Below are 115343 nucleotides of genomic sequence, written 5' to 3' on the forward strand. Positions count from 1 at the left end.
AATCCAAAGGGATTGACCTATAAAACGGGATAAGCCCGACACAAAAAGCCCAAACCTATTTCAAGGTTTGGGCTTTTTTTTACCTAAAATATAAGCTGGCGAAAGCGGTTTACGTTGATTTTTTAGTGTATAGATTGTCTTTTAAGGTTAAAAAGAATGGCGTTATTTTTTTGTTGAAAGGTGTGATGTATGATGTATGATGTATTTAGCCTCTGTGCAGGGGGTTAAAAATGTGTCCTACATATAAAAACAACGATAGGAATACGGTTATGAAAAAATTGTTTCAGAGTTCGACAATTCTAATGGCTGCGGCATGTGCTTTGGCTCCAGCGGCGGCTTATGCAGCGGAGAACCCTATTCGAGGTAATATCCGTGTGGTTATTGGCTCGACATCGACGGGGGGTGATACTTATCAGGTGTCATCGATTATTGCCGAAGCCTTAGCCAAAAAAATCGATACCAACATTAAAGTGGATGCGGTCGGTTTTTCAGCGGGTTATCAAGCGCTTGGACGAGTGCCAAGTGGTAATACCTTGATGATTTTTCATGACCAAGCTTACCTTGGTTATTTATATGGGCAAAAAGGTTATGAAGATCCTTTCAAAAAGTGGAATATTGGGCCGTCTTTTGCCATCAACCCAGGTAATGGCTACCTAGTTTCAAAAGAATCGCCTTACAAAAACATGGATGAAATTCTTAATGCCGCTGGCAATGGCAAAACCGTGCGAGTGGCGATTCAGCCAGGTGGTGTGTCTGAGATCGGTTATACGGCGATGAAAAACGCGGTGCGTTTAGCGTATCCAGGTCAAGAAGACAACTTGGTCGCCCTTAATACTGGCTCTCAATCTGATAAAAACCAAGCTTTGTTCGATGGTTTAGCCGATGTGATTAACGGTAGTGTACAAGCGAACGAACAATACACACGTTTACCCGCTGACGATCAAAAAGCCATGGATTTTGTATGGTTAACGGCAAAAGCGTCTACTATTGGCCAAGCAAATCCTAAAGGTATGGGTGAAACCTCACGTGATCAGTTGATGCAATATGCGTCTGGTCTTGGGGTGAATATTCCGATGGATGCCGACAGTGACTTTACCTTCGATAAAGAGTTTTACTTTTTATACAACAAGCGTATGTCGCCTGAAGTTGTTAAATTCTTAGACAACGCATTGGCAGAAGTGTTTGCCGATGGTGAAGTACAAGAAACCCTCAAAAGATCGTTTTTCATTCCAAACTTCCGCAAGTCTGCCGAAGCGCAACAGCACTTTCAAGCGAAGAGTGACAGCTACGCGAAGATTATCAATAGCTTGCAAAAGTAGTCTTCTTAGGTTTGCGTCGTAGGTATTTACTGCCTACGACGCTATGGTATCTCGCTTGTGAGGGTTAATATGTTTGACTGGTTTATATCGTTGAATTCGGTGTCGATCGATTTTGATCTGTCTCACCAATTCTTTCCTCGTATCATTATTACGCTGCTGGTGGTGTTGGGTGGCGTTATTGTCCTAGCTAATTTTCGCTCTGTTATGCAAGCGATTCGTTCTGGGCGCTATCAGTTTTTTGTTCGCAATGCGGATTTCTTTCGCTTGCTAGTGACGCTGGTGCTGATTCCTGCTTATTTCTGGTCGATGGATGCGATAGGCGGTGTATTGCCAAATATGGGCTTGGGCTTTTTGTTGGCATCGATTCCGTTTGTGTTTCTCATGTCGATACTTTATTGCCATGAAAGGACACGTCGTAACGTGACTATCATTGTGATCAATGCTGTGGTTGCGCCTACTTTTGTATGGGGCGTACTTTATCATCTTTTTCTTGTCTCGATGCCCTAGCTATCAGGAGTAAATGTTATGGAGTTTTTAGAATTACTCTCACCGGCCTTTTTCTTGTTAGCCGCCGCTGGGGCGATTATTGGTATTATTTTTGGTGCTATCCCAGGTATGACAGCAACCATGGCTGTCGCGGTGTGTTTACCGCTGACTTATACGCTGGGCTTGCAAGAAGGCTTGGCTTTGTTGTTGGGTTTGTATGTTGGCGGTATTTCTGGTGGCTTGGTGCCCGCAATATTGCTGAATATTCCTGGAACGCCTTCTTCTATCACCACTACCTTTGATGGTTACCCCATGGCGCAGCGTGGGGAGGCTGAGCGCGCCTTAAAAATTTGTATCGTCGCGTCTTTGGTTGGCGGTATTTTTAGTGCCTTGGTGTTGTTTTTCTTTGCGCCTGTGTTGGCGGATTTTGCCATTAAGTTTTCCTATGTTGAAAAATTCTTAATGATTTTCTTTGCTTTGACGGTCATTGCTTCTTTGTCGAAGAATATTGTCATGGGGGTGTTTAGCGGTTTATTAGGGGTTTTACTCAGTTTAATTGGCACTTACGATGTCTCCGACGGCGGTAATGGCGAATATCGATTGATGCTGCCTTTTATGGAGCCTTATCTCGCGTTTGGTTTTTCCTTGTTGCCGGTACTGATCGGTTTGTTTGGAATATCGACCATCATCGAAGAGGCAGAAAAGGGCGCAAAAGAATCGTCTCATGAAGACAAAGTCAATTTGTCAAAAGGTAAGCCATTTCGCGTTACTGTTTTCAAAGGCCAAATTGGCAATCTATTACGTTCCTCATCGATTGGTACTTTTATTGGGATGTTGCCGGGGATCGGTGGTAGTGCTGCGTCGATTTTGGCGTATACCCAGCAAAAAAACCTCTCAAAACAACCGCAAAAAATGGGTACAGGCGAACCGGAAGGTGTGATAGCGTCCGAGTCTGCCAATAATGGTTTGACGGGTGGCGCGCTGATTCCATTGTTGTCATTGGGAATTCCTGGAGACAGCACCACGGCAGTATTGATTGGCGCTTTTACCTTGCAAGGTTTGCAAGTCGGGCCCTTGTTTATCGGTGAAAATATCGATACATGGTACTCCATGATAACGGCGTTGATGTTCGCCAATATTGTGATGTTTGTAGTGATGTTCTACGCCATTCGGTACATCGCCAGAGTCGTGTTGATCCCTAAATTTATCCTTTATCCCATCATCGTAATGATGTGTACCGTGGGTGCGTACGCTATTAACTACGGCATTATGTTCGATGTATGGACTTTGTTTATTTTTGGTGTCGCGGGCTGGATTTTTACAAAAATTGGCATTGAGGTCGCGCCTTTAGTGATTGGTTTTATTTTGGGCGGCAGTGCAGAAGTCTACTTTGTGAAGAGCTTAGAGTCTTACGGCGAGTATTCTGTACTGTTTACCAAGAGCCCGATTGCCATGGTCCTTTGGGGATTGATCGTCTTGTCTATTGTGGTGTCCTTCATGATACACAAGAAAAGTAAGCAACATTCGGAGTCTGCAGAATGAGTTCATCGTATGTGTTAATCAAAATTCATGATAACGACAACGTCGCTATTATTTTGAATCAAGGTGGTGCGCCAGCGGGTGCCGAGCTGGATAACGGTCTGGTGTTAAACGAGGCGGTGCCGCAAGGTCATAAGGTGTCTTTGCAGCCGATAAAAGCAGGCGAAAAGATCATTCGTTATAACGAAGTGATTGGTTATGCGAATAAAGATCTTGAGGCTGGTTGTTGGGTGTCGGAGCAGGTGGTGCGTATGCCGACGCCGCCGAATCTTGATGAGCTGCCATTGGCGACCCGTGAGAAACCTAAATTTGAGCCATTAGAAGGGTATAGCTTTGACGGTTATAAAAATGCCGATGGCTCGGCGGGCACGAAAAACCTTTTGGGAATCAGTACCAGTGTGCAGTGTGTCGCGGGTGTTACCGATTATGTAGTTAAGCTGATCAAGCAAACCTTGTTGCCCAAATACCCGAATGTTGATGGCGTGGTGGCGCTCAATCATTCTTATGGGTGCGGTGTGGCGATTAATGCGCCGGGTGCGATTGTGCCGATTCGGACGCTACAGAACATGGCAAAGAACCCCAATTTTGGTGGCGAAATCATGGTGATCGGCTTGGGTTGTGAAAAATTACAGCCCCATCGTTTATTGGAGATTGATGATTCGCAAGCGGTCAATATTCTGCCTAATTCTGCGGCGGCGAAACGACTTGAAGACAGCGTGGTGAGTTTACAAGACGAATCTCATCACGGCTTTCAAGATATGGTCGATCACATTATGGACATGGCCGAAGATCACCTTAAGCGCCTTAATGTGCGCCGTCGTGAGCCTTGCCCGATTTCAGAGCTGGTTGTCGGTATGCAGTGTGGTGGCAGTGATGCTTTCTCTGGTATTACCGCGAATCCCGCGGTGGGTTATGCCTCGGATTTAATCGTGCGGGCGGGTGGTTCGGTGATGTTTTCAGAAGTCACTGAAGTGCGCGACGCCATTCATTTATTAACTCCCCGCGCGGAAACCGTCGAAGTAGGCAAGGCCTTGCTGCGTGAAATGCAGTGGTACGACGATTACCTGAACCAAGGTCAGGCTGATCGCAGCGCGAACACTACGCCGGGTAATAAAAAAGGCGGTTTGAATAACATTGTAGAGAAGTCATTGGGGTCGATTACGAAGTCCGGTAACAGCCCAATTGTTGATGTATTAAGCCCGGGGGAACGTATTCGTAAGCGTGGTTTGAATTTCGCTGCGACGCCAGCCAGCGACTTTATTTGCGGTACTTTGCAGTTTGCTTCTGGGATGAATGTGCAAGTGTTTACCACAGGTCGAGGCACGCCTTATGGCCTAGAAGTCGCGCCGGTGATTAAAGTGTCGACCAACAGTTCATTAGGCAATCGTTGGCATGACTTGATCGACATGGATGCTGGGCGCATGGCAACCAAGGAAATCACTTTAGAAGAAGCGGGTTGGGAATTGTTTCAGCTTATTTTGGATGTGGCCAGTGGTCGCAAGCAAGTGGCGGCTGATCGTCTTGGCTTGCACAATGATCTTGTGTTGTTTAATCCAGCGCCTGTGACCTGAGTCGAGAAGAGGATAAGAGTGAAATTTGACTTGTAATTAGTATGTTTAGTTGTATGATGTATTACAAATAGAGTGAATAATCTTCCACTAGGGGAAGGTGTTGTTAATATAATAAAAGAGGAAAAAAACATGGCTTTTTCGGTTGAGCAAATGAGATCGGCGTTGAGTGACGGACTCTTGTCCTTTCCTATTACAGATTTTGATGCGAATGGTAAATTTAATGCTGAAACCTTCCGCCAGCGCATAGAGTCTTTTATTGAGCACGGTGTATCGGCTATTTTTGTTGCCGGTGGCACGGGGGAGTTTTTCTCTCTCGACGAAGACGATTATCGTCAAATTGTTGAATTATCTGTTGCTACCGTCAAAGGCCGCGTGCCAGTTATTGCCTCGGCGGGTCGCAGTGTGTCTGACGCGAAGACATTTGTCGCGATCGCCGATGCCGCGGGCTGTGATGGTATTTTATTGATGCCGCCTTTCCTGACCGAATGCCCAGAAGACGGCATTGTGGAATACGCGAGCCAAATCATGGCATCAAGCAAAACACAGTTTATTTATTACAACCGTGGTAACGGTGTTTTGACCGCAGAAAGCGTGAAAGCCTTGGCAGCGGCCAACCCCAATATGGTCGCATTGAAAGACGGCGTAGGCGATATTGCCGCGCTGAACGATACGGTTAAAACCGTTGGTGACCGTTTGGTGTACATTGGTGGTGTGCCAACCGCAGAAATTTTTGCTGAAGCCTATTTGTCGATTGGTGTGAATACCTATTCTTCCGCTGTGTTTAACTTTATGCCGGAGATGGCGAATAAGTTTTACAAAGCCTTACGCGAAGGTGATAAGGCGGTTGTTACCGCGATTATTAAAGATTTCTTTATCCCGTTTTGCCGTTTGCGTGATCGCAAAAAAGGGTACGCGGTGAGCCTTATTAAAGCCGGTGCTGCGTTGATGGGTCACAGTGCGGGTAATGTTCGCGCGCCACTTACTATGCCCACCGCGGGCGAAGTGGCGGAATTAGAAGCGATCATTAAGAAAAACGCATAACTTTTTAACGTATAGCTCCTTAGGGAAGGTCAGGCCGGATGGTCTGATTTTTCCATTTTTTAACAAGGCAGAGACTCGCATTATGTTCACAACGATAAAAAAGATGCAGGTTATTCCTGTTGCTGGTCATGACAGTTTTTTATTAAACCTCAGTGGCGGACATGCGCCGTGGTTTATTCGTACTGTGGTGGTGCTAGAAGATAGCGATGGCAATATCGGCTTAGGTGAAGTGCCAGCGACAGATAAAATCATTTCCACACTCGAAGAGTGCCGTGCTCTGGTAGAAGGCAAAAACGTCGGAAAATGGAAAAGCATTATCAGTGAGGTTCGTCATGCTACGGCGGGTAAATCGGACGATGTACGCGGTAATCAAACGTTTGATCTAAGAACCGCGGTGCATGTTATTACGGCGATTGAGTCGGCTTTGTTAGACTTAGCGGGTCAAAATATGGGCTTGCCTGTGGCCGATTTATTAGGTCAATACGGTAAGCAACGCGACGACGTTGAAGTGCTCGGTTACTTATTCTTCCTTGGTGATCGCAGCAAAACCAATTTACCTTACCCAGCTTATGATAATCCTGTGGATGAATGGGATCGTGTGCGCGGATTAGAAGCGGTAACACCGGAATCCATTGTTACCTTAGCGAAAGCGGCCTATGAGCGTTATGGTTTTAAAGATTTCAAATTAAAAGGCGGCGTGTTGGATGGCCATCAAGAGGCCGAATGCATTGCGGCCTTGTATGAGGCTTTCCCAGATGCGCGTTTAACGCTGGATCCGAATGGCGCTTGGACGCTTGATCAAGCGGTTGAATACCTCACACCAGTGAAACACATGTTGAGCTACGCAGAAGACCCTTGTGGGCAAGAAGGCGCTTGGTCGGGTCGTGAAACCATGTCCGAATTCAAACGTCGAACGGGTCTAAAAACCGCGACCAACATGATAGCAACCGATTGGAAACAACTGAAAAACGCTGTACGTCTTGATGCGGTGGATATTCCGCTAGCGGATTGCCATTTTTGGACCATGCAAGGCGCGGTGGCGGTTGGCGAGCTGTGCAACGAGTGGGGCATGACATGGGGCTCTCACAGTAACAATCATTTCGATATTTCCTTGGCGATGATGACGCACGTTGCGGCCGCTTGCCCTGGAGAAGTCACGGCGATTGATACCCATTGGATTTGGCAAGATGGACAACGCATCACCAAAGCGCCATTGGAAATTCGTGGCGGCAAAATTACGGTGCCAACGACGCCGGGCTTAGGCATTGAATTGGATCGCGAAAAACTCATGCAAGCGCATGCGCTTTATAAAACGTTAACTCTCGGTCAGCGTGACGACAGCTTGGCGATGCAGTTCCTTATTCCCGGTTGGACCTTTGATGCAAAGAAACCAGCGCTTGTTAGATAGATAGCACTGGGGTAATGTTCAGGGTTTTAGAATAGACGGCGTATATTAGATATGGATGGGGGAAAAACAGTGGCAAAATCACTACAAATAGAGCGAGTTGGCAAAGGCGATAGTTTGGCCAGCAATGTGGCAAAACAGCTTGAAAAGCAAATTTCGGCTGGTCACATTGCTGTGGGTGACAAGTTGCCCACAGAAAACGCCTTATGTGATCTATTTGGGGTGAGCCGTACTGTTATCCGAGAGGCCATTATGCAGCTCAAATCGCTGGGCTTGGTCGAAACAAAGCGCGGCGTGGGCACCAGTGTTATTCGAGCTCAATCGAGTGAAACGCTGTTTGCTTATCAGATTGACCCCACCGCGATTACCGATATTCTACATATTCTAGAAATGCGTTTGAGTGTGGAAACAACCGCTTGTGAGTTAGCCGCTGTGCGTCGCTCAGAAGAGGATGTGGTCCTACTTGAGAAGCATTTTAACGAGTTTGACGAGGCACTGAGCCGTGGCGAGCTGGCGCGAAAAGAAGACTACGCTTTTCACTTGGCCATTTGTACGGCGACTCGTAACCCTTTCCTTAAACAGTTCTATGAGCAGTTTAATAAAAACGTTATCCCCAGAGCAAAATTAATCAATACCAACTTGAAACAAGTTGCAACCGATGAGTATTTGCGTCGCATTCGATCAGAGCATCTTGCCATACTTAATTGTATTAAAAACCAAGATGCAGAAGGCGCAAAGCAGGCCATGCACAACCATTTGTATCGCGCCTATCATCTGTACGAACGCTACCAAAGTGATAACAAGTTTGACCTAGAGTAATTCTCTAGGCTGGGTGTTGCTCACTGCGGTTTTATTACAAAAAATTGGGGACAAACATGAATACGAACGAGCTTTTGAAAGGCACTTTATTAGTGGCTGGACAAGACATTCTTGGCACGCAACAGGCCATTCACGCCATCAACCCTGCTACCAATGAAACGCTTGCGCCAGCGTATCTTGGTGGCACAAAAGCGAACGTTGAACAGGCGGCGGGTGCGGCGTGGCAGGCATTTGATCAATATCGAGCGCTTAGTGTTGAACAGCGTGCTGCTTTTCTTGAATGCATCGCCGATGAAATTTTAGCCTTGGGCGACGCGCTGGTTGAACGTGCGGTGCTAGAAAGTGGCTTGCCAAAAGCACGTATCGAAGGTGAGCGTGGTCGTACCATGGGACAGCTTAAGTTGTTTGCTAATGTGGTGCGTTTAGGCAAAGCCACCGACGCTCGTATTGATCCTGCTATGCCAGATCGTGCGCCTTTACCTCGTGCTGATTTGCGTTTCCAAAAGATTCCATTGGGCCCAGTGGCGGTGTTTGGTGCGAGTAACTTCCCATTGGCTTTCTCCGTGGCGGGTGGCGATACGGCGTCGGCTTTGGCGGCGGGTTGCCCTGTTATTGTAAAAGCACATTCTGCTCATCCAGGAACCTCTGAATTGGTTGGTCGCGCTATTACGGCGGCGGTTAAAAAATGCGGCCTTCCTGCTGGCGTTTTTTCTTTGCTTTATGGTTCTGGTCGTGAAATCGGCAGCGCGCTTGTTGCGCATCCTGCTATTAAGGCGGTTGGTTTTACCGGTTCTCGCAGTGGTGGTATGGCGTTAATGTCTATCGCCGCGAATCGTCCTGAACCGATTCCGGTTTACGCGGAAATGAGCAGCATTAACCCTGTGTTTGTGATGCCAGAAAAACTGCAGGTCGATGCACAAGCGGTGGCAAAAGGCTTTGTTGGCTCGCTCACCATGGGCGCTGGGCAATTTTGCACTAGCCCAGGTTTGGTGGTGCTGTTAAAAGGTGACGCGGCTGAGACTTTCAAGGCGACGGTGACTAGCGAAGTCCAAGCTTTGGGTACGCAAACCATGTTGACGCCGGGTATTTACCAGGCTTACTGCGATGGCGTGGCGAAATTGAATGGTAATTCTGCTGCGGTTTTGTTGGCGAAAGGTCAGCAAAGCGACCAACCAAACCAGTGTTGCCCACATGTTTTTGCGACCAGCGCCAAGACTTTCTTGGCGGATGCATCGATGGAAGACGAAGTGTTTGGCTCCACTTCTCTGTTGATCGAATGCGATACATTGGACGAATACAAAGCGGTGGCTGAGCACTTAGAAGGTCAATTGACTGCAACGGTTCAGATGTTAGAGGCAGATGTGGAAGCGGTTCGTGGCCTGTTGCCAACATTAGAGCGTAAAGTCGGTCGAATCTTGTGTAATGGTTATCCAACTGGGGTGGAAGTCTGTTATTCCATGGTGCATGGTGGGCCTTTCCCTGCTACATCGGACAGCCGTTCAACGTCTGTCGGTAGCGCGGCGATAGAGCGCTTCTTGCGTCCAGTGTGTTATCAGGATTTCCCTAGTGCATTGATTCCAGCGGCTATTCAAGATAAAAATCCCTTGAATATTCCTCAATTAGTTGATGGTAAATTGGTATAGACTAGCGCTGCAATTTTTTTACGACTTGTAAACAGAGCACTCTATTAGCCAAGTTGGCTTTTAGGGTGTTTTTTTTAGGGGATTTTTAGGGAGTTCACTCTATTGGATACGCAAAGTGTGATTTTGGATGTGGCAGCACCGGTTTTATTAATGATTGCGATGGGGGCTTTGCTGCGACGAGTTCAACTAATCAATGACGGTTTTATTCTCGTCAGCTCGCGTTTTGTCTTTATGGTTTCTATGCCCGCGTTGTTTTTTTTCGGGATGTTGGAAAACGATCTTAGCGGTTTGATCAGTGTTAATTTGGCGGTGTATTTTATTGCCGCTATTGTGCTGACGTTTTTGCTTGCTTGGTGGTTGGCAGTGCGTTTGAATTTGCCTGAGTCGCAACGTGGTGTCTTTGTTCAGGTCGCATTCAGGGGTAATTGCGGTATTTTTAGTGTGGCCTTGGTGGTGAACATGTTTGGCAAAGAGGGCGTCGCGATTGGCGGTGTTATGTCTGGGTTGAGCGTTTTCTTATTTAATGTGTTGGCAGAAGTGATTTTGACCCGTTATAGCCATGGTAAGCTGCAACTGGTTTCTGTGTTAAAGAGTTTATTGAAAAACCCGTTAATACTCGGTATTGTTTTGGGCGTTTTGGGGCACGCTGTTGGGTTGACGTTGCCCATTTTTGTGATGAAAACGGGGGCCTTGATTGGCGGTTTGTCTTTGCCTTTGGCGTTGATTTGTATTGGCGGGGCGCTAGCGACCAGTGGTTTTTCGTTGCCTAAACATTTTTCTATGGCGCTTGTCTGTAAAGTGGCGCTAAGCCCGATTTTATTTACGGCGCTGGGTTATGTTTTGGGATTCAGTCAGAAAGAGTTGTTGTTTTTGTTTCTATTCTTAGCCGCACCGACGGCGGCCTCGGCTTATGTCACCGCGGTGGCGAAAGGCGATGATGGTCGTTCGACGGCAAATTCCATTGCGATTACCACCTTATTTTCTTCGGTGATTATTGTGGTGGGTATTCCTATTATTATTGCCTTTACGGGCTGACATTGAGCCTTGATTGAGCGTTTAAAAAAGCCGCCGTTGCTGTCAACGACGGCTTTTTTGTATAGCTTCTTTCAGAGGTGCGAGACTAAATCAGAGGTGCGAGACTAAATCAGAAGTGCGAGACTAGATTACTCCTAGCTCAACCAGCCGTTCGTGTAGGTAGCTTTTCGCTGTGTGGCGTTCGGACAATATGACCTCGGGCTTGGGGTGAAGGAATAGCGGCAAAGAAATGCGTGCTTTGGTTTTGTCGGCGCCTTCTGGGTTGATGACTCGGTGTGACGTGGAGGGAAAGTAGCCGCCAGAGGCTTCTTGTAACATGTCGCCAATATTGACGATGAGCGTGCCAAAGTCACAAGGTACGTCCATCCAGGTGCCATCTTTGGCTTTTACTTGCAAGCCGGGTTCGTTAGCAGAGGGCAGAATGGTCAATAGATTGATGTCTTCGTGCGCGCCTGCTCGAATGGCGCCAAGTTCTTCATCGCCTTTTAAGGGTGGATAATGCAACACCCTCAGCAAGGTTTGATCGCTGCCATCGACCATACTAGAAAGCGCTTGCGAATAATGTTTTGCGACGTCCGCTGGTGAGTGGCTTTCGACCCATGTGAGCAGTTCAGACGCGAGTTGGTTGGCCTGCGTATAGTATTGTTCTAGCAAGGCTTTTTTGTCTTGCGGGCATTGTCCCCAAGGGTAGTAATGGAAGTATTCTTTGATGTCTTTTTTGGTATGGCCTTTTGCTGTCTCAGACACATCAGGCGGAAAGAAACCATCTTGTGTGCCCTTGTTGTAGCGGTAATCGTATTTTGAGTCACTGTTAAAAAAGGTTTGCCATTCTTGGTAGATGGCGCTGACCAATTGTTTTTTTATTGGGTGATTTTTAAGCACGCCAAAACCGGTTTCACGTAGGGATTTGACAAAGTCTTGTTGGGCCGTAGGGCTAGTGTAATCAATGGCTTGTAGTTGCATGGTGGTTTCCTGTGGCCAACTTATGTTGGCTGTCTCGTCTCAAGGTACGGCACGTCAGTACGGTATTTTAGTGCACTATTTCAGTACTGAAGAGCGTTTCGTTTAATCACTGTGAGCAGGGTTTAAAAATAGCGCTATATGGCTGTTTTTAAAAGGTGATATGAGAGCGTGCTAAGAAGACCAGCCACTGTGAAAAAAGTAACGTAAATCAACGGTTTCGGCTTGGTAATGTTGCCACCAGTGGGTCATATTCATCATACCTAGGCCGCCAACGGTCTTGGCGTTGGCCAATGCAGTGGTGAGCATGTATGAAGAACGTATGGGCATGTTATTTGGCTCAAGAGTGGAATGAGGATAAGTTTACTGCTTGAAATCGGTGTTTTGAAGGAGTTTCGTAATAAATTTGTGCCTTAGGGGGTGGGTTAATTCTCTGCTTGCTCTATACTGCAGGAGTCGGTTATGTTTTTTTACCGTCTTCTCTTGCTCTTCTATACCGTCTACCTTGCCTTTTTTGGCGTGTTATCTTTTTAGATCTAAGTACTTCTTAAGTTCAAATAATCAACGCGATTCTTGCGTTGTCATCAATTAAAGAGGGCTCATGACTATGAATGCATATTTCGATTCGTTTAAAAATCACTTTTTAATTTCTATGCCACATCTAGACGACCCACATTTTGAACACACGGTTATTTATCTTTGCGAACACACGAAAGCGGGCGCCATGGGGATTATTATCAATCGTCCCTCAAATGTTGATTTTACGGAATTAGCGAATCATCTTGGTATGCCTATTTGCAGCCCACCATTAGCTGCTGAACCTATTTATACTGGTGGGCCGGTGGAAGCCGAGCGAGGCTTTATTTTGCATACGACGGATAAGTCTTGGGATCGAACCCTGCATGTTACCGATGAGGTCTCTTTATCGGCGTCATTAGAGGCGTTAGAAGACATCGCTCAAGGTAACGGTCCAAATGCCTTTCGTATTACCTTGGGGTGTGCTGGCTGGGATGCGGGACAGCTTGAAACTGAAATTGCGAACAATGATTGGCTGGTATGTGAGGCGGATTTAGACGTATTATTTCACACGCCAAGTGATATGCAATTTACCGCCGCAACGCGTGTGCTGGGAATTGATATGACAAGACTTTCACCGGATATAGGACATGGTTAATGACGGTAATATCGTCTTTGAATAATAACGTAGAGCCCAATACTGCTTGTTCAGTATTGGGCTTTGATTTTGGCACCACGCGTATTGGCGTGGCGATTGGCCAAAGTATAACGGGGACGGCACAGCCATTGGCGCCGATTAAGGCAAAAGACGGCGTTCCTAATTGGGATGAGATTACCCGTCTGGTCGACGAGTGGCAGCCCGATGCGTTTGTTGTTGGCTTGCCATTGGATATGGACGGCCTAGAAAATGAGATGTGTCAACGCGCACGTAAGTTTGCCAAACGACTGCATGGACGCTTTAACCTGCCTTACCATATGATGGACGAACGTTTGTCTTCTTATGAAGCCAAAGGACAAGTTATTGCGCGTGGCGGCAATCGTAACTTTAAAGAAAATTCGGTAGACGGTTTGGCGGCACAGATGATCCTAGAAACCTGGTTCGCAGACTCTCCTTGATGTTTGTCAGTCTTGATGTTTGTCAGTCCTTGATGCTTGTCAGTGACGTGCGAACTAAGCGAACAACGGTCTTTAATACATTCAAGAACAAGGTATAAGAAATAATGAAGCTAGATTTAGAAGGGCCGCTGGCGTCAATGAAAGAACAGCTGTCGGCGTATTGCGAAAAGAAAAACATCGAAGACGCTATTGTTGTCGGCATTCACACGGGTGGTGTGTGGGTCGCTGAACAGTTGATGTCTGTGGTGCCGACAAATGAAGCATTGGCCACGCTCGACATTACGTTTTATCGTGATGATTTTACGATGGCGGGGTTAAATCCTAAGGTAAATCAAACGTCTTTGCCGGCGATCGAAGATCGGCATGTTATTTTAGTGGACGATGTTTTGATGTCGGGACGTACGATTCGTGCGGCAATGAATGAAATCTTTGATTTTGGTCGACCGGCGAGTATCACCTTGGCGATTCTGTACGATCTTGGGCAACATGAGCTGCCTATTGCGGCCGATATTGTGGGTCAGCGTTTGACCCTTAATCCTGATCAAAGGGTTAAGTTAGTGGGGCCGGATCCCTTGAGTGTGTCGATAATGGATACTCATTAATATGCATAACAATGCTTTATTTTTTGTTAAACACGTACGACAATTACGGTATGGATAACATGAATAATGCAACCGTTAAGATAATGATATTTCGTCAAAAAACGTTGGCGAAATGGCGGTTTAATATCGTTAGTGCCCGGTTGCCGTTTTCAGCGCCGGGCATTTTCTTATCTAGACGTCCTATTAAGTAAGAGAAAGACGATACCGTCTTTGCAGTTTGAGGAAAGCAAACCATGATGCGATCCGAACCTCGGGCATTACAGTTAAATGAACACGGGCAGCTTAAGCATTTTCTAACGCTGGATGGCTTGGATAAAACCCTTTTGACCGAGATACTTGATCGGGCAGAATCGTTTTTATCTATGGGGGAGCAGTCGGTCAAAAAAGTGCCTCTGCTTCGCGGAAAAACCGTGGTGAACTTGTTTTTTGAAAACTCCACCCGAACCCGCACTACCTTTGAATTAGCCGCAAAGCGTTTGTCGGCGGATGTGATTAACCTCAACATTGAAACCTCTGCGACGTCCAAAGGCGAATCGTTACTGGACACCTTACAAAATCTCGAAGCGATGCAAAGCGATATGTTTATTGTGCGCCATTCAGATAGTGGTGCTGCGCACTTTATTGCGGAGCATTGCACACCGAATGTGGCGATTATTAATGCGGGGGATGGTCGACACGCTCATCCAACGCAGGCGATGTTAGATATGCTGACCATTCGTCGCCATAAAGGCGGCTTTGAAGGGTTAAAAGTCGCCATTGTCGGGGATATTATGCATTCTCGTGTTGCACGCTCTCAATTGCAGGCGTTGACGACATTGGGGGTGAGTGAGGTGCGTTTGGTCGGGCCAAAAACCCTTGTGCCGAGCTTTTTTGCTGAAATGGGCGCGACGATTTGCCATGATCTTGAAGCGGGTCTAAAAGACGTTGATGTGATTGTCATGCTGCGTCTTCAAAAAGAGCGCATGAAAGGCGCGTTGTTGCCCAGTGAAAGTGAATTTTATCGCTTATATGGGTTAACGGAAGACACTCTGGCGTGGGCCAAGCCTGATGCGATTGTGATGCACCCAGGGCCAATTAATCGTGGTGTGGAGATCTCTTCTGAAGTGGCGGATGGAAAGCACTCGGTGATTTTGAATCAGGTGACGAACGGCATTGCTATCCGTATGGCGGTGATGTCTATGGCAATGAGTGGGCAGTTACAGTGCGATGAGTCACCAATGGCAGGGGAAGATAAATAGTATGAAATTACGTATTCAAAATGGTCGTTTGATTGACCCTAGCCAAGACCTAGACGCTATCGTAGAGCTGTTTATTGATAATCAAAAGATCGTTGCAATTGGCGATGCGCCTGACGGTTTCGATGACGCTGAGGTGGTAGACGCCTCAGGCCAGTGGGTTTTACCTGGCTTGGTCGATTTGGCGGTGGCGTTACGTGAACCTGGCTTGACACAAAAAGGCAACATTGCGACAGAAGGTCGTGCTGCCGTATCGGGTGGGGTAACAACTTTGGTTTGCCCTCCTAATACTCGACCGATTGTTGATACGCCAGCGGTTGCGGCCTTGATTCAAGATAAGGCGGATGAAGCGGGTATGGCAAACGTGTTTCCTCTTGGCGCCTTAACGCAAGGTCTCGAAGGGACGCAACTGAGTAATATGGTGGCGTTAACCGACGCGGGTTGTATTGCGGTATCGAATCACCGTTCCCCTATGGCGAGCACAAAGGTGTTATCAAGGGCACTTGAATACGCCGCCACTCACGATTTATTGGTGGTATTTCACCCTGATGAGCCGAGCCTTTCCGAAGGTGGCTGTGCTCATGAAGGCTTGATGTCGACCATGCATGGCTTGGCGGGTATTCCTGAAGAAGCCGAAACCATCGCCTTAATGCGCGATTTATTATTGGTCGAAAAAACCGGTGTCCGCGCCCATTTCGCCCGTCTTTCTTGTGCGAAATCGGTTGAAATGATTGCCGATGCGAAAGCATCTGGCTTGGATATCACGGCCGATGTTGCGGTGCATAATTTGCTATTAAACGACCAAGTATTGGATCGTTTCGATGGCCACTATCATGTTTTGCCGCCTTTGCGTGGCGATGAAGATCGACTGACGCTGATTGAAGGCATCAAAGCGGGCGTTATTACTGCGATTTGTTCGGATCATCAGCCTCACGAAAAAATGGCTAAAATTGCGCCATTTGCCGCGACTGAGCCCGGTATGGCAAACGTCGAAATATTATTGCCATTGGCCATGCTGTTGATGGATGAGGGCGATTTAGACATTTCGACCGTATTGACTTGTTTAACCTCTGGACCCGCGGCGTGTTTTGGTTTGGAAGCGGGGTCGTTATCGGTTGGCAGTTTTGCTGATTTTATTTTGTTTGATAGCACGGCTCGCTGGACATGGTCATATGAAAGCCGTAAGACCAAAGGTCATAACTCGCCTTATTTTGATGAGGAGTTTGTTGGTCGTGTGATGGCAACGTATATTTCGGGCCAACGTGTTTATCAGGTTGTTTGAGTAAATTGGTCAGATAAATCAAGCTTTTCGCTTGCTTGGTCTGACTATTACTTTACTTTTAATGTTTGGCCGTTAATCTGGTTCGACGACAAATTATTATGGCTTTAATGTTTTATGTCTATCGACTCTGCTGATGTTTTGCTTAGGGAGCAGCAGGTTTTACGATCTCGTGTGGTGAGTCTTGAGAAAGAACGCGATTTTATAAAAAACCTGTACAGTGACCTGCCTTCAATGCTCCAAGTGATGTCAAAAGGTGCGCCTTTGAGCACTTTGTTGAGTCGCTTTAAAAATAAAATGCAGACACAACTGCCTCATTCATATTGTCTTTTTATTGTTGGCGATAAGCACTGCCTGCAGTGGCGCTTGCAGTACACGGATTCTATTAATGAAAGCTTGTTGGGGGCGAACGGTAAGCTGGTGGCGGTTCCTCACGCTTTAATTACCTTTGCCGCCAGCCCTTCTAGTCCTAAACGCCATGATATTAATATACAACATGCCTCTAGCTGGTCTTTATGGTCGTCGTTTTTTGACCTTCACCAGTTCACTGATGCCTCTATGGTGAGTGTGTCTGACGGTCAGGACTCTATTTACCTGATGCTGGTGTTACAGAAAAAAAATACCGTGCTTGAAGGGGATTTGATGGCGCTGGCGTTGGATAGCTATGCGGCGTGGCTAAAGGCGGCGTTTGAGCGGGAAAAAGCGGATTTTTTATTGCTTGAAGACAGCCATCGAGACCCGATTACGGGGTTATTAAGACGTTATAGCTTTGACAACAGCTTTGGTATTGTATTGAAAGATTCCCGTCGTCATTTTCAACGTGCGGCGTTGTTTTCTTTGCGTTTGCTGTCGACAGCCAAGGTCTGTAATACGGAGTTAAAAGTATTGGCGGATGTGGTGCGTGATACCGTTCGGGAAAACGATCTGATTGCTCACTACAATGATAGAGAGTTGGTCATGGGGATTCGCATTCAGCATTTAGAGGACGCTGACATTGTGGCTGAAAAGCTGTTAAAAACGCTTCACTCTGAGCAGTTTTCGGACAATACGCTTATCCGTGCTGGACTCTCAATTGGCATTTCTTTTTATCCCGAACATTCGACATTAGACTCGCTCTATCAAGCGGCGCTTTTTGCCGCAGAAACATTGAAGAATCGCCCTGGATATCGAATAGAGTTTCATGGTGAATGTTATCAATCCAGTGCGAATTTATACTCTTTATAAGCGTCTTTCTGCTGTCTAAAATAATGTTATGATGGGGCTTGGTAGGCTTCACCTTTGCTTTCATTTTCAATTTCCGGTGCTTTCAATTAAGGCTCTGGTTCTACTTGAAGCAGGGTATTATCCGATGAAATTAGGAGCGTCACGAGAGTCATGTCAGCAGATATTACGCAAGACGAAAGCGTCGACATTAAGGCCAATTTGGCACAAGTATCACGGCAAATAGCGTCTCTTATTCAACAGCACCAGCGTGTAACAGACAGTGTTCGCTTGCTGGCGGTGAGCAAAACAAAACCGCTTGCGGCCTTAGAAGCGGCTTATCATGCAGGCCAAAGAGCCTTTGGCGAGAATTATGTCCAAGAAGCGGTGGATAAATGCCAAGCGTTAGCGCATTTATCTGGCATTGAGTGGCATTTTATCGGCCCCATTCAGTCTAATAAATCCCGCCTTATCGCCGAAACCATGCATTGGGTGCATTCTGTTGATCGTGAAAAAATCGCCTTGCGTCTTAATGATCAGCGTCCAGTTGGGCTGCCGCCTCTTAATGTGTGTATTCAGGTCAATATCAGCGGGGAAGAAAGTAAGTCTGGTGTGGCCTTGTCACAATTGGATGCCATGGTTACTTTCATCGCGCGATTGCCGAATTTACGCCTGAGAGGCTTGATGGCAATACCTGCCCCTCAAGCTAATCACATGGCGCAATGCGCGGTTTATGCGCCATTACAGCAAGCTTTTATTGAATTATCGAAATCTGACAGCATGATAGATACCTTATCGATCGGCATGTCTGGGGATTTATCGGCCGCCATCCAATCTGGTAGCACTATGGTGCGTGTTGGGACGGCTATTTTTGGCGAACGGGATTATTCGGCTAAGGCGTGATGACCATGACTTAGCGTTTGATTGTTTGAATGTTTGAATTAGCGGATGGGCATATTAGTCTGCTGATAAAATAGAATAGTAGGGTATAAAATGACACCAAGTATTGCCTTTATTGGCGTAGGAAATATGGCAAGAGCCATTTTTAGTGGCTTGCTAGCCAGTGGTTACCCAGCAGAAAAAATCATTGGCACATCAAGAACGCCAGAGAAGCGTGATTATTATCATGATCACTATGGCATTGCCATGCTGGCTGAAAATGAATTGGCAGTGAGCCAAGCGGATGTGGTGGTGTTATGTGTTAAGCCTGCTCAAATGCAGTCCGTTGTTGAAGATTTTGCGGCTCAGGTGCGAGAGGATCAGTTGTTTATTTCCGTGGCGGCCGGTATTGAACTGGAGGCGTTGTCTCGCTGGTTAAACACCGACGTGGCGGTGGTGCGCAGTATGCCAAATACACCGTCGCAGTTGGGAGCCGGGATGACGGGGCTGATTGCCAATCACCACACCAGCGCAGAGCAAAAAAGCTGGGTGAGTGAGCTTTTTTCGAGCATAGGTCATTCTGTTTGGGTGGAAGAAGAGGAGCATATGCACACGGTGACCAGTTTATCGGGCAGCGCGCCAGCGTATTTTTTCCGCTTCCTTGAAGCCATGGTCAAGAGTGCAGCCGCACAAGGTTTGGATGAAAAAACAAGTCGTGAATTGGCCAGTTATGCCATGCTCGGTGCGGCGCGAATGGTCATAGAGTTAGACGAACCGATAGCGCAATTGCGTAAAAATATTACTTCCCCTAAGGGAACAACTGAGCAAGCTTTGTTGTCATTTGAAGCGTCAGATATCGATACCATTGTGGCTGATGCTATGACGGCCTGTTCGAATCGCTCTAAAGAAATGGCAAATGACTTTTCTGTTCAGAAAAACAAATAAGGGATATTTCGTATGAATTCAAGTCCATTGATTATGTTAGTAAAGGTGTTATGTAACCTTTACTTGTTCGTCGTATTGCTGCGTTTGGTGCTACAGCTTACACGAGCCGATTTTTATAACCCGGTTAGTCAGGGGATTGTAAAAGCCACTAGCCCATTTGTGTTGCCGTTGCGTAAAATTATACCGTCGATTGGCCGATTAGACACCGCCACGCTGGTGTTGGCGTTTGTTGTGCAGTTACTCACGGTGTTCTTGGTGGTGTTTTTACAGAATGCGGCCATGCCGCCAGTGGGGTATGCCATTTATACCGTCGCTGGGACGTTATACCATTTGTTGGATTTGTATTTTTGGGCGATGCTGATTTCGGTTATTTTAAGCTGGGTGGCTCCAGGGGCTAGCCATCCTGGTGCGTTGTTAGTCGGGCAAATTACGGCGCCTTTATATCGTCTTTGTCAGCGTTTTATTCCGCCTTTGGGTGGCTTGGATTTATCGCCTATTTTTATTTTTCTGGCGATTTCTTTTTTAAAGCAAGTATTAGCGCCTTATAGTATTTAAGGCTTTTCTGCTGTTTCGATTTGATTATAAAAATGCTGGCTGCAGTCAGTGAATTGAGAATAGGGGCGTATTCCTATATGATGCGACCCCTAACAGGAACGATAGCAGATAGTAAGATGTCAGCTGCCCCAGCTCCTTCTCCCTTATTTAATTTTTTGGATGAAAGCTATGAGTACGATTGCGGTTTATCCGGGGACATTTGACCCTATTACAAACGGCCATACGGATTTGGTTGAACGCGCAGCAAAACTATTTCCTCAAGTGGTTGTGGCGGTGGCGGCAAGCCCTAAAAAACGTCCAGCGCTTTCCCATGAACTGCGTATTTCTTTGGCGAAGAAGGTATTGGCTCACCTGCCGAATGTCTCTGTGGTCGGTTTTGATAACCTACTCACGGAGTTTACCCGTTCGGTGAATGGTCAGGTGGTGATTCGTGGCTTGCGTGCTGTGTCTGACTTTGAGTATGAGTTTCAATTAGCCAATATGAATCGTGCCATTGCGCCGGATGTCGAAAGCATTTTTCTGACGCCTTCTGAAAAACATTCCTATATTTCGTCGACCTTGGTTCGTGAAATAGCATCATTAAACGGTGATTTTGGTCAGTTTGTTAATCCAGAAGTGAAGCGTGTGCTACAAGAACATTATCAAACCATTTAATCCTGATGATTTAATGGTTGTTGTTTCAATGCGGCGATGAATATAGAGCCGTTTTAGGAGAAAAGAGAATGTCTCTTATCATTACTGATGAATGCATTAACTGTGATGTGTGTGAGCCTGAGTGCCCCAATGAGGCGATTTCACAAGGGGAAGAGATTTATGTGATTGACCCGTCTAAATGCACGGAATGTGTCGGTCATTTTGATGATCCTCAATGCCAGCAGGTGTGTCCTGTTGACTGCATTCCGCTAGACCCCAATCATAAAGAAACAGAAGAGCAGTTAATGGAAAAATACTTAACGCTGACAGGCCAACTTTAACCTATAGGTTGCACGACCATCGACACAAATAGTTTTATCTTCTTAGCCGGAATCTTGTTATTGGTGAGTATTCTGGCCAGTTCTTTTACCGTTCGTGTCGGCTTACCTTTATTACTTGTTTTTCTCGGAATGGGAATGCTCGCAGGTGAAGAAGGTATCGGCCGATTGGACTTTGACAATCCAAGTCTCGCCTTTTTTGTGGGTAACCTTGCCCTCGCTGTCATTCTTCTCGATGGCGGTATGCAAACCAAAACCAGCACCTTCCGTGTGGCACTATGGCCCTCTTTATCGCTCGCGACATTAGGCGTGGTCTTTACCACGGCAGCGGTGGGCGTGTTTGCGGCTTGGCTGCTCGATGTAAAATTGATTTATGGTTTATTGCTAGGGGCCACGGTCGGGTCGACAGACGCGGCGGCGGTGTTTAGTTTATTGCGTAACAGTGGCGTTAAGCTAAATGAGCGAGTGGGCGGCACACTGGAAATAGAATCTGGTGCCAACGATCCCATGGCGATTTTGCTGGTGGTGATGCTAACGGGGTTGCTGCAAAGTTCAGATCATTTGAGTGTGTGGGCTTTTTTAGGGCAAATGATTCAACAATTCGCCGTAGGTGGGGCGCTGGGTCTGATTGGCGGCAAGCTACTATTAACGGTGTTGCGCCGCGTGCCTTTGATTGAAGGCTTGTACGCGCTGCTCATTATTTCCTTTGGTTTGGCTGTGTTTTCTGGTGCTAACATGATCGGTGGCAGCGGTTTTCTTGCGGTTTATTTAGTGGGCTTAACCGTCGGGAATGGACGAATTAAGCAGCTTGATGCCATTTCGCAGGTGATGGATGGCTTGGCATGGTTGGCGCAAGCGGGCATGTTCTTATTGCTTGGCCTGTTGGTCACGCCATCTAGCTTGCTGACTCATGGTTGGCAGGCGATCACCATTGCAGCATTTTTGATTTTTGTGGCGCGTCCTCTGGCGGTGATGGCTTGCCTATTACCGTTCGATTTTCGCTGGTCGGAACGTTTTTACATTAGCTGGGTTGGGTTACGTGGTGCGGTACCGATTGTATTGGCGCTTTACCCTATTATCGCAGGCCTTTCTAATTCTGAGTTATTATTCGAAATTACCTTCACTGTGGTGCTTATCTCCTTGTTGCTGCAGGGATCGACTGTGCCTTTGGTGGCGCGATGGCTAAAAGTCGTCGTCCCGCCTGCGCCAGCACCGACAACGCGTTTTTCGTTGATTGAGGATGTTGATTCCCATCATTCATTAGAATTGTATGAATTCTTGGTGCAGACCGAAGAGGTGCGCATTCCCGCGTCGATTGTGCAAAATGTGCCCAGTGTGACCGTGTCTACGCCGCAATTGGTTTCCCTTGTCCGCGATCAGAAGCCCATTGTGGTGAATGCCGATACCGTGCTGAAGCTAGGCGATAGAATTTGGATGCTTTTGCACCCGGAAGACGTTAATGAAGTGGCACAGATTTTCTCTCAGCAAGCGTCTGGCTCATTCTTGTTACAGAACTTCTTTGGGGAATTTGCGATTCGCGCCGATGCGCCTTTGATTGATTTAGCGAAGGTCTATGGCGTGCCACTGGATGGCATTGACCCAGAAGACACTGCCGCTAAATTATTACAGCGACAGCTTGGTAAGCATCTGGTGGTAGGCGATAGAGTACGTTTTGGTAATATTCGTCTAACGATTAGACAAATGGACGGTAACCAAATCGAGATAATCGGGCTTAAGCTGCAAGACAAGTAAGCATAAGCCCAATGACCCTTTTATTTTATGCTTTAAAAAACTGACTGATTTCTTCCAACGATGGAATCACTTGATCGTCGTTTATTAGAATAATCAAGCCCTCAGCTTCTATGGTTGAGAAGGTCTGTGGATGTGTAACAATGTCGCCGTTTTTACGCACATAGCCCAAGGCCGTGCCAATGTCTTTTTGAATGAGGGTGGTCACTACTTTGGCCCAGGTTACCCCGCTTAAATGGACATTAAGACGAATCGTATGATCTCCTTGATGCCGGAATAAATCTTCCAATACCTGCTCTGTTCCAGGGGCGATCAATGAACGCACCAGCATTTCTGGGTAGGCTCTAACGGGCCTAATTACCGCTTTCGCCCCAGCGGCTTTGAAGCGGGGTCGATTCGAGTCATTAATGGCTTCCGCCATGACAAAAGCCGGTGACGGCAAAGCCTGGATACGATGTAGAGCGTCAAAGGTGAGACTATCTGAGTGGCTGTCTTGAGTCTCTTTGCAAAGCACAATGATGTACTTCGCCTTGTGGGCGCCTGCGGACGCTAGCATGCCATCTTCCAGCGCGTCGCCAGTATGGTGAACCACGCCATGAGACCTAAGCTCAATCGGTAATCCTTCAGGAAACGCTTCCGTTAAGATTTGGATCGGAATGTCCGCAAGTTCTGGGGTATGGCTGATCTGATTGATTAGTAGCCCTAGATAGCGTTCTGCATCGTATTTGGGGTATTGATGATAAGTATATGGTTTTGCATGTCATCCCACTTTATGCGGCCTTTAATGCGCATTTCTTTGCGCGTCAGCCTGATTTCAATATAGTCACTGGCGATTTGAGCGAGTAGGGTAATCCCCATCCCATAGATGAGTACAATGGTAGAGAACTGGCCCCAAAAGGTTCCGGCCGATATATCACCGTACCCCGTTGTACTGGCAGACGTCATGGTCAACCAGAAGGCTTGCCACCAATCCAAATCTTCAAAGAAAATCATCGCGACACTGTGTAATGCAATGATGCCAGCCAACAGGATAAAGCGTTTTCTTAAATCCCCGGCATCGTGCAAGTGGACTTGTTTACGGAATTGACGACGGCTATTTTTTTATTTAAGAGCAGAGCAAGAGAATTCATTGTGCCTCTATAGGTTATTCATTGTCGGCTGGCATAGCGTAACCCAGTTGACGCCAAGACTCATACACCATCACCGCCACGGTATTAGAGAGATTCAGGCTGCGTGAGTTCGCTTGCATCGGTAAACGTAGGCGTTGGGCGGCTGGTAGCGCCTCAATGAACTCGGCCGGCAAGCCGCGCGTCTCAGGGCCAAACACCAATACATCGTTTTCAGCAAAGCGAGCTTCGCTATGAGTGCGGCTGCCTTTTGTTGTCAACGCATAAACAGTGCCTATCTCATTTTGATCAACAAAGGCCTGAAAGTCAGGGTAGCGTTTGAGCCGTGTGAACTCGTGATAATCCAAGCCTGCTCTGCGCAGTTTCTTGTCGTCTAGGTCAAAGCCAAGTGGCTCGATCAGATGCAAATGATAGCCAGTATTGGCGCACAATCGAATCACATTGCCCGTATTGGGTGGAATTTCAGGTTGGTAAAGTACAATATGCAGCATAGGTTTATCTCCTTGATATAAGAAGATAATACCAGACCAACAAGAGAAACTAAGTTTTTAATTTTTTTTCAAAAAAACTATTGACCAGCAAAAAGGTTTCTCTATAATACGCACCACTTGCCCAGATAGCTCAGTCGGTAGAGCAGAGGATTGAAAATCCTCGTGTCGGCGGTTCGATTCCGTCTCTGGGCACCATGATTAAGAAGAAAGCCTGCTATTTTTAGCAGGCTTTTTTTTGCTTTCAAAAAACCTCATTCCCCAACACTCTTGCCTCTTCTGTTTGGCTAAAGCTTCTTAAACGTAGAAGGTTAGTCATCTGAACTATTTTTCCCGCAGTGCCACAGACCGTTCTTCAGTGTCTCACTCACTGTGATAAGCCTTTGTAAAGCCAATAAAAAGCCCAGCTTGATGAAGCTGGGCTTTGGGTGCGAAAACGTTAGAGATTAGCGTGTGTTGTCCGCCAGTTCGCTGAGAAGGGTGCGTTGAGCGCTGCGGTATTCGCCTTTTCTTGGCTTGGAAAGCTGATAAGAGCCGTCACTTTGTAGAATCCAGCTTTGGGTATTATCCGCTAGGTAGTACTCTAATTCTTTCTTTACACGGCGCGTTTGTTTGTAGTCTTGCAGTGGGAAGGCAACTTCAATCCGGTTGTTTAGATTTCTGTCCATGCCGTCTGCGCTCGACAAATACACTTGTGGGTTGCGGTCGTTGTAGAAGTAGTAAACGCGTGTGTGTTCAAGAAAGCGACCAATGATGCTACGTACTCGAATATTCGAGGAAATGCCTTTGATGCCTGGACGCAGCGTGCAAATTCCTCGAATGATTAAGTCGATTTTCACTCCCGCTTGTGACGCCTTGTAAAGAGACTGAATAAGCCTTTGTTCGGTCAAGGAGTTTACCTTGATGATGATACGAGAAGGCTCACCTTTGAGGGCGTTTTCGGCTTCACGGTTGACCATTTCGAGTAAGCGATCGCGTAACGTGAATGGCGCGTGCAAGAGCTTTTTCACCTTTAGCTCTTTGCTCATGCCGGTGAGTTGCTGGAACACTCTATGCACATCGTCGCCTATTTCTTTATCAGAAGTCATGAAGCTGTAGTCGGTATAAAGTCTGGCGTTGCCTGCGTGATAGTTGCCTGTGCCTAAGTGGACATAGCGCGTGAGATCAGCGCCTTCTCTACGCACGATCAGGATCATTTTGGCATGGGTTTTGTGGCGTACAACGCCGTATACCACAATCGCGCCTGCGTCTTGTAGACGACTAGCGAGGGCGAGGTTTTCGGCTTCATCAAAGCGCGCTCTTAATTCGATGACCACGGTGACTTCTTTGCCATTACGGGCCGCTTCAACCAATGCATTGGCAATGGGGGAGCGTGAACCCGTACGATACAAGGTTTGTCGAATGGCGACGACGCTCGGGTCTTTTGCGGCTTCGCTGAGTAAGTCTATAACCGGTGAAAAGCTCTCGAACGGATGCATGAGTAGATAATCACGCTGACGAATTGCTTCGAATAATCCGCCTGAGCTGGCCAGTTTTCTGGGTAAGCCCGGTGAGAACGGAGGGTACATAAGATCGGGGCGATCAACGAGTTCCAGAACCGCCATAAGGCGGCTTAGATTGACCGGCCCGTCAATGCGATAAAGGTCTTGTTGCTCCAAATCAAACTGTTTTAGTAGCGAGTCAACGATGTGCAACGGACAGTTTTCTGCAATTTCTAAGCGTACCGAGCTGCCATAATGGCGGCTTTGTAATTCGGTGCGTAGTGCGCCAGCCAAATCGACCCCTATGTCATCGGAGTCCACTTCTAAGTCGGCATTACGCGTTAAACGGAACTGGAAGCAGCCTTTGACCGTCATGCCAGGGAATAACTGATCCGCGTGGGCATGGATAATCGAAGAAAGAAATACTAGGTTGTCGCCACCTTCGCTAATGTCATCGGGCATTTTGACTAAACGCGGTAAGGAGCTTGGGGCGGGGACAATCGCCAAGCCATTTTCACGCCCAAACGCATCGCGGCCTTCTAATTCGACCACAAAGTTAAAGGTTTTATTGGCAAGACGCGGAAACGGATGGGCAGGATCAAGCCCAATAGGGCTGATAATCGGCAGCACATTATCGCGAAAATAGCGTTTCACCCAAGTTGCTTGTTTTTCATTCCATACCGTACGGCGGATAAATTTGACGTTTTCTGCGGCCAGTTTGGGAAAAATAATGTCATTCAAAATACGATATTGGCGACGTACAAGCTTGTGAGCATGTTCACTGATCAGTCCCAATACTTTTTTCGGGTGCATGCCATCGGGGCCGTTTTTTTCACGGCTGTATTCTAGTTGACTCTTTAAACCCGCCACCCGAATCTCAAAAAACTCGTCCATGTTTGAACTGAAAATACACAGGAACATCAATCTATTGAAGATAGGGTGGTTTTCATCCATGGCTTGTTCAAGTACGCGAGCATTAAACTGTAAGTGGCTTAATTCACGGTTGAAGTAAAGTTCAGGGTCCGCCAAGTCAATTGCTTCTGGGAGGCGTTCTTCTATCGCGACCTTGTTTGGGTCTTGTGGTTGCTCTGGAATAGGCTCAAGAACCAACTCAGAATCTAATTCAGTGGGTTGGCTCGCTAGCAACTCTTTTTTTTCTATTATGTTCACAGACTGCTCAGACATGTGCTTTTATTCTCTCCAAATACCATTTAATTTTTTTTGTTGGTAATTTGCTTTCGTGCCTGCCGCCAGCAGACACAAATTAACAAATTACACCAACGCAGCCTGTTGGTCACCGTTTCTATGTACTTATTTAAACTAAGTTTTATGCGCTTAGAACAAACCAAGACATTTTGTTTAGTTTATTCAGGGTTTAGTTTTTTAATAGGCGCGCTGCGTCTTTTGCAAAATAAGTAAGAATGCCATCTGCTCCAGCACGTTTAAATGCCAGCAGGGACTCCATCATTACGCTGTCTTTATCCAGCCAGCCATTTTGAAAGGCGGCCATGTGCATGGCGTATTCTCCGCTGACTTGATAGGCAAAGGTTGGCACTTCAAGTTCAGCTTTTACACGACGAACAATATCAAGATACGGCATGCCGGGTTTTACCATGACCATATCCGCGCCTTCTTCTAAGTCGAGCATCACTTCACGAATGGCTTCGTTAGAGTTGGCGGGGTCAATTTGATAGGTGAATTTGTTGCCTTTGCCAAGGTTGCCGCTTGAGCCAATAGCATCACGGAATGGGCCGTAATAAGCTGACGCGTATTTGGCGGCATACGCCATGATGAGGGTATTCACAAAACCTTCTGCTTCGAGTTCGTCGCGGATTTCACCGATTCGGCCATCCATCATATCTGATGGCGCAACCACGTCGGCGCCGGCTTTGGCGTGTGATAGGGCTTGTTTTACTAATGTGTCAACGGTGATGTCATTCAGCACATAACCTGAGTCATCGATAATGCCGTCTTGCCCGTGTGTGGTGTAAGGGTCGAGTGCTACATCGGTTAATACGCCTAATTCTGGAAAGGCGTCTTTTAAGGCGCGAACCGCACGTTGTACTAAGCCATTGGGGTTGTACGCTTCTTCGGCGAGCAGCGATTTTTTATCCGTATTGATGACGGGGAACAGGGCAACCGTTGGAATGCCGAGTTCGACTAACTCTTTGGCTTCTTCTAATAGTAAGTCGATAGAAACGCGCTCGATGTTTGGCATAGAAGGAATGGCTTCACGCACATTGTCGCCTTCAATAATAAACATAGGGTAGATTAAGTCGTCTGCGGTGAGGCGATGCTCGCGCATCAGGCGGCGAGAAAAATCATTTTTACGCATGCGGCGCATACGAGTGTATGGAAATGTCATCCAATATTTCTCCTGTTCGCTGTGGGTGAATATACTTCAGTATTGTGACAATATTATGTCAACGCGTAATTAAAAGCCTTGCGTGAAGACAAACTTTACGCATTGCTCGCACTTAATTGAATTATGTGGCCTTTATGCCAGTAGCGCTTCCGCCTCTTCTAGTTCTTCTTGCGCTTCAAACCAAGCGTCTTCACTGTCGGCTTGGGCTTTTTTCCATTTCGCCTCTTCGCTTAATAGCGTTTGCAGTTTATCTCGTTGCTCCGCTTCATAAAGCGTGGCGTCAGACATGGCGTCGGAAATGCGTTCGAGATGTTCTTGTGCGGTGTGGACGGCTTTTTCATATTTCTCTATTTGTTTGCGCAGCGGGCGCAATTTTTCGCGCATTTCGGCGGCTTTACGGCGCTCTTCTTTGCGGTCCACCTTGTCTATTTTGTCGCCGGTTTGCTCGCCTTTCTCTTGTTGCACCACGCTGGCTTGTCTTGCTTGAAGCCAAGCGTGATAGGCGGGCAAGTCACCGTCGAATGCTTGAATTTGATGGTCGGCGATCAGATAAAACTCATCGACTGTACTGTTGAGCAAATGTCTGTCGTGGGAGACCAATAAAATGGCGCCAGGAAATTCCTGTAACGCTTCGGTTAACGCTTGGCGCATATCTATGTCTAAATGGTTGGTCGGCTCATCCAGTACTAATAAGTTGGGTTTGGTCCAAGATATTAACGACAAGGCCAAGCGCGCTTTTTCTCCACCGGAAAAGCCTTTCACTGGGCGCAGCGCGTCGTCACCAATAAAACCAAAACCGCCTAAGTAGCGACGAATATCGCTTTCAAGTACTTTTGGCGTGAGCCGCTGAATGTGCAGTAATGGCGAAGCTTCTAGGTCGAGTGCGCTTAACTGATGCTGTGAGAAGTAACCGATTTTTAGGTTTTCTCCCATGATGCGGTCGCCTGCCAGAATACGGATTTCGCCGACAATGGATTTGATCAAGGTTGATTTGCCCGCGCCATTAGGGCCGAGTAAGCCAATGCGTTGGCCGTCTCGAAGGGCAAAGTTGGTATTGCCCAGTTGCACGGTTTTTGTGCCCGATTCTGAGGTGTAGCCCAGATCGGCTTGAGATAAATTAATTAACAGCTGTGAGGTTTTTTCGGCCACAGGAATCGTAAATTGAAACTGTGAGTCAATATGGGCGGGGCCAATAAACTCCATTTTTTCGAGCATTTTTAAGCGGCTTTGGGCTTGTTTGGCTTTGTCTGCTTTATAGCGAAACCGATCAACATATTGCTGTAAGTGCGCGCGTTTCTCTTGTTGCTTTTCGTAGTTCGCTTGTTGTTGAGCTAGGTGCTCGGCGCGTTGGCGTTCGTAATCTGAGTAGTTGCCTTTATAAAGCACCAGTTGTTTTTGATAGAGATGAACAATGTGGCTGCAAATACCATCTAAAAAGTCCCTATCATGGGAAATCAATAACAAGGTGCCTGGGTATTGGCGGAGCCAGTTTTCTAGCCACATAACCGCGTCTAAATCTAAGTGGTTAGTTGGCTCATCAAGCAAGAGTACGTCAGAAGGGCACATCAAGGCTTTGGCAAGATTAAGGCGAATTCGCCAGCCACCCGAGAAATCAGACACGGGCCTTTGCATGTCCGTCATCTTGAAGCCGAGACCTTGAAGAAGCGTCTCGCCGCGTGATTGCGCGGTATAACCATGGGCGTTTTCATATTCGCCTAACCAGCTGGCGTGGGCATGGTTGTCGCCGTTTGCTTGGGCCTTGGCAATATTGCTTTCTATGTCTCTGAGTCTATCGTCGCCATCTAGACAATAATCCAGCGCACTGCGTTGTGTTTCTTCTACCTCTTGCGCCATAAACGCAATGCGGCGTTGTCCTGGCAAAATAACGTCGCCCGTGTCGGCGTGCAGATCGCCTTTGATCATGGCGAATAAAGAGGATTTCCCGGCGCCATTGGCGCCAATTAAACCGACTTTTTGGCCTTCAAAAATAGTGAGGTCGGCCTCTTCGAGTAAAAACTGAGTGCCGCGCTGTAAACTTACTTGCGTAAATTGGATCATAAAAACTGGGTGTCTCTTTATTCTGTAAGTGAGCGTGCCGTTGCTGTTCCATTGGAGGCACAATGCACAACATTTTAGAGTGCTGTTGAGGTAAACGAAATAGCCAAGGTGCATATTCCTCGTACATATTCCCAGTTAATCACGCTTTAAAGTGGATGATTGAGCGTCTCAAGGGTAAAATGGCGGCAATATTAATTTGAACTTTTTTACTCAGGTTTTTGACTTGAGCAAGGTGTGCTTTGTGAACAGTGTAACCCTAAATGAAATTCAGCGTTTTTCCTTTGATAATACTAATGTCCGTGGCGAGCGGGTTTTATTGAGCAGTGCTTATCAGGAGATTATTAAGCGTAAGCAATACCCTTTGTCGTTAGAGAAGCTGCTAGGGGAATTCGTTGCCGCCATCGCGCTGCTAAGAGACATTGTAAAAATCGACGGCGTGTTGTCTATCCAAGCCAAGGGGAACGGTTTTTTATCCACCTTGATGACGGAATGCGACGAGCTGCAGAACCTTCGCGGTATTGTTCAGTGGGATGAAAGCCAAGCGGTGCCAGAGGTTATTTCGTTAAAAGAGGTGCTTGACGGCGGCTATTTGGCCATTACGATTCAGCCGCGCAACGGTCAGCGTTATCAAGGGATTGTCGAAATTGTTGGTGATACCTTGGCAGAATGTCTTGAGCAGTATTTTTCTCAGTCTGAGCAATTGCCAAGCCGCGTTTGGTTGGCGGCGAATGGCTCGCAATGCGGTGGTTTATTTTTGCAGCGTTTACCGCAAGAGCAAGCCAAGGTGGAAGATGAAGACGCTTGGGAGCGTTTAACTCATCTTGCTTCAACCGTGAAAGAAGAAGAGTTATTGGGTCTTGAGACCGCTGTGCTCTTGCATCGCTTATATCATGAAGAAGACGTTCGCTTGTACGACATTAAAACCATGCAGTTTGGTTGTTCATGTTCGCGTCAGCGCACTTTGGATGCGGTGATGTCGCTTGGTTCAGAAGAAATACGCGAGCTGTTAATCGAGCAAGGTAGCGTAAATGTAGACTGTCAATTCTGTGCCGAAAAATACCATTTCACCGAAACGGACTTGATAGATTTGTTGGGGGATCAAGCAAAAACCCATTAAGTAAAAAACCATTAAGTCATTAAGACTGAAACGTGGCGTGATGCAGTAGATCGCGCCACGATATGATGCCAATCACCTGATCCTCGTCGTCTGTTACGGGGAGACAAGAAATGTCTACGCGTTTAAACCAAGCGATAATGTCCGCTATCGGCGTTTCTGCTTTGACGGTGATCGGTTGGCGTGTCATGACCTGATGCGCGGCGCGATTGAGGGTGTCTAGGTCTCTTGGTTGTTCGGACACCTTGTCAATAAAAGGGCTTATTAAACGCAGTAGATCTCTGTCTGAAATAATACCCACCAGCTTGTTGTGTTCAGTCACAGGAAGGTGATGAAAGCCATTCTCCTCGATGATTTTTCTGATAGTGGGTAAGCGTTCATCCATATCAACACAGATGACATTGGTGGTCATGATATCTTGTGCTTTCATGGGCATTACTCCCCTGCGCAAATGAGAGAATTTAGTATATTTATAGTGAACATTATTATTTTAATATAATGGCAAAATCTAAGCATGTTTTTTCTTTATGTTGCTAAAATCGTCCTTCTGGTCGCCAAAGTCAATAAAATACAAGCGATCGTGAAAATCGAAATGTGAATATATCTACATTCTTATACTAAGGTCTCAAGACATTATTTTGAAAACCCGTATAATTAGCTGACACCTGCTCAGAATCCCTTACAGACTGTTTGTTTTTTTGTTTTGAACTTTCAGCATACGAGCAAAGGCGTTCTGAAGAGAGGATGAAGAAAACAAGACAGAGCATTCTAACGTGTTTCTGTTGGCCAAAAGCCTCCTTTTCTACATCACTCTCATATTCACAATTGGCTATGACACGGCGAAATCATATGACCTCAAATTCTGTAGACGTTTTACTCGTCGGAGGCGGTGCCATGAGCACCACTCTAGGCGTATTACTAAAACAACTGGATCCCAGCATGACCATGTTAATGGTCGAACGGCTGGACAGTGTCGCAAAAGAAAGTACCGATGGTTGGAACAATGCCGGAACGGGCCATGCGGCCTATTGCGAGCTGAATTACACGTCTGAAAATGAAGACGGCTCCGTTAATATAAAGAAGGCCGTCACTATTAATGCGGCGTTTGAAATCAGTCTTCAGTTTTGGTCTTATCTTGTTGAGCAAGGTTTGATGCCTGCGCCGCAAGAGTTCATCCATCGCGTTCCCCATCAAAGTTTTGTGTGGGGCGAGCGTAATGTCAAAATGCTCAAAGCACGCCATGCCGCAATGAGTGCGCACCCTGCCTTTAAAGAAATGCAATACACGGAAGATCGCGAAAAAATGAGAGAATGGATGCCTCTTATTATGAACAATCGTGATGACAGCGAACCGCTCGCGGCGACACGTGTTGAGCATGGTGCAGATGTAAACTTCGGTGCTATTGCCCGTAATATGAGTAAGCATTTGCAGGGGTTTGATAACTTTGACTTGAGCTTGAACAGCGAAGTCAGAGATTTAACGAAAAGAGCCGATGGCCGTTGGGATGTCGAAATTGAGCAAAATGGTGCTCGTAAGACAGTCGATGCTAAGTTTGTTTTTTTAGGCGCGGGTGGTGGTGCTTTGCCTTTGCTGCAAATGGCAGACGTGAAAGAAAGCGAAGGCTTCGGCGGCTTTCCGGTGAGTGGTCAATGGTTGGTCTGTGAAAAACCGGACATCGTTGAACAACACTTTGCGAAAGTTTATGGTGCTGCGCCTATTGGTGCGCCACCTATGTCTGTTCCGCATTTGGATACCCGTATTATTGATGGTAAAAAAGCCCTCTTATTCGGTCCATTTGCAGGGTTTACGACGAAGTTCTTAAAGACAGGTTCCTTCTTTGATTTGCCCAAAAGCGTTCGCTTTAATAACATTAAGCCTATGCTGAGTGTCGGTAAAAATAATATGGATCTGACTCGCTACTTGATTAGCGAAGTGATGCAATCCCATAAAGATCGCTGCAACTCATTGCGTCAGTTCTTCCCGGATGCAAAGGATGCAGACTGGGAGCTGGCTTACGCTGGGCAACGTGTGCAGATCATCAAGAAAGACGAAAAACTAGGCGGAAAGCTAGAATTCGGAACAGAAGCGATCAGTACAGAAGATGGCTCGCTTGCCGCTTTATTGGGCGCCTCTCCTGGTGCCTCAACGACGGTGAATACCATGATTGGTATTTTAGAACGCTGTTTTCCTGAGCGTTTTCACTCCGCGGATTGGCAAGAGAAGATGAAAGCGATGGTGCCGTCTTATGGCGAGTCTTTGGTCGAGAATACGGACTTGTTGTTGACGATTCGTGCGCACACTTTAGATACGCTGAACTTGAAGCCTTAATGCCAATCTAAAAGGTAAATCGTTGTAAAAAGCTGGGTCAATGACCCAGCTTTTTTGTATTTTGTAGATGTTAAAAATAAATGGATACCGAGATTAACTATGATAATGACCTTTGCTGAACGCGCAGATCAACTGTGTGATCGATTACGAGACATGGAACATCAAGCAGAAGAGGGCGATCAGCTTTTTTATTGCGCTTATCTTCTAGGGCTTTTGGGCTTGCACAGCAGTGTGGAAGGTGAGGGACAAGAGGAATTTGATCGTGCTTTTACGGGGACCCTGCAAGAAACGCTTGAAGCGGAAGGGGTGACACCGAGCGACCAAGAAAACATCACGGCCTTGTGGAAAGCGGTTTGCGCAAAGGCGGCTTAGTCAGCGTTAAAAACAAAAGCCAGCGCTAAAAGCAAAATACCGGTCGGTACGAGAACGAAAAAAGCAGAGACAATGAATCGGTCTCTGCTTTTTTAAAGAAAAGTCTTAGATTTAGATTAAAGCACAGGCTTATCTGGGTGTGGCGCGTAGGCAAAAACATCAGAAAAGCAGCGTTCTTTACTCAAGCCTTTTAATTCTAGTTGGTCGAGAGTGCCGTATACCATGCCCACTGAGCCACTAATAAACGCCACACTTTGGCTCAAGTCTGGATGATCTGCCAATACCGCTTCATATAACCAGCCGCTTCTGCCATGCCATTGGTCACTTTTTTCGTTCACCACAACGTCCAGCGTAAAAGGTGTGTATTTGTGTGATTCTTCTAGCCAGTCTTGTGCAAAGACATCTTCGGCGGTTCTTAAACCCCAATAAAATGAGACTTTCCCTGAATAGTTTTGTTCAACCAGTGCGCTGTACAGGCTTTTGATTTGAGCAAACCCCGTGCCGCCAGCGATCAGTAAAATGTGTTCAGGATTCGAGTCCAATACGCCATTATTCAAATGGCAATCACCACCAGGTGCTTTTATGGTGATGCTGCTGTTTGCTTGAATGTGTTCCACGACTTTGCTGGCAAGAGAGTCTGGGTCAGAAACGAGAATATACAAGGTCAGGCTAGGCAATTCATGGGCTGCGCTGCCAATAGAATAGGGGACTTGCTCGCCTGTCGGTAACATCACCATCAAGTATTGGCCAGCGGTAAAGGCCAAATCATCAGCTTGTAAGGTAATCTGATAGACGTTCTGATTAATCAACTCAACTGCGTTTACCTTCGCGGTCATCTCTTTCATTTAAATTACTCCAATATGGGTCACACTTTCCTCTTGAGGCCAGTGGGCAGACATTGATCAAGATCCGATAAATAAAAAAAACCACTTCAGGAAGTGGTTTTTTATGGCGATGTGTCTGCTTATTTGTTTTTGCCTTTCATCGACTCAAAGAACTCATCGTTAGTTTGAGTGACTTTTAGGCGATCAATCAAGAATTCCGTAGCGGCAACATCTTCCATTGGATTCAAGAGTTTACGAAGAATCCACATGCGTTGTAATTCGTCTTCAGACGTGAGTAAGTCTTCACGACGAGTGCCTGAGCGACGGATATTAATCGCTGGGAAGGTACGTTTTTCAGCGATTTTACGGTCAAGGTGTAATTCGGAGTTACCAGTCCCTTTGAATTCTTCAAAGATAACTTCGTCCATTTTTGAGCCGGTATCGACTAGTGCGGTTGCAATAATGGTTAAGCTGCCACCTTCTTCGATATTACGAGCGGCACCAAAGAAACGTTTTGGGCGCTCTAGTGCGTTCGCATCCACACCACCGGTGAGTACTTTACCGGAAGAAGGAATCACGGTGTTATAGGCACGAGCAAGACGCGTAATAGAGTCTAACAAGATGACAACGTCACGTTTGTGTTCAACCAAGCGTTTGGCTTTTTCGATGACCATTTCCGCCACTTGAACGTGGCGAGCAGGTGGCTCATCAAATGTAGAGGCAACCACTTCACCACGCACAGTACGAGACATTTCGGTTACTTCTTCAGGACGTTCGTCGATCAGCAACACGATTAAATGGCATTCTGGGCTGTTGCGCGTGATGGCGTTAGCAATGTTTTGTAACATGAAGGTTTTACCCGCTTTCGGCGGAGAAACGATCAAAGCACGTTGGCCTTTACCCATTGGAGCAACAAGGTCAATAATGCGAGACGTCACGTCTTCAGTGGAGCCATTACCGGCTTCCATCAATAAGCGCTCATCTGGGAATAAAGGCGTTAAGTTTTCAAAAAGAATCTTGTTACGAACGCTTTCTGGCTTATCAAAGTTAATTTCGTTGACTTTCAATAGCGCAAAGTAGCGCTCGCCGTCTTTTGGCGGGCGAATCTTCCCAGCAATGGTGTCGCCGGTGCGTAAATTGAAGCGTCTGATTTGGCTAGGAGAAACATAAATATCATCTGGACCCGCTAAATAAGAACTGTCAGGTGATCGCAGGAAGCCAAAGCCATCTTGAAGGATCTCTAAAATACCGTCGCCGTAAATGTCTTCCCCACCTTTTGCATGACGCTTTAGGATGGCGAAAATAACATCTTGTTTACGAGAACGAGCCATATTGTCTAGGCCCATTTCTGCTGCGATATCTAAAAGTTCGTGTACTGATTTCTGTTTTAAGTCGGTAAGGTTCATAAATGGGTTTTGTACTAGCTCATTAGAGGAAAAACGACGGAATTAGAGTTAATTAATGCGTAACCATAATTTGTCTGGAAGTATTTAACAATGTATCAGCTATTCGGCACCAAAAAACGCAGGACAACATGGTTAGAACTTTGTTCTGGTTTAAATTAGCCCGGATAGGGCAAAGCCAATACAGCGCGAAACAATTTGATTGGGATCTAAAACGATGTAAATACTGCAATATCATCATCAAGACCATCCATACTATAGTTCGACTTAGAGTCGAGGTCTATAGGGAAATTTAGGAAAAAAACATTTTTTGCTAAATTTTTGATCAAACTCAGGGGTTATTGCCCCCGCCCGGCTTGATTGCTTAATGGATGGGGCATTTATTCAAGCTGCAAGAAGGTCATTTACCGGTTGGCGGCGTTTGGCGCGTTCATGGTCAATGACATGATGTAGTAACTGATATACTCTTGCCTCTATCGAGATTTCCGCAACATAAGGCTTTCTGAATGCAATCACTTTTTTTGCAACAATCCCATGATTTTCCCTTCGAGAAAATCGCGGCCATAGACCTAGGTTCAAACAGTTTTCACATGGTAGTCGCTCAGGTGACCCATGGACAGCTGCGTATTACTGGCGAGTTTGGTGAAAAGGTTCAGTTAGCCGCTGGCTTGGTTAATGGCCATCTAGATGATGCGTCACAGCAAAGAGGGCTAGATTGCCTAGCGCAGTTTGCTCAGGTAATAGAGGGAATGCCAGCGGGCTCCGTTCGTGTTGTGGGGACAAATGCATTGCGAGTGGCGAAGAATCGTTATGATTTTATTGGCAAAGCCATGGACATAATGAGCCACCCAGTGGAAATCATAGCCGGGCGTGAAGAGGCTCGATTGATTTATGTTGGGGTGTCAAAAACCATGGATCATGGGGATTTGAAACGCCTAGTAATTGATATCGGTGGTGGTAGTACAGAGTTTATTATTGGTCGACAGCTTGAGCCAATATTGACCGAAAGCCTTCATATGGGGTGCGTGAGCTTTACCCAGCGTTTTTTTGCCGATGGCGCGATTAACAAATCTAATTTCCAAAAAGCCGTTACCGCCGCCCGTTTAGAATTGCTGAGTATTCAAGACGACTACCTGGATGAAACATGGGATGTGGCGATTGGCTCTTCTGGCACCATTAAAGCTGCGTTTAATATTGTTAAGGAAAACAATTGGAGCAAAAAAGGCATTACCCTCAAAACACTGAAGCAAATTCAGAAAGTGCTTTTTACGGCGGGCCATGCCGACAATATTGAGCTAACGGGGTTAAAGCCTGAACGAAAAAACACCTTTGCTGCGGGCGTTGCGATATTAACCGCGGTATTTGAATGTTTTGATATCAAGCAGATGGACTTCTCGAATGGCGCACTAAGAGAAGGCGTCCTTTACGATATCATGGGGCGTTACGCAGAAAGTGACATTCGAGAACGCACCGTTAACTACATGCTGAATCAATATCATATCGATACCGAACAGGCGAAATTGGTCACCCACACCGCCTTGTCGGCGTTGGCACAGGTGAAAGAGGATTGGGATTTAAGCAGCATCTCCAGTGAAGATTTGCTGCGCTGGGCAGGTTTGCTGCATGAGGTCGGCGCGGGCATTTCACACAGTCGATATCATAAACATGGTGCCTACATTATCCGTGAATCGGACATGCCTGGCTTTTCCCAACAAGAGCAGCAAGCATTGGCGAATTTAATTCTGCGACACCGTCGTAAGTTTACCCAATCGCTGGATTATCGTTTTACAAAAAGTGACCAACAAGATTTAGACCGATTGTCGATTTTATTAAGGCTGTCTATTTTACTGCATCATGATAGAAAAGAAGGCGACATGCCTATTTTTACATTAAAGGCAGCCGACAAAAGCCTTCATGCTGAGTTTTTACCCGGTTGGCTGGACAGTCGACCGCTGACCTTAGCCAACTTACAAAGAGAAGCGGACTCTCTAGGTTCAGAAGGTTATTCTTTAACTTTTAGTTAGTTCTCTGGTTCGTTTTCTAGTAAGTAGATTAGCGAGGCTTTGGTGGGTTTACAGCGGCGGAAGAGGTAAGCATCAGCTTGTTATATTGATCAAGTGAGTTTGTCTATCGAGCGATACAAAGCGGCCACTTCTTCACGCTGTAACCCTGTAATACGAGAGAGTCGGCCAATGCTTGAGGAGACTTGTACCGACTCTGTACCTTCTTCTTTTTCCTTGTCTTGTTCAGTACGGTTAAATTGAGCATGAGCGGACAGTAGCTGTTTTCCTTGATCGGACAATAACACCAGGTTTTGTTGTCTTTCCGGTTGTGAGCGCGCGCCTGTTTCTGCTTGTGCTGATAGCATAGGCAAATACGAATGATTGCTTGATACAGATGAAATAGACACAACAGGCACCTTAATTCATTCGGGCATTTTTAAAAGATATTTTAAAGAATAGTATAAAAAGTGAACATTAGGCGTTTTGATTGCGCTATTTTGTTTGCGGCTCGCTTAGGTTCTGACTACACAATGGGGGATTGAGTGTTCATCGCGGCTTGGGTTTTATTGGGCTTATACTGATTTTCTCTTTTCATTCGCCATATTTAGTGTCATTGCTATATTAAGGATGATATTGTTTGCACATTATTGTCGATAATATGACTAACAAAACTGTGCATTTTACAGATGAAGTGCTGGCGTTACGCTAAGCTGACACGCTAAATTTTGTCTGTTCTACGTTATTTGCTTCAAAAAGGGCGCCGCATGAGTCAAGAAAATCTCCCAATAGAACATCTGTATTTCACTGAGAGCAATCTAGAGCAAATCTTAGAAAATTTAGATGTGGTCCGAAACCGAATTCACCCACAATTAAGTGATGAAGAAGGCGTAAATGAACAGGTATTTCCCTCTGTTTGCCTGATTGGTTTGGGACGCTGTGGTTCCAATATCGCATTAGATGTCGCATCGTTGGTATACGATGCACGAACAAACTACATGCGAGAAGTGGAAAACCAAGAAATATTGGACAGTGAGCGTGAATTTCGACCTATGCGTTGGATCCGTAAACATCTGCCGCTGGAAGGAAAAGATGGCTTTAAGCCAGTTTTCCTCATTGAACCTATTGTGCTACTAGGTGATTTGGATAAAGACATCGAAGGGCGAATTCGTTTTTCGAATCAAGAAGGCCGCACGAAATTTCTAGAAGAATACACCAAACTGCAAATAATGGACTTGTCTGAAGTGCATGCGGGTGGGGCGGGTAATGCGCCGATTTTAGGGCAGTACTTAGCAAAAATTATTCTTAATAAAGATGCCACGACCTTTCGTAATGAAAGCTGGAAGCAGATGCACTCCTATTTGGTGGATTCCTGCGGTATCAAAGCCAACCAATCACGCTTGTACTTTTACATCTTCAGTGCGGGTGGTGGCACCGGGTCTGGTATGGCGTCTGAGTTCGGTCTTGCGCAACAATTCTCTTACTTAAGCAAGACTTTTGACTATCGTTCTGATCAGAGCAAAATGGCCGACAAGCGTCATAGTTTTGTGTTTGAACCTATCTTTACATCGGGCATTTGTATCCTTCCTAATATTTCTGGGAAAAATGTTGAAATTTCCGAGGCCTTGCACATTAACGCAGGGCGTTTGTTAACCAAATACATTTCAGAAGAGTGGAATTTCTCTTACAACGAAGAGCGTGAAGAAGACGAAGTCCCCGCGGATGTTATGGAACGAATTCGTCCGTGGAACTCGATGATGCTGATCTCTAATGACATCATGCGTTACGCCGAGGAAGAAGACGGTGGTGATGCGGACAATATCGATGTTAACACCATGGAAAAATACGCTAACCAGTATATTTCCCAGCAAATTTTCAACATCTTAACCGCTCAAGCCGTGACCACCGACTATGACGAAGATTACTTTCGTCGTGCCGGTATCGATATTGCTGAAACCATTCGTTTGGACGCCAACGACTTATTTATGAGTTTAGCGGGTCCTGTTGCCGTGGCGTATGCCGAAAGTGTTGTGAACGAAGGAACACGTCAAGACAGCGTTGATATTGATGACCTGTTCTGCCGCTCGATTGAGCTACCGCATTTTAATGACGACACATCGGCTATTGAAGGGGTAAGTGTATTGCCGGTTGAATCAGAGCGATACCGCGAAGCCATTAAGGATTATCGCAAAAGTGGCTATGATGCGAGCACCTTGAACCACCTGCACTTCTTTAAAAACTGTTCGTCTATCGTGTCGATTATTTCTTTGCCACGGGACTATAAGTTATCCTTTACTGCATTGAATCGTCTAAAAATGCACCTCAACCGTTTGTGCCCTAATACCACATTGAAGCGTTATGCGCTGGTGATTGGTGCTTCGGCCAACTTGTCATTGACGACGCTAATTGCCAAAAGCCCATGTTTGAGTGACGACTTCCTAACCTTGATGGTGGCTTACATGAAGCGTTGTTTCGCCCGTGATGATTACCGATACACGGATGAAATAGACAATGCGATTATTAAGATGATCCAAGACGATGATTTTGATGAGGCGTTGGTGGATAAGTTCTTTACGACTTATGAAAACCCCGCCAAAATCTTGGACACAAACTGGTATGCCATTAAGCCCATGTACGAGAAAAAATACCGTGAGTTGATTGATAACAACCAACGTTTTGTCTCGATCAATGACATTCGCTTAGACATCAACAATGTCAAAAATGCCATCAAGTATCTTCGCGAAATTTACCGTCATCGCATTAGTAAAACCAACGTACTGACGCTTAATGGTTAATGACTTAAAGCAAGCGCCATCTACGTAACAGCAAAAAGGCCGCCTAATTAGGTGGCCTTTTTTGTTGGTTGTGGAATTAAATACCGCAGTGGCTCAGTGGCCAAGCTACTTAGTTAGGCTCTTGTGGTGGCTTAATGGTTTCTCTATTGCGAATGGTTTCCATAAGGTCTTGGTTTTGAGTTTTTTCAATCGGCTTAGTTCGGTGGTGGAGTGCTGTTTTAGCAATCATATTGGCCGCCACTGGCGCGGTAATCAAAAGAAACAGCGTGATTAATAACTCTTGAATAGACAAAAAGCCTTTTAAATGGCTTTGAAAAATCATCGACGCAATCAGTACGCCAGTAATGCCTAAAGTTGACGCCTTGGTGGGGCTGTGTAGACGCATATAAATATCTGGCAAGCGCACAAGGCCATAAGAGCCGATCAGCAAAAACACGCCGCCGATGAGCAAAGAAATACACATAATAATTTCGAGATAAAAAGGCATAACCGTTCCTTATTCTATGATGTCACCGCGAAGTAAGTACTTACATAACGCCGCTGTACTGACAAATCCCAGCATGGCAATTAGCACAGCTGCTTCAAAATACAACGCACTTTTTGCGTATATTCCGTACAGTAAAATGAGTGCAATCGCATTAATGTACATGGTGTCTAGCGCTAGGATTCGGTCAGACAGCGTGGGCCCTTGTAATAAGCGCCACAAATTAAAAATCAACGCAATACAAATACAAATGGCGACAATGGTGATAGTGACACTTAGCATCCAAAAATCTCCTTGATGGGTCGTTCATAACGTTGCTTAACGGACTTAATAAGCGTGGCTTCATTTTCTAAATGAAGGGTATGCACGTAGAGCCAAGTTTTGTCTTTTGACACTTCAGCGCTGACCGTCCCGGGTGTAAGAGAAACCGTACTCGCTAGAATGACAATGCCTAAGTCCGAATTCATTTCAATGGGAATCGCCACAAATCCAGGGTTGAGCTTTTTGACCGGACCAATAATGAGCAATGCCACCTCCACATTGGCGGTAAGAATGTCCCACATTACCATCAGCACATAGCGAATCGCGAGCCAGGGTTTGAGGATTTTCGGGTGTTCATCGCGCATGCCCGTGACCAGCCAAGGAATGGTAATGGCAAAGAAAGCCGCCAACGTCATGTGACCTGCGCTAATAGAATTATTGAGCAATAACCAAACCACAAACAGCAAAACGCTGTGAAATGGCATAGGGAATAACGTCATTGTGCTACTCCAGGTAATAGGTCGTAAGCCGAGGATTGGATGTCGTGCAAATAGAATGCCGCCTGTTGTGTAAACTCACTAATATCACCACCGAGTAAAACCAAGACAGGGGACGCCAGAAGTAACATAGCAATACTGATTATTTCGGCCGTTTTGGCTGGCTCCGCTGAGGTCGCCATCGTGCCATTATGTCGCCAAAACAACGTCGTACCGGCTCTTGAAAAAGTGATCAGCGCCGCTAAACTGCCTATTAACAACAGCGGCCAAACCCACATGGTTTGTGCGTTTGACTGAGTGGCCTGCAAAATCATAATCTTGCCAACAAACCCAGATAACGGCGGCATGCCGATTAACGCTAAAGCCGAGATTGCGAAGGCAAAGCCCAGTAATTTTGGTTGGACAAAAGGGCGCGAGTGAACAAAACGGTCTTCCGCTTTGCCACGCTGGCGAGCCACAACGTCAGCCAACAAAAACAACCCGGCCGATGCCAAGGTACTGTGAACCAGATAGTAAAGTGCGGCGGAAGTGGCGGCTTCGGAATTGATTGCTGCGCAAGCCAGTAAGCTACCGCTGGAAACGATGACCAAGTTTGCACTGAGCGTTCTAATGCTTGGACTGGCAAGCACGCCTATACTGCCCATGGTAATAGTGAGCAAGGCCAGCGGCCATAGCCAAGGTGTAGCAATATTGGCCAACTCCCCCGCATTATCACCAAAAATAACGGTGTAAACGCGGAAAATACTGTAAATCCCTACTTTCGTCATGATGGCAAACAAAGCAGCGACAGGCGCGGTGGCGCTAGCGTATGTTTTTGGTAGCCAAAAATGCATCGGCAGCATAGCGGCTTTTAAACCAAACACGACCAACAGCAAGAGCGATCCTGTTTTGGCTAGCGTGGCTGTTTCACCCTCTAGTTGACCTACTTTAATCGCCATGTCCGCCATGTTTAATGTGCCAAGCGTGCCGTAGAGAATGCCAAGACCAAACAGGAACAAGCTAGAGCCCACCAAGTTTAGAATCACATAATGCATCGCCGCTTGGGTTTTTTGTTTGCCGCCAGCGTGAATCAATAACGCATAAGAAGCGATCAACAGCACTTCAAAGAAAACGAATAAATTGAATATATCGCCAGTCAAAAAGGCACCATTGATCCCCATGATCTGAAACATGAACAAAGGGTGGAAATAGGCTCCGCCTTTGTCTTGCCCTGCAACGGCATACAGCATGATGGTAAAGGCTAAAAATGACGTGAGTAAAACCAGTAAACTCGAGACTTTATCAACCACAAGAGCAATACCGTAAGGGGCTTGCCAACCGCCCAAGGCATACAATTGAACGCCTTGGTTGTTTACCTGATACAGCAAAAAAGCCGATGAAACGAGTAACAACAGCGTGCCAACAATAGACGCTATTCGTTGTGACTGAATATTGCGAGAGATGGGCGGCAAAAGCATCAAGGCGCCAAATAGCAAAGGAATAAGAACCGGAAAAATGCTGAGATGCTGCATTTAGTGATTTCCCTCCGATTTTGAGGCCGCGTCATTAGGCTGCATGGGTAGCGTGCCATCCACGTGATCATTGCCTAAATCGGCACGTGCTCGCATGGCGAGAATGACGCAGAAAGCCGTCATAGCAAAACCAATAACAATAGCGGTTAACACCAAGGCTTGTGGCAGCGGGTCGCTGTATTCCTCGGATTGACCCAGTACCGCAGCGGCATTGAGTTTCAGTCTGCCACTTGCAAACAAGAATAAGTTCACCGCATAAGACAACAAAGTTAGCCCTATTACCACCGAAAAACTGCGGCCTCGTAAAGCGAGAAAGACACCGCAAGCGGTTAATAAACCGACGCAAAATGCGTATAAACCTTCCATTAATCATGCTCCTTTTGAATAGGGCGTTCACTGGTTGTTAATTGACCTAAGTTGGCGAGAATCAACATCGTTGCGCCCACCACTGTCAGGAAAACACCAAGATCAAACACCATGGCGCTGGCCAGTTCGAACTTACCAATTACTGGCAAGTAAAAGTAATCAAACCAAGACGATAAGAAGGTGTGCCCAAAGACCCAGCTGCCTAAACCGCTGAGCGTCGCAATGCCAATACCAGAGCCAATCATGATTTGATAATCCAATTTAATACGCGTTTTTATCCACTCCACACCATGCGCCACATATTGTTGAATAATCGCCACAGAAGTGATTAAGCCAGCAATAAATCCCCCGCCGGGCATATTGTGCCCACGTAAGAAAATATACGCCGAAACCAAGAGTGCAAGAGGCAATAAACTTTGCGAAATAACCGCCAACAAAATGGGGTGTCGATCTTCAGACCAAGGTCGGCCATTGCCATCTGATGACGGCATAAACAGGCGCATTTTGGCAATAAGCTTGTAAATACCAAGCGCCGCTATCCCTAAAACAGTGATCTCGCCGAGCGTATCGAAGCCGCGAAAATCTACCAAAATAACATTAACGACATTGGTTCCCCCTCCGCCCGTTTTACTGTTCTCAGTAAAAAAGGTGGAAATAGTATCGAGAGGTCGAGTCATTAAGGCATAACTGATCGTACCAATAATACCGCCCATCAAAGACGCCAAACTCAAATCACGCACAATACGACGGGGAGAAGACTCTTTCGGTGTTTTCTGCGGTAAGAAAAACAGCGCCAATATCAATAAAATCACCGTCACTACTTCTACAGAGAGCTGGGTCAGAGCGAGGTCAGGCGCGGAAAACTGCGCAAACGCCAAAGAAACGATCAAACCCACAACGGACAATGTTAACAATGCCACGACACGTCTTCTGTGCCATATCACTGTCGCCAGAGCAGAAAGGCACAAGAGCACCGCACAAGTGATCGATAACGCATCAACAGGAATCTCAGGTCGTTGCCCGGCCGTTGTATTGAGTTTCATTAGTGAAGACGCCGTCATCACCACGGCAAACGCCAATACAAAGAAAATATAACGCTGTAATGAGCCATTCTCAGTGATCTGGATAAGACGGCTCGCCTTATTGACCAAAGATTGAATCACACCCTCAAAGACCAGCTTTGGGTCGCTGGTTGGGAACTGCGCTTGAAATTTAAACAGATGAGAGCGACTGTGATACATCAACAAACCACCCACTAAGGCAATCGCACTCATCAACAGAGGGAAATTAAAACCATGCCAAATGGCCAGACTGTAATCTGGCGCAGGGCCATTTAGTGTCGCTGTCGCGGCGGCGAGTAACAGATCGCCAACGACCAGGCTCGGAAAAATCCCCACCAACAAACAAAGAGCAACTAAGACCTCTACCGGAACGCGCATATAGCGCGGCGGCTCATGGGGCGTTTTCGGCAGATTAATTGGTTCACCATTGAAAAACACATCATGAATAAAGCGCATAGAATACGCCACCGCAAAGATGCCGCCTAACGTCGCTAGCACCGGAATAAACCAAGACAAAGAGCCGAGGGACGCCTGATGCAGCGTCTCAGTAAAAAACATCTCTTTAGATAAAAAGCCATTCAAGAGCGGAACGCCAGCCATAGAGGCAGAAGCGACCATCGCCAGCGTGGCCGTATAAGGCATGTATTTCCATAAACCGTTTAACTGACGCATGTCTCGGGAACCCGACTCATGGTCAATGATGCCAGCGGCCATAAATAACGATGCTTTAAAAATGGCATGGTTAATAATGTGAAAAATAGCCGCAACAGCCGCCAGATCGGTTCCCATACCAAGCAGTAAGGTGATTAGCCCCAAATGGCTGATGGTAGAGTTGGCCAATAGGCCCTTTAAATCGTGTTGAAATAGCGCAATGTAAGCCCCGACAAGGAAGGTTGTCAGACCCGTTAACGTGACAATTAAAAACCAAAGATCGGTATCGGCGAGCGCAGGGTAAAAGCGCGCCATGAGGAATATCCCTGCTTTTACCATAGTCGCAGAATGCAAGTACGCGCTAACCGGCGTCGGTGCCGCCATCGCATTAGGCAGCCAGAAATGAAACGGGAACTGGGCAGATTTAGTGAAGGCACCGAGTAGAACCAACACCACAATAATGGGGTAATTAGCGCTGGCTTTGATTAGTTCGCCACTGTCCAGCACGTCTTGCAGATTGTAACTGCCAACCGTACTTCCCAAGATCAGCAACCCCGCCAGCAAGGCTAATCCGCCTGCGCCAGTGACCGTTAGCGCCATCCTGGCCCCTTTTCTGGCTTCTGCTTTGTGCCCCCAGAAGCTGATGAGCAAAAACGAACTAATACTGGTCAGCTCCCAGAAAAACCATAACTGGATCAAATTATCGGATAAAACGATTCCCAGCATGGCGAACATGAACAAAATCAGATACGCATAAAACTTACCGATCGAGTCCTGTGCAGAAAGGTAATAACGAGCGTATAAAATAACCAGTAAACCAATGCCTAGAATCAAAATCGAAAACAATAACGCCAGACCATCAAGCCGAAAAGCCAGCTCCAGTCCAATAGCTGGAATCCATGGAATTGACGCTTGGAAGCGTTCGCCGTGGAAAATCCCCCCCGTATGAGAGAGGATTAAAAATAATGTTAAAGCGGGCAACGCCGCGGTTAAAAATGCACAGGCAGTGCGGCTAAAACGCGCGCTAATCAGTGGCACTAAGGTGCCTAGTAAAGGAAGAAAAGGCAGCCAAATCAAAGTACTCAAGATAAAAACTCCTTTCTAGTGAGCAGGCAGGTCATGTGGTGGTACACGCGCATAGTTGCTGTCCTAATGGTTGCTGTCCTAATAGTCTGGCTTAGATGATTTAAGCGAACGATGATGAAAACATAGATGGCCGTAACACGGCGTTATTCGATGGTACCTTGCTATCGTGTGACTCAAAATATGTATTGCTAACATACAAACGTCGCATGGTCCTCAAAGGTTACTTCGCTCCGCTTTTGCGCGTTGAAACCTCCAATCTAGGGAGAAAACACGCCGTAATAATAGCCTTTTAAGCGACTAATCAATAGCCTAAAAATAGCGGATGAAGAAAAAATCCATCGTTAGCACAATCATTTCCAAACATTCAGAGCGTAAGAGGCAAGAAAAGTTCCCCGCAATATCGTACCAATAAAGACAGTTTGTGGAAGGTGGGAGTGGAAACAAAAAATAGCGGCTTGCTAGAGAATGTTAAGGGGAGATAGCCTATAAAATAAAACGCGCTGACCAGACAATATCGGGCAGCGCGCTGTTAATAGTGCGAAAACGTCAATTTATTGGAAAAAACGCCATACAATACTGTGCTCAGAACCTAAGCTCCATAACAACACCACAGCCGCCAAAAGGGCTTCTAACACCAAAACTCCTATCCCTAACGTTGTACTGGAAAGAATAAAACCTTGCTTATGACTGATGCCTAAAAAGCTCGGTGTACCGCGATACAGCAAGTAGCCTGTATAAGATACCCCAGCCACACACGCCAACAAACAGAGCCAAATAATAGGATAGATGGCAAACAGCCCACTCAAAAACATCGGCGTAGCAATATAACCTGCAAAAACAACACATTCTTGACGAGGGGGACGACTAGGGAAGTTTCTCGCCATCCAATGGATTAACGTACCGACAGCAGCCACCGCAAGCAATATAAGAGCATAAAACAAGATACCTAGCCCAATGCCGTCCATAAACGACACTTTAATCACCTCGTCGCCGCCAAATGTCCAACCGAACTGAGTGGTCCCAATAAACGTACTTACCACGGGAATGGCCGCCATCCAAAGAACATGATGAAAGTACAAATGGCTTACCGACTCATGCTCTTTATTAATCTCGCGCCACTCTTTATCGGGATGATGAATAAGACCCCAAACATGATTGATCATGGATTCCCCCTTGCCTCACAACGTAAGCGTAATGGATTTGGAAAACACCCGACACAGCCACGCCCAAACAAAGTGGCTTATATGCAGTATAGATGCATACGCAAAAAGAAACGTGAAAACTGATAACGTTTTCTTATAAACAGATTATTACTAATGCGATTTAGGAGTAAGCAGGCGCAGTGCAGAACAGGGCTAAACGCCATTTCAACCGATAACCCTTAGCGAGACTTACTCACAGCTATAGTCTGGTTTCATTTCTACCGCATAAGGCGTGTCGACCGGATTGTTAAAATTGGCTCGAGCAATCGCGTCCTTGGCTAAAAATTCGAACATTTTCCATTTGGAACAATTTGCATGAACCACCGTATTGGTGGAATCCAACAATAACTTATTTTGCTGATCGGCTAGCGTGTAATGAAAGGTATAAACATTGGTTGGGCTTTCTACCGTTTTGTAGCCACTGACAATCGGTTCCATAAAGTTGCGATAACGAGTGATACAAGTTCGTGTGTCTGAACTTGGGTTTCTATGGCAAATGGTATAAGGGAGGTTTCTCTCATTATTAAAAACGGGCACCTGCGTCGATTCTATCTTCGCTTCGGACGTAAAGTTCACTACTAACTGATAATCCAGGTCGTTGGGTGATTCAGAGACATTGGCAAAGCCACGTTCTTTGAGTGCATTGATAATATAGGGGATATAACGCTTGTTCGTCAGTGGGTCACCCGCTTTATTTGGAAGCACCGCAATCGCAGCCGATTTATCGATGTTTATACTTGAGTCGACATTGCTAACATTGTGACCAGACAGCTTTACATTGGACGAACAGCCAGATAAAAGAGCCGAAAACAGCACCAAAAAAGTAATAAATTTCATAAGAGCATTCCCCATTGCTTATCAGAAACCATTATCCAACCCACATGAAAGCATAGATAATGAGCAAAGCCGAGATACGCCCATCACCTTTCTGCATTTTTGCAAAAAACTTACTATTGCGTAGCAGTTAAGTGAGGTTGCCGTTAAATGACCCAGGGTAAACGCATGAACGTTTTTTAATCAGTTAACACAATATTTGCATTCAATCCGTGTTTGATGAATGATCATGCCCTTTTGAAGCCGATGACCCTATTAGACCGTATTAGACCGTATGATGCAGCTAAATGACCCACGCCAACAAGCAAAATGTACCCATGATTTAGGGGAAGTCGTTTTCATGACTACCTGCGCGATACTTTGTGGCGCGGATGATTGGGAATCGATTCAGCTTTTTGCCGATACTCGAAAGGACTGGTTCAAACAATATCTTCGATTAGAAGGCGGTATTCCATCACATGACACCTTTAACCGTTTATTTTCTTTGTTGGGTTCAGCCTGTTATCGAGAAATGTTTTGTGGCTGGGTTCAAGACATGTTGATTGATACTCCATTATCTGGCGTCGTTGCGATTGATGGGAAGACGGTGCGGGCGTCACGCTCGAACAAACACCAAGCTATTCACATGGTGAACGCTTGGGCTTCACAGGCTGGCGTCTCTCTTGGTCAATACAAAGTAGATAAAAAATCCAATGAAATCAAGGTCATTCCTAAGTTACTAGATCAGCTGGCTATCAAAGGTTGCTTGGTCACAATGGATGCCATGGGATGTCAGAAAGACATTGTCTCCAAGGTCATTGAAAGAGAATCAGACTATTTGGTTACCGTAAAAAGTAATCAGAAAACGTTACATAAAGAGCTTGTAACCTACTTCGGCCATTATTGGGAAAACCATACACAAGACACGCTAAGTGATCACTTTTTTGAGCAAGAAAACGAAACTCATGGTCGCAAGGAGCATCGTCGATGCTGGGTCACGACGGACTTATCCTCCCTGTCTATTGCAGCAGAATGGCAAGCAAAAACTGTCGCCGCGATACAATCAGATCGAGTGGCTAATGAAAAAGGCCGAAGCCATATTCGTTATTTTATTTCCAGTAAAGAAATGTCTGCAGAAGAAGTGCTAAAGGCAACTCGTGAGCATTGGGGAGTCGAAAACCAGCTTCATTGGGTGTTGGATGTCTCTTTTGGGGAAGATCAGTGCCGAGCTAGACAAGGTTACGCGGCAGAAAACCTAGCCACCACCCGACAAATCGCTTTAAATTTATTAAAGCAGGAGACAAGTTTAAAACTGGGCATCAAAAATAAACGTAAAGCCTGCGGCTGGGATGATAAGTATCTGTTTAAAGTGATGGGGTTGGTTAAATAATGTTCATGCGTTTGCCTTGTTAAATGACCTCAGTCGCTCTTGTAGATGTTATGAAGTACAAAGAGACATTATTGAATAAAAGATTGACGAGCTTGGAAGAACTAACCGCACTCGACCAAGAAAACGACATGGGGTATTAATGAATAATACTTACACCGTCATTTTAGATGCCTGTGTTCTTTATCCAGCTCCATTAAGTATTCCATCTCACAATTTAGCAAGTTGAAGAGTTAATGGAATCCATTAAGCAATGTGAGAATGAGCATGTGGAGCTGATTACACTAATTTGTTTGTGTACTGGTGCAAGATGGGGAGAGGCTGAAGGGCTTAATTCGGGGAATGTTCGTGATGGTAAAGTGACTTTCAACGATACTGAAAATGGTGAAAATAGAACAATTCCAGTAGCAGAATGGCTTTTTGAAAGACTAAAAAAACATGCCTCTAAAGCGACTAATCGACCTTTATTTACTAGCTCAATAGGTAGTTTTAGACGAGCATTGAAACGAACAACAATTGAACTCCCCAAAGGTCAGGCAGCCCATGTTCTCAGACACTCTTTCGCAAGTCATTTCATGATTAATGGTGGGAATATACTGACACTACAGCGGATTTTAGGGCATAGTGACATTAAAATGACCATGCGATACGCGCATCTACCCCCAGACTTCCTAGAAGAAGCGGTTAGATTGAATCCTTTGTCGCAGGCATAAAAAAGCCGCTTAATGCGGCTTATTTGGTACTCGGTATTGTGGTATTACTATTGTAGGAAGCCCTGAGCGTTGGAGGGATGATTGAACGAACTCTCGCCAATAAGGCCAAACATGATATCCGACATATCTGTGGCCAAAATCATTAATAGCTTCTTTGTCTTCAATATTTTCAGAAGAAGAGTAGTCAGCGACAAAAGTAGCTTCTATTTCATAAAGTACTTTTGGACTATCGTCTTCTACTGTATTTGCCAAAACGAATCTGACACCACAATCGTATTTAAACCTATAAATTACAAATGTATCTTCATCTTCTGATTCAGCAATATTTACAATACAGCCATCACCAAACCCTCTTTTATGTTGAGCTAGCATCTCGATGTTATCAAGAGCTGGTTGGAAGTCTTCAGCTATGCTTTGCTCAAACTCTCTTACAAATACATTCTGAATTGTAAGCTTTGGCACTATTGAATTATCATTCATGACCATACTCTATCTTTAATCTGATCAGCATTAGCTGCATGGCTATACATTTTTTTTACTCTAACAACCTTGCTATCAGTGTCGAAGTTATTGCTATGCCATGACTTTGCTGTTACTTCATCTACAAGCTTAACGCGAACACGTTTGTTCAAGGCATACGCCACTTCTGCTAAAGTTTTTAAAGTTGGGTTATGAGAGCCACGGAATAACTTAGATATAAACGCTGGTTTTTTACCAAGCTTTTCGGCAAGTTCTTTTTTTGAAATCTTTGACTCTATTAGAGCATTGTAAAGTTCTTCTGTTGCATCAAGAAGAGTTTCTTCCTGCGCAACTTCGAGGTCAAAAGAGTCTTGTTCTAGCCATTCTGGTAGCGACATTTCCATTGTTACCTCCTATTCTCTTTTTCATATATCCACCAATTAGATATTACTTTAGTGGTATCAGATTGATCTAATTTCTCGCCTTTTTTAAAGGCGTAGTGACTAACAAAGAAAGTGCCTTTATGGAGGCTTGAGTGCCACCCATAGGCTCTTAATCGTTTTGGTGTCTTGATAGCATAGAAAAACTTATCATTTGGCAATTTACCTTCTTTTCGCATCTGATCTGGGTTTCTAAGTTGTCTTCCTGCCATTAAAAAATTTAGCCGAGCTGTCATTGCTGCGAAAGCTGTTGTAGCCTGCTTCTTGTCAGGGAAGTGGCTAAGTGCTTGGTCGCGCGAATCTATCGCTCCGTCACAGTGTTCAATCTTCATCGGGCGTCCATTCTATTTAACTTATAAGTTAATCTCAACCAAAAATACAATTTTAAATGCGTATAATTTGTAAATATGCCTTTACTGTAACAAAAAAAAAGCCGCTATGAATATAGCGGCTTTTTTAATTTTTCTTTGGTGCCTCATATGTGCACCGACTTCATTTTAAAAAGTGCAAACCCTTTTAAAATCAAGCCTTTAATTGGTGGAGGCGGGGGGGGTCGAACCCCCGTCCGTCAGTCCTCTGCCATCGGCTCTACATGCATAGTCACTTCTATTATTTGACCACGAACCGCCCGAAGGACAGGGTGTTAATGGCGAGCCTACTTAATCTTAGAACCTTATCCCTAGGCGGGGCATCAGTTAGCATCTTGTAATTTATGATACTGCAGAATCTCTGGCTACAAGCAACCTGAGGGCAGCACACTAGCAGCGGTTTAGGCTGCTAAAGCGTAGTTTTCGTCGTTTGCGACTATAAAATTGATGCGGGGGATTAACGAGATCACGCATCACTCTCGACATGCACCTTTGGGTTTGTAACCGACGTCGAAACCATGTCGCCCCCAAAAAGTAACGCCAGTCTAACGCAAACTGTGTGCTTACGCTAGAGATAACGCTGAAATGCTTAGTACGTTCACTTTCAAAACGCTATGAAAACTCAACACGCTTAACATTCAATACACTGTTTAGTATAGCCTATTAAGTTTTCAATATTAGGCGCTGTGTTTCATTAATCGTTCTTTATCTCTTGACCAGTCACGATCACGTTCAGTATCGCGTTTATCGTGTTCTTTTTTACCAGTTACCAAGGCGACTTCGCATTTTATCTTGTTGCCTTTCCAGTACAGTGCCATGGCTGCACAGGTTTTGCCTTTTTGCTCGGTAACTTGGATGATACGCTCAAGCTCTTTGCGGTTTAAAAGCAATTTGCGTTGGCGCATCGGTTCACAAACGACATGCGTTGAGGCGCTGAGCAGTGGCGTGATACGCGCACCGACAAGCCACGCTTCGTTTTGGTGGATGATAACAAAGGCATCGACTAGTTGGGCTTTGCCTTCGCGTAGACTTTTTACTTCCCAACCAGATAAAACCAGTCCGGCTTCGAACTTCTGGTCAACAAAGTAGTCGTATTTTGCACGTTTGTTAAGTGCGATGGTGCCCGTGCTGCTGGATTTTTTCTTTACTTTACTCATAGTTAAAAATTATACGGTCGATAGAGGCAAAAGCCTATGCTTTTCTTGAGGTATGCGCCTGAATGTTGGAAAATTCGCATTCATTAATCAATCTAATTGATTAGGTATCGCAGAGGCGTTGGCCATCTTGACGTTTTGTTTCTACCCTTAAATGCGTGTTGTGTATTTAGAGCCTAAATTTATGCCGGAAAGTCGATGTTTACAAGGTATTTGGTCAAGTCCGTGGATATTTATTTTTGCGGCCAGCGGTTCGGCGGTCGGACTGGGCAATATTTGGAAATTTCCTTATGTATTGGGGCAAAACGGTGGTGGCGCTTTTTTGACAATATATTGCTTGTGTCTATTGCTGGTTGGTTTGCCAGTGCTGGTGGCAGAAGTGGCTTTGGGGCGCACGGTTCGTTCTAATCCGATTGATACCGTGAATGATTTAAGTGAGCGTCGGGTGGTGCATCCTGCTTGGGTGTTCGTGCCTTGGCTGGCGGGCATTACGGGATTTTTAATTCTAACGTTTTATAGTGTTATTGCCGGTTGGTCTATTGCGTATTTGGATCGCGCGGTGTCGGGTGAGTTGGTTGGAATCACCCAGGCTGGTGCTTCAAATATGTTTAATGGGTTGCTTGCTGCGCCGACGGAAATGTTATTGTGGCACTCTGTGTTTATGGCGCTGGTGGTGTTAACCGTTGGGCAATCTGTTACTCGTGGATTATCGACGATAGTACGGATTTTGTTGCCGGTGCTGATTGTCGCTTTGTTGCTGTTGGCGTCTTATTCTATGGTGATTGGCAATACGCATGCCGCCCTAGATTTTATGTTTCGTTGGGCATGGCAGGACGTCACGTTTGAGGTTGTTTTATCGGCTGTGGGGTTGGCGCTATTTAGTTTGAGTGTTGGCATGGGAGCCATGTTTGCTTACGGTGCTTACATGAGTAAGCGTATGTCGATCGCTCGTGCTTGTAGTATTGTTGTGGGGGTGGATTTACTGGTGGCGATATTGGCTGGTTTACTCATCTTTCCGCTTGTTTTTTCTTTTCAGATTGATGTGCAAGCGGGGCCAAGTTTGACTTTTGTGTCTTTGCCCATCATTTTTGGTCATTTATTGGCGGGGCAGTTTTTTGCGGGAGTGTTTTTTTTATTAATGGTGGTTGCTGCACTGACGTCGGCTATTTCTATGTTAGAACTGTTTGTCGCTTGGTTGCATGAGCGTTTTTATATTGCGCGTTTAAACGCGGCTTTGCTCATGGGTGTGGCGGTTTGGTCTGTGGGTGTGGCGGTGTTGTTGTCTTTTAATCATTGGGATAGCAAGCTTGTTTTTGGGTTAAATCTATTTGAGCTACTGGATCAGTTTACGTCTTTGGTTCTGTTGCCAATGGGCGCGATATTGTTGTCGGTTTTGGTGGCTTGGTTCATTCCTCGTTCTATGCTGCAAAATGAAATGATTACAAAACGAGCAAGTCATTTCCAATGGTGGTATAACACATTGAAATACATAAGCATTCCAGCAATGATTGTGATTGTTGTTGCTGGTTGGATAGGAGTGTAGTTTGAGTCATATAGAGCGATTTGCTCATGTTAATTACAGTTGTGAGCAAATGTTTGCATTGGTTAATGATATTGATAGTTACCCTGAGTTTTTACCTGGCTGTATGGGAGCAACCTTGATATCAAGAACACCGAGTGAAATTGTGGCGTCTTTAGAGGTGGGTAAAGGGCCAATACGGCAGTCTTTTACGACAAAAAACTTTTTACAAAGTCATCATCGAATAGAAATGACCTTGGTAAAGGGGCCTTTTAAGCGCTTGCATGGCGTGTGGACTTTTACCGAGTTGTCTCCGACCCGTTGTAAAATCATGTTAAGTATCAATTTTGAGCTCAGCGGTATGTTAAAGTTTGCATTTGGTAGTGTATTTAGCCAAATTGCCAATGCCATGGTGGATGCTTTTAGCAAACGAGCAAAAATAGTATACGGTGAATAGTATGAGGGTTGAAGTTGCTTACGCTTTGCCTGAAAAGCAGAAAATTATTGCTTTAGAGGTGGAAGAAGGTTGTACCGTTCGAGAGGCGGTGCGTCGTTCCAATATTAATGTGTTTTTTCCTGAGGTGGATCTAGAGGCCGTGAAAGTAGGCATTTTTGGCAAAGCGGTGCGAAACGCAGAGGAACAGGTGTTAAAAGAGGGTGAGCGAGTTGAGTTGTATCGTGAGCTAAAAGTTGACCCTAAGCAAGCTAGGGCCAACCGTGCTGAAAAAAACACTAAGGATTAGTTGTTTTTGATTTGTGTTAAAACGCCATCGCTAAAGATCAGTACTAGATCATCGGCATCACTGTGTTTGGTGCCTGGTTCTGCATATAGCGACGCATATAGGTAGTGCCATTCGTTTGGTTTGAACGTGTCTATTAGCATCGGGTTACCCAAGAGATAGGTAACTTGAGACTCGGACATACCGACTTTCAGCTGTGATAGCTGTTCTTGCGTTATAAGGTTTCCTTGTGTGACTGGGACTTTATACGGTGGTGGAAATAAACTGCATGCGCTTATTGAAAGTGCTGCGCATAGTATAAAAGCTGATTTTTTCATTTGTATTATCCTTACTCTGGTATGCTAATGATAAAGTAATTATCAACAAGATCGAATAGAGAATGACTCATGACTAGCGAAAATCAAGAGCTAAAGAGAGCGGGACTCAAGGTAACCTTACCACGAGTGAAAATTTTACAAATTCTTGAGGGTGCAGGTGACCGTCATATGAGTGCGGATGACGTTTATCGCACTTTGCTTGATCAAGGTGAAGATGTTGGCTTGGCAACGGTTTACCGTGTCTTGACTCAGTTTGAAACAGCGGGCTTAGTCCAGCGTCATCATTTTGAGGCTGGCACGGCGGTTTTTGAGCTGGCAAAAGGCGATCACCATGATCATATGATTTGTCTGGACTCAGGCAAAGTGATTGAGTTTGTTGACCCTATTATTGAAAAACGTCAGCGTGAAATCGCAGAAGAGCATGGCTTTGATATCGAAGACCACAGCTTAATTATTTACGTTCGACCTAAAAAGAAATAAAACAATTTATTTCTTAGAGAACAAAAAAGGTCTAAATGTTACCATTTAGACCTTTTTTATTAAACCGACTTTAGTAACCTGATTCCGTTGTCATGGTTTTACTGCAGTTGAACATTGCCCAGCATTTCTCTAGCGTGAGCCAATGTTTGCTCCGTTAGTTCTAGTCCCCCGAGTAAGCGAGCGATTTCTTGAGTGCGATCGTGATCTTTTAATAGATTGACTTGCGAGGAGGTTGCGTCATCGGCGATGAGCTTACTAACACGCAGATGTTGGTTGCCCTGAGCCGCAACTTGCGCCAAATGAGTAACGCAGAAAACTTGTCCTCGTTTGCCAACCGAACGCAACATACGCCCGACCACTTCGGCAATGCCGCCACTTATGCCCACATCGACTTCATCGAAGACCAGTGTTGGGATAATGGAGGTGTGGGCGGTGACGACTTGAATGCCTAAGCTGATGCGTGACAACTCACCACCTGACGCCACTTTGCGCAATGGCTGAGCTGGTTGCCCTGGGTTAGACGCTATCATGTATTCGATGTCTTCAAAGCCGTTTGCGGTGACTTGGTTTAATGGTTGGCATTGAATGAAAAAGCGCGCGTGGGGCATACCGAGCCCATGTATTTGCTCTTCGACTTTTTGTGCTAAGTCGTCTTTTGCTGTAATGCGTTTTTCCGTTAGAGTGGTGGCGAGTGCGGTGAGCTTTTCATAAGCTTGTTCTTCTTTTTCTTTCAGTGATTCTACGCTTTCTTCACTGCTTTGCAGGCTGTTAAGTTCGGCTTCCACACTTGCGCGTAAAGATAAAAGCCCTTCTGGCAGGGTTCTGTGTTTGCGAGCGGTATCGTAAATATCCGACAAACGGTGTTCCACATCAGTCAGGCGTTCTGGGTTTTGCTCTAAGGTGTCTTGGTAATGATGCAAGCTATCAGCCGCTTCCTGGGCTTGTATTAATGCCACATTCATCATTTCTAGGGCGTTGTCCAATTCCTTAGTCGCTGGACGAATCTGGCTGGCGCTGTTAATGGCTTGATGCAATAAAGAGCAAACATTGCCTTCGTCGCTGTCGATTAAGATTCCACTGGCTTGGTACGCTTTAAACTGGGAGTCTGCAATGTTGGATAAGAAGGCTTGCTCGTTTTCTAGTGCTTCGATTTCGCCTTCTTTGAGGTCCAGCTGTTGCAGCTCTTGAGCTTGATAAGACAGCAATTGGATTTTTGCATCTTGCTCGGAAGAGCGGTTCTGTAACGCAGAGAGCTCTTCTTTGAGCTGTCGCCACGCCGTATATTGTAGGCTCACTTTTTTACTCAAGTCAGTCAATTGACCGTAGGCATCAAGCTGCTGTCTTTGGGCGTTCTTTTTAAGCAACGATTGGTGCTCGTGCTGCCCGTGAATATCAACAAGGTGGCTACCCACTTCTTTAAGATCGTTTAATGTGCAAGGACGACCGTTAATATAGGCCTTAGAGCGCCCTTCTTTGCTAATCACACGGCGTAATATGCAATGTTGATCGTGTTCTAAATCTCTCTCTTCCAGCCACCTATGAACATGCGGATAATGTTGGATGTCAAAACTGGCACTGATGTCGGCTTTTTTTTCGCCATGACGAACAACCGCCGCGTCAGTTCGGTCACCCAAACAAAGCGACAGAGCATCCACCATAATGGATTTACCCGCGCCTGTTTCCCCTGAAATCACAGTCATGCCTTTGTGGAACTCCAACTCTAAGGATTCAACAATGGCGAAATTGGAAATAGCGATGCTGGTCAGCATAAAAGACTCCGAAAGAGAATATATTTTATATGGTTATTTATACAGTACTTGGTTGTTTTTTGACAAGTAGGAGAGCGATATTATTTTTTGAAAGAGGCTTAAACAGCAGCGATGTGGTGAGCATACGCTTGTTGTTTCAGTTTCATATGAATGGCAATTGTATTTCAAATGAAACCTTACTATCATCAAACTGAAATATTTTCTTTCTATAGTGGTTCTTTCTTTTCTAATAAAAACTCATTGTGAGGAACACGGAAATGCATAATTTGAAGTTGGTGTCGGTAGTGGTTGGGTTGTCTATGGCGAGCTCGGGCTTTGCGGCGACACAAATAGAGTGGTGGCACGCTATGGGTGGTGCCAATGGTGAGAAGGTTGATGAAATGGCGAAGGCCTTCAATGACTCTCAGAACGACTACGAGGTGAAGCCGGTCTATAAAGGCAATTATACCGAGACCATGACGTCGGCGATTGCGGCGTTTCGTGCTAAGCAGCAGCCTGCCATTGTGCAGGTATTTGAAGTGGGTACAGCCAGTATGATGGCGGCCCAAGGCGCGATTTATCCCGTGCATCAGTTGATGAAAGATTCAGGCCAAGCGTTTGATGAAAGCACCTATTTAAGCGCGGTAACGGGTTATTATTCGAACAGTGAAGGGCAGATGTTGTCTTTGCCGTTTAACAGCTCAACGCCTGTTTTGTATTACAACAAAGATTTGTTCAAAAAAGCCGGTATCAGCCAAGCGCCTAAAACCTGGCAAGACGTTGAAAGCGTGTCTAAAAAACTACTAGCGTCTGGGGTAACCTGTGGTTTTACCACGGCGTGGCAATCTTGGGTGCAGTTAGAAAACCTAAGTGCGCGTCATAACGTGCCGTTTGCCACGCTGGAAAATGGTTTTGGTGGCGTGAAAACCGAGCTTACCTTCAATGGTCCGTTGCAAGTGGCTCATGTAGAGAAAATGGGCGAATGGCAAAAGAACGGTATTTTTAGTTACTCGGGTCGAACCAACGACGGCGCGGCGAAGTTCTATAGCCAAGAATGCGCGATGTTTACCGAGTCTTCGGCGGGGCTTGCCGGTATCAAGCGAAATGCGACCTTTGACTTTGGTGTTGCTGAGCTGCCTTACTGGGAAGGCAAGGTAAAACAGCCGTCTAATACCATTATTGGTGGCGCGTCTTTATGGGTGTTGCAAGGCCATTCTAAAGAAGAATACAAAGGCGTGGCGTCTTTCCTAAGTTTCTTATCAAGTCCTTCTGTACAGGCCGACTGGCACCAGTTTTCAGGCTATTTGCCAATCACTAAAGCGGCGTATGATTTGACCAAGAAACAAGGTTTTTATGCGGCTAATTCAGGTACAGAAACGGGTGTGACCCAAATGACAACGGGTACGCCAACGGCTAATACCAAAGGGGTGCGCTTGGGTAACTTTGTACAAATTCGTGGCATCATCGATGAAGCGCTAGAGTCTGTATGGAGTGGCGATGTAAACGCTCAACGCGCGCTAAATACCGCGGTTGAACGTGGCAATGCGCAACTTCGCCGTTTTGAAAAAGCGAACAATTAAGTGTAATCAACGCCCTTGTGTATTAACGCATGAGGGCGTTTTTTTTACTTAGATAAAGGTGTTTTTTCATGTGTCGTTCTCTTTTGTCTGGATTGTCCGATGACAGTTACTTTTCCTCATAAAGTCTTACCTTGGCTGCTGTTGTTACCGCAGTTGTTGGTGACGGCGATTTTCTTTCTATGGCCTGCTGAGCAAGCGTTAGAGCAAGCGTTTTACCGAGAAGACGCGTTTGGCCTAAGTCGTGAATTTATTGGCCTAGAAAATTTTACCGATTTGTTTACCGATCCTTTGTATTACCAGTCGATGTTGACCACCTTGGTGTTCAGCTTTTCGGTGGCCATTGTCGGTATGTCCTTGGCGCTGTTGCTGGCGGTGATGGCGGATCGAATTATTCGCGGCAAGTTGGCTTATCAAACCTTGTTAATCTGGCCTTATGCCGTGGCGCCTGCGTTGGCGGGGGTCTTGTGGTGGATTTTATTTGATCCGAGCATGGGGCCGATCGCCCTGTGGTTGAAGTCGGCGGGTATTCATTGGAACCATTATTTAGATGGCAACCAAGCCATGATATTGGTGGTAATCGCCTCAACTTGGAAGCAAATCAGTTACAACTTCTTGTTCTTCCTTGCAGGATTGCAAGCCGTGCCGCGCTCGTTGATTGAAGCGGCGGCGATTGATGGTGCTAGCCCGTTCAAGCGCTTTTGGACCATTGTCTTTCCGCTTTTGTCGCCGACGACTTTTTTCTTGTTGGTGGTTAACCTTGTGTATGCCTTCTTTGAAACCTTCGGGGTGATCGATGCGACCACCAAGGGCGGCCCAGGACAAAGCACCACAACCTTGGTTTACAAAGTGTTTGATGACGGTTTTGTCGGTTTGGATCTGGGCGGATCGGCGGCGCAATCTGTGGTGTTAATGGCGATTGTTGGTCTAATGACGGTGATTCAGTTTCGTTTTATTGAGCGTAGGGTGCAGTACTCATGATCGAAAATCGACCTTGGTTAACTTTTGCCAGCCACGCGACCTTATTGACGGGGATTGCCTTGGTGGCTTTGCCTGTGTGGATGGCGCTGGTGGCGTCGACGCATCCGGCTTCGGCCTTTGGGGTTGGGCACATTCCTTTGTGGTTCGGTGATGCTGGCGCAGAAACATGGGGCACCGTGTTGTTTGAAAAAGCCGGCAACGGAGTGGAGACACCGGTTTGGTTTATGATGCTGAACTCTTTGATTATGGCGCTGGGGATTACCTTCGGCAAAATCGCCATATCATTGTTGTCGGCTTACGCCATTGTGTTCTTTCGTTTTCCGTTTCGTAACCTGTGCTTTTGGATCATTTTTATGACCCTAATGCTGCCAGTCGAGGTGCGGATTGTGCCAACTTACGAGGTGGTAGCGAATCTGGATTTGCTCAACAGTTACACCGGTTTAACCCTGCCATTGATTGCCAGTGCGACGGCGACGTTTTTGTTTCGCCAGTGTTTCTTGAGCATTCCGGGGGAGCTGGTGGAAGCGGCGCGAATGGACGGTGCCGGGCCGTGGCGGTTCTTTTTTGACATCTTGTTGCCGCTGTCCAGAACCAATATCGCGGCCTTGTTTGTGATCTTGTTTATTTACGGTTGGAATCAATATCTCTGGCCTTTGTTGATCACCACGGACGATGCTTATTACACCTTGGTAATGAGTATTAAGCGCATGCTGTCGGTGACCGATGGTGATATCGCGTGGAACCAGATTATGGCCACCACCTTATTGGCGATGTTGCCACCGGTTGCGGTGGTGATTGGCATGCAGAAGCTATTTGTTAAAGGCTTAGTGGATTCGGAGAAGTAGTAATGACGGACGTTATTTTAGAAAAAGTAGGCAAGACTTACCCGAATGGTTTTCATGCGATTCCCAGTGTGGATTTATCGATTGAAGAGGGCGAGTTTATTGTGTTGGTTGGGCCGTCTGGCTGTGGTAAATCCACCTTATTGCGCATGGTGGCAGGCTTGGAAAGTATTTCCACGGGCGAGCTGCGCATTCGTGGCGAGCGCATGAATGAAAAAGAACCGGCGGAGCGCGACATCGCCATGGTGTTTCAGAATTACGCCTTGTATCCGCATATGTCGGTGTACGACAACATGGCTTATGGCTTGAAAAACCGTGGCATGGCGAAGAATTTGATAGAAGAAAAAGTCAGCGCTGTGGCGACCATGTTGGGTTTAACCGAATTGCTGCAGCGTAAGCCGCGTCAATTATCCGGTGGTCAACGTCAGCGTGTTGCCATGGGTCGCGCCATGGTGCGCGATCCGAAAGTGTTTTTGTTTGATGAGCCTTTGTCCAATCTAGACGCAAAATTGCGCGTGCAGATGCGTGTCGAGATTCGTCAGTTGCAACGCAAGTTAGGCACGACGACCTTGTATGTGACCCACGATCAGGTGGAAGCCATGACCTTGGCGGATCGTTTGGTAGTGTTAAACAAGGGCAAGGCGGAGCAGATTGGTACGCCGATGGATTTATACAATAAACCGGCCACGCCTTTTGTGGCGGCGTTTATTGGTTCGCCATCGATGAATTTGATCAATGCGAATCTGACGGAACAAGGCATTAAAATCTCTGAGGCGTTGACTCTGCCGCTTTCTCATTCGTATCGAGGCGGCATTGTGTGGGGCATTCGACCTGAGCATTTAGAGGTCAGTGAGGAGCAAAATGCCGATTTCGCTTTGCGTATCCAAGCGGTAGAATCCTTGGGAGCCGAGACGTTAATTCATGGCAAACTAGAGACAGAGTCGGATAATGGCGAGCCGCTGGTGGTGCGTTTGTCGGGGCCGCATTTGCCCGAAATTAATAGCCTTATGTGGCTGACGTCGCCAGTGCAACATTGGCATTTATTTGACGCAAACACGCAACAACGATTGTGAGAGCAAGATGAAAAACGAGACGCGCGATATTTTGCAAACAAAGGTGATGGGTCACCGTGGTGCGGCGTTATTGGCACCGGAAAATACCTTGGCGTCGATTCGAGCCGCCGCTGACGCTGGCGCGACTTGGGTAGAAATTGATGTGTATTTGATTGCCGAAGGTGGCTTGATCATTTTTCACGATGATACCCTTGACCGTTGCACCAATGGGTCGGGTGTTACCCGTGAAGCACGACCAACGGACGTAGCGGAATTGGATGCGGGCGCTTGGTTTTCTGATGAGTTTTCGGGCGAGAAAGTGCCCACCTTGCTGGACGCACTGGAGTGTATTCAGTCGTTGAATCTCGGCTTGAATCTGGAAATTAAACACGACAGCGCCGATGTGGAAAACATTGTGCCGGCAGTCATGGCGATGTTGCGTGATCATTGGCAAGACAACGACAAACTGATGATTTCCAGCTTCAACCTTGCCGCATTAGAAATGTGTTATGAGATTGATGGGCTGCGTCATCTTGCGCCCTTGTATGAGGATATTCCAACGGACTGGCAAGAGCAGCTTGAGAGTATCGAGGCCTACAGTTTGAATTGTGATTACTCACGTTTAACCGAAGCGCAAGCGCGAGCGGTCAAGGCAGCGGGTTATAAATTGCTGTGTTATACCGCCAATGACCCTAAAAAAGTCGCCGCGCATTGGGAATGGGGAATGGACGCGGTGATTACCGATGATCCGACTCAGTTTGCCGCTCTGCTGATCAACTAATACAACGAACTCATACAACGAACTAATACAACGTAATAAAATAAGGGTGCCGTGTGGGCTTGAATGAGCGACAAAACCAGATTTTAAACTGGGTGCAGCAAGAAGATGCCTTGTTAGTGGAAGACATGGTGGCGCGTTTTAATGTGTCGTCTCAGACCATCCGCAAAGACATTAATCAGTTGGCCGAGCGACATTTGGTGCGTCGTATCCATGGTGGTATTGCCTTGGTTTCCAGTGCTGAGAACTTGCCTTTTGATCATCGCCAGTTTTTGAACCGTGATGCGAAAGAAGCGATTGCTGCGCAGGTGGCTCAGATGATTCCCGGTGGTGCGTCGGTGTTTTTGGGCATTGGCACCACGGTGGAATACGTGGCGAAAGCCTTGGTTGCCCATCATGACTTGCAAGTCTTCACCAATAACTTAACCGTGGCGAGTATTTTGGGAAATTACCCAGAGGTTCGGGTGCGCGTGCTGGCGGGAAAGCTGCGTCATCAGCATCATGATTTGGTGGGAGAAGAAACCTTGTCTGGGCTGCGACAATACTATTTTGACTATGGTGTATTGGGCTGTGGCGGCATGGATGAAGAGCAAGGCATATTGGATTTTGATCCTGAAGAAGCGGCAGTGAGTCGTGTCTTGGTGGAGCAAAGTCGCCACAGTTTGCTGGTCGCTGACCAACATAAATGGGGCCGCAAGGCCATGGCGCGGGTACAGCCTTTTGCTGCGATAGATTGGCTGTTTAGCGATGCGCTAACCGAATCACAAACACATTTACTCACCTCCCATGGTGTGCAAATTCAACTCTGTTGTTAGGACGACTATATCGATGTCAGCTTTTTCTTCGTTAGGCTCTTTTGGTTTAGCGCTTTCTGCTTTAGAACTTTCCTCTTTAGACAAAAGTGCCTGCCAAGGTTTGCGTTTTATTTTAAGCGATTTTGACGACACCCTGACATGGGAAGGGCGCTTACCGGTCGATACTTTACGCGCCTTGGCGCAGTTAGAAGCCAATGGCATTAAGGTGATTCCTGTGACGGGCGGCTGCGCGGGTTGGTCTGATATGATTGCCCGCTCGCTGCCAGTGGATGGGGTGATTACCGAGGGCGGCGCGTGTTTTATTGGCAAAACGCCAGACCGCCACTTGAGCTATGCTTTTTGGCGAGAAGAGGCAGAAATGCGCGCGGAGCAGGCGCGTCTATTGACTCAGGTCAATCAGCTCTTAGCAGAGTATCCTCGCTTACGTTTGGCAAGAGATCAGGCGTATCGTCTTACTGATGTGGCGATTGATTATGCCCAAGACGTTAAACCCGCTGCCATAGCAGACAAGGACGCGTGTTTGGCGGCTTTAATTGCCATGGGCTTAAACGCCAAGGCCAGCTCGATACACATTAATGTTTGCTCTCAGGGCTACGATAAATTTTCCATGGCGCAACGCGTGCTGGGCGAGGTTTATGGTTTAACTGAGGCGCAACAACAAGAGCAGGTGTTATACGTTGGTGATGCGCCTAACGACGAAAGCATGTTTGCGCGTTTTCCGCTGAGCGTTGGGGTGGCGAACATTGCTGAGCATTTGCATAAAATGCAGCACCGCCCGCGTTATCAAACGAGACAACCGGGCGGTTTGGGCTTCGCTGAATTGGCCGATGTTATTTTGTCGGCACGATAGGATTAGTACGAATCAATCACACGCCCCAAGACGTTTTGAAATGGTGTCTGCGGCTTGTTTTACCTGTATTTTCATTGCGTTATAGGCGTCGTCGCTGGTGCGAAACGCCGGAGCCGTCACACTGATCGCGGCGACGGCTTCGTGGCGTGAGTTGAAAATGGCGGCGGCGACGCATTTTATGCCCATTTCGTGTTCTTCCAAGTCGAGAGAGACGCCCGTTTCTTCAATAAGCGCTAGGTTGGCCTTTAATGCTTCTGGCGTCGTTAGTGTGTGTTCTGTATGACGGAAAAACGTCTGTTTTTCAATGATGCGTTGTTGTTTTTCTTTCGGCAAAAATGCCAGCATGGCTTTGCCAACCCCAGTACAATAGACGGGACCTTTTTTGCCAACGGCTGAGTATAAGCGGAGGCTTTTAGGGCTTTCGAGCTTATCAATATAAATCACATCGGCATCGTCTAAGACGGCTAAATGAATGGTTTCTTGCGTTTTGGACCATAGGTCTCGTATAGGCGCGGCGGCCACATCGCGAATATCCAAATTGGCCCAGGTACGATGGGCGAGAGCCAGTAAACCATAGCCTGGATAATAGGCTTGTTTGTCTTCATCAAAACGCACTAACCCATGTTCTAGTAATGTATTGAGCTGTCGATGGGCTGTGGCTTTGGGAAGCTCTGACAATTCAACCAGTTCGGCAAATCGCAGCGGCACAGGAGACGTGCAAACATGATTGAGCATGTTTAAGGCTTTGCTAAGAGAGGATCCAGAATTTTTGATTTCCATGGCGTTTCCTGAAAGTAATACGTGCTATGGTTCGTTCTATCGTTGCGCATTTTAGCATCCTAGGGAATGGGAATATATTATCAAGTCTGTTTTAAGTGTTTTATGACGGTTTTCATGCCATTCTTTTTGACGACATAAGATAAGGAAGGGTTCAGAGGGTTGATGGATGGTTTTATCAGTATGAGGTTTTTATGACGAGCTCTTTACGTATCTGGCGTCGCATGCTAATGCCAGATCTTGTTCGTGTGCATCGCTATCGCAGTTTGCCTGAGCAGGGGCCAAAAGTATTATTTTTTAGTGGCGGCTCGGCGTTAAATAAAATCAGTCGAGTGTTTAAAGAATACACTCATCATTCTATTCATTTGGTGACGCCGTTTGATTCGGGTGGCAGTTCAGCGCGATTACGTGCTGAATTTGATATTCCTGCGGTGGGGGATTTGCGCAGTCGTTTAATGGCGTTGGCGGATGAAACTGTGATGGGGCAGCCTGAAGTCTATGCGTTATTCACGCATCGTCTTGACCAACAAGCTGAAGCCGCGGAATTAAAAGCGCAATTACAGCGGCTGGTGGCGGGAGAGCACCCTTTAATTGCCTGTATTCCTCATCCTATGAAGGCGTTAATTCAAACGCAGTTGGCGGTGACGCAGGCGCATATTCACGATGATTTTGATTTGCGCGGCGCGAGCATTGGCAATCTCATTATGGCGGGCGGTTATTTGAATAACCAGCAGCAGTTGGACCCGATTGTATTTTTATTTTCTCGGCTAATTAAAGCGCTCGGCGAAGTAAAAACCACACTGGATGCCAGTTTGCATTTGGGGGTTGAACTGAATAATGGCGATATTGTCTTAGGGCAACATAATATCACCGCAAAAGAAACGCTGGCTTTGCCAAGCCCGATAAAGCGGATGTGGTTAAACAAGGGGTTGCGTCGTACACAGCCAACCAATTGCGCCATTGCGAGTGATCGAAAAGAAGCGATTGAGACGGCGGATTTAATTTGTTTTCCCCCCGGCAGTTTTTATAGCAGTTTATTGGCCAATTTGATGCCACAAGGAGTGGGGCAGGCCATTGGTCAAAACCCCAACCCTAAAGTGTATTTACCCAATTTAGGGGTGGATCCAGAGCAACAGGGGCTTTCTCTAATGGCGTGTGTAGAGCGCTTAATTGCGGTGATTCGCGAGGATGTGGTGGGCGACTGGACTGACAATGCGGCGGTTTTTTCTGCTTTGGATTATCTCTTGCTCGATAGTACCTACGATTATGGGGCGATCGATGTTGAACGCTTAAAGGAGCTTAATGTACAGATAATAAAAACCGCGCTAATAACGACTAAAGTCGATAAATACGATGAGCGATTAGTGTCCCAGGCCTTATTATCATTGGTGTGATGTTATTGGATTGGTTTTTATAGGATCGGTTTTTATCGAATTTAAACCCCGTTGGCAAAAGATTTTACAGGATGTAACATTTTTATCGTGTTCAATAGGTTCTTTAAAAGGTATTAATAATACGAAAAAACGGGGTAAATCTTTCACGCCTTTCATACAATATATTATGTTTATTTCCCAGTGGCGTCTTATTTGAAAAGTCGTGTCTTATTAAAAAGAGAGTGGTAATGGGTACTAGAGTCCTAATATGTGACGATTCGAAAATGGCAAGAATGCAGCTCGCGAAAGGCTTGCCGACCGACTGGGATGTCGACATTGATTACGCAGAAGACGGCCAACAGGCCTTGGATATTTTGTCTGCTTCTGCATTTGATATTTTGTTCTTAGACTTGAATATGCCAGTGAAAGACGGCTATCAAACCTTGCAAGCGCTGCAATCTTTTGTTCAGCCTCCAGCGGTGATTGTGGTGTCTGGCGATGTTCAGCCCAAGGCGATACAGCGAGTAAAGGACATGGGAGCGGTGGCTTTTCATAAAAAGCCGGCGTCTGCTGGTGAGTTGCGTCGTTTGTTGAGTTCATTAGGGCTTTTTGTTGCCGACAGTCGTATCGTTGCGCCGCTCAGCAGTCAGGGCACGGCGGCAGAAGCCTTTACGCTGAACGAGTGCTTACAGGAAGTTTCCAACATTTCCATGGGGCGAGCCGCCAGTGTGTTAGCGGATATGTTGAATGTGTTTATCAAATTGCCTGTCCCGACGGTGAATATATTAGAAGTAGGCGAGTTGCAGATGGCGCTGGATTACAGCGTAAAAAACGGCAGCTGTTCTGCGGTCTCGCAAGGTTTTGTTGGCTCCGGTATTGCGTTTGAAGCCCTGCTTATTTTTAGCGATTCGAGTTTTCCTGACATGGCCAAGTTGTTAAACGTTACGGAAGAAATCGACCACGATGTTGAAGTCGAATTATTGATGGATGTGTCGTCTGTTTTGGTCGGGCCCTTTATGGACGCGCTTGGTAAGCAGTTAAATGTTGATTTTAGTCACGGTCATCCCGCGCTACTTGGGCAGCATGTTAAAATAGCGGATTTGATTAATGTCAAAAAAGCCAAGTGGAAGCGAACATTGGCCGTTGAAATTGTCTACGAAGTGGAAAACTATCAAATTAGTTGTGATCTAATGCTGTTGTTTACTGAAGATTCGGTACCGGTACTGGAGAATCTGTTGTCTTATTTGGTGGAGGAAGAGTAAAAAATGCCCCATAACGCAGAGAATATAACAGAACTGCATTGGCTCTTTGATATGCTTCATCATATCGACGTGGGTTTAGTGGTGCTCAATACTCACTATGAAGTGGAGTTGTGGAATGGTTTTATGGAAAACCACAGCGGAATGAGTTCCTCTATTGCCAAAAAACAATCCCTATTTGATTTATTTCCAGACTTGAACCGCCGTTGGCTTGGGCAGAAGCTGGATAATGTGGTGGCTCTTCGGACGCCCATTTTTATTTCGTGGGAACAACGGGCGTATTTATTTCCCTTTAAAAGCTATCGCCCTATTACGGGCTTGGCTGACAATATGTTCCAAAATATTGCCTTACGTCCGCTCGCGAATGCCGATGGTACCGTCAAACATGTCTGTTTAGTGGTTTATGATGTGACTGACGTGGCGACGAACAAGGTGGCGCTCTCTTCAGCGAATCGTCTTTTGGACCAGCTGAGTAAAACCGATGCGTTGACAGAGTTGAACAACCGCAGCTGTCTAGACAAAGCCTTGGTCGCGGTTTTCAATGCGTTTACCGCCGACGCTCTTGTGGCTGATAAGCCTGTTACTGATAAGCTTGTTGATGATGATCTTGTGATGAATAGCAACAACACGCATTCATTGGTGATGGCTGATATTGATAATTTTAAAAAAATAAACGACCAATACGGTCATCCCGTTGGGGATGTTGTACTGCAGAAAGTGGCTAGAATCTTGTCTTCTGGGTCTCGGAAAATGGACTTTGTCAGCCGTTATGGCGGAGAGGAATTTGCTATTTTATTGCCAAACACGGGCACTGATGGCGCACTGTTTTTTTGCGAAAAAGTGCGTAAAAAAGTGGCCGCGGCAAAAATAGTGACCGACAAAGGCGACATAAGCATTACGATGAGTTTTGGGGTTGCAGATCTTCGAAAAACCGATAAAGCGGTATCAAGTTGGTTAAAAAGAGCCGATGAAGCGCTCTACAGGGCTAAAAAAGAAGGGCGTAATCAGTCTGTCGTGGCCGATTGAATCCCTGTCGAAAAACCGCCATGCCCTCTCATATAATGGCATGGCATTTTAGACGCTATAGAGCGCCAGTAGGCTCGATTTAGATTTGTCCCCCAATAAGCATTGCTCTGCGGGGTCAATCAGCACACGACCGTTCATGGCTTCACGACCAAGCAGCATTCGATAGCCCATGCTGTCTCGATTGGTAAGGGTGACTTCTACGTCCCAAGTGGTGTTGCCAAGTGTGAGCGGAACACAAATAACTGGGCGCTTTTCTTTGTCTCCACTGGAACTTTTTATGACCCTTTGGTCAATCAGAGGGGCTTCGCAATGTACCGTGATTTTGCGGTTTTTTTGCAACGGATGCACTTCAAAACGAACCCAATGGTCATCGCCACGAGAAAAGCGTTGAATATTGATGGCGTGCATGGAAGAGGTTTTGGCACCCGAATCTACCCGCGCTTTGATGGCTGGGATGTTAAGAGAAGTAAAGGCGCACCATTCGTCACTACCAATGATTATTTTGAGTTCGTTTAATGGAATCATAAAAAATACGGCACTCTATTAAAAAGCAAAAAGAGACCAAAAATAATAAATTTTTAGCTTGAGGTGTTTTATAGCGTAAAAGCGTGATTAGGTTAAGTTTTTTTGCTGTGCAAGGGTGTGATTTGCGTTGTTGAATTATGACTATAAGCACAAACTGTTGTAATCGTCTTATCTAAAGTTAATATGTGCGGACAAAACTACATTAATGGAGTTGTTAATGAATGGCCAACTGATGAAAGAGTTGGAAGAACTGGGTGGTGAAATACACCCTGCAAGCTTAAAAAAGTGTGATGAAATCTGTATTGAACAGCCGGGCTTTAGTGCGGTTATTGCACTATGGGGCGGACACTTGAAAAGCTTTATTCCTGCTGGTCAAGAGGATCTTCTGTTTCAATCTAAAAATAAGGGCGGAGAAGGGCGCTTTGGTCGTCGACACTTTGGTGTGCCTGTCTGCTGGCCTTGGTTTGGCGCTCATGATGTTGATGCTGATTACCCAGCCCATGGTCTTGCGCGTTATTTTCGCTGGGAATTTATTGAAGCGGGCCGCTTTAAAAATGGCGATGTAAAAATTGTGATTCGTTTAGTGTCGGAAGACCATCCATTGATTGAGGAAATGTGGCCATTTGCTTTTGAACTTCGACAAGTGTTTCGATTTTCTAAAAAAGGCTTCAAAATTAACTTTTCAGCAGCGAACTTATCCGACAAGTCGATGCCCGTCAGCGAAGCGTTACACACCTATTTTCATGTTTCAGACAACCAGAGCACAGAAGTGCATGGGTTAGATGACGTGACTTATGTCGATAAGCTTGATCGCGCTAGCCGTCACTTACAGCAAGGGGCGGTGACACCTTGTGATCATATGGATCGAGTGTATTTATCGGCGCCAGACACCTGTGAAATACGCGATGTTGGTCTGCAAAGGAAGTTGGTTATTCAAACGGAAGGCAGCAATAGCACGGTGCTGTGGAACCCGGGTGCAGAGATTGCCAAGCAGCGTACTGATATGGACGATGACGATTATCGCCATTTCGTTTGTGTAGAAGCCGCCAACGCGCTAAGCAATGTGTATGAGATTCCCCCCGGCGGTATTCATCAATTAAAGTTGAAAGTAAAACATAAGCCGCTCTTTGATGAGGGTGACGAAGAAGAGTAAAGCCAAGACCGTTTTGAGTCATTAAAAAAGCCCAGTTCACTGAATGAAGTGAACTGGGCTTTTTTGTGACGTCTGTTCTGACGTCGTGAGCTAAGGATTATGGCGTTGCTTTGCGCAGACGCCTTAATCGATACTGTATTCCATAATTAACGGTGCGTGATCAGAGAAGCGCTGTCCTTTATAAATGGAACCGCCTTGGATCAAGTTCTTGATGCCCGGTGTGGTGATTTGATAATCCAAACGACCGCCTTCGTCTAGTTTCCAAGCGCGTTCATAGTCAGGCCACCAAGTGTATTGCTTATCTTGTTTATTGACTTGACGGAACGCATCAATGTATTCCATTTCATTGAATATCTCGTTTATCCACTTACGCTCTTCGGGCAAAAAGCCAGAGTTACGCTGATTAACAAACCAGCTGCTAACATCAATCGGCGAGCGTGCGACATTGGCAGTACCACAGAAAATAAATTCTCGACGCTTACGGCGAGTTTTAATCAGGTGGTTTTTAAAGCCTTCCATAAAGCGATATTTGTGCTCTTGCAGCGTTTCTTCATGGTTTGAGCCATGAGGCGTTAAGAAAGCACCAATGCTGACTTTATCAAAGTCGGCTTGAATAAAGCGTCCTTCGAAGTCGCACTCAGGAAATCCCATGCCTGTCATAATCGCTTTGGGCATGGTTTTACTATAGATGGCAACGCCAGCTTGTTCTGGATTTTCCATTGAGTCAAAAAAATAGGTATTGAACTCAGGTGGAAAGAAAACGCTGTCATTTAGACTGCGCTCGTCTGCCTGTATGTCTTGTAGACACACAACATCCGGGTTCTGACGAACCATCCATTCAAAAAAGCCGCGGTCTGCTGCTTGTCTTATACCGTTTACATTAAGGCTGATGACCTTCATTTCTGGTCCCTACAATTCCTAGCCGTGTGTTATATTAGCGCCTATCCAATGTTGGCATGGCTTCGCTCGTTCTTGGCGGCGCTTTGTTGTGTACTATTTTTATCTTTCTGGAGCCGGTATGAAACCTTACCAAAGAGACTTTATTGAATTCGCTATTGAGCAAAACGTGTTGCGCTTTGGCGAATTTACGCTTAAATCGGGCCGTGTAAGCCCTTACTTTTTTAACGCCGGCCTGTTTAGTTCTGGCCAAGCCTTAGCGAAGTTAGGGCGTTTTTACGCGGCCTCATTAATGGAAGCCAATGTTCCATTTGATGTTCTATTTGGCCCTGCCTATAAAGGCATTCCCTTGGCAACCACCACCGCGGTTGCTCTTTATGAACATCATAATGTAGACACACCATACGTTTTCAACCGTAAAGAAGCAAAAACTCACGGTGAAGGCGGTTCTCTTGTGGGTGCCCCGTTGGCCGGTAATGTCATGATTATTGATGACGTTATTACCGCAGGGACAGCCATTCGAGAAGTCATGGCTATTATTCAGCAAGCCAATGCCCTTCCGGCTGGTGTGCTTATTGCCTTAGATCGTCAAGAACGAGGCCAAGGCGCGTTATCTGCTATTCAAGAAGTCGAACGTGACTTCAATATGCCCGTGATCAGTATCGTTTCCTTACATGACATCATGACTTACTTAGCGGAGCAGGATTCTCCTGAGTTTGCTAAGCACCTCGATGCGGTCAAGGCTTACCGTGATCAATACGGCATTTGATGCTGAAGCTAAGACTTGGGGCCATGCCTCAAGTCTTATCGATTTAACATCAAGTTTTGTGCCAAGACAGTCCATTGTTCTTGCCAAATTTCCATTGGCTTTATTTTAAATTCGCTACGCACGTAATGGCGTATTTTGCCTTCGATGATAGCGATTAAAAAATTCGCACAAGGCGCAACGCCCATCGCAGGTCGTAGTCCTTGTTTTAAATCTGCTTCACGTATGACCTGTTTCAGCTGAGTTTCGATGCGGTCAAACACTTGTGCAATACGCACGCGCAAACGTTCTGTTTCACCCGCTAATGCATCTGCCGTGAGCAATCGACACATGCCAGGATTTTGCTCGGCAAAGCCTAAAACCAAGGTCATGATCATTTCGATCCGAACCACGACGTTACTTTCTTCTTGAACAATACGGTTGATACGGGTGAAAAGCGTTTCTTCAATAAACTCGATCAAACCTTCAAACATTTTCGCTTTACTGGGAAAATGACGATACAAAGCCGCTTCCGATACGCCGACTTGCTTAGCCAGAGCAGCAGTAGTAATACGAGCTCCAGGGCTACTTTCTAGCATCTGAGCAAGTGCTTGCAATATTTCTGTGCGACGATCGTGTTTTTTATTGCTCATTTTTCGTGTCCAGTGTTTAACCTGTGCTTATCAATTGATGGTCTCAATAAAAGCGAAGACGTTATTCGCCAGCCTTGGCGTTCGATATAAGTGTACCAACACCCGTATCGGTAAATATTTCCAGCAAGGTTGCATGAGGTACACGGCCATCAATAATGTGCGCGCTGGTTACACCTGAATTGACGGCAGACAGCGCACAGCTAATCTTAGGCAGCATACCGCCATAAATCGTGCCGTCCGCGATCAGAGCGTCGACCTGCGCCGTACTCAGTCCTGTTAACACATTGCCTTGTTTATCTTGCACACCAGAAATATTGGTGAGCAACATGAGCTTTTCGGCACCAACCGCTTCGGCGACTTTACCCGCCACAAGATCGGCATTGATATTGTAAGAGTTACCTTCATCATCCACGCCGATTGGCGCAATAACCGGAATCAGGTCACTGTTTTCGAAAAACTTCAGGAAGCTGGTGTCAATGTTGGAAACTTCACCAACATGACCAATATCCACTTGCTCTGGAGACGTCATGCCATCAGCTTGGTGTTTTACAAATAATTTTTTGGCTTTAATAAAACGGCTGTCTTTGCCTGTGATGCCAATGGCTTTGCCACCCGCTTCACAAATTAAATTGACGATTTCTTTGTTTACTTGACCGCCTAAGACCATTTCAACCACATTCATGGTCGCGGTGTCGGTCACGCGCATACCATTAATGAATTTTGACTCAATGTTCAGTTTGGCCAGCATGTCACCAATTTGAGGGCCGCCGCCATGAACCACGATAGGGTTAATGCCAATGGCTTTCATCAGAACGATGTCTCGTGCAAATCCTGCTTGTAAGGTCTCGTCTGTCATGGCATTGCCGCCGTATTTGATGACCAAGGTTTTACCCGCAAAGCGTTGAATATAAGGCAGCGATTCGCTTAAAACCTTAGCCACATCTAGAGCAGATTCACGAGAAAAAGCCACGACTTACGTACTCCTGTAAACAAAAATGGATCGCCTAACAAAGTAAACTATTTTTATAGGTTCGACTTTATATCAACAACGAAAATATCAAACTTGTGTGGCAAAACCGTGACAGCCAAGGCTGACAACGAGTGTAAGCAACCACTTAGGTTTGAAATCATAACGTGATATTGGTGGATAAACTATAGAAATTTGTATGAAAATTACCGCGTTTTGGCTTATGAAAGTAAATTTCATTTTCTATCGGAAAGATGGGTGAGTGAATGTAGTGATGAAGAGAAAAAAGGTGAAATATTCTCACCTTTTTTCAGGGCTATTCGTTTATTTAGTGCCCGTGTGACCAAAACCGCCAGCACCGCGTTCGGTGTTATTGGAAAATGAATCTACATAATCCAGATCAACTTTTACAATGGGTTGAAACAATAATTGTGCGATTCTGTCTCCTGAGTTTACTGTAAATGGCTCTTGTCCATCGTTATGTATGAGTATGCCAAGTTCCCCATGATAATCGGAGTCGATTACGCCTGGATGAGCCCTTACCCCATGCTTCAATGCCAGCCCTGATCGAGAAGCAATCATTGCTACAATGTTAGGGTCTTTCATATTAAATGCTAATCCAGAAGGGAAAAGATGACGTCCCCCACTTGGAATAGTAACGGATTCAGTGATGCATGCCCTTAAATCTAAAGCCGCAGATCCTGACGTTGCGTATTTTGGAAGCTCGATTGTGTCACCAAGTAAAGGGTTGACTATTTTGGCTTCGATTTGTCTGTGCATGAATATGACCTCATTTATAACTGTGATATCTTATGAATGTTACAAATATACCATGTTCGTTATTTTTTGGTGCGAAGGCTGATGTATTTTTTGTAGTGGTTTGGCCTGTAGCTAAGCCTTTTTTAAGGAAAGCATTACGTTATAAGGAATGAGTTTGTGATATTGAATAGCAATTTAAATGCATGTGGTGTGCGGATACGTCCAGAAGTGGTACAGAGTCAAGAGAAGGTTTCGGTTGACCTTTCCGTTGGTTCTTTGTATCAGCGAAGTGGTGATACCGATTGGCTAAAGATTAACAAAAACATCATATTGCAGCCCGGCAGTTGTATCATTATTGAAACTCAGGAAAGTATATCCATGCCAAATAATGTTTTTGGCTTACTTTCTACTAAAGGCAGTATTGGGAGTAAAGGGATTGTAACCGCGAATACTAAATTGGATCCTTTGTTTGTTGGTAAGCTAAGAATTCCCGTTTTTAATGTTAGTGGTCGTAAGGTTGAATTGCACATTGGGCAGGCTTTTTGCTCTATGTCGTTTTGGCGAACCGAAGCCCCGATAGTTGGAACTGAAACTCGCACAGCCATAAAAACCCAACCTAAAACAGAAAATTGGTTGAAAGATTACTGGGGACGGTATTCCGCTCAGATTCTAACTGGCGTATTTTCAATTTTAGGTTCCATTATTGCGGCCATCATTACAGTGACGTTGGGGAAATAATGCTTTTAACAAAACATGCTTTGCAAGCTTTAGTGACTCATGGCTTAGCGGTGAATAAAAATAACGTTGTGCAAGTTGATGTATCGTCTATTGGTCTTCGATTAGATAATCAATTTACTGTATATGACCCTTATGAAGGTGAACCTTTCATTCCTCCAAAGGCAATGCCGAGCACAATGAAAACCATTTCTCAGAATGACTTTTTTGTCTTACCTCCAGGCGGCAGTGTATTAGCTTGTACTGAAGAGTACATAACGATGCCGAATGATAAGTTTGGTCTGATTCAAACGAAAGGTTCTATCGCTCGAGGGTTTATCTCTGTCCATATGAGTGATGGCCAAGTCGATCCCGGTTATAAAGGAAAAGTCACATTAGAACTGGTGAATATGAGTTCGTTTTATTACAAACTTGTGCCAGGAATGCCTATTGCGTCTTTGTTTATAATCAATACAGACCAAAGTGTAGAGCCTTATGATGGTCGTTATCAGTCCTCGAGTGGCCCCACCGCTATGAAATAGAAGTACGCAGAGAGAACTCGATAATACACTCAACGAGTTGGCCTGCGAGTGCATTTTTAGTGGTTTTATCAGGGGACCAGGTTTTGTCTTGGGTGATGACTGTGACTTGGTTGTCATCTTGGTTAAAGCCAATGTCGGCGCGAGACACATCATTGGCGATAATAATGTCCAATCCTTTGCGTTCGAGTTTGCCTTTCGCGTAGTCGATCAGATTTTGTGTTTCTGCCGCAAAGCCCACCATGATTTTGGCGCGTTTTTGCTGGGCGAGTGTCGCAATGATGTCTGGGTTTTTAACTAATGTCAGGGTGACTTCGTCGGTGTCTGATTGCTTCTTCATCTTCTGGTTAGTGGCGGTTTTCATTTTGAAGTCAGCCACCGCAGCGGCACCAATGAACACATCCGCTTGAGAGCTCATACTTTGCTCGCAGGCGGCTAGCATGTCATCGGCACTTTTCACGGCAATGACGTTCGCGCCAGCGGGCGCGTTGATTTGCACAGGGCCACTGATCAGTGTGACCTTGGCGCCACGGGCAATCGCAGAGGCCGCAAGAGCGTAACCCATTTTGCCAGAGCTGTGATTGCTGATGTAGCGTACTGGATCGATGGCTTCCATGGTTGGGCCAGCCGTAATCACCCAATGTTGGCCAGTTAGATCTAGTTCTATAGTCGAGCCTTGAAAATGCGTGATAACAGCATTGAATATATCGTTTGGTTCGCTCATGCGTCCTGGGCCAATATCCCCACAGGCTTGCGCCCCATCGGCAGGGCCAATGCTTAATACGCCACGCTGCGTGAGCAACTTGGCATTGGCTTGCGTGGCTGGGTGTCGCCACATGGCTTGGTTCATCGCAGGGGCAAGCAGCACAGGTGCTTCTGTTGCCAAACACAAGGTGCTTAATAAATCGTTTGCCATGCCCTGAGCATAACGCGCCATGAAGTCCGCCGAGGCAGGCGCGATGACAATTAAATCGGCCCATTTCGCCAGTTCAATGTGTCCCATACCTGCTTCGGCATTTGGGTCTAATAACGTGCTGCGTACCGGATGACCAGAAATCGCCTGCAGTGTCATTTCGGTGACGAAGGCTTTTGCGCCATCCGTCAAAACGACCTGAACCTCGGCGCCTGCTTTGGTTAACAAACGAATCAGCTCGATGCTTTTATAAGCAGCAATGCCGCCGGTAATGCCTAATAGAATGCGTTTTTGAGCGAGGTTTGACATAAAAAACTTCTCAATTCGTTCTGTGATCGATAAAGTGAGTGACAGGCAGGACGCCTTTCTCATTTAAATTGAGTGCAAGATTAACACGGATCAAGGAGTAGATCATGAGTATTAAACATTGGCCTGAGCAAGAAAGACCCCGAGAAAAACTCATTCATCAAGGCGCTGGAGCGCTAAGTGATTCTGAGTTGCTGGCGATTTTTCTGCGTACCGGAACACAAGGCATTAGCGCGGTCGAGCTGGCTCGGCAGGTGTTGTCTCAATTTGGTGGTTTGCGTGCGCTTATGTCGGCCAGTCGTGAAGAATTTTGCCAAGGCTTTGGGCTGGGCGATGCCAAATACACCCAGCTTCAAGCCGTGCTGGAAATGTCTAAGCGTCATTTGCAAGAACAGCTAATGCGCGAAACCGTCTTCACCAGCGCCGAGCATGTTCGAACCTACCTTTCTTCCCAGCTACGCCATTCTCAACGAGAAATATTTGCCGTATTGTTCTTAGACACCCAGCATAGGCTTATCCGCTACCAAGAGCTCTTTATGGGCACCATTGATGCGGCTGCCGTGTACCCGCGTGAAGTGGTTAAAGCCGCGCTGCAATATAACGCGGCGGCGGTAATTTTGGCCCACAACCACCCAAGCGGCATCGCCGAACCCAGTCAGGCGGACATCAGCATTACGGACAAAATCAAACGCGCGTTGGACCTTATTGATGTGCGATTGCTGGACCACTTTGTGGTTGGCGATGGCTTACCTGTGTCGTTAGCAGAACGAGGCTTGCTGTAGAGGGGTCAAACGAGCTTCTTCAACCCCAAGTGGTTCTCTATCCCTTTGATCTGGTCTTCTGCGTGGTGATTAACATATAAAACCGTGGTTTCTGAGCCTTGGCAAATTTTCTCGATTAAGGCGAGGACGAGCTGGCGGTTCATGTCGTCTAGGCCGAGGCAGGGTTCGTCTAGGATCAACAGCGGCGGGTGTTTCACCATGGCGCGGGCGATGAGTAGCAGGCGCTGGTCGCCGTAGGAGAGTTTGTTGAATGGTTGGTCAGCGCGGTTTGTCATACCGAGCAGTGCGAGCCATTGATCGGCGATTTTCTTCTGGTTATCGGTGGATTTAGTGTACATGCCGATGCTGTCGTAGAAGCCAGAGATAATCACGTTCTTACAGCTGGTGCTGACGCGGTATTCCCATTGCAAAGATGTCGAAACATAGCCGATAAATTGTTTGATTTGCCAAATGCTTTCGCCGTTACCGCGCTGGAAACCGAAGACGAAAATGTCGTTGCTGTAGCATTGTGGGTGATCGCCGGTGATCAAAGACAATACACCCGTTTTGCCGCTGCCGTTAGGGCCGCTAAGTTGCCAATGTTGACCGCGATCTATGGTCCAATCCAGTTTATCAACAATCACCGTATCGCCGTATTGGATGGTGGTTTGGTTGAGTTTGACCAACGGCTGGCTTGGGTCAAGTGCTGGTAGTTTATGAGCTGGGTCGGCCTCTGGTACGCTGAGATCGGTGGTTTTCAAATGCAGCAATTGATAAAGCTCATTGAAAGCATGGTCGTCGCTTTTCTCTACGGTGAGTTCCAAACGACCATTCTCAATATAGGCAATATGGGTGATGAAATCCGGCATTTCATCAAAGCGATTGAGCACCATGATCATCGGCGTGGTGTCTATGATGGAAGCAAGGTGCGCTTGCAGCATGGCAAGGGTATCGACGTCTAAACCATCGAATGGCTCGTCTAATATCAGTAAATCAGGCTGGTTAGCTAAGGCGCGAATCAGCATGACTTTGCGGGTTTCGCCGGTGGAAAGTTTACGAAACGCGCGATCGAGCAGTGTGCTTAGGCCGAACTTTGCCACCAGCGCTTGGGCGAGTTTTGTGTCTTGGCAATGATCGAAAATCATTTCATGCACTGGCGTACCGAGGGAAATCACGTCCATGATGTCGGCGTCGTCTTTTTTCCGTTCTTTGGCAATTAATTCTGCTTGGGCTTCAAAAGACACCAAGCCGATGTTTTTCGGCAGGCCCGTTATTGCTCCCTTTTCAATCTCGCCTACGCCAGCGAGTACAGCCGCAAGAGCAGACTTGCCCGCGCCATTGGTGCCAGTAATCACCCAATGCTGGTTAAGCTCAATCGTCCAGTCAATGCGATTCAGATGAAAGCGATCATCAAAATTAACGCTCAGATCGTCTAAGCGGATGGCAGTATCCATGAGATATTCCTTTTCAAAGCCTAAAAACAAAAAGTAACGCGACAAAAAAGCCGAGTGCTCAATGAGTCACTCGGCTTTTTAGGTGCTTAATTTCTAAGGAAAATTAAACGATCTTTTTCATGTCAGCCATATGACCGCGCAATACCGAACCAACGGCTTCTACTGGGTGAGAGCGAAGCGCTGTGTTAACTTCAATCAAGCGCTTGTTATCAACGCCGTTGTTTTCAACAACAAGACCTTTACCGATAACGTCGGTGTTGATGTCTTTCATGAAGTCAGCCAATAGTGGTACACAAGCGTGGTTGTATAGGTAGCAACCGTATTCCGCTGTGTCAGAAATAGTCGCGTTCATTTCGTACAATTTCTTACGAGCGATGGTGTTCGCGATCAATGGTGTTTCATGTAGAGACTCGTAGTAAGCAGACTCTGCGATGATGCCAGCCGCTGTCATGGTTTCGAAAGCAAGCTCAACACCGGCTTTTACCATGGCAACCATCAAGATGCCGTTGTCGAAGAATTCTTGTTCAGAGATTTCGACATCGCCAGCAGGTGTTTTTTCGAAGTTAGTTTCTGCTGTTTCGGCGCGCCATTTAAGCAAGTTAACGTCGTCGTTGGCCCAATCTTCCATCATGGTTTGAGAGAAGTGACCGCTGATGATGTCGTCTTGGTGCTTGTTGTACAAAGGACGCATGATGACTTTTAGTTCTTCAGAAAGATCAAACGCTTTGATCTTAGCTGGGTTAGAAAGACGATCTAGCATGTTAGTCACGCCGCCGTATTTCAACGCTTCTGTTACTGTTTCCCAACCGTATTGGATCAAGCGAGAGGCGTAGCCAGCGTCGATGCCTTCTTCAACCATTTTGTCGAAGCAAAGGATAGAGCCAGTTTGCAACATACCACAAAGGATGGTTTGCTCGCCCATTAGGTCAGATTTTACTTCCGCGATGAAAGAAGACATCAAAACGCCTGCTTTGTGACCGCCAGTACCCACAGCGTACGCTTTGGCTAGAGCAAGACCTTCGCCTTTAGGATCGTTGTCTTCGTGAACGGCGATCAGCGTTGGCACACCGAAACCACGCACGTATTCAGCGCGAACTTCAGAACCTGGGCACTTAGGCGCCACCATGATGACGGTTAAGTCTTCGCGGATTTTCATGCCTTCTTCTACGATGTTGAAACCGTGAGAGTAAGATAGGCAAGCGTCTTTCTTCATAAGCGGCATAACAGCAGTAACAACGGGAGTATGTTGCTTATCTGGTGTTAGGTTCAAAACGACGTCAGCCGTTGGGATCAAGTCTTCGTAAGTGCCCACTACAAAACCGTTTTCAGTGGCGTTTTTCCACGACTGACGTTTTTGCGCAATGGCTTCAGGACGTAACGCGTAAGAAACATCTAAACCGCTGTCGCGTAGGTTAAGACCTTGGTTAAGGCCTTGAGCGCCACAACCGATCACGACGAGTTTTTTGCCTTTAAGTGCTTCTACGCCGTCGGAAAATTCAGAGCTGTCCATAAAGCGACATTTTGCTAGTTGAGCCAGTTGCTCGCGTAGCGGCAAAGTATTGAAGTAGTTAGCCATGTTTCGATCCTAGTTTTTATGATTAAAGTATCGACACGAAAACACGCCGATATTAAAAAAGAGTGACACAGTCGCCAAGCCATGTTTTTGCTTGGCGTTCTGCGAGTAGGGCTAATCTAACCTAGTAGAATGTTTTCGTAAATTGACATATTTGCAATGTAACGTCCCATTTTTTGCAAACATGTTTTATTATGGTCTGAACGTCATCGAGCGAATCGCTATTATGAACATAAGAGTGCTAAAACAATTTCTCGCCTTAGCTGAAACGCTGCATTTTGGCCGTGCCAGCGACGAGTGTCACATCAGTATTTCGGCCTTGTCGCGCAATATTCGTCATTTGGAAGATGAACTGGGTGTGGCTTTGTTTAATCGCGATAACCGCACCGTGGTATTGACTCAAGAAGGGCAGAAATTTCTTAAATACGCTCGCGATACTAGCCGCCAATGGCACTTGATTCGTCATGAGTTAACCGACAACTTGGACCAGCTTAGCGGTGAAATCAGTCTGTATGGTTCCGTGACGGCGAGTTACAGTTTCCTGTACGAATTATTGCGGCGTTTTCGCGTTGCCTACCCAGGTGTTGAAATCAAGCTGCGCACGGGCGACCCTGAACACGCTATTGCGCACATTTTGGATGGCAAAGAAGACATTACCATTGCTGCCAAGCCGACGAACCTGCCTCGTAATGTGGCCTTTAAGCCCATTGCCATCTCGCCACTGCTGTTTATTGCGCCGTTAGAGCAACAAGTTCCGAATGTACCAACCCGTGCTCCCACTACGGTACAAGAGTGGGCGACTATCCCGATGATTCTTTCCGAAAGCGGCGTGTCGAGAACGCGCGTCGATGAATGGTTTCGTCAACAGGACATTGCGCCACAGATTTACGCGCAAGTCACGGGCAACGAAGCGATAGTGAGCATGGTGAGCTTGGGTTTTGGGATTGGTGTGGTGCCTAAAATCGTCTTGGATAATAGCCCGCTTGTAGATCGAATTAAGGTGTTAGACGTACAGCCTGAACTGGAACCTTACGATATTGGCTTGTTTACCCTGAAGAAAAGCTTAAAAAACCCTATGGTGGACGCTTTTTGGAGCCTAATGGAAGAAGAGGCGTAATCACGCCTCTTCTCTTGGTGGTTGCCTTTGTTGTTTAGACAGCGGTTTAGGCCGTTATCTAGTCAACTATCTAATCAGCAGGCTGGCTTATTTCCAACCACCTTGGTCCATCAATTTAACCGCTTGACGGTTGTTTTCACCCAACACACTTAGGGAAATCGTATCGGCTTTGAAATCGCCAAATACGGTTAGGTTTTTCGGTGGCGCAATGCCTTCCACAACGGGGTATTCGTTGTTTACTTTTGCGTACCATTCTTGGCTTTGTTGGTTGGTTAAAAACTCAACCAGTTTGGTCGCGTTGTCTTTGTTTTTTGCAGAAGCGGTCATACCGATGCCGCTGACATTGACGTGAACACCACGGTCATTAGCGCCTTGGTTTGGCCAGAACATAACCAGTTTGTTGTAGACGTCACGATCAGCTTGCTTGTCACTTTGACCTAAACGGCCGAAGTAATAAGTGTTAGCAATGGCAATGTCACACACGCCAGCGGCTGCCGCTTTGATTTGATCTGTATCGCCGCCTGCTGGTGGACGAGCAAAGTTAGCCACTAAACCTTTGATCCATTCCAAGGTTTTGGCTTCGCCATGTGCGTCGATCATAGACGCCACCAAAGATTGGTTATAAATGTTGCCGGAAGAACGAATGCAAATTTTGCCTTTCCATTTTGGATCGGCTAGTGCTTCGTATGTAGAAAGCTCCGCTGGATTAACGGTTTCTGGGTTGTATAGAAATACGCGGGCGCGCTGTGATAGGCCATACCAATAACCGTCGCGGTCTTGTAGGTGGCTTGGCACAACGTCTTTGAGTTGTTCAGTTTCAAACGGTTGCAATACACCGGCGTCTTTTGCACGGTATAAACGTCCGGCATCAACGGTAATAAAAACATCTGCAGGGCTAGCGCTGCCTTCTGATTTTAGGCGGCTCAATAGGGCATCAGCATCGCCAGTGATTAGGTTCACGGTGACGTCATGCTCTTTAGAGAAATTGTCTAAAAGAGGTGAGATCAATGCTTCGGCACGGGCTGAGTAAACATTTACTTCCCCAGCGGCATGAGCAGATAGGCTGCTAAAAGACAACAAAGAAGTACCAATAACAGCACACCAAGAGGCGCTTTTACGGATAGATGAAGCCAAGGTTGTTGGGGTTAGTTGAGTCATTGTTTTTCCTTTTTACTGATGAATATGGATTAAAAAGCATTTATCGAGTCCAGTGTTGACAAATAGTAATGGAAATAGTTCCTGTTTGTATTGTTATTTTTGTAATTTTTTTAAACGGGCTATTTTAGTGCGCTATTTTGAGGGGAATAATAGCGAATCTGAGCCTGATATCGATTGCTATGAGAAAGTCTCAGCCGCATGGCTTTAAAATGAATAAATTGCGCTTTTTCTCCCTATTTAGCCCTTCTTTTTTTGTCTAAAAAGTGAACAATAGGCGTCGATTTTAATCCTCTACTTTTATTGCAGGCCATAATGATATCAACCCCTTCTTCTGCCGAGACGGTTTCCCGCCGTGTTCAATATTTACGTGTGTTTATGCTTGGCCTTAGCGCTTTTATTTTTAATACCACTGAGTTCGTTCCAGTGGGATTGTTGTCGGATATTGCGCAAAGCTTTTCTATTCCGACGGCTCAAGTGGGCTGGATGTTGACTGTTTATGCTTGGATTGTGGCCTTGATGTCGCTGCCTATGATGCTGTTGACGCGGAAAGTGGAACGTAAAACTTTGCTGATGTGGCTGTTTGCCTTGTTTATTGTTAGCCATATCCTTTCCGTTGTTGCTTGGGATTTTACGACCTTGCTCATCAGCCGGATTGGGATTGCGTTTGCGCACGCCGTATTCTGGTCGATTACGGCCTCTATTGCGATTCGTGTCGCGCCACCCGGTAAACATACTTTTGCGTTAAGCGTTTTAGCAACAGGAACGGGGCTTGCCATGGTGCTTGGCGTACCTGCGGGGCGTATTATTGGTCAGCTTTTGGATTGGCGTACTACTTTTGCGGTCATTGCGGTTATCGCTGTCATCATTATGTTGGTTATGTATCGGTTATTGCCGGACTTGCCCAGCTTGTTTTCGGGCTCTATTAGTAAGGTGCCGGAAGTGCTAAACAATCGCGTTTTACTGGGCATGTACCTCTTTATTTTTGCGATTTTTTCCGCGCATTACACCGCTTATAGCTATATTGAACCCTTTTTGAGAGAGGTGGGTTCCGTCAGCGGCGGCTTTACGACCATGATTTTGTTGTTATTTGGTATGGCAGGTATTTTTGGCAGTGTGTTGTTCAGCTATTTTGGTGATAAGGCCAATACCTTGATGTTGGTATCCAGTGTGACGGCGGCTTCTGCTTGTATGGCGCTGCTGTATTTCCTTGCTCCTCATGACTCATTTTTAGTAGCGGGTGTATTGGTGTGGGGTGCGTCGATTATGATTATCGGTTTGAGCATGCAAATCCGTGTGCTGAACGTCGACAACAGCGCCGCTGACATTATTATGTCTTTGTATTCGGGCATTATTAACTTGGGCATTGGCGCGGGTGCGTTGATCGGCGGTCAGGTTATTCATTATGTCGGCTTAGAAAGTGTTGGCTTCGCGGGGGCCTTGTTAGGCGGTTGCGCCTTAGCGGTGATTGTGACCTTATTAAAGCGCTTGAAAGCGTCAACCGATTTGAACGCATCAACTCAATAGCAAAACGTAAAACACATCTGCGCTCGCTCTTGGTGCAATTTTTTTATAAAAGAGCATTTTGGTGTTGAGTAACGAAAGCGCTTGGTTTTTTTATTTTATAGACCAGCGCTTTTTATTTTATCAATTAGAGTTTTTTACTATATAAATCAACGGTTTTCTAGTTTCTTAGACAGCCAATGCCAGCGTGTTTATTATTTGGCATCATACTTGCTAATTCCCACTTGTCTCTGTGTCGAGGTTATCGGCATAGAAAACAAATGATCAACGTCGATCAATTTGCTGAATGGCATCGTCGCCAGCTGCTGTTTTTCAGTAGCGCTCGGTCAGGCTCCTTTAGAAAGGACCGCTGATGAGGGTGACGTGTCGGCGTCGCTTCTCTCTTTCCTTTTCTTTCTAAAAAGCCATTCGATCCTCCGAAGCGGGCCTTGTCATAAGCAAAATACCATTTGAAAAAAACATTTGTGAACTTTGTTCAATAGATTGAGCTTTGCTTCGCTAAATAGTTTGTATTTTGAGGAGCTCTATTTTTAGGCGCTCTATTTTTAGGGGAAAGTGAATGAAAAAAATTGATGTCACTGAAGCTATTTTTGCTATTAAAAAAGAGCAAAATCTCAGTTGGGAATCCATCGCGGAAGCCACTGGTATGACCGATGTTTGGATCACCTCGGCTTGTTTAGGCATGAACAGTTGTTCGGCGGACGTGGCTGATAAGTTGGTGGCTTTTTTAGGATTACCTGCCGAAGCAAAATCCGTGCTGATGGAATACCCGACTAAAACGTGGGATCAAGCGATTCCACAAGACCCTTTAATTTATCGATTATATGAAGTGGTGGGGGTTTATGGACCGACGCTTAAAGAAGTGATTCAGGAAAAATTTGGCGATGGCATCATGAGTGCGATTGATTTTTCTATGACGGTCGATAAGGAAGAAAACCCTAAAGGAGATCGTGTGATTTTGACACTGAACGGGAAGTTTTTGCCATATAAATCTTGGTAATTATTTCTTTTCAAAAGTGAATCTTAGGTAATTTTAAAGAATAAGAGGGCGTAAAAATGGCGTACATAGAACCAAGTGAATTTGTCACCAAGATGGTCGACGCAGGCGAGCAAAAGGTCTACATGTCGACAAAAGACACCATTATCCGCGCGTTTATGGCGGGGGCGATTCTTGGTTTGGCAGCGGTGTTTGCGATCACGGTTGCGGTTCAGACAGGCAGCCCATTATTGGGCGCCGTGCTGTTTCCGGTTGGCTTTATCATGCTGTATTTGATGAAGTTTGACTTATTAACAGGCGTATTTACCCTCGTACCCTTGGCGTTATTTGATAAGCGTCCGGGCGTAACGCCGGCACAAGTGTTGCGTAATTGGGGCTTGGTGTTTATCGGCAACTTTGCGGGGGCTTTGATGACAGCGTTTTTTATGTCGTTTATTTTGACCTACGGTTACGCTACCGATGGCGGGGCGTTAGCGGCGAAGGTTAGCTCAATTGGCGAGTCTCGGACCTTGGGTTATCAGTCCCATGGCGTGGGCGGTTGGCTGACTATTTTTATTCGTGGCATGTTGTGTAACTGGATGGTGTCTATGGGCGTGGTTGGCGCAATGATCTCTACCTCAGCTGGCGCCAAAATGGCCGCCATGTGGATGCCGGTTATGCTGTTCTTTTACATGGGGTTTGAGCATTCTATCGTCAACATGTTTTTGTTCCCATTTTCAATGATCATGGGCGGAGAATTTACCGTGTCGGATTATTTGATTTGGAACGAAATCCCAACGGTATTGGGTAATTTAGCCGGTGGCCTGTTGTTAGTGGGCCTACCACTTTATCTGACTCATGTGAGAACCTCAGCGTCGCGTAAATTGGCATAAGACGTTTTGTTTAAAAACTCTGTAAGTGTCTATGCTTACAGAGTTTTTTGTATTTAGGGAGCTTAATGAAAGTACTTAGCATCAGTATTGGCCGCGCCACCAATAAAGGCAAAAAAGACATCAATCAAGATGGCTTGGGCGGGCAGATACCCGCAGAACCGCTACTTAGCACCAGAGGTGTCGCCCTTGCTATTGCCGATGGCATCAGTTCGAGCTCTGTAAGCCAAGTCGCCAGTGAATTCGCTATTACGCGCTTTTTAGAAGACTTTTATCACACCTCCGACGCGTGGTCGGTGAAAACATCTGGCGAAAAAGTGATTAACTCCATCAATGCCGCGCTGTATTCTCAAAGCCAAAATGGCCCAAGCCGATTCGACAAAGACAAAGGCTATGTCTGTACTTTTTCTGCCATTGTGTTGTGTTCGAATACCGCGCATATTTTTCATTTAGGAGACAGCCGCGTCTATCGTTTAGTCGATGGCAAACTTGAACAACTCACCAAAGACCATCGTCGAATTGTGTCCGCTAATGAGAGCTATTTGACTCGTGCCTTGGGCATAGCGCCGATTCTAGAATGGGATTATCAACTCTTGCCGATGAGTAAAGGCGACATTTTTGTGATGGCCACCGATGGCGTGTATGAATTTGTTGATGCTGAGCAAGTCGTCACTTGCATTGCCGCGTCAGAGAGCTTGGATCAAGCCGCAGAGCACATTATCTCGCAGGCGTTGAGCAACGGCAGTGATGACAACCTGAGCATTCAAATTGCCCGAGTCGACGAGGTGCCAAGTTATCAACAGGACGATGTTCAGCACAACATCAGTCTATTGCCTTTGCCGCCACCATTAAGAGAAAGAATGTCGTTTGATGGCTACGAGATACTTCGCTCTCTCTACGTGAGCAGTCGCAGTCATGTGTTTCTAGCGCGCGATACGGACAGCAATGAACGGGTGGTGATTAAAGTGCCATCGGCGGAATTGAGTGACGATGCCGCCTATTTAGAACGCTTTATGTTAGAGGGCTGGATCGCCAAACGGATTCATAACCCTCATGTGGTCAAAGCCATCGAATCCCCAAGGCAACGGCAATTTCTCTATTTGGTAACGCACTACATCGAAGGTCAGTCTCTTACTCAATGGATGATAGATAACCCCAAACCAACGCTGGAACAAACCCGCCATATCATTTCGCAAATCGCCAATGGGCTGCAGGCGTTTCATCGTAAAAGTATGATTCATCAAGACATTCGCCCGGCGAACATCATGATTGATAAACACGGTACTGTGAAAATTATCGACTTTGGTTCCACTCACATTGCCGGTGTCAGTAACGCCAGAGACGAAGATGTCCTGCGCGGCACCATGCGTTATTCCGCTCCAGAATACTTCCTCGGTCATGCCGGTTCCGAACGCTCCGATATTTATGCTCTCGGCGTCATTGCCTACCAAATGCTCTCTGCCAATCAATTTCCTTATAGCCCGAAAATAGCCCAAGCAAAAAGCATCGCCGCCCAACGGCGTTTACGTTATCGCAGCGTTATTACCGAAGATTCAGAACTGCCGGTCTGGATTGACGACGCTCTGCACAAAGCCCTACAGATCGATCCGCTAAAACGCTACGAAGAAGTGTCTGAATTTGTTTACGACTTGCACCAGCCCAATCAAACTTTCCTTGATCGTACTCGACCACCACTTATACAGCGTAATCCGGTGATGTTCTGGCAAGGAGTGTCTTTCTTATTGTTTTTAGTGATCATTTTTCTATGCTTGGAAAAATTTTAGTTTTTTTAAAGAAAGCATTTATTATCTCAACTCAAGCGCTACACTGATGATCTAACCTAATATGAGGCGACAGGCTATGTCTTTAGTGACGGATTTAATCCCCGATGGTGCTTTTCATGGCGTTGCTTCACGCCAAAGTATGAAAGAAAGTATCCTGCACCATTTGCGTTATACCATGGTGAATTTGCCTCAACAGGCGACCCCGAGGGATTGGTGGCTAGCCTTATCTTTAGCCATTCGTGATCGCATTACCGATGACATGTCAGCGACTCAAATTGCTCATAATCGCGATAACGTACGCCGTGTTTATTACTTATCAATGGAATATTTGATGGGGCGTATGTTGATCAATAACGCTCATAATATTGGTGTGTATGACGCCGCAAAACAAGCCATTGAAGAGTTGGGTTTAGACTGGGAACAAGTCTGTGATGAAGAAATGGACATGGGCTTGGGGAATGGCGGACTGGGTCGATTGGCCGCGTGTTTTTTAGATTCGTTAGCGACCTTGGATTTGCCTGCGATTGGCTATGGCATTTATTACGAATTTGGCTTGTTCAAACAAGAATTCTTGCATGGCAGACAGGTAGAACATCCGGATACTTGGATTAAATATGGTACGCCGTGGGATATTATTCGTCCTGAATATTCACAGACCATTCAATATTATGGCCGCGTCGAAACGGTTTATGACAACGCTGGCAACAGTCGTCCGGTGTGGCTTGATACCCGCAGTGTGATGGGCGTGCCATTTGATATCCCCGTCGCTGGTTATGGCACAAAAACCGTGAATTTTTTACGTTTATGGTCTTCACATTCCACCGAAGATTTTGATTTAGAAGAGTTTAACAAAGGCGATTACGTCGAAGCGGTGCGCTCTAAAGCCATGGGCGAAACCATCTCTAAAGTATTGTATCCCAATGATCAAAATGCCAACGGTAAAGAGCTGCGTTTGGTGCAACAGTACTTTTTTGTGGCGTGCTCTTTGGCTGATATTTTACGTCGATTTGAGAAAATGAACTCGGACTGGACAACGCTGCCAGAAAAAGCCGCAATTCAATTAAACGATACCCATCCTGCCATCGCCATTGTGGAACTGACTCGGATACTGCTAGACGATAAACACCTTAGTTGGGACACCACATGGGATATCGTCACACGTACCTTTGCTTATACCAATCACACGTTATTGCCAGAAGCGCTAGAAAAATGGAGTGTTGGGCTATTTGAAAAGGTGCTACCGCGTCATTTGCAGCTTATCTATGAGATCAATCATCGTTTTATGGGCAAAGTAGTACAGCACTGGCCCGGTCGTGATGATATTTGTCGTGCCTTGTCCATCATTGAAGAAGGCGACCATAAAATGATCCGCATGGCGCATTTGGCGGTGATCGCCAGCCATAAGGTGAATGGCGTGGCGGAGCTGCATTCTCAACTGCTGAAAAGCGAACTCTTTCCGTATTTTGATCAGTTTTATCCGGGCAAATTTACCAATAAAACCAACGGTATTACGCCCCGTCGTTGGTTGTTAGGCTGTAATCCCGGTCTGGTACAACTTTTTGAGCAATATGGTATTGATCGCGATTGGCCGAAGAACCTAGAGCGATTGCGCAAACTAGAAAGCTTTATGGATGATGAGGCTTTTTTAGACGCCTTTATGACGGTAAAACACCAAAATAAAGTGCACCTTGCCAAGATTATTAAAAAAGAATGCGGCATAGACGTCGACCCCTTTGCCTTGTTTGATGTACAAATCAAACGCCTGCACGAATACAAACGCCAGCATTTAACCTTGTTAAACATCCTGACCTTATACCATCGTTTATTGAATGGCTCTGATATAGACATGGTGCCAAGAGTGTTTATTTTTGGCGCGAAAGCCGCACCGGGTTATGCATTAGCTAAAAACATTATTTACGCCATCAATAGGGTGGCAAATGTCATTAATAACGACCCTCGCACTAAGGGAAAATTAAAAGTGATCTTTTTGCCCAACTATCGCGTGACTTTAGCGTCGCATATTATCCCCGCCGCCGATTTGTCTGAGCAAATATCCACCGCAGGCAAAGAAGCCTCCGGCACCGGCAACATGAAATTGGCCCTAAACGGCGCGGTGACCATTGGCACTATGGATGGCGCTAACGTGGAAATACTCGAAGAAGTCGGCCCAGACAACATCTTCATTTTTGGTTTAAACGTCGACCAAGTGCGGGCGTTGGACTCCCAAGGGTATCATCCGTATCAGTATTATCAACAAGATGAAGAGTTAAAAGGCGCCTTAGATTGGCTCTGTTCGGGCCATTTCACGCCAAACGATCCTCATGCTTTTGATGACATTCGACACAGCTTACTCGCGGGTGGCGACCCCTATAAAGTCATGGCCGATTACCGTGCTTACATGGATTGCCAACAGCAAGTATCAGACGCCTACCAAGACAAAACACGTTGGGCACGCATGGCCGTGTTAAACACCGCCCGCATGGGGAAATTCTCATCGGATCGCACCATTCAAGAATACGCTGACGAGATTTGGCAACTGCCCGCGCATCCTGTTTAAACAGAAATGACTTGTGTTTTCTAATGACTTACTCTGTTTACAACATTTCATTTCCACTTTTAGACAAAGGAACAATTCTATGCAGCATACTCCTCTTTCTGTGCAAGTGACGCGCGGCGGTATTGTAGAAAGCGTACACAGTATTAAGGCGGTTATCGTTTCTAGTACGGGCGAAGTGCTTGATTCTTGGGGCGATATTGATAGCTTGGTGTACCCTCGTAGTGCGATAAAAGCCATGCAGGCGTTGGCTTTTATCGAGATGGGCGGGGCGGAACGGTTTGCCTTCAGTGAAGAAGAAATCGCCATCTGTTGTGCGTCTCATAATGGCGAGCCTGAACATGTGGCGACGGTACAAAGTATGCTGGATAAATTAGCGGCGTCGGAAACGGATTTTGAGTGCGGTTGTCATTGGCCAATGCGTGTCGAGGCGGGTTATGCCTTATCAGGCGAGGGGAAAAAGCCCAATCAATTACACAATAATTGCTCTGGTAAACATGCGGGTATGTTGGGTTTAGCCAAATTACTGGGTGTGCCCTCGCAGGGTTATATTGAGATTGACCACCCTGTTCAGCAGAAGATTGCCGCGACGATGGCTGAAATGTGCGAGTACGATTATGGTTCAGCGCCTTGGTCGCCAGATGGTTGTTCTGCGCCAACATGGGCGATGCCATTGACGAATCTTGGATTGGCGTTTGCGAAGTTCGCGAGTCCTGAAAACCTATCGGCAGCGCGTCAAAAAGCCTGTAAAACATTATATGACGCCGTGGTAAAACAGCCTTTTATGGCGGCGGGAACAGGGCGTTATTGCACCGATATGATGAGAATATTGCAGCAGCGGGTATTCCTCAAAGTGGGCGCTGAAGGGGTGTATATTGCGGCGATTCCTGAACTCAAAATGGCCATCGCACTAAAATGTGAAGATGGTGCGGTTCGAGCCGCTGAGTCGGTCATGACGGCGCTATTGGATCATGTTGGTATCACGTCTTTTGTGGCGGATGACATACTGCAAGAATACCGTTCTGTCACCTTGAAGAATTGGGAGCAGCGCACAACCGGCGCGATTGTTTGCCAAGCTTAAAAGAGAGAAAACATTTCATCTTAGTCACAATCACTAAGTTGCTAGCAAGATGGCAATCAAGGGGATCTATCCATCATGCTAGTAACTGTCGTCACAACATCTGTCGTCACAACATCTGTCATCGACTAGGCGTTTCGAAGCGCGCTTTTTAGTGCGCTTTTTAGTGCGCTTTTTAGTGCGCTTTTTAGTGCAGTTAACGTTTCAAAAAACCTTGCTGCTGTAGGAAGCCTAGCATGTGTTCGCGCTTTTTCTTTTGAACGGCTGCCGCGGTTTGCTCGGACCAGTTGCTGGCTTTTTGGTTATCGCCACGGCTTTGGTAGTAAGCCTGCATTTGCGCATCGTAGGCGTTAACATCGCTTGCACAGCGGCTTGAGTCGTAGCTGTCTTTATGCAGGATAACATCGACAGGCAAACGCGGTTTTAAATCAGGCTCGGCATCAGGGTAACCTAGGCAAAGGCCAAAAATAGGGTAAACCTGATTGGGTAAGTTTAACAGTTCGGCAACTTGCGCCGGGTCATTACGAATGCCGCCAATAAAGACGGCACCAAGACCAACGGATTCTGCACCAAGCATGAGGTTTTGGGCAAAAAAGGTTGCATCGGTTGTAGCGGCGATAAAGTGTTCGGTGTTGCCTTCTAATTCCCCTAAGCCTTGTTCTAGGCTGCAATATTCCACGCGAGTCAGATCCGCACAGATAACGAAAAACTCCGCCGCCGATTCGACCCATTTTTGCCCGCCAGCTAGCGTGGCAATCTGGTGGCGGTTCTCTGGGATCGTCACTTGGACAAGGGAATAAGCCTGAATAAAACTCGAAGACGCCGCGCCTTGAGCACTTTGGATCAGCTGTTGGAGTAAGACTGGGTCAATGGCTTGTTCAGTGTATTGGCGAATGGATTTGTGATTGTTTTGTGCTTGAAGAATGGGGTTCATAATAAGTATCTTTTGAAAAATGAGATGGCTAGATACTAGAGGCTTCATCGCGGTGGGTCAAAGTTCTATTGGCAATAAAAAAGTACAAATAAAGGAAAGGCTTACCCAAAACGAGTAAGCCCTTTTGTGCAGGTAAGGTATTGGTTTAGAAACGGTATTCCGCACCGACACTGGCTTGTTTGAAGTCGGTGTCGAATTCTGAATCCGACGAAGCATTATCAGCATTTAAGTCGACGTCATACCAGGTGTATTGGGCGTTAACCAAAAGATTTTCTGTAATGTTGAAATTAACACCAGCGCCAGCGAATAAGCTTTTATCGTCTGAGCTGCCTTTAACTGAGGCAATGTTATAGTCGGTGTCGTGCCATAGCTGACCGGCTTTAGCAAATAGCTCAACGGTCTGGGTGATAGGAATGGTGCCTTTTAGCGCGGCGGTGTAACCCGTTGTTTTGGCGTTGGCAGCACTGCCACCGTATTTACCAAAATCAATGTAGCTACCTTCTACCGCAAGGAATGAGTTTAAGCGATAACCGACAATGCCTTGTACTACGTCGTTGTTGTCATCAAAGTCGTCGTCGCTGTCGACCTTAAGATAACCATAGTTACCCCCCACATAAAGGCCGCTGTTGTTAGCCATGTCTTCTGCTTTTGCTACACCACTGAGAGAAGCTAAAGCGATGCTACCTGCGATGACGGGAATGAAATTTTTCATTTTATAACTCCTTTTAGTTACTTTTTAAGGACGTCGTGCGTTGCCTAATCAATGTGGGGGATGGCGGGCGCAATGGCTAGGTTTTCGGTGACAGTTACCTATTTGCTTCGTTTTCTATGCGCTTAATCTAGATAAAAAACGCTTTGCTGATACTTCTTCTGCTAGGTGATTCATTTTTTGTAGATACAAGGTCGTGCTTTAGCGCGTCAAGGTTTTTGGTTTGGTGTGATCGGGCTTTTGTCGGCCTGAAGGCCGACCTACAGGTGATTCATTTTTTGTAGATACAAGGTCGTGCTTTAGCGCGTCAAGGGTTTTGGTTTGGTGTGATCGGTCTTTTGTCGGCCTGAAGGCCCTCCCCTTGGAAGACATAAGGGGAGGGAATAGTTACGTTGTCGGCCTAAAGGCCGACAAAACTTATTCCACGTTCACTCGGGGTTGTTGATTAATGATATTGGTGGCTGGCGACTTCACCCCATAAACGTTCAAGACGATTGTCTCGGCCACAGCTGGCGCGGTAGTAAGCGTAGCGAATGGGGTTTTTCGTGTAGTAGCTTTGGTGGTATTCCTCAGCGGGGTAAAACGTAGCGGCGGCTAGGATAGGCGTGACTATGTCTTCTTTAAAGGGTTTGGATTTTTCGACCTTGGCGAGAGACGCATCAAAAACGGCTTTTTGTCGGTCATTCTGGTAAAACATGGCGGTTTTGTAAGGCGCGCCTTTGTCACAGAACTGGCCTTTGTCATTGGTTGGGTCGATGGTTTTCCAATAGTAATCGGCGAGGGCGTTGAGAGAGACAATCTCATCATCAAAATGAATGACAACCGCTTCAAAATGCCCGGTGTTTCCTATTGATACCTGTTTATAGGTCGGGTTTTCGGTGTGGCCTCCGGTATAGCCAGACACCACATCGCTGACGCCTTGAACCAATTCGAAATCGGATTCTACGCACCAAAAACAGCCGCCCGCGACTATCATGGTTTGTGGGGCAGCGTGTGCAAGAGCAGAAAAAGTCGCCGTTCCGCTCAGTAGCAGCAAGCTTAAAGAGCGAAAGAGTACGCGGTGAATAATCATGTTGAGTGTCCTTTGGTGAGGGAAGAAGTGCTATTTATGGTCTTGTCGTGATAAACGCTATTTTTCTTACAATGAATCTGATCTTCCTATTTGTTACGTACTGTTTGTGTATTTGGATGACATACTTATTCACATCGCTGTAATCTTTATATGCTGAGCATATTAAAGACATCTAAATAATCAATTAAACAAATATAGACTTGTCTTATAGAATGTTTGCCAATCAAACTATTTCATTGGAGTTGTCATGAGTGCATTTGTTACGGAACGTGTGTTAAGCGTACACCACTGGAATGAAAATTTATTTAGCTTCAAGACCACACGTAATCCTAGCTTACGTTTCGATAATGGCCAGTTCTTGATGATTGGTTTGGAAACGGACACTCGTCCTTTAGTGCGTGCTTACAGTATTGCTAGCCCCAATTATGAAGAACATTTAGAGTTTTTTAGTATCAAGGTGCCTGATGGCCCGTTGACCTCACGCTTACAGCATTTGCAAGTGGGTGATGACGTGTTGGTTAGCCGTAAACCCACTGGCACCTTGGTGACGCGTGATTTGCACCCTGGTAAGCATTTGTATTTGTTATCAACAGGCACAGGCTTGGCGCCTTTTTTAAGTGTGATTCAAGATTTTGACGCCTATGAAGAGTATGAAAAAATTGTCTTGGTACATGGTGTTCGCCATGTTAATGAGCTGGCGTATGCGGATTTCATTGAAAAGGAACTGCCGGAAAACGAATTTTTTGGCGAGCAAGTACGTGAAAAATTAATTTATTACCCTACGGTAACGCGTGAACCTTTTCGTAATCAAGGCCGCCTGACCGATTTGATTCGCAGCGGGAAATTGGCCGAAGACATTGGATTGCCGCAACTTAGCCCCATGAATGACAGAGTGATGATCTGTGGCAGTCCGAGTATGCTAAAAGATACGTCGGCCTTGCTTGATGAGCTGGGTTTCAATGAGTCACCAAAAATCGGCGTGCCAGGGGATTATGTGATTGAGCGGGCGTTTGTTGAACATTAACACCGACGTTGGCTCTCTCGTAGAAAACTATATTAGGAGATGTTATGAGTTCTGATACCAAATCGAATCAAGAGTATGTACCGCCAACAGTATGGGCGTGGAACACAGAAAACGGTGGTAAATTTGCCAGCACTAACCGACCTATTGCTGGGGCCACGCACGACAAAGTGTTGCCTGTGGGTAAGCACCCACTGCAGTTACATTCCTTGGCGACGCCAAATGGTCAAAAAGTCACCATTATGTTGGAAGAGCTGTTGGCCTTAGGCATCAGCGCCGCAGAATACGACGCTTATTTGATTAACATTGGTGAAGGCAACCAGTTTGGTTCGGGCTTTGTTGAGATCAATCCTAATTCCAAAATCCCCGCCTTGATGGACCACAGCACCACGCCTCCGACTCGCGTGTTTGAATCTGGCTCTATTTTGCAATATTTGGCGGAAAAGTTTGATGCCTTGGTGCCAAAAGATCTAGCGTCCAAAACAGAATGCCGTAATTGGCTATTCTGGCAAATGGGTTCTGCGCCTTATTTAGGCGGTGGTTTTGGGCACTTCTACGCCTACGCGCCGACCAAGATGCAATATCCGATTGACCGCTTTACCATGGAAACCAAGCGACAATTAGATGTGTTAGACAAGCAGTTAGCGAACAATACCTACATGGCAGGGGAGGAGTATTCCATTGCAGACATTGCGATTTGGCCTTGGTATGGCAACTTGGTATTGGGCAATTTGTATAACGCGGCTGAGTTCTTAGATGTCACCAGCTATAAAAACGTTTTACGTTGGGCGAAAGCGATAGAACAGCGTCCAGCCGTGCAGCGTGGTCGTATTGTGAATAAGGCGTTTGGAGACGGCGTGAAGCTTGAAGAGCGTCATGATGCGTCGGACTTTGACGGTCTTATTTGATTAAGCCTAGTATTTGCAAAGAGGTAAGCCATGTTCTGGCTTGCCTCTTTTTTTTGCCTTAATGGTTTTGCCTTAATGGCTTTTGTGTTTTTCCGGCGCTTGTTTAAGGTTATAACGCTAACCTGTTTTTAATAAAGTGTAAAAAGGCTTCGATACGGGATGCCAGAACGGTGTGTTTGTAGTACACCGCATTGACTTGCTCTCTGGGATTGGGTGTATTGATAGAGTCCGACAATAGGCTGACCAAGCGTCCTGCTTTGATGTCTTCGCTGACCATAAAGTTAGAGAGCAAGGCAATGCCATTGCCCGCTAAGCACAATTGGCGAACAGTTTCACCGCTGCTGGCCTTGATGTTTATTGTCAGCTGAATCGGTGGTGTCGTTGGCAATTTGTTTAAATTGCTAATATCGGAAAAGCCAATGACGTCGTGTAGGGTTAATTCGTCGACTGTCTTTGGAATGCCGTTTATGGCGAGGTAATCCGGCGAAGCGACCAAGTGAAGAAGACTTCGACCCAACAAAGTGGCATGTAACCCTGAGTCGCTTAATCCTCCAATTCGAATGGCAAGATCGGTGCGTTTTTCAATCAAGTCAATAATGCTGTCATTCGATACTAGCTCAAGTTCAATATCTGGATAAGCCGCGCGAAAGGGCTTAATAAGAGGAATGAGTTGATGAAGCACAAAAGGGCTGGCCGCATCGATGCGTAATCGCCCAGAAGGTCTGGTTTTCTGAGCCGTAAGCGCAAACTCTGCCCCCGCAATCTGTTCCATTGCACTGCGGATCGCCGTGATAAAGCGTTCGCCTTCTTGCGTTAGGCTGACTTTTCGCGTCGTACGAGTGAATAAGCTGCAGGCGTGTTCTTGTTCTAGGCGCGCCACCGCACGAGAGACTTTTGCCACTTGCATGTCTAATGCATTGGCGGCGGCCGAAAAACCACCGTGGTCTGCCACGGCAAGCAAAATTTCTAGCTCTTCTGTTTTGGATCGAATGCCCGTCATGGATTATTCCAATGTTTTATTGTTGCTGATTTCGATAAAGTAATTTGTCATTTATGCTGTTTTTGTAAATATTAGCAAGCTTCATACTTCACTCCAACAAAACGTGAAATGTCTCTTTTAAAGACAGCTTTCTTTAATGGAATGTTTCTTCAATTTAGGAGTATATGAATATGCCACTTGCTCTTTGGGCGCTAACACTCAGCGCCTTTGCTATTGGAACCACAGAATTTGTTATTGTCGGGTTGATTCCAACCATAGCGAATGATTTGTCTGTTAGTTTACCCAGCGCGGGACTGCTCGTCAGTTTGTATGCGTTAGGCGTCGCGGTTGGCGCGCCAGTGTTAACGGCTTTAACGGGCAAGCTTAATCGAAAATGGTTGCTGATTGGTCTAATGAGTTTGTTCATTCTGGGCAATATGCTGGCTTGGGTAGCGCCGGGTTACGACTCGCTCATTGTGGCGCGTATCTTAACGGGCTTGGCTCACGGTGTGTTTTTCTCGATCGGTTCGACGCTAGCAACACGTTTGGTAGCGAAAGAAAAAGAAGCCAGTGCGATTGCTTTGATGTTTACTGGTTTGACCGTTGCGCTTGTCACTGGTGTACCGTTAGGTACTTGGATCGGTCAGCACTTTGGTTGGCGTGCCACCTTTTTGGTGGTGTCGGTATTGGGCTTAATCGCCATGATCGGCAGTGCAGTTTTGCTGCCAAACAACCTTAAACAATCACCGAGCGCCAGCTTGGTCAAACAAATGTCGGTATTGGTGAAGCCACGTTTGCTTTTGGTGTACGCCATGACAGCAGTGGGTTACGGTGGGACATTTGTTGCCTTTACGTTTCTTGCTTCCATTCTGGAATCGGTGAGCGGTTTTCCATCCTCCGCTATTGGTTTGATCATGTTGGTGTATGGCGTATCGGTTGCGGTTGGCAATATTTGGGGCGGAAAAATGGCCGACCGAATTGGCCCTATTAGTGCTTTGTCGTTTATCTTTTTAGCCTTGGCAGCGGTGCTGGTGCTCTTTTACTTTACTGCGCCATATCCTTGGCTCGCTTTGGTGACGGTACTGCTTTGGGGGGCGTTTGCTTTTGGCAATGTCCCGGGCTTGCAAGTCTATGTCGTGCAAATCGCAGAACGAGAAACTCCGCACGCGGTAGACGTCGCTTCTGGTTTAAACATCGCGGCGTTCAACGTAGGGATCGCTCTAGGAGCGCTTATTGGCGGCCACATTGTTGATCAATACCGCTTAATTGATACCGCTTGGGTAGGGGCTGTGATTGTTTTAGTGGCATTTGCTCTGACACGCTTTAGCGGTTATTTGGATAAGAAAGACCCGTTTACTGTGCAATTAAATAAGGGAGCTAAAGGCAATTGTTAAAAGGCAGTTGTTAAAAGGGAAAAACTAGGTAGTAATACCTAGTTTAGTGCGTAGTAGCCGCGGTTAAACTTGGTATTCGTACGAATTGTTTGCACTTTCTATCCGCGCGATTATTTGTCCTGCTCGATCTTAAAAACAATAAGACCACAGGACGATAAACCGATGAAATCTTTAAAACTCACCACGCTGGTTGCTGCAACCGCGGTCACGCTAAGTGCTTTTTCTTTGCCTGCTATGGCTGCGGAAAGAGTATACAAACTCACCATGGCTGAAACCTGGGCTTCTAACTTTCCTATCTTTGGTGATGCGCCAAGAAACATGGCGCGTATTGCCGATGAAATGTCTGGCGGCCGCTTAAAAATCACCATAGATTCCGCCAACAAACACAAAGCGCCTTTGGGCGTGTTTGATATGGTGCGTTCTGGTCAGTACGACATGGGCCATTCAGCGTCTTATTACTGGAAAGGCAAGGTGCCAAATACTCTGTATTTCTCGACCATGCCGTTTGGCATGATTACGCCAGAGCAATATGGTTGGTTCTACTATGGCGGTGGCATGAGTTTGATGCAAAAAGTCTATCAACCGTTCGGTTTGTTGTCGTTCCCTGGTGGTAATACCGGTAACCAAATGGGCGGCTGGTTCCAAAAAGAGATCAACAGCGTTGACGATCTTAAAGGTCTGAAAATGCGTATTCCCGGTTTCGCGGGTGAAGTCATGGCGAAACTGGGTGCCAGCCCAACCAATATCGCGGTGGGCGAGCTTTATACTGCTTTAGAGCGTCGTACTATCGATGCCCTAGAATGGGTAGGACCTTCCTTAGATATGGATCTGGGTTTCCACAAAATAGCGCCTTATTACTACACTGGCTGGCATGAGCCTGCGACAGAGCTGCAATTCCTCGTTAACGAACGTTCTTGGAAAAAACTACCCGACGACCTGCGAGAAATTCTGCGCACCTCGATGAAGCTCGCTTCTTATGACATGTACATTCAGTCTTACCATGAAAGCGCAGAAAACTGGGCGAAGATGTCAACGGAATACCCAGACGTACAAATCAAAACCTTCCCAAAAGACGTGCTACAGGCGATGAAAAATGCCAACCAAGAGTTGCTTGAAGAGGCGGCTGCCAAAGACGCACTGGCCAAGGAAATCTTGGATTCCCAAGCGGCTTATCTGAAAAAAGTTCGCGTTTGGACCAACATCTCCGACCGCGCCTACCTAGACAGTATTGATAGTTTAGCGGACTAAAGTCGCCCAGCATGACGAATGAATACCATTCGTCATGCTTTTTTCTAGGAGTTTGTTATGTTTTTAATCAGCTTAGAACGAGCCATCACTCGTTTTTCTAATCTGCTTGGCGTGGTATCCACCGTGCTGTTTATCGCCTTGTTGTTCAATGTGTTTTATGACGTCTTGATGCGGTATGTCTTCAATTCTGTGTCGATTGGCATGCAGGAATTGGAATGGCATTTGTACGCGGCGATTTTTTTATTGGGGATTCCCTACGGCATCCAGCATGGCGGTCATGTTCGTGTGGATTTGATTTATGAGAATTTGTCGATCCGTGGCAAGGCGTGGATTGATCTATTTGGCTGCGTGTTTTTGCTGATTCCTTTTACCTTGTTGGTTGGCTATTACGGCGTGGGCTTTGCTCATGAGGCGTATGCGCTTGGGGAAACCAGCGGCGATCCGGGTGGTTTGCCTTATCGCTGGATTATTAAAGCGGTGATTCCTTTTGCCTTTTTCTCTATGGCCATCAGTGGTTTGGGGATGATTATTCGTTGTATCAATGTGCTGCGTGGCGTAAGCGAAGAAGGCTTTTCGCACCCACCGATTCAGCATTGATGTCCGTCACCCTTTTTAAGCTTGTAGGTTCGTTATGATTGGAATAATCATGTTTTTTGTTGCCCTAGTGATGTTGTTACTAGGCTTTCCGGTGGCCTTTACCTTTGGCGGTATTGCTTTGATTTTCGGCGTTTTTGCAGAAGGCTTTGACATGTTTGCCTTCATGCCGTTTCGCATTCAGAGCTACATGGAAAATACCGTAATGATGGCGGTGCCTTTATTTGTCTTCATGGGCATCGTGTTGCAGAAAACCAAATTGGCAGAACAACTGCTAGAAGCCATGGGCAAACTGTTTGGCGGTGTGCGCGGTGGTTTAGCAATATCCACTGTGTTGGTGGGCGCCTTGTTGGCGGCATCGACGGGTGTGGTGGGCGCCAGCGTGGTTGCCATGGGGTTGATCTCTTTACCTGTAATGCTGAAGTACAACTACAGCAAGTCTTTGGCTTGCGGTACGATTTGCGCGTCTGGGACCTTGGGACAAATTATCCCGCCTTCTATTATTTTGATTATCTTGGGCGATGTCATTCGTATCCCCGTGGGGGATTTATTTCAAGCCGCCTTGTTGCCAGGTATGGTGTTGATCGGCTGTTATATTCTGTACATCTTGATTTTGACTTTCCTAAAGCCTGAATTGGCGCCAGCCATGCCACAAGAGTTGGACGGCGAGACTCGCGCCCAGCAGATTCGCAGCGCGTTAAGAGCGATTATCCCGCCATTGGCCTTGGTGTTAATTGTCTTGGGCTCTATCTTTACCGGTATTGCCACGCCGACAGAATCGTCAGCCTTGGGTGGCGTGGGCGCTATTATTTTGGCGCTTTTCTATCGTCAGTTTAGTTGGAAAATGCTCTATGACAGTGGTTTAGAAACCGTCAAAGTAACGGCGATGGTGTTTGCCATCTTGATGGGCGCCACGGCGTTTTCGATGGCCTTTAGTTATACCGGCGGTGACGCCATTGTTGAAGAAGTCTTGCTCAATCTGCCCGGTGAAAAATGGGGCTTTATTATCTTAGCGATGATTGCCATTTTGGTATTGGGCTTCTTTATCGACTTTGTTGAAATTGCCTTTATTATCGTGCCGATCTTGGTGCCTGTAGCGGAAGCATTGGGCATTAACATGGTGTGGTTTGCGATTTTGATTGCGATGAATTTACAAACCTCCTTTTTGACCCCCCCCTTTGGTTTCAGCCTGTTCTACTTAAAAGGCGTGGCACCCAACTCGGTGCGAACCACGGACATTTATAAAGGCGTAACACCGTTTATCCTGATCCAAATTCTAGTTTTGGCCAGCATAATGGTGTTCCCTGAATTATATGGGATGAACTAACTTCTTTTTTATTATGTAATAGAGAAAAGCGGATAATGATCCGCTTTTCTTGTATGCGCCGTTTTATTCGGTGACCTTATAATAATAAAAAAGGTCTTTCTCAATGAGATTAAAAAGTAAGATCATCTTGCTTGCTGTCGCGCCGTTAATCGTTGCAACGACGATTATTACCTATTTGGGTTTTCAGTCGGCCCGTGATCTGGCGTCGCAAGAGCTGGCGATTTACGAGTTCAATTTAGTCGACGCGAAAAAACAAGCGTTGAAAAATCATGTCAATATTGCCATGTCGGCGATTCGTCCGGTATTGGAAAATACCCAGTTAGATGACGCGCAAGCACGTTTTCTGGTGAAGGAGATTCTCGCCGGATTACGTTATGAAGACGATGGTTACTTTTTTGCCTATGAAATGTCTGGGTTGAATCTCGTGCATCCTACGCAGCCGGATTTTGTCGGTAAGAATTTGTGGGAGTTTCAAGATCGTACGGGGAATTATTTAATTCAAGGCTTAATTCGCGCTGCGCAAGCGGGCGGCGGATTCCATCGATATATCTGGGAAAAGCCGCCACTAATGAAACAAGAAGATAAATTAGGCTATGTGGTCGCCATTGATCGTTGGGATTGGATGATGGGCACGGGCTTGTATTTAGATGATATTTACGCCGAGCTTGCTCAAACCAAAGCCATTATGAATGACAATATTCAACGCAGTTTTTTGATCGTGATGGTGGTGGTGGTGCTGACGGTGATTGTGGTGATCTTGTTGGGCTTGGCGATAAACCTTCATGAACATAAACTGGCGGATTCAAGGCTAAAAGAGCTGGCGCAACGTTTTATGCGGTTGCAAGTGAATGAAAGGCGAGGCTTTTCTCGTGAGCTACACGATGGCATTAACCAGCTTTTGGTGAGCTGTAAGTTTCGGATTGAACTGGCTGGCAGTAAGTTAAAGCGTGGCTATGAAAAGGAAGTGGTTTATCAAGAGTTAGCAAAAGCCAATGAAGTGATGAATCAGACGATTAGTGAAATTCGACAAATTTCACACAATCTGCGCCCCACGTTATTGGATGACTTAGGCTTAGACACCGCGTTAAGCGCGCTGGTGGATCAATTTATGGAGCGCACGGGGATACAAGTCGAGTATCGTTTCGATGTTATTTCAACGATACCGGATGAAATTGAAATTACCCTATATCGCCTTACCCAAGAGTCATTAACCAATATTGAAAAGCACGCCAGCGCGGACAATATTACCCTGAAAGTGTGGCAGTCTTATCGACATTTGGTGTTTAAATGCGCCGATGATGGCTGTGGGTTTTCGCAAAAAGAGAGCGTGTCTTCGGGCATTGGATTGATCAATATGCGCGAGCGAATTGAGCTGATTGGTGGCGATTTTAGCTTAGAATCCCAGCGTGGCAAAGGCACAAAAATACAGGCATTTTTGCCCCTTGAGCAAATCTCTGGGTGAGCCTTTTAAAAAATAAAGAGCGATTATAATGACAAAAAAAACGCGTATTCTCTTAGTGGATGATCACACATTAGTGCTTGACGGGCTGCAGGCGCGTTTGGAATTAGAAGATAACATTGACATTATTGCCACCGCGGCGAATGGGCTGGAAGCACTAGAAAAGGCCCGCGAAACTCAGCCAGATCTGGTGTTAATGGACGTCTCTATGCCGGTGTTAAACGGCTTGGAAGCCACTAAACGATTCAAAGCCGAGCAACCCAATGTCAAGATTTTGATGCTCAGCATGCATCATGACAAAGAGTATATTTTGTCCTTGATTCAGTCTGGCGCGAATGGCTATGTGCTAAAAGACGTGTCTTCTGAAGAACTGGTTCAAGCTATTAATACCGTGCAGCAAGGCGGGACCTACTTTAGTTCTGGCGCTTCTGCGGCCCTGTTTTCTCAAGTGATCCCCAGTCCGCAATGCGACGCGTTAAGCAAACGGGAAATGGCGGTGTTAAAAGCACTGGCGATGGGATTGTCCAATAAAGAAATGGCCCAGTCGCTGGATATCAGTGTGAGAACGGTGGAAGCCCATCGTCAGAATGTAAAAAATAAGCTTGATATCCACACCTCAGCGGGCTTGATAAAGTATGCATTGGCGCATCAGTTGATTGATTAGGCTGGTGGCACCAAGACGGCGCCCAGAGCCCTCAGGCAATATTAAAAAACAGAGAGAGGGAATGTTCCGCTAGTTTGTAAGTCTTTCTATACATAACAGAGTAGAGTGGGGGCTTGTGGCAAGACCTGTCGCAGGTTTTTTTAGCCTCTTGAGCATATGGAGTCCACTATGCGCGTTGTACTTTTTCCATTCTCAGTGTTGTGCTTATTGTTGTCATCTTTCTTTTCTCCCCTCTATGCGGCGAATGATTGGTATCGCCCGCCAGTGTCAGTAACTTGGCAATGGCAGCTTGATGGCGTGGTTAACGAAGCTTACGATGCGGAATTATACGACATTGATTTGTTTGCTTCGTCGGCTGAGCTGATTCAAGGTTTACAAGCATCGGGTAAAAAAGTCATATGTTATTTTTCGGCCGGTTCCTATGAAGACTGGCGACCAGATGCCGCCGAATTTGCAGACAAAGACTTGGGGAAAACCTTGAGCGGTTGGGACGATGAGCGTTGGTTAGACATACGTTCTAGCCAAGTGCGTGAGATTATGATTCGCCGTCTTGATCTTGCTGTCCAAAAAGGGTGTGACGGTGTAGAGCCTGACCGAGTAGACAGCTACCGTACCAATACGGGGTTTTCGTTTCGTGCCAATAATCAATTAGACTACAATCGCTTTTTAGCGGCGCAAGCGCATCAGCGTGGCTTGGCGATTGGGCTAAAAAACAATCCAGATCAAGCCTTATCACTGGTTGACGACTTTGATTTTGCGGTAACGGAGCAATGCTTTGAACATTCCCAGTGTCGATCTTTTAATGTGTTTATTAGTAAGGGAAAACCTGTGCTGAACGCAGAATATCGCCGTATTTATGTGGATGATGAAGCGCAACGCAACGCCATGTGTCAGCAATCTTTGACTATGGCGTTTAGTACCTTGGTGTTGCCGGTTGCCTTGGATGGCACCTTCCGCATGAGTTGTTTACCCTGAGGCCTTCAGTCTATTGGATGGCTGAAAAGTGAGCCATCTTGCTATTAAAAAAATCGTTAATGAACAACCCCGCCCCAAGGGGCGAGGCATCATTAAACGTCAGATTACATCTTCGTTCCTCGATTCATCTGACCTACAAGGTCGACGGAAGTCGTTTAGCGACAATCTCCTTCGCGGGAGTGACAATAGTTATTTATGCAGCAAGCTGCGGGGAATTTACCCTAAGAGATTAAATAGAGCCGCTATTAATAACAAGATTAGCCATTAAACGATTAGCAATCGAACCATTAGTAAAGCGACCTGTCGTATAATGGTTTTAGACTATGATATGAACAAGATGGATTTGGTTTTTACTTCGCGAAGGATGTTTTTTTAAATTGATAGGAGCCAATTGTGCTCATTAAACACAAACTGATTTTAAATACGGCCTTGCTCGTGGTGGCGTTGGTCTTGATTTTGGGGTTGTTTTACAGCACTCAAAATAACCTCGAAAAAATGAATGCGGCTAAGAACCTTGTGGTGCATCAGCAAGTCAATATGCTGACGCTACGTCGTCACGAGAAGGATTTTTTAGCCCGCCTTGACGTGTCGTATAACGAGGCGTTTCAAGGTACTTTTCAGTCTTTATTGGCCGGTCAGGCGGATCTTGAGCGGGCAATGCAGGCGTTTTCAATGCCGACCGATACGTTACATAAACTCAGTCAACATTTTAACACCTATCAAGCGGATTTTGCCGAGGTGGTTGCGGCTTCCACGCGGTTGGGGCTTACCCCTACTCAAGGCTTAGAAGGCGAGTTGCGGCGTGCGGTGCACAATATTGAAAGTGAGCTTGCCGCCCTCAATCAAGATGCGTTATTAGTGACCATGTTACAGCTGCGCCGACATGAGAAAGATTTTATGTTACGCAGTGATCCAAAATACATTGGCGCCTTTAATAGCAGGCTTGATGAATTAAATAGAGCCTTACAAAGTGCGTCTTTGCCTGCGGATAAAACTCAATTATTGATGTCTCTGGCGGCAGATTATCGCCAAGGGTTTCATCAATATGCGCAACAAAAAAGCGCGTTAGGGTTGACGAGTAAAGAGGGGCAGTTGTTGGTCATGCGTCAGTCTATTCACCAAAGTGAAACCGCACTTGACAGTTTGGAGCAGCAATTATCAGCGCAAATTGATGAGAAAATGTCCGCCGCAATGACGATGCTGGTGATGTTTTGTGGCGTTATTATTGTGCTGGGTGTTTTGCTTGCGTGGGTGATTAATCGCACGATTAATACCGCCTTGCAGACGATTCAAGAGACCATGCAAGCGATTCGCACGACGCATAATCTTAGCTTGCGGATTGCCTTGCCAGCGAAAGATGAAGTGGGGTTTGTGGCCGCTGCTATTAATGACATGCTGGCGGATTTTAGTCAGGTGATTGCCAATGCCAATCACACGGTAAAAGAAATGAATGCCACCACCATCGAGCTGTCGAAGAACGCGGCCAGAACATCGGATGATGCCGAGAAACAACGTGCAGAAACCGATATGGTGGCGGTGTCGGTCACCGAAATGGTGGGCACAGTGGAAGATATTTCACGCAGCATGGAGGTGGCCGCCGCGAAGGCGCATTCAACACAAGAAAGCGCCCGCCAAGGTCAGCTTAAAGTGAATTCGGCGATTGATCGTATTCGCCAGCTTTCAGACAGATTAGAAGGCTCAGTGGAAACCGTAGGGGCGCTAGCCAAAGAAAGTGACAGTATTAGTACGGTGTTGAGTGTTATTCAAGGCATTGCCGAGCAGACTAATTTATTGGCGCTGAATGCTGCGATTGAAGCGGCGAGAGCCGGTGAGCAGGGACGTGGTTTCGCCGTGGTGGCGGATGAAGTTCGAGCGTTAGCAAGCCGAACTCACACCGCCACTGAAGAGATCTCCGACATTATTGTTACCTTGCAAGATCGCACCCAAGGCATTGTGGCGCTGATGGAAAATTGCCGTCAGGATGGCGTACTCAGTCGTGATGAAGCAGCCACTACAGGGACGGTACTTGAGCAGATTGTTCTTGATGTTGAGGAAATCTCTGCGATGGCTGGGTCCGTCTCAATGGCGATCGAACAGCAGACAATCGCTGCGAATGAGATTAGTAAAAACCTTGGCACAATCCGTGAAATCACCGAAGACACGTCAGCGGCGGTAGCCTTGAACTCTAAAGCGAGTCAAACGATTGCTGATCAAGCCGATGTGCTAGGAAAAAGTATCGCTGTTTTTAAAGTGTGATCTAAGCAATGATAGGCCAAATGAGGCAAACGGATAACAGATGAACTGATAAGCAGATAAACGAATGGCAGATAAACAGGAAGCGTCATGACAAAACCCATTGTGTTGATGGTCATCGATATGCAGCAAGGCATGGCTTGGCCGCAGGCTGGTGAACGTAATAACCCGAATGCTGAGCATAAAATGGCGGAATTGCTTGCCCATTGGCGGGCCAGTCATGCGCCGATTGTGCATGTGCGTCATTTATCCACTGAACCTGGGTCGTTATTCTGGCCAGAGCAGGAAGGCGTATTGTTCCAAGATGCGTTTCAGCCGCTGGCGGGGGAAAAAGTCGTTGAAAAATCCGTACCGGACGCCTTTACTCATTCCGACTTAGAAACCTGGTTACGGGAGCAAGAAACGCACGCTCTTATCGTAGTCGGCGTTAGCACCAATAACTCGGTGGAGTCGACGGTGAGAAGCGCAGGCAATTTAGGCTTTAACACCTATGTGGTTGGCAGCGCCTGTTTTGCCTTTGAAAAAGACGATTTTTTTGGCCAATCGCGTAGCGCGGATGAAGTGCATGCCATGTCACTGGCGAATTTACAGGGTGAATACGCCACGGTAATCAGCCAAACCGAGGCATTTGATTTATTGCCCCAAGAGCAGACGTCTTTGCGCCATTAAAGGCGTTTATTAACCTAAAAAGCCAATGGACAACAGTCCATTGGCTTTTTTTTGTTTTTTTATGGGCCGTTTTTAGAACTCAGTGGAAAGCGACAGTTTGATTTCACGCGGGTTACCTTGGGTTAGGTAGCCGCCAGCCGCCGACGCCCAATAGTCTTCATTCATCAAGTTGGTGATGTTCAAACGCCAGGTAACCGCTTGCTGAGCAATTTTAGATTCATAGCGCGCGTTGATATCGAATCTTGTCCAAGGATCAAGTGCTAGAGTGTTGCTGGAATTGACATACTGCGAGCCACTGCGAATCACTTTGCCGCCGAGCGTAAGGCCTTGTAAGGTGCGAAGGTCGTATTCGCCACCCAGTACTAATCGATACTTAGCCACACCAATGGCGTCGTTACCATCGTTGGTGCCATTTTGAGTTTTGTTTAGTTTAGGGTCTAACCAAGTAGCAGAGGTATTGACTCGAAGGCCAGCAAGAGGCTCTCCGAAAAGACTGAGTTCAAGGCCTCGGTTACGTTGTTCACCGTAGTAGCCGTAAGTGCCACCGGCTTCACCATAGGCTTCGGGTTTGCTGATTTCAAACACCGCCGCGCCAGCGCCTAAGGTGCCATCTTCAAATTTAATACCGACCTCATTTTGCTCAGAAGTATAAGGCTTCAAGCTTACGCCAGCATTAGCGTAAGTTGATCCCACCGTTGCTCCTTGCTGTAACGCTTCTATGTGATTGGCGTATAAGGAGATGGCGTCAGACGGTTTGTAGACAATGCCGTAAATAGGTGAAATGGCTGAGTCATCGTAAGTGGTGTCGATAGAGCCGTCGTAGTTATAGTTATTCGCCTTGATTTCTTGGTATCGCACACCAGCCGTCACCAATAGTCGGTCGTCCATAAAGCCTAGCGTATCGGCAAACGACAGCCCTTTGGTGTCAGTTTTCGAGCGAATGTTAGGGTTTTCCATGTCCCCATCGGCCCACGTGGATACGTCTGGATAGGCAACATCTACCGGATCATAAATATTGGTATTACTGGCGCCAGACATGGTGTAAGCGGAGTAGGTTTTATTAACAAAACCAGAGTAAGCAAGGTTCAGTTGATGAGTGACTTGGCCTGTGGTTAGGTCACCCAATAAGCCAACAGAAGACGAGATTGTGTTGGATTCATAAGGCACGGTTAGGCGGCTGGCAGTGGCGTCGCCGTCTAGATTGGACACGGTTGGCGAAGAGTAGTCACCGAACTCTTTATTTTTATTCGCCCCCAGAGCGGCATTGAGGCTCCAGTTTTCACTCAATTCATAATCGGCTTTGACCATGGCAAATAGGGTTTCTAATTCTGAATCCGCCCAAGAGGGAGCGTAGTTGGTGTTGGCATCTGGCGCAGAAGGGATGTCGGTTAAGGCGCTGTCGACATAAACGACGGATCGACCCGCATCAATGGTTTGCTTTTGGTAGCCCACATCTGACGAGATGTTGAATCTGTCTGCGCGGTAATCCACGCCAACGCTTAGGGACGTTTCTTCGCGGGTTTCGTTGTCGATGGCGCTGTCGCCGTTACGATGTAGGGCGTTGACGCGCACGCCCCATTGTTTGTCGCTGCCAAAACGTCGTGCTACATCGGTACTCATGCCGACTTGCCCTTCAGTGGTGGTGTCGAGTGTCAAGGCGGTAAGCTTGTCATCTGCGCGTTTGGGTTCTAAGTTGACCGCGCCGCCAATGCCGCTTCCGCCTGGCGTCACGCCATTAAGAAAAGCGCTAGAGCCTTTTAAGAGTTGGACACTTTCTACCGCATTGGTGGAGACCACTTGACGTGGCAAGATGCCATACAGCCCGCCGTAAGAGATGGCGTCGCTGTCGAGTCCAAAGCCACGGATCATGAATTTTTCAGAGTAGTTGCCATAGCCAAAACCCGATTGTACGGAAGCGTCGTTATCCAGCACTTCAGCAATGCTTTCGAGCTGCTGGTCTTCGATGGCTTTGTTGGTGTAAGACACTAGGCTAAAGGGCACATTGGTGCTGTCTTGTGCGCCAAATACACCAAGCCGCCCGCCCGATTCTATTTGTCCGCCCTTGTATTCGGTGAGTACGCTGTTGTCAATTTTGTCGGCAGACACGGCTAAGCCTGACAGGGTGTAATGACTTTCGTCCATTAAACGGTAGGTGCCGTCTTGGTTAGACGTCATCATTAATCCGCTGTCTTGTAGCAGACGATCTATCAGTTCCATCGGCGTGAAGCGTCCAGACACCGCGTTGTTTTTTAATCCCTGCGTCAGTACCGGATTAAACGACAGAGCAATGTGATATTGAGCGGCGATGTCGGTCAGGGTTTTGCCTAAGTCACCCGCTGCAATTGTCACTTGCTGACGCGCTTGTTGTTGCTCAGTATTTTCTGCCCAAGCCTGTGAGCTGACCCCTGCGCCGACGATCAAGCTGGTACCAATAAGAGCGGCACTTATCGCTCGCTGCAAGGGGGTTTTTAAAAAACGTGTGGTCAAAAAACATGTGGTCATAAAACGATTGTTCTGGGTAGCCACAGCCACCTCCTTTTTAAATCATGGGGTTATTTGTTGTCTATCTAATAAGCCACTTGAAAAGAGAAAAGGTATCAATCGAAATGAAAATAATTGTCATTACTTATAGGGGGGCTGTGATGCTGTGCTTTTAGGCGGGTTCAAGGGTGACCCAATAGCCGCCCAAATGCTGTTTGGCGTGAATCGGATAGGTGTGGCTCAGCATATTGAGAATGGTGTCTGTATCTGTGGTGGGAAAGGCGCCAGACACCATGAGGTTTTCGATGTCAGGTGAGACACGTAAGTAGCCTAGACGGTAGCGCGAGACTTCCTGTGCAAATTGCTTCAGTGGCATATCATGCACCGCCAGCATCTGCTTTAACCAAGCGGTGGTGGCGGGGGAAATGGCTTCGCTAGAGAGCAGTTCATAGGGCGAGACCTTGGCTTGATAACCGGATGGTATTTTGATTACGGCATCCTGTTGGGCACGTTTTGGCGTGACTTGAACCTGCCCTTCTAGCGCCGCCAGCTGAGTAAAACCATCACATTGGCGTACGCTTAATCGCTTGCCAAGAGGCGTGAGTGTGCCTTCTTGGGTGTGAATGATAAAAGGACCGAAGTGCTGTGGATCAACCTGTGCTGTGTGTATTTCGATTTCCCCTTCTCGCAGTGATAGGAGGCGAGAATGGCGGTTAAATGTCATATCAAACGCGGTGGCGGTATTCAGTGTTACCAATGAGCCATCGGGTAAGGTAATGTGCTGGAATTCGCCTTTTGCGGTGCGGTAATCAGCGCTCCATTGTTGTGTTTCTAGGGTCTTGTAAGTCCCCCATAAAGCGGGCCCCGCTGCCAGTAATAGCGCCAGTTTACCAATAGCAAAACGCCGGCTTTCATCGTCTGGGCGATTGAGCACAGCGGCGGCAGCGCCTTTTGGTAAGGTATCAACTTGCTGCATCAGTCGTTGTACGCGCGCCCAAGCATGGGCGTTGTCAGCGTGGGCTTTTTGCCATTGCTCTAGTTGTGCTTTTTCTTCGCGGGTGAGCGGTGCTTCTTGCAAGCGTATTAGCCAATCGGCGGCGTCTTCAAGACTGTGCTTGGCTATTGGTGTGTTTGCTTTATTCAAAAAAGTCATCCTCCATCAGGCTTAAACACTGCACATAGGCTTGTTTCATGTAGCGTTTGACACTGATTAAGGACAGATTCATGTCATCGGCAATCGCCTGATATTTTTTGCCTTCGATCTGTGACAGTAAAAATACGCTTTTGACGTGCGGTGGCAATTCATTCAGCAATGCATCAATTTGTTCTAAGGTTTGTAAAATAATCTGCTGCTGTTCTTGCGAGCGGGTGACCGGCTCTGGGAACAAGGAAAGGTATTCTAAATATTTGTCTTCTAGTGATTGGCGGCGATAAAAATGACTAATAATGCCTTTGGCGACGGTCACTATATAGGCGCGAGGTTCGGTGATTTGCTCGACGTCTTGGCGAGAGTGGATTCTTAAAAACGTATCCTGCGTTAAATCTGCCGCATCAAACTGATTGTCTAAGCGCTTACGTATCCATGTATACAGCCAATGATGGTTATCTGAATAGAGCGCGTGCATGGCACTTTGTTGCGCTCTTGGATCCGCATTGTGCGGCATGAAGTCACTCCCACTAAGAAACATTAATCTAAATGATAATATCTCTCATTAGACTTTTTAAACGTTTTTTTGTCAACCTAAACAAAGGCTAAAAGGGGCGTTACTCCACCACGCACATGGGGGTGTTGGCGATGGGGTCTTGGTGAATCTGGGCGTTGAGCGAAAAAACCTGTTTCAGCATGTCTTGTGTTAAAACGCTTTGGGGTGAGCCTTGGGTGATGATTTCGCCTTGCTTCATGACGATCAAATGGTCGCAATATCGGGCGGCTTGGTTAATATCGTGGAGCACAGTGATGATGGTTTTGCCTTGCCGATTTAACTTACGCAATAAGTGCATTAGCTCTACTTGGTGACTTAAATCCATGTATGTGGTGGGTTCGTCGAGCAGTAAATACGGCGTATCTTGTGCCAGCGTCATGGCCAGCCAAACGCGTTGGCGTTGGCCGCCAGAGAGTTCACTGACTAATTGCTCTGCCAGCTCTGTAATCCCCGTTTGTTGCATTACTTGGTCAATAATCGCCTTGTCTTGGGTGTTGATTCTGCCCCAAAAACCGGTGTATGGGCTGCGTCCATAAGCCACCAAATCTTTGACTTTAATACCTTCTGGTATCGGCTGAGTTTGTGGCAGCAATGCCAATTGTTGGGCCAATTTTTTAGACGCAATGGTGTGAAGGTTTTTGCCTTGCCAGTGAACTTGTCCTTCCATTGGCGCAAGAATGCGTGCCATGGCTTTTAATAAGGTGGATTTGCCACAGCCATTTGGGCCAAGCAAGGCGATGATTTTTCCTTCAGGAATGCTCAAACTAACCTGCTTTACGATGGCTTGGTGATGGTAGCCAACCGATAAGTTATGCGTGCTAAGAGACATGAATCATTTCGTCCTAAAGAGTAACCAAAGAAAATAGGGTGCACCAATAATGGCGGTCATAATGCCGGCGGGTAATTCAATCGGTGGGTCAATGGTTCGCGCCACGAGATCAGCCAGTAACAGCAAAATAGCGCCAACTAACATGGTGGAAGGCAAGAGGATCTGATGGCGTCCACCGACCAATTTACGGGTCAAATGTGGGGCGACCAAGCCAAGAAAGCCGATAGGTCCACAAATAGCGACACAAGACGCCGTTAGCCCAACGGCAATGGCCAAGGAGGATAAACGCAGTTTGTTGGCCTTTATCCCAAGACTCATGGCGCTGTCGTCGCCAAGGTGAATAAGATTAAGCGGCTTGGCGAGCCAAAGCGCACAAGGAACAAGCAGTAGCCAAGGCAATAACATAGACAGCTGATGCCAACCGCGGCCCCATAGACTGCCCGTTAACCACAACAGCGCGTTGTTGATTTCTAAGGGTTTTACCAGCATTAGAAAGTCGATACAGCTGGCATACAGTGCCGCTAGCGCGACGCCGGTAATCGCCAGTTTTATGGTGCTGCTATGTTGACCGCACAGCCACCACAGCATTAGCGCGGCGATCAAACTTCCCATCAAGGCCACCGCAGGCAGCCAGATGATGTCAGCGTTTGGAAAAAAGGTCATATAGAACACGGCGGCCAACCCCGCGCCATGGCTGACACCCAGCACATCTGGTGAGGCCAATGGGTTACGGATCACGCCTTGTACCAACGCGCCTGCCAGCGCCATCATGGCGCCCACTAACATGGCGAGAATAGTGCGAGGAAAACGGTATTCATGAACGGTAAAGTAGTTGGCATCGCCGACTTGAAAGCCTTTTAGGATACCGTCAAAGGGAATAGACACTGCGCCAAACATCAGATTAGCGACCAGCAAGCCGAGCAAGATAAATAATAAAATAGGCAGCGAGCGGATGGCCATTATAGCGTTCTCTTGCGGACGAGATAGATGAAAAACGGCGCGCCTATTAAGGCTAAAATCGCGCCAGCGGGCGTTTCTGCCGGATAAATAATAGCGCGACTGACGGTATCTGATAGGACGACCAAGCCCGCGCCTAGCATCATCGCAATGGGCAAGAATTGACGGTGATCTTGTCCTACCAGCATCCTTGCCATATGCGGCACCAGCAAGCCGACAAAGCCAATCGCGCCGACGCTGCTGATGGCGCTACCGACTAATAATAACACCAAAAAGCTACCGCCTAATTTGACCCAGATGAGGGACACGCCAAGGTTGCGGGC

General features: G+C 46.4%; 111 protein-coding genes, 1 tRNA gene, 1 other RNA gene and 1 pseudogene (2 of these 114 only partly in view). 67 read left to right on the plus strand and 47 right to left on the minus strand.

Translation table 11 applies throughout. From position 1 onward, the window contains the following. From J8N69_RS09690 to J8N69_RS09735, 10 genes are all read left to right on the plus strand, one after another. Positions 1-23 carry the end of a Gfo/Idh/MocA family protein gene (locus J8N69_RS09690; RefSeq protein WP_168824125.1) on the plus strand. It extends 1189 nt beyond the left edge of the window, so 23 of the gene's 1212 nt are visible here — the last part of the coding sequence; the start codon falls outside the window, past its left edge; its stop codon occupies positions 21-23. A 246-nt stretch (positions 24-269) separates the two neighbouring features. After that, positions 270-1319 (plus strand): type 2 periplasmic-binding domain-containing protein, encoded by a 1050-nt coding sequence (locus tag J8N69_RS09695; RefSeq protein ID WP_168824127.1) that lies wholly within the window; start codon positions 270-272, stop codon positions 1317-1319. 69 nt (positions 1320-1388) lie between these two features. Then, a complete protein-coding gene (locus J8N69_RS09700; protein WP_168824128.1) occupies positions 1389-1826 on the plus strand; it encodes a tripartite tricarboxylate transporter TctB family protein in 438 nt (145 codons plus the stop codon). An 18-nt stretch (positions 1827-1844) separates the two neighbouring features. Continuing rightward, a complete protein-coding gene (locus tag J8N69_RS09705; protein ID WP_168824130.1) occupies positions 1845-3347 on the plus strand; it encodes a tripartite tricarboxylate transporter permease in 1503 nt (500 codons plus the stop codon). Beyond that, entirely contained in the window at positions 3344-4915 is a 1572-nt protein-coding gene (gene garD / locus J8N69_RS09710) for a galactarate dehydratase (RefSeq protein ID WP_168824132.1), read from the plus strand. Before J8N69_RS09705 ends, garD begins: the two co-directional genes overlap by 4 nt. Positions 4916-5044: 129 nt before the next feature. Beyond that, positions 5045-5956, plus strand: a complete 912-nt coding sequence (locus tag J8N69_RS09715; protein ID WP_168824134.1) for a 5-dehydro-4-deoxyglucarate dehydratase — start codon at positions 5045-5047, stop codon at positions 5954-5956. A gap of 82 nt (positions 5957-6038) precedes the next feature. After that, positions 6039-7364 (plus strand): enolase C-terminal domain-like protein, encoded by a 1326-nt coding sequence (locus tag J8N69_RS09720; RefSeq protein WP_168824136.1) that lies wholly within the window; start codon positions 6039-6041, stop codon positions 7362-7364. Positions 7365-7433: 69 nt separating this feature from the next. Continuing rightward, positions 7434-8180: a FadR/GntR family transcriptional regulator gene (locus J8N69_RS09725; protein WP_227803860.1), complete on the plus strand. Its 747-nt coding sequence runs from the start codon at positions 7434-7436 to the stop codon at positions 8178-8180. A 56-nt stretch (positions 8181-8236) separates the two neighbouring features. Continuing rightward, a complete protein-coding gene (locus tag J8N69_RS09730) occupies positions 8237-9823 on the plus strand; it encodes an aldehyde dehydrogenase (NADP(+)) (RefSeq protein ID WP_168824140.1) in 1587 nt (528 codons plus the stop codon). A 102-nt stretch (positions 9824-9925) separates the two neighbouring features. Continuing rightward, entirely contained in the window at positions 9926-10858 is a 933-nt protein-coding gene (locus tag J8N69_RS09735) for an AEC family transporter (protein WP_168824142.1), read from the plus strand. A 123-nt stretch (positions 10859-10981) separates the two neighbouring features. Here the strand turns inward: J8N69_RS09735 and J8N69_RS09740 are convergent, their stop codons facing one another. Both J8N69_RS09740 and J8N69_RS09745 read right to left on the minus strand, forming a co-directional pair. Then, complete coding sequence (locus J8N69_RS09740) at positions 10982-11821, minus strand: isopenicillin N synthase family oxygenase (protein ID WP_168824144.1); 840 nt, start codon at positions 11819-11821, stop codon at positions 10982-10984. A 171-nt stretch (positions 11822-11992) separates the two neighbouring features. After that, positions 11993-12148 (minus strand): hypothetical protein, encoded by a 156-nt coding sequence (locus J8N69_RS09745; RefSeq protein WP_168824146.1) that lies wholly within the window; start codon positions 12146-12148, stop codon positions 11993-11995. Positions 12149-12419: 271 nt separating this feature from the next. Between J8N69_RS09745 and J8N69_RS09750 the strand changes: the two genes are divergently transcribed. From J8N69_RS09750 to J8N69_RS09805, 12 genes are all read left to right on the plus strand, one after another. Then, a complete protein-coding gene (locus J8N69_RS09750) occupies positions 12420-12992 on the plus strand; it encodes a YqgE/AlgH family protein (protein WP_227803861.1) in 573 nt (190 codons plus the stop codon). After that, positions 12992-13450 (plus strand): Holliday junction resolvase RuvX, encoded by a 459-nt coding sequence (ruvX, locus tag J8N69_RS09755; protein ID WP_168824148.1) that lies wholly within the window; start codon positions 12992-12994, stop codon positions 13448-13450. The genes J8N69_RS09750 and ruvX overlap by 1 nt, the downstream gene beginning before the upstream one ends. A 104-nt stretch (positions 13451-13554) precedes the next feature. Continuing rightward, complete coding sequence (pyrR, locus tag J8N69_RS09760) at positions 13555-14052, plus strand: bifunctional pyr operon transcriptional regulator/uracil phosphoribosyltransferase PyrR (protein ID WP_168824150.1); 498 nt, start codon at positions 13555-13557, stop codon at positions 14050-14052. A 233-nt stretch (positions 14053-14285) separates the two neighbouring features. Beyond that, a complete protein-coding gene (locus tag J8N69_RS09765; RefSeq protein WP_168824152.1) occupies positions 14286-15290 on the plus strand; it encodes an aspartate carbamoyltransferase catalytic subunit in 1005 nt (334 codons plus the stop codon). A 1-nt stretch (position 15291) separates the two neighbouring features. Further along, complete coding sequence (locus J8N69_RS09770; protein ID WP_168824154.1) at positions 15292-16569, plus strand: dihydroorotase; 1278 nt, start codon at positions 15292-15294, stop codon at positions 16567-16569. 114 nt (positions 16570-16683) lie between these two features. Next, positions 16684-17790, plus strand: a complete 1107-nt coding sequence (locus J8N69_RS09775) for a diguanylate cyclase domain-containing protein (RefSeq protein ID WP_227803862.1) — start codon at positions 16684-16686, stop codon at positions 17788-17790. A 150-nt stretch (positions 17791-17940) separates the two neighbouring features. Then, positions 17941-18669 carry a YggS family pyridoxal phosphate-dependent enzyme gene (locus J8N69_RS09780; RefSeq protein WP_168824155.1) on the plus strand — a complete coding sequence of 243 codons (729 nt, stop codon included), beginning with the start codon at positions 17941-17943 and terminating at the stop codon, positions 18667-18669. 90 nt (positions 18670-18759) lie between these two features. After that, complete coding sequence (gene proC, locus J8N69_RS09785) at positions 18760-19590, plus strand: pyrroline-5-carboxylate reductase (RefSeq protein WP_168824157.1); 831 nt, start codon at positions 18760-18762, stop codon at positions 19588-19590. Positions 19591-19602: 12 nt separating this feature from the next. Then, positions 19603-20145: a YggT family protein gene (locus tag J8N69_RS09790; RefSeq protein ID WP_168824159.1), complete on the plus strand. Its 543-nt coding sequence runs from the start codon at positions 19603-19605 to the stop codon at positions 20143-20145. 168 nt (positions 20146-20313) lie between these two features. After that, on the plus strand, positions 20314-20799 hold the full coding sequence (coaD, locus tag J8N69_RS09795; RefSeq protein WP_168824161.1) for a pantetheine-phosphate adenylyltransferase: 486 nt from the start codon (positions 20314-20316) through the stop codon (positions 20797-20799). A 68-nt stretch (positions 20800-20867) separates the two neighbouring features. After that, positions 20868-21119: a YfhL family 4Fe-4S dicluster ferredoxin gene (locus J8N69_RS09800; protein WP_168824164.1), complete on the plus strand. Its 252-nt coding sequence runs from the start codon at positions 20868-20870 to the stop codon at positions 21117-21119. Between the two features lie 18 nt (positions 21120-21137). After that, positions 21138-22868 (plus strand): potassium/proton antiporter, encoded by a 1731-nt coding sequence (locus J8N69_RS09805; RefSeq protein WP_168824444.1) that lies wholly within the window; start codon positions 21138-21140, stop codon positions 22866-22868. 25 nt (positions 22869-22893) lie between these two features. On the opposite strand, the gene J8N69_RS09810 is transcribed toward J8N69_RS09805, so the two are convergent. The 3 genes from J8N69_RS09810 to trmL all read right to left on the minus strand — a co-directional run bounded on the left by J8N69_RS09810 (position 22894) and on the right by trmL (position 24483). Beyond that, positions 22894-23457 (minus strand): Rossmann-fold NAD(P)-binding domain-containing protein, encoded by a 564-nt coding sequence (locus J8N69_RS09810; protein WP_229426364.1) that lies wholly within the window; start codon positions 23455-23457, stop codon positions 22894-22896. 110 nt (positions 23458-23567) lie between these two features. Continuing rightward, complete coding sequence (locus tag J8N69_RS09815; protein WP_227803863.1) at positions 23568-23930, minus strand: potassium channel family protein; 363 nt, start codon at positions 23928-23930, stop codon at positions 23568-23570. 79 nt (positions 23931-24009) lie between these two features. Then, complete coding sequence (trmL, locus tag J8N69_RS09820; RefSeq protein ID WP_168824166.1) at positions 24010-24483, minus strand: tRNA (uridine(34)/cytosine(34)/5-carboxymethylaminomethyluridine(34)-2'-O)-methyltransferase TrmL; 474 nt, start codon at positions 24481-24483, stop codon at positions 24010-24012. Positions 24484-24602: 119 nt separating this feature from the next. Here trmL and J8N69_RS09825 point away from each other — a divergent pair. Continuing rightward, positions 24603-24678 (plus strand) — tRNA-Phe (locus J8N69_RS09825). Positions 24679-24926: 248 nt separating this feature from the next. On the opposite strand, the gene ppk1 is transcribed toward J8N69_RS09825, so the two are convergent. From ppk1 to abc-f, 3 genes are all read right to left on the minus strand, one after another. Beyond that, positions 24927-27146, minus strand: coding sequence for a polyphosphate kinase 1 (gene ppk1, locus J8N69_RS09830; protein WP_168824168.1), 2220 nt, complete (start codon positions 27144-27146; stop codon positions 24927-24929). 190 nt (positions 27147-27336) lie between these two features. Continuing rightward, positions 27337-28326: a porphobilinogen synthase gene (gene hemB, locus J8N69_RS09835; protein ID WP_168824170.1), complete on the minus strand. Its 990-nt coding sequence runs from the start codon at positions 28324-28326 to the stop codon at positions 27337-27339. A gap of 132 nt (positions 28327-28458) precedes the next feature. Next, positions 28459-30384: a ribosomal protection-like ABC-F family protein gene (abc-f, locus tag J8N69_RS09840; protein ID WP_168824171.1), complete on the minus strand. Its 1926-nt coding sequence runs from the start codon at positions 30382-30384 to the stop codon at positions 28459-28461. A 241-nt stretch (positions 30385-30625) separates the two neighbouring features. Between abc-f and hslO the strand changes: the two genes are divergently transcribed. Further along, positions 30626-31501 (plus strand): Hsp33 family molecular chaperone HslO, encoded by an 876-nt coding sequence (gene hslO, locus J8N69_RS09845; RefSeq protein ID WP_168824173.1) that lies wholly within the window; start codon positions 30626-30628, stop codon positions 31499-31501. Positions 31502-31520: 19 nt separating this feature from the next. Here the strand turns inward: hslO and J8N69_RS09850 are convergent, their stop codons facing one another. Continuing rightward, on the minus strand, positions 31521-31928 hold the full coding sequence (locus tag J8N69_RS09850; RefSeq protein WP_168824175.1) for a CBS domain-containing protein: 408 nt from the start codon (positions 31926-31928) through the stop codon (positions 31521-31523). A gap of 419 nt (positions 31929-32347) precedes the next feature. Between J8N69_RS09850 and mqo the strand changes: the two genes are divergently transcribed. After that, entirely contained in the window at positions 32348-33826 is a 1479-nt protein-coding gene (mqo, locus tag J8N69_RS09855) for a malate dehydrogenase (quinone) (protein ID WP_229426366.1), read from the plus strand. A 99-nt stretch (positions 33827-33925) separates the two neighbouring features. Beyond that, complete coding sequence (locus tag J8N69_RS09860; protein ID WP_168824179.1) at positions 33926-34198, plus strand: YfcL family protein; 273 nt, start codon at positions 33926-33928, stop codon at positions 34196-34198. A 116-nt stretch (positions 34199-34314) separates the two neighbouring features. Here the strand turns inward: J8N69_RS09860 and J8N69_RS09865 are convergent, their stop codons facing one another. Both J8N69_RS09865 and rho read right to left on the minus strand, forming a co-directional pair. After that, entirely contained in the window at positions 34315-35043 is a 729-nt protein-coding gene (locus J8N69_RS09865) for an NAD(P)H-flavin reductase (protein WP_168824181.1), read from the minus strand. A 119-nt stretch (positions 35044-35162) separates the two neighbouring features. Then, complete coding sequence (rho, locus tag J8N69_RS09870) at positions 35163-36428, minus strand: transcription termination factor Rho (protein WP_168824183.1); 1266 nt, start codon at positions 36426-36428, stop codon at positions 35163-35165. 503 nt (positions 36429-36931) lie between these two features. Between rho and J8N69_RS09875 the strand changes: the two genes are divergently transcribed. Continuing rightward, entirely contained in the window at positions 36932-38449 is a 1518-nt protein-coding gene (locus J8N69_RS09875) for a Ppx/GppA phosphatase family protein (RefSeq protein WP_168824185.1), read from the plus strand. Positions 38450-38538: 89 nt separating this feature from the next. Here the strand turns inward: J8N69_RS09875 and J8N69_RS09880 are convergent, their stop codons facing one another. Continuing rightward, the gene (locus J8N69_RS09880; RefSeq protein WP_168824187.1) at positions 38539-38835 is read right to left on the minus strand and encodes a hypothetical protein; all 297 of its coding nucleotides are present in this window, start codon (positions 38833-38835) and stop codon (positions 38539-38541) included. A gap of 357 nt (positions 38836-39192) precedes the next feature. On the opposite strand from J8N69_RS09880, the gene J8N69_RS09885 reads away from it, so the two are divergent. Next, the gene (locus tag J8N69_RS09885; protein WP_168824189.1) at positions 39193-41220 is read left to right on the plus strand and encodes a hypothetical protein; all 2028 of its coding nucleotides are present in this window, start codon (positions 39193-39195) and stop codon (positions 41218-41220) included. A gap of 109 nt (positions 41221-41329) precedes the next feature. On the opposite strand, the gene J8N69_RS09890 is transcribed toward J8N69_RS09885, so the two are convergent. The 8 genes from J8N69_RS09890 to J8N69_RS09925 all read right to left on the minus strand — a co-directional run bounded on the left by J8N69_RS09890 (position 41330) and on the right by J8N69_RS09925 (position 49176). Further along, complete coding sequence (locus J8N69_RS09890; RefSeq protein ID WP_168824191.1) at positions 41330-41707, minus strand: Na+/H+ antiporter subunit G; 378 nt, start codon at positions 41705-41707, stop codon at positions 41330-41332. 9 nt (positions 41708-41716) lie between these two features. After that, positions 41717-41986 (minus strand): K+/H+ antiporter subunit F, encoded by a 270-nt coding sequence (locus tag J8N69_RS09895; RefSeq protein WP_168824193.1) that lies wholly within the window; start codon positions 41984-41986, stop codon positions 41717-41719. Then, the gene (locus J8N69_RS09900) at positions 41980-42465 is read right to left on the minus strand and encodes a Na+/H+ antiporter subunit E (protein WP_168824195.1); all 486 of its coding nucleotides are present in this window, start codon (positions 42463-42465) and stop codon (positions 41980-41982) included. Before J8N69_RS09900 ends, J8N69_RS09895 begins: the two co-directional genes overlap by 7 nt. Beyond that, complete coding sequence (locus J8N69_RS09905; protein WP_168824197.1) at positions 42462-43973, minus strand: monovalent cation/H+ antiporter subunit D; 1512 nt, start codon at positions 43971-43973, stop codon at positions 42462-42464. Before J8N69_RS09905 ends, J8N69_RS09900 begins: the two co-directional genes overlap by 4 nt. Then, entirely contained in the window at positions 43974-44339 is a 366-nt protein-coding gene (locus J8N69_RS09910) for a Na+/H+ antiporter subunit C (protein WP_168824198.1), read from the minus strand. After that, on the minus strand, positions 44339-47137 hold the full coding sequence (locus J8N69_RS09915; RefSeq protein ID WP_168824200.1) for a monovalent cation/H+ antiporter subunit A: 2799 nt from the start codon (positions 47135-47137) through the stop codon (positions 44339-44341). Before J8N69_RS09915 ends, J8N69_RS09910 begins: the two co-directional genes overlap by 1 nt. Positions 47138-47688: 551 nt before the next feature. After that, on the minus strand, positions 47689-48300 hold the full coding sequence (locus J8N69_RS09920) for a Yip1 family protein (RefSeq protein WP_168824202.1): 612 nt from the start codon (positions 48298-48300) through the stop codon (positions 47689-47691). Between the two features lie 228 nt (positions 48301-48528). Beyond that, positions 48529-49176, minus strand: coding sequence for a hypothetical protein (locus tag J8N69_RS09925; protein ID WP_168824204.1), 648 nt, complete (start codon positions 49174-49176; stop codon positions 48529-48531). A gap of 271 nt (positions 49177-49447) precedes the next feature. Between J8N69_RS09925 and J8N69_RS09930 the strand changes: the two genes are divergently transcribed. Beyond that, entirely contained in the window at positions 49448-50542 is a 1095-nt protein-coding gene (locus J8N69_RS09930; protein WP_229426369.1) for an ISAs1 family transposase, read from the plus strand. Between the two features lie 230 nt (positions 50543-50772). After that, positions 50773-51252: pseudogene (locus J8N69_RS09935) on the plus strand (tyrosine-type recombinase/integrase); the annotation flags it as partial. 9 nt (positions 51253-51261) lie between these two features. On the opposite strand, the gene J8N69_RS09940 reads toward J8N69_RS09935, so the two are convergent. From J8N69_RS09940 to smpB, 5 genes are all read right to left on the minus strand, one after another. After that, positions 51262-51732: a hypothetical protein gene (locus J8N69_RS09940; protein WP_168824209.1), complete on the minus strand. Its 471-nt coding sequence runs from the start codon at positions 51730-51732 to the stop codon at positions 51262-51264. Then, positions 51729-52115 (minus strand): helix-turn-helix domain-containing protein, encoded by a 387-nt coding sequence (locus tag J8N69_RS09945; protein WP_168824211.1) that lies wholly within the window; start codon positions 52113-52115, stop codon positions 51729-51731. The genes J8N69_RS09940 and J8N69_RS09945 overlap by 4 nt, the downstream gene beginning before the upstream one ends. A 2-nt stretch (positions 52116-52117) precedes the next feature. Continuing rightward, the gene (locus J8N69_RS09950; protein ID WP_168824213.1) at positions 52118-52483 is read right to left on the minus strand and encodes a hypothetical protein; all 366 of its coding nucleotides are present in this window, start codon (positions 52481-52483) and stop codon (positions 52118-52120) included. 203 nt (positions 52484-52686) lie between these two features. After that, positions 52687-53048, minus strand: a transfer-messenger RNA (tmRNA) gene (gene ssrA, locus J8N69_RS09955). Positions 53049-53196: 148 nt separating this feature from the next. Further along, positions 53197-53676, minus strand: coding sequence for an SsrA-binding protein SmpB (gene smpB, locus J8N69_RS09960; RefSeq protein ID WP_123095047.1), 480 nt, complete (start codon positions 53674-53676; stop codon positions 53197-53199). 181 nt (positions 53677-53857) lie between these two features. On the opposite strand from smpB, the gene J8N69_RS09965 reads away from it, so the two are divergent. The 3 genes from J8N69_RS09965 to J8N69_RS09975 are packed head-to-tail and all read left to right on the plus strand — an operon-like array spanning position 53858 to position 55935. Continuing rightward, complete coding sequence (locus J8N69_RS09965) at positions 53858-55216, plus strand: sodium-dependent transporter (protein WP_168824215.1); 1359 nt, start codon at positions 53858-53860, stop codon at positions 55214-55216. 1 nt (position 55217) lies between these two features. Next, positions 55218-55649, plus strand: a complete 432-nt coding sequence (locus J8N69_RS09970) for a type II toxin-antitoxin system RatA family toxin (RefSeq protein ID WP_168824217.1) — start codon at positions 55218-55220, stop codon at positions 55647-55649. A gap of 1 nt (position 55650) precedes the next feature. Then, positions 55651-55935 (plus strand): RnfH family protein, encoded by a 285-nt coding sequence (locus J8N69_RS09975; RefSeq protein ID WP_168824219.1) that lies wholly within the window; start codon positions 55651-55653, stop codon positions 55933-55935. Here J8N69_RS09975 and J8N69_RS17125 read toward each other — a convergent pair. Next, positions 55932-56249, minus strand: coding sequence for an outer membrane protein assembly factor BamE (locus J8N69_RS17125; protein ID WP_168824221.1), 318 nt, complete (start codon positions 56247-56249; stop codon positions 55932-55934). The genes J8N69_RS09975 and J8N69_RS17125 overlap by 4 nt on opposite strands. Positions 56250-56318: 69 nt before the next feature. Between J8N69_RS17125 and fur the strand changes: the two genes are divergently transcribed. Next, positions 56319-56729 (plus strand): ferric iron uptake transcriptional regulator, encoded by a 411-nt coding sequence (gene fur / locus J8N69_RS09985; RefSeq protein ID WP_168824223.1) that lies wholly within the window; start codon positions 56319-56321, stop codon positions 56727-56729. A gap of 98 nt (positions 56730-56827) precedes the next feature. Here the strand turns inward: fur and recN are convergent, their stop codons facing one another. Further along, the gene (gene recN, locus J8N69_RS09990; RefSeq protein ID WP_168824225.1) at positions 56828-58498 is read right to left on the minus strand and encodes a DNA repair protein RecN; all 1671 of its coding nucleotides are present in this window, start codon (positions 58496-58498) and stop codon (positions 56828-56830) included. Between the two features lie 257 nt (positions 58499-58755). Between recN and ugpB the strand changes: the two genes are divergently transcribed. The 7 genes from ugpB to J8N69_RS10025 all read left to right on the plus strand — a co-directional run bounded on the left by ugpB (position 58756) and on the right by J8N69_RS10025 (position 65372). Further along, positions 58756-60057: a sn-glycerol-3-phosphate ABC transporter substrate-binding protein UgpB gene (gene ugpB / locus J8N69_RS09995; protein ID WP_168824227.1), complete on the plus strand. Its 1302-nt coding sequence runs from the start codon at positions 58756-58758 to the stop codon at positions 60055-60057. Between the two features lie 99 nt (positions 60058-60156). Then, positions 60157-61035 (plus strand): sn-glycerol-3-phosphate ABC transporter permease UgpA, encoded by an 879-nt coding sequence (gene ugpA, locus J8N69_RS10000; RefSeq protein ID WP_168824229.1) that lies wholly within the window; start codon positions 60157-60159, stop codon positions 61033-61035. Next, positions 61032-61880, plus strand: coding sequence for a sn-glycerol-3-phosphate ABC transporter permease UgpE (gene ugpE, locus J8N69_RS10005; RefSeq protein ID WP_168824231.1), 849 nt, complete (start codon positions 61032-61034; stop codon positions 61878-61880). The genes ugpA and ugpE overlap by 4 nt, the downstream gene beginning before the upstream one ends. Positions 61881-61882: 2 nt before the next feature. Further along, positions 61883-62950 carry a sn-glycerol-3-phosphate import ATP-binding protein UgpC gene (locus tag J8N69_RS10010; protein ID WP_168824233.1) on the plus strand — a complete coding sequence of 356 codons (1068 nt, stop codon included), beginning with the start codon at positions 61883-61885 and terminating at the stop codon, positions 62948-62950. 7 nt (positions 62951-62957) lie between these two features. Continuing rightward, positions 62958-63710 carry a glycerophosphoryl diester phosphodiesterase gene (locus J8N69_RS10015; protein ID WP_168824235.1) on the plus strand — a complete coding sequence of 251 codons (753 nt, stop codon included), beginning with the start codon at positions 62958-62960 and terminating at the stop codon, positions 63708-63710. 53 nt (positions 63711-63763) lie between these two features. Further along, positions 63764-64522, plus strand: coding sequence for a DeoR/GlpR family DNA-binding transcription regulator (locus tag J8N69_RS10020; RefSeq protein ID WP_168824237.1), 759 nt, complete (start codon positions 63764-63766; stop codon positions 64520-64522). Positions 64523-64535: 13 nt separating this feature from the next. Continuing rightward, positions 64536-65372: an HAD-IIB family hydrolase gene (locus J8N69_RS10025; RefSeq protein ID WP_211084952.1), complete on the plus strand. Its 837-nt coding sequence runs from the start codon at positions 64536-64538 to the stop codon at positions 65370-65372. 12 nt (positions 65373-65384) lie between these two features. On the opposite strand, the gene J8N69_RS10030 is transcribed toward J8N69_RS10025, so the two are convergent. Next, positions 65385-66152, minus strand: a complete 768-nt coding sequence (locus tag J8N69_RS10030; RefSeq protein ID WP_168824239.1) for an IclR family transcriptional regulator — start codon at positions 66150-66152, stop codon at positions 65385-65387. A gap of 191 nt (positions 66153-66343) precedes the next feature. Between J8N69_RS10030 and J8N69_RS10035 the strand changes: the two genes are divergently transcribed. From J8N69_RS10035 to J8N69_RS10045, 3 genes are all read left to right on the plus strand, one after another. Further along, entirely contained in the window at positions 66344-67543 is a 1200-nt protein-coding gene (locus J8N69_RS10035) for a GAK system CofD-like protein (protein ID WP_168824241.1), read from the plus strand. A gap of 227 nt (positions 67544-67770) precedes the next feature. Beyond that, entirely contained in the window at positions 67771-68784 is a 1014-nt protein-coding gene (locus J8N69_RS10040; protein ID WP_168824243.1) for a response regulator, read from the plus strand. A gap of 3 nt (positions 68785-68787) precedes the next feature. Next, entirely contained in the window at positions 68788-69807 is a 1020-nt protein-coding gene (locus J8N69_RS10045) for a GGDEF domain-containing protein (protein WP_168824245.1), read from the plus strand. A 48-nt stretch (positions 69808-69855) separates the two neighbouring features. Here the strand turns inward: J8N69_RS10045 and J8N69_RS10050 are convergent, their stop codons facing one another. Then, on the minus strand, positions 69856-70332 hold the full coding sequence (locus J8N69_RS10050; RefSeq protein ID WP_168824247.1) for an ATP-dependent zinc protease family protein: 477 nt from the start codon (positions 70330-70332) through the stop codon (positions 69856-69858). 217 nt (positions 70333-70549) lie between these two features. On the opposite strand from J8N69_RS10050, the gene J8N69_RS10055 reads away from it, so the two are divergent. After that, the gene (locus J8N69_RS10055) at positions 70550-71485 is read left to right on the plus strand and encodes a D-hexose-6-phosphate mutarotase (protein ID WP_168824249.1); all 936 of its coding nucleotides are present in this window, start codon (positions 70550-70552) and stop codon (positions 71483-71485) included. 123 nt (positions 71486-71608) lie between these two features. Here the strand turns inward: J8N69_RS10055 and J8N69_RS10060 are convergent, their stop codons facing one another. Continuing rightward, positions 71609-72385 (minus strand): exodeoxyribonuclease III, encoded by a 777-nt coding sequence (locus tag J8N69_RS10060; RefSeq protein ID WP_168824251.1) that lies wholly within the window; start codon positions 72383-72385, stop codon positions 71609-71611. A gap of 118 nt (positions 72386-72503) precedes the next feature. Between J8N69_RS10060 and pyrE the strand changes: the two genes are divergently transcribed. Next, positions 72504-73151, plus strand: a complete 648-nt coding sequence (pyrE, locus tag J8N69_RS10065) for an orotate phosphoribosyltransferase (protein WP_168824253.1) — start codon at positions 72504-72506, stop codon at positions 73149-73151. Between the two features lie 35 nt (positions 73152-73186). Here pyrE and slmA read toward each other — a convergent pair whose 3' ends face one another. The 3 genes from slmA to dut form a co-directional block, all read right to left on the minus strand. Then, entirely contained in the window at positions 73187-73780 is a 594-nt protein-coding gene (gene slmA, locus J8N69_RS10070; protein WP_168824255.1) for a nucleoid occlusion factor SlmA, read from the minus strand. 61 nt (positions 73781-73841) lie between these two features. Further along, a complete protein-coding gene (gene argB / locus J8N69_RS10075; RefSeq protein WP_168824257.1) occupies positions 73842-74750 on the minus strand; it encodes an acetylglutamate kinase in 909 nt (302 codons plus the stop codon). Positions 74751-75071: 321 nt separating this feature from the next. Further along, a complete protein-coding gene (dut, locus tag J8N69_RS10080; RefSeq protein ID WP_168824259.1) occupies positions 75072-75527 on the minus strand; it encodes a dUTP diphosphatase in 456 nt (151 codons plus the stop codon). Positions 75528-75683: 156 nt separating this feature from the next. On the opposite strand from dut, the gene J8N69_RS10085 reads away from it, so the two are divergent. Further along, positions 75684-76244 carry a dCTP deaminase domain-containing protein gene (locus tag J8N69_RS10085; protein ID WP_168824261.1) on the plus strand — a complete coding sequence of 187 codons (561 nt, stop codon included), beginning with the start codon at positions 75684-75686 and terminating at the stop codon, positions 76242-76244. Continuing rightward, positions 76244-76762, plus strand: a complete 519-nt coding sequence (gene dcd / locus J8N69_RS10090; protein ID WP_168824263.1) for a dCTP deaminase — start codon at positions 76244-76246, stop codon at positions 76760-76762. Before J8N69_RS10085 ends, dcd begins: the two co-directional genes overlap by 1 nt. Here the strand turns inward: dcd and coaBC are convergent. After that, positions 76752-77981 carry a bifunctional phosphopantothenoylcysteine decarboxylase/phosphopantothenate--cysteine ligase CoaBC gene (gene coaBC / locus J8N69_RS10095; protein WP_168824265.1) on the minus strand — a complete coding sequence of 410 codons (1230 nt, stop codon included), beginning with the start codon at positions 77979-77981 and terminating at the stop codon, positions 76752-76754. The two genes, dcd and coaBC, sit on opposite strands and share 11 nt — an antisense overlap. A 104-nt stretch (positions 77982-78085) precedes the next feature. Between coaBC and radC the strand changes: the two genes are divergently transcribed. Continuing rightward, positions 78086-78760 (plus strand): RadC family protein, encoded by a 675-nt coding sequence (gene radC, locus J8N69_RS10100; protein ID WP_168824267.1) that lies wholly within the window; start codon positions 78086-78088, stop codon positions 78758-78760. Between the two features lie 5 nt (positions 78761-78765). On the opposite strand, the gene modF is transcribed toward radC, so the two are convergent. Next, the gene (gene modF, locus J8N69_RS10105; protein WP_168824269.1) at positions 78766-80193 is read right to left on the minus strand and encodes a molybdate ABC transporter ATP-binding protein ModF; all 1428 of its coding nucleotides are present in this window, start codon (positions 80191-80193) and stop codon (positions 78766-78768) included. 103 nt (positions 80194-80296) lie between these two features. Next, complete coding sequence (ilvC, locus tag J8N69_RS10110; protein WP_168824271.1) at positions 80297-81769, minus strand: ketol-acid reductoisomerase; 1473 nt, start codon at positions 81767-81769, stop codon at positions 80297-80299. Between the two features lie 223 nt (positions 81770-81992). On the opposite strand from ilvC, the gene ilvY reads away from it, so the two are divergent. Continuing rightward, on the plus strand, positions 81993-82883 hold the full coding sequence (gene ilvY, locus J8N69_RS10115) for an HTH-type transcriptional activator IlvY (protein ID WP_168824273.1): 891 nt from the start codon (positions 81993-81995) through the stop codon (positions 82881-82883). A gap of 87 nt (positions 82884-82970) precedes the next feature. Here the strand turns inward: ilvY and J8N69_RS10120 are convergent, their stop codons facing one another. Continuing rightward, positions 82971-84041, minus strand: coding sequence for a Fe(3+) ABC transporter substrate-binding protein (locus tag J8N69_RS10120; protein ID WP_168824275.1), 1071 nt, complete (start codon positions 84039-84041; stop codon positions 82971-82973). A 312-nt stretch (positions 84042-84353) separates the two neighbouring features. Between J8N69_RS10120 and J8N69_RS10125 the strand changes: the two genes are divergently transcribed. From J8N69_RS10125 to J8N69_RS10150, 6 genes are all read left to right on the plus strand, one after another. Beyond that, positions 84354-85565 (plus strand): sugar transporter, encoded by a 1212-nt coding sequence (locus tag J8N69_RS10125; RefSeq protein ID WP_168824277.1) that lies wholly within the window; start codon positions 84354-84356, stop codon positions 85563-85565. A gap of 556 nt (positions 85566-86121) precedes the next feature. After that, entirely contained in the window at positions 86122-86562 is a 441-nt protein-coding gene (gene cynS / locus J8N69_RS10130; protein WP_168824279.1) for a cyanase, read from the plus strand. Between the two features lie 56 nt (positions 86563-86618). Then, the gene (locus J8N69_RS10135) at positions 86619-87431 is read left to right on the plus strand and encodes a formate/nitrite transporter family protein (RefSeq protein ID WP_168824281.1); all 813 of its coding nucleotides are present in this window, start codon (positions 86619-86621) and stop codon (positions 87429-87431) included. A gap of 65 nt (positions 87432-87496) precedes the next feature. Next, positions 87497-89212 (plus strand): bifunctional protein-serine/threonine kinase/phosphatase, encoded by a 1716-nt coding sequence (locus J8N69_RS10140; RefSeq protein ID WP_168824283.1) that lies wholly within the window; start codon positions 87497-87499, stop codon positions 89210-89212. A 76-nt stretch (positions 89213-89288) separates the two neighbouring features. Next, the gene (locus tag J8N69_RS10145; RefSeq protein WP_227803865.1) at positions 89289-91769 is read left to right on the plus strand and encodes a glycogen/starch/alpha-glucan phosphorylase; all 2481 of its coding nucleotides are present in this window, start codon (positions 89289-89291) and stop codon (positions 91767-91769) included. A gap of 79 nt (positions 91770-91848) precedes the next feature. Continuing rightward, positions 91849-92847: an asparaginase gene (locus J8N69_RS10150; RefSeq protein WP_168824286.1), complete on the plus strand. Its 999-nt coding sequence runs from the start codon at positions 91849-91851 to the stop codon at positions 92845-92847. A gap of 193 nt (positions 92848-93040) precedes the next feature. Here the strand turns inward: J8N69_RS10150 and nfsA are convergent, their stop codons facing one another. The 3 genes from nfsA to msrA form a co-directional block, all read right to left on the minus strand. Continuing rightward, entirely contained in the window at positions 93041-93778 is a 738-nt protein-coding gene (gene nfsA, locus J8N69_RS10155; protein WP_168824288.1) for an oxygen-insensitive NADPH nitroreductase, read from the minus strand. Positions 93779-93923: 145 nt separating this feature from the next. Next, complete coding sequence (locus J8N69_RS10160) at positions 93924-94490, minus strand: porin family protein (protein ID WP_168824290.1); 567 nt, start codon at positions 94488-94490, stop codon at positions 93924-93926. A 442-nt stretch (positions 94491-94932) separates the two neighbouring features. After that, positions 94933-95559 carry a peptide-methionine (S)-S-oxide reductase MsrA gene (gene msrA / locus J8N69_RS10165; RefSeq protein WP_168824292.1) on the minus strand — a complete coding sequence of 209 codons (627 nt, stop codon included), beginning with the start codon at positions 95557-95559 and terminating at the stop codon, positions 94933-94935. A gap of 247 nt (positions 95560-95806) precedes the next feature. Here msrA and J8N69_RS10170 point away from each other — a divergent pair, with 247 nt between their 5' ends. Next, entirely contained in the window at positions 95807-96583 is a 777-nt protein-coding gene (locus J8N69_RS10170; protein WP_168824294.1) for a ferredoxin--NADP reductase, read from the plus strand. Between the two features lie 44 nt (positions 96584-96627). After that, positions 96628-97488, plus strand: coding sequence for a glutathione-dependent disulfide-bond oxidoreductase (gene yghU, locus J8N69_RS10175; protein WP_168824296.1), 861 nt, complete (start codon positions 96628-96630; stop codon positions 97486-97488). Between the two features lie 109 nt (positions 97489-97597). Here the strand turns inward: yghU and J8N69_RS10180 are convergent, their stop codons facing one another. Further along, positions 97598-98488: a LysR family transcriptional regulator gene (locus J8N69_RS10180; protein ID WP_168824298.1), complete on the minus strand. Its 891-nt coding sequence runs from the start codon at positions 98486-98488 to the stop codon at positions 97598-97600. 170 nt (positions 98489-98658) lie between these two features. Here J8N69_RS10180 and J8N69_RS10185 point away from each other — a divergent pair, with 170 nt between their 5' ends. The 9 genes from J8N69_RS10185 to J8N69_RS10225 all read left to right on the plus strand — a co-directional run bounded on the left by J8N69_RS10185 (position 98659) and on the right by J8N69_RS10225 (position 109050). Then, on the plus strand, positions 98659-99861 hold the full coding sequence (locus J8N69_RS10185) for an MFS transporter (protein ID WP_168824299.1): 1203 nt from the start codon (positions 98659-98661) through the stop codon (positions 99859-99861). Positions 99862-100023: 162 nt separating this feature from the next. After that, entirely contained in the window at positions 100024-101109 is a 1086-nt protein-coding gene (locus tag J8N69_RS10190) for a TRAP transporter substrate-binding protein (protein ID WP_168824301.1), read from the plus strand. A gap of 57 nt (positions 101110-101166) precedes the next feature. Continuing rightward, positions 101167-101706, plus strand: coding sequence for a TRAP transporter small permease subunit (locus tag J8N69_RS10195; protein WP_168824302.1), 540 nt, complete (start codon positions 101167-101169; stop codon positions 101704-101706). Positions 101707-101740: 34 nt separating this feature from the next. Beyond that, positions 101741-103030: a TRAP transporter large permease gene (locus tag J8N69_RS10200; RefSeq protein WP_168824304.1), complete on the plus strand. Its 1290-nt coding sequence runs from the start codon at positions 101741-101743 to the stop codon at positions 103028-103030. Positions 103031-103133: 103 nt separating this feature from the next. Beyond that, on the plus strand, positions 103134-104492 hold the full coding sequence (locus tag J8N69_RS10205) for a cache domain-containing protein (protein WP_168824306.1): 1359 nt from the start codon (positions 103134-103136) through the stop codon (positions 104490-104492). A gap of 28 nt (positions 104493-104520) precedes the next feature. Continuing rightward, positions 104521-105153, plus strand: coding sequence for a response regulator transcription factor (locus tag J8N69_RS10210; RefSeq protein WP_168824308.1), 633 nt, complete (start codon positions 104521-104523; stop codon positions 105151-105153). A 168-nt stretch (positions 105154-105321) separates the two neighbouring features. Beyond that, positions 105322-106128 carry an endo alpha-1,4 polygalactosaminidase gene (locus J8N69_RS10215; RefSeq protein ID WP_168824310.1) on the plus strand — a complete coding sequence of 269 codons (807 nt, stop codon included), beginning with the start codon at positions 105322-105324 and terminating at the stop codon, positions 106126-106128. Between the two features lie 393 nt (positions 106129-106521). Further along, positions 106522-108384, plus strand: a complete 1863-nt coding sequence (locus tag J8N69_RS10220; protein ID WP_168824312.1) for a methyl-accepting chemotaxis protein — start codon at positions 106522-106524, stop codon at positions 108382-108384. A gap of 87 nt (positions 108385-108471) precedes the next feature. Further along, positions 108472-109050: a cysteine hydrolase family protein gene (locus J8N69_RS10225; protein ID WP_168824314.1), complete on the plus strand. Its 579-nt coding sequence runs from the start codon at positions 108472-108474 to the stop codon at positions 109048-109050. A gap of 72 nt (positions 109051-109122) precedes the next feature. On the opposite strand, the gene J8N69_RS10230 is transcribed toward J8N69_RS10225, so the two are convergent. From J8N69_RS10230 to J8N69_RS10255, 6 genes are all read right to left on the minus strand, one after another. Further along, positions 109123-111576 (minus strand): TonB-dependent receptor, encoded by a 2454-nt coding sequence (locus J8N69_RS10230; protein ID WP_168824316.1) that lies wholly within the window; start codon positions 111574-111576, stop codon positions 109123-109125. Positions 111577-111703: 127 nt separating this feature from the next. Beyond that, entirely contained in the window at positions 111704-112675 is a 972-nt protein-coding gene (locus J8N69_RS10235) for a FecR domain-containing protein (protein ID WP_168824318.1), read from the minus strand. Further along, positions 112668-113195: a sigma-70 family RNA polymerase sigma factor gene (locus J8N69_RS10240; protein ID WP_168824320.1), complete on the minus strand. Its 528-nt coding sequence runs from the start codon at positions 113193-113195 to the stop codon at positions 112668-112670. Before J8N69_RS10240 ends, J8N69_RS10235 begins: the two co-directional genes overlap by 8 nt. A gap of 100 nt (positions 113196-113295) precedes the next feature. Then, on the minus strand, positions 113296-114063 hold the full coding sequence (gene fecE, locus J8N69_RS10245) for a Fe(3+) dicitrate ABC transporter ATP-binding protein FecE (RefSeq protein ID WP_168824322.1): 768 nt from the start codon (positions 114061-114063) through the stop codon (positions 113296-113298). A 3-nt stretch (positions 114064-114066) separates the two neighbouring features. Further along, positions 114067-115023: a Fe(3+) dicitrate ABC transporter permease subunit FecD gene (gene fecD, locus J8N69_RS10250; RefSeq protein ID WP_168824323.1), complete on the minus strand. Its 957-nt coding sequence runs from the start codon at positions 115021-115023 to the stop codon at positions 114067-114069. Next, positions 115023-115343, minus strand: the final stretch of a protein-coding gene (locus tag J8N69_RS10255; RefSeq protein WP_168824326.1) for an iron chelate uptake ABC transporter family permease subunit. 681 nt of this gene lie beyond the right edge of the window; the window shows 321 of its 1002 coding nt (coding positions 682-1002); its start codon lies beyond the right edge, outside the window; its stop codon occupies positions 115023-115025. Before J8N69_RS10255 ends, fecD begins: the two co-directional genes overlap by 1 nt.

Source organism: Marinomonas profundi (genome assembly GCF_020694005.1).
Taxonomy (GTDB): Bacteria; Pseudomonadota; Gammaproteobacteria; order Pseudomonadales; family Marinomonadaceae; genus Marinomonas; species Marinomonas profundi.

Bases quoted from the DNA above. Each gene is read 5' to 3' on its own strand.
- J8N69_RS09695 (WP_168824127.1), top strand. From the start codon at position 270: ATGAAAAAATTGTTTCAGAGTTCGACAATTCTAATGGCTGCGGCATGT.
- J8N69_RS09700 (WP_168824128.1), top strand. From the start codon at position 1,389: ATGTTTGACTGGTTTATATCGTTGAATTCGGTGTCGATCGATTTTGAT.
- J8N69_RS09705 (WP_168824130.1), top strand. From the start codon at position 1,845: ATGGAGTTTTTAGAATTACTCTCACCGGCCTTTTTCTTGTTAGCCGCC.
- garD (WP_168824132.1), top strand. From the start codon at position 3,344: ATGAGTTCATCGTATGTGTTAATCAAAATTCATGATAACGACAACGTC.
- J8N69_RS09715 (WP_168824134.1), top strand. From the start codon at position 5,045: ATGGCTTTTTCGGTTGAGCAAATGAGATCGGCGTTGAGTGACGGACTC.
- J8N69_RS09720 (WP_168824136.1), top strand. From the start codon at position 6,039: ATGTTCACAACGATAAAAAAGATGCAGGTTATTCCTGTTGCTGGTCAT.
- J8N69_RS09730 (WP_168824140.1), top strand. From the start codon at position 8,237: ATGAATACGAACGAGCTTTTGAAAGGCACTTTATTAGTGGCTGGACAA.
- J8N69_RS09740 (WP_168824144.1), bottom strand. From the start codon at position 11,821: ATGCAACTACAAGCCATTGATTACACTAGCCCTACGGCCCAACAAGAC.
- J8N69_RS09745 (WP_168824146.1), bottom strand. From the start codon at position 12,148: ATGCCCATACGTTCTTCATACATGCTCACCACTGCATTGGCCAACGCC.
- J8N69_RS09750 (WP_227803861.1), top strand. From the start codon at position 12,420: ATGACTATGAATGCATATTTCGATTCGTTTAAAAATCACTTTTTAATT.
- ruvX (WP_168824148.1), top strand. From the start codon at position 12,992: ATGACGGTAATATCGTCTTTGAATAATAACGTAGAGCCCAATACTGCT.
- pyrR (WP_168824150.1), top strand. From the start codon at position 13,555: ATGAAGCTAGATTTAGAAGGGCCGCTGGCGTCAATGAAAGAACAGCTG.
- J8N69_RS09765 (WP_168824152.1), top strand. From the start codon at position 14,286: ATGATGCGATCCGAACCTCGGGCATTACAGTTAAATGAACACGGGCAG.
- J8N69_RS09770 (WP_168824154.1), top strand. From the start codon at position 15,292: ATGAAATTACGTATTCAAAATGGTCGTTTGATTGACCCTAGCCAAGAC.
- J8N69_RS09775 (WP_227803862.1), top strand. From the start codon at position 16,684: ATGTCTATCGACTCTGCTGATGTTTTGCTTAGGGAGCAGCAGGTTTTA.
- J8N69_RS09780 (WP_168824155.1), top strand. From the start codon at position 17,941: ATGTCAGCAGATATTACGCAAGACGAAAGCGTCGACATTAAGGCCAAT.
- proC (WP_168824157.1), top strand. From the start codon at position 18,760: ATGACACCAAGTATTGCCTTTATTGGCGTAGGAAATATGGCAAGAGCC.
- J8N69_RS09790 (WP_168824159.1), top strand. From the start codon at position 19,603: ATGAATTCAAGTCCATTGATTATGTTAGTAAAGGTGTTATGTAACCTT.
- coaD (WP_168824161.1), top strand. From the start codon at position 20,314: ATGAGTACGATTGCGGTTTATCCGGGGACATTTGACCCTATTACAAAC.
- J8N69_RS09800 (WP_168824164.1), top strand. From the start codon at position 20,868: ATGTCTCTTATCATTACTGATGAATGCATTAACTGTGATGTGTGTGAG.
- trmL (WP_168824166.1), bottom strand. From the start codon at position 24,483: ATGCTGCATATTGTACTTTACCAACCTGAAATTCCACCCAATACGGGC.
- ppk1 (WP_168824168.1), bottom strand. From the start codon at position 27,146: ATGTCTGAGCAGTCTGTGAACATAATAGAAAAAAAAGAGTTGCTAGCG.
- hemB (WP_168824170.1), bottom strand. From the start codon at position 28,326: ATGACATTTCCATACACTCGTATGCGCCGCATGCGTAAAAATGATTTT.
- abc-f (WP_168824171.1), bottom strand. From the start codon at position 30,384: ATGATCCAATTTACGCAAGTAAGTTTACAGCGCGGCACTCAGTTTTTA.
- J8N69_RS09850 (WP_168824175.1), bottom strand. From the start codon at position 31,928: ATGAAAGCACAAGATATCATGACCACCAATGTCATCTGTGTTGATATG.
- mqo (WP_229426366.1), top strand. From the start codon at position 32,348: ATGACCTCAAATTCTGTAGACGTTTTACTCGTCGGAGGCGGTGCCATG.
- J8N69_RS09860 (WP_168824179.1), top strand. From the start codon at position 33,926: ATGATAATGACCTTTGCTGAACGCGCAGATCAACTGTGTGATCGATTA.
- J8N69_RS09865 (WP_168824181.1), bottom strand. From the start codon at position 35,043: ATGAAAGAGATGACCGCGAAGGTAAACGCAGTTGAGTTGATTAATCAG.
- rho (WP_168824183.1), bottom strand. From the start codon at position 36,428: ATGAACCTTACCGACTTAAAACAGAAATCAGTACACGAACTTTTAGAT.
- J8N69_RS09875 (WP_168824185.1), top strand. From the start codon at position 36,932: ATGCAATCACTTTTTTTGCAACAATCCCATGATTTTCCCTTCGAGAAA.
- J8N69_RS09885 (WP_168824189.1), top strand. From the start codon at position 39,193: ATGAGTCAAGAAAATCTCCCAATAGAACATCTGTATTTCACTGAGAGC.
- J8N69_RS09890 (WP_168824191.1), bottom strand. From the start codon at position 41,707: ATGCCTTTTTATCTCGAAATTATTATGTGTATTTCTTTGCTCATCGGC.
- J8N69_RS09895 (WP_168824193.1), bottom strand. From the start codon at position 41,986: ATGCTAAGTGTCACTATCACCATTGTCGCCATTTGTATTTGTATTGCG.
- J8N69_RS09900 (WP_168824195.1), bottom strand. From the start codon at position 42,465: ATGACGTTATTCCCTATGCCATTTCACAGCGTTTTGCTGTTTGTGGTT.
- J8N69_RS09905 (WP_168824197.1), bottom strand. From the start codon at position 43,973: ATGCAGCATCTCAGCATTTTTCCGGTTCTTATTCCTTTGCTATTTGGC.
- J8N69_RS09910 (WP_168824198.1), bottom strand. From the start codon at position 44,339: ATGGAAGGTTTATACGCATTTTGCGTCGGTTTATTAACCGCTTGCGGT.
- J8N69_RS09920 (WP_168824202.1), bottom strand. From the start codon at position 48,300: ATGATCAATCATGTTTGGGGTCTTATTCATCATCCCGATAAAGAGTGG.
- J8N69_RS09925 (WP_168824204.1), bottom strand. From the start codon at position 49,176: ATGAAATTTATTACTTTTTTGGTGCTGTTTTCGGCTCTTTTATCTGGC.
- J8N69_RS09930 (WP_229426369.1), top strand. From the start codon at position 49,448: ATGATGCAGCTAAATGACCCACGCCAACAAGCAAAATGTACCCATGAT.
- J8N69_RS09940 (WP_168824209.1), bottom strand. From the start codon at position 51,732: ATGAATGATAATTCAATAGTGCCAAAGCTTACAATTCAGAATGTATTT.
- J8N69_RS09945 (WP_168824211.1), bottom strand. From the start codon at position 52,115: ATGGAAATGTCGCTACCAGAATGGCTAGAACAAGACTCTTTTGACCTC.
- J8N69_RS09950 (WP_168824213.1), bottom strand. From the start codon at position 52,483: ATGAAGATTGAACACTGTGACGGAGCGATAGATTCGCGCGACCAAGCA.
- smpB (WP_123095047.1), bottom strand. From the start codon at position 53,676: ATGAGTAAAGTAAAGAAAAAATCCAGCAGCACGGGCACCATCGCACTT.
- J8N69_RS09965 (WP_168824215.1), top strand. From the start codon at position 53,858: ATGCCGGAAAGTCGATGTTTACAAGGTATTTGGTCAAGTCCGTGGATA.
- J8N69_RS09975 (WP_168824219.1), top strand. From the start codon at position 55,651: ATGAGGGTTGAAGTTGCTTACGCTTTGCCTGAAAAGCAGAAAATTATT.
- J8N69_RS17125 (WP_168824221.1), bottom strand. From the start codon at position 56,249: ATGAAAAAATCAGCTTTTATACTATGCGCAGCACTTTCAATAAGCGCA.
- fur (WP_168824223.1), top strand. From the start codon at position 56,319: ATGACTAGCGAAAATCAAGAGCTAAAGAGAGCGGGACTCAAGGTAACC.
- recN (WP_168824225.1), bottom strand. From the start codon at position 58,498: ATGCTGACCAGCATCGCTATTTCCAATTTCGCCATTGTTGAATCCTTA.
- ugpB (WP_168824227.1), top strand. From the start codon at position 58,756: ATGCATAATTTGAAGTTGGTGTCGGTAGTGGTTGGGTTGTCTATGGCG.
- ugpA (WP_168824229.1), top strand. From the start codon at position 60,157: ATGACAGTTACTTTTCCTCATAAAGTCTTACCTTGGCTGCTGTTGTTA.
- ugpE (WP_168824231.1), top strand. From the start codon at position 61,032: ATGATCGAAAATCGACCTTGGTTAACTTTTGCCAGCCACGCGACCTTA.
- J8N69_RS10010 (WP_168824233.1), top strand. From the start codon at position 61,883: ATGACGGACGTTATTTTAGAAAAAGTAGGCAAGACTTACCCGAATGGT.
- J8N69_RS10015 (WP_168824235.1), top strand. From the start codon at position 62,958: ATGAAAAACGAGACGCGCGATATTTTGCAAACAAAGGTGATGGGTCAC.
- J8N69_RS10025 (WP_211084952.1), top strand. From the start codon at position 64,536: ATGTCAGCTTTTTCTTCGTTAGGCTCTTTTGGTTTAGCGCTTTCTGCT.
- J8N69_RS10030 (WP_168824239.1), bottom strand. From the start codon at position 66,152: ATGGAAATCAAAAATTCTGGATCCTCTCTTAGCAAAGCCTTAAACATG.
- J8N69_RS10035 (WP_168824241.1), top strand. From the start codon at position 66,344: ATGACGAGCTCTTTACGTATCTGGCGTCGCATGCTAATGCCAGATCTT.
- J8N69_RS10040 (WP_168824243.1), top strand. From the start codon at position 67,771: ATGGGTACTAGAGTCCTAATATGTGACGATTCGAAAATGGCAAGAATG.
- J8N69_RS10045 (WP_168824245.1), top strand. From the start codon at position 68,788: ATGCCCCATAACGCAGAGAATATAACAGAACTGCATTGGCTCTTTGAT.
- J8N69_RS10050 (WP_168824247.1), bottom strand. From the start codon at position 70,332: ATGATTCCATTAAACGAACTCAAAATAATCATTGGTAGTGACGAATGG.
- J8N69_RS10055 (WP_168824249.1), top strand. From the start codon at position 70,550: ATGAATGGCCAACTGATGAAAGAGTTGGAAGAACTGGGTGGTGAAATA.
- J8N69_RS10060 (WP_168824251.1), bottom strand. From the start codon at position 72,385: ATGAAGGTCATCAGCCTTAATGTAAACGGTATAAGACAAGCAGCAGAC.
- pyrE (WP_168824253.1), top strand. From the start codon at position 72,504: ATGAAACCTTACCAAAGAGACTTTATTGAATTCGCTATTGAGCAAAAC.
- slmA (WP_168824255.1), bottom strand. From the start codon at position 73,780: ATGAGCAATAAAAAACACGATCGTCGCACAGAAATATTGCAAGCACTT.
- dut (WP_168824259.1), bottom strand. From the start codon at position 75,527: ATGCACAGACAAATCGAAGCCAAAATAGTCAACCCTTTACTTGGTGAC.
- dcd (WP_168824263.1), top strand. From the start codon at position 76,244: ATGCTTTTAACAAAACATGCTTTGCAAGCTTTAGTGACTCATGGCTTA.
- coaBC (WP_168824265.1), bottom strand. From the start codon at position 77,981: ATGTCAAACCTCGCTCAAAAACGCATTCTATTAGGCATTACCGGCGGC.
- radC (WP_168824267.1), top strand. From the start codon at position 78,086: ATGAGTATTAAACATTGGCCTGAGCAAGAAAGACCCCGAGAAAAACTC.
- modF (WP_168824269.1), bottom strand. From the start codon at position 80,193: ATGGATACTGCCATCCGCTTAGACGATCTGAGCGTTAATTTTGATGAT.
- ilvC (WP_168824271.1), bottom strand. From the start codon at position 81,769: ATGGCTAACTACTTCAATACTTTGCCGCTACGCGAGCAACTGGCTCAA.
- ilvY (WP_168824273.1), top strand. From the start codon at position 81,993: ATGAACATAAGAGTGCTAAAACAATTTCTCGCCTTAGCTGAAACGCTG.
- J8N69_RS10120 (WP_168824275.1), bottom strand. From the start codon at position 84,041: ATGACTCAACTAACCCCAACAACCTTGGCTTCATCTATCCGTAAAAGC.
- J8N69_RS10125 (WP_168824277.1), top strand. From the start codon at position 84,354: ATGATATCAACCCCTTCTTCTGCCGAGACGGTTTCCCGCCGTGTTCAA.
- cynS (WP_168824279.1), top strand. From the start codon at position 86,122: ATGAAAAAAATTGATGTCACTGAAGCTATTTTTGCTATTAAAAAAGAG.
- J8N69_RS10135 (WP_168824281.1), top strand. From the start codon at position 86,619: ATGGCGTACATAGAACCAAGTGAATTTGTCACCAAGATGGTCGACGCA.
- J8N69_RS10140 (WP_168824283.1), top strand. From the start codon at position 87,497: ATGAAAGTACTTAGCATCAGTATTGGCCGCGCCACCAATAAAGGCAAA.
- J8N69_RS10145 (WP_227803865.1), top strand. From the start codon at position 89,289: ATGTCTTTAGTGACGGATTTAATCCCCGATGGTGCTTTTCATGGCGTT.
- J8N69_RS10150 (WP_168824286.1), top strand. From the start codon at position 91,849: ATGCAGCATACTCCTCTTTCTGTGCAAGTGACGCGCGGCGGTATTGTA.
- nfsA (WP_168824288.1), bottom strand. From the start codon at position 93,778: ATGAACCCCATTCTTCAAGCACAAAACAATCACAAATCCATTCGCCAA.
- J8N69_RS10160 (WP_168824290.1), bottom strand. From the start codon at position 94,490: ATGAAAAATTTCATTCCCGTCATCGCAGGTAGCATCGCTTTAGCTTCT.
- msrA (WP_168824292.1), bottom strand. From the start codon at position 95,559: ATGATTATTCACCGCGTACTCTTTCGCTCTTTAAGCTTGCTGCTACTG.
- J8N69_RS10170 (WP_168824294.1), top strand. From the start codon at position 95,807: ATGAGTGCATTTGTTACGGAACGTGTGTTAAGCGTACACCACTGGAAT.
- yghU (WP_168824296.1), top strand. From the start codon at position 96,628: ATGAGTTCTGATACCAAATCGAATCAAGAGTATGTACCGCCAACAGTA.
- J8N69_RS10180 (WP_168824298.1), bottom strand. From the start codon at position 98,488: ATGACGGGCATTCGATCCAAAACAGAAGAGCTAGAAATTTTGCTTGCC.
- J8N69_RS10185 (WP_168824299.1), top strand. From the start codon at position 98,659: ATGCCACTTGCTCTTTGGGCGCTAACACTCAGCGCCTTTGCTATTGGA.
- J8N69_RS10190 (WP_168824301.1), top strand. From the start codon at position 100,024: ATGAAATCTTTAAAACTCACCACGCTGGTTGCTGCAACCGCGGTCACG.
- J8N69_RS10195 (WP_168824302.1), top strand. From the start codon at position 101,167: ATGTTTTTAATCAGCTTAGAACGAGCCATCACTCGTTTTTCTAATCTG.
- J8N69_RS10200 (WP_168824304.1), top strand. From the start codon at position 101,741: ATGATTGGAATAATCATGTTTTTTGTTGCCCTAGTGATGTTGTTACTA.
- J8N69_RS10205 (WP_168824306.1), top strand. From the start codon at position 103,134: ATGAGATTAAAAAGTAAGATCATCTTGCTTGCTGTCGCGCCGTTAATC.
- J8N69_RS10210 (WP_168824308.1), top strand. From the start codon at position 104,521: ATGACAAAAAAAACGCGTATTCTCTTAGTGGATGATCACACATTAGTG.
- J8N69_RS10215 (WP_168824310.1), top strand. From the start codon at position 105,322: ATGCGCGTTGTACTTTTTCCATTCTCAGTGTTGTGCTTATTGTTGTCA.
- J8N69_RS10225 (WP_168824314.1), top strand. From the start codon at position 108,472: ATGACAAAACCCATTGTGTTGATGGTCATCGATATGCAGCAAGGCATG.
- J8N69_RS10240 (WP_168824320.1), bottom strand. From the start codon at position 113,195: ATGCCGCACAATGCGGATCCAAGAGCGCAACAAAGTGCCATGCACGCG.
- fecE (WP_168824322.1), bottom strand. From the start codon at position 114,063: ATGTCTCTTAGCACGCATAACTTATCGGTTGGCTACCATCACCAAGCC.
- fecD (WP_168824323.1), bottom strand. From the start codon at position 115,023: ATGGCCATCCGCTCGCTGCCTATTTTATTATTTATCTTGCTCGGCTTG.